Annotated in this window: 110 protein-coding genes, 3 tRNA genes and 1 pseudogene (2 of these 114 running past the window's edge); 57 read left to right on the top strand and 57 right to left on the bottom strand. The window is 60.7% G+C overall.

Features of this window, described 5'->3' with window-relative positions:
* The 3 genes from BUA42_RS03985 to BUA42_RS03995 form a co-directional block, all read right to left on the bottom strand.
* Positions 1-367, bottom strand: the beginning of a protein-coding gene (locus BUA42_RS03985; protein WP_072776370.1) for an acyl-CoA dehydrogenase C-terminal domain-containing protein. It extends 1,415 nt beyond the left edge of the window; only the first 367 of its 1,782 coding nucleotides appear in the window; its start codon is at positions 365-367; the stop codon falls past the left edge of the window.
* A 27-nt stretch (positions 368-394) separates the two neighbouring features.
* Positions 395-799: a MerR family transcriptional regulator gene (locus BUA42_RS03990; protein WP_072776730.1), complete on the bottom strand. Its 405-nt coding sequence runs from the start codon at positions 797-799 to the stop codon at positions 395-397.
* Positions 800-1,044: 245 nt separating this feature from the next.
* Positions 1,045-1,416, bottom strand: coding sequence for a MerR family transcriptional regulator (locus tag BUA42_RS03995; RefSeq protein WP_072776371.1), 372 nt, complete (start codon positions 1,414-1,416; stop codon positions 1,045-1,047).
* Between the two features lie 119 nt (positions 1,417-1,535).
* On the opposite strand from BUA42_RS03995, the gene BUA42_RS04000 reads away from it, so the two are divergent.
* The 7 genes from BUA42_RS04000 (at position 1,536) to BUA42_RS04030 (ending at position 7,443) form a co-directional block, all read left to right on the top strand.
* Positions 1,536-1,958: a PaaI family thioesterase gene (locus tag BUA42_RS04000; protein WP_072776372.1), complete on the top strand. Its 423-nt coding sequence runs from the start codon at positions 1,536-1,538 to the stop codon at positions 1,956-1,958.
* 1 nt (position 1,959) lies between these two features.
* Positions 1,960-2,475, top strand: coding sequence for a PaaI family thioesterase (locus BUA42_RS04005; protein ID WP_072776373.1), 516 nt, complete (start codon positions 1,960-1,962; stop codon positions 2,473-2,475).
* Positions 2,472-3,800, top strand: coding sequence for an MATE family efflux transporter (locus BUA42_RS04010; RefSeq protein WP_072776374.1), 1,329 nt, complete (start codon positions 2,472-2,474; stop codon positions 3,798-3,800). Before BUA42_RS04005 ends, BUA42_RS04010 begins: the two co-directional genes overlap by 4 nt.
* Before the next feature lie 244 nt (positions 3,801-4,044).
* Positions 4,045-5,277 (top strand): tryptophan synthase subunit beta, encoded by a 1,233-nt coding sequence (trpB, locus tag BUA42_RS04015; RefSeq protein ID WP_072776375.1) that lies wholly within the window; start codon positions 4,045-4,047, stop codon positions 5,275-5,277.
* A gap of 232 nt (positions 5,278-5,509) precedes the next feature.
* Positions 5,510-6,319 carry a hypothetical protein gene (locus BUA42_RS21095; protein ID WP_218588608.1) on the top strand — a complete coding sequence of 270 codons (810 nt, stop codon included), beginning with the start codon at positions 5,510-5,512 and terminating at the stop codon, positions 6,317-6,319.
* A 65-nt stretch (positions 6,320-6,384) separates the two neighbouring features.
* Positions 6,385-6,882 carry a hypothetical protein gene (locus BUA42_RS21100; protein WP_072776376.1) on the top strand — a complete coding sequence of 166 codons (498 nt, stop codon included), beginning with the start codon at positions 6,385-6,387 and terminating at the stop codon, positions 6,880-6,882.
* A gap of 51 nt (positions 6,883-6,933) precedes the next feature.
* Complete coding sequence (locus tag BUA42_RS04030) at positions 6,934-7,443, top strand: helix-turn-helix transcriptional regulator (protein WP_072776377.1); 510 nt, start codon at positions 6,934-6,936, stop codon at positions 7,441-7,443.
* Positions 7,444-7,449: 6 nt separating this feature from the next.
* On the opposite strand, the gene BUA42_RS04035 is transcribed toward BUA42_RS04030, so the two are convergent.
* The 7 genes from BUA42_RS04035 to BUA42_RS04065 all read right to left on the bottom strand — a co-directional run bounded on the left by BUA42_RS04035 (position 7,450) and on the right by BUA42_RS04065 (position 13,934).
* Complete coding sequence (locus BUA42_RS04035) at positions 7,450-7,833, bottom strand: DUF2237 family protein (RefSeq protein WP_072776378.1); 384 nt, start codon at positions 7,831-7,833, stop codon at positions 7,450-7,452.
* Positions 7,834-7,864: 31 nt separating this feature from the next.
* Positions 7,865-8,902 carry a DUF2332 domain-containing protein gene (locus BUA42_RS04040; RefSeq protein ID WP_072776379.1) on the bottom strand — a complete coding sequence of 346 codons (1,038 nt, stop codon included), beginning with the start codon at positions 8,900-8,902 and terminating at the stop codon, positions 7,865-7,867.
* Positions 8,899-9,585, bottom strand: a complete 687-nt coding sequence (gene pth / locus BUA42_RS04045; protein WP_072776380.1) for an aminoacyl-tRNA hydrolase — start codon at positions 9,583-9,585, stop codon at positions 8,899-8,901. Before pth ends, BUA42_RS04040 begins: the two co-directional genes overlap by 4 nt.
* A gap of 73 nt (positions 9,586-9,658) precedes the next feature.
* Positions 9,659-10,921 (bottom strand): chromate efflux transporter, encoded by a 1,263-nt coding sequence (gene chrA, locus BUA42_RS04050; RefSeq protein WP_281249772.1) that lies wholly within the window; start codon positions 10,919-10,921, stop codon positions 9,659-9,661.
* On the bottom strand, positions 10,918-11,736 hold the full coding sequence (locus tag BUA42_RS04055) for a chromate resistance protein ChrB domain-containing protein (RefSeq protein ID WP_072776382.1): 819 nt from the start codon (positions 11,734-11,736) through the stop codon (positions 10,918-10,920). The genes chrA and BUA42_RS04055 overlap by 4 nt, the downstream gene beginning before the upstream one ends.
* A 123-nt stretch (positions 11,737-11,859) precedes the next feature.
* A complete protein-coding gene (locus BUA42_RS04060; protein ID WP_072776383.1) occupies positions 11,860-13,059 on the bottom strand; it encodes a glycoside hydrolase domain-containing protein in 1,200 nt (399 codons plus the stop codon).
* A 224-nt stretch (positions 13,060-13,283) separates the two neighbouring features.
* Positions 13,284-13,934, bottom strand: coding sequence for a 50S ribosomal protein L25/general stress protein Ctc (locus BUA42_RS04065; RefSeq protein ID WP_072776384.1), 651 nt, complete (start codon positions 13,932-13,934; stop codon positions 13,284-13,286).
* A 145-nt stretch (positions 13,935-14,079) separates the two neighbouring features.
* On the opposite strand from BUA42_RS04065, the gene BUA42_RS04070 reads away from it, so the two are divergent.
* A complete protein-coding gene (locus tag BUA42_RS04070; protein WP_084066103.1) occupies positions 14,080-15,243 on the top strand; it encodes an MFS transporter in 1,164 nt (387 codons plus the stop codon).
* Here BUA42_RS04070 and BUA42_RS04075 read toward each other — a convergent pair.
* A complete protein-coding gene (locus BUA42_RS04075) occupies positions 15,240-16,640 on the bottom strand; it encodes an MATE family efflux transporter (protein WP_072776385.1) in 1,401 nt (466 codons plus the stop codon). The two genes, BUA42_RS04070 and BUA42_RS04075, sit on opposite strands and share 4 nt — an antisense overlap.
* A gap of 121 nt (positions 16,641-16,761) precedes the next feature.
* Here BUA42_RS04075 and BUA42_RS04080 point away from each other — a divergent pair, with 121 nt between their 5' ends.
* Entirely contained in the window at positions 16,762-18,225 is a 1,464-nt protein-coding gene (locus BUA42_RS04080; protein WP_072776386.1) for a DUF4214 domain-containing protein, read from the top strand.
* 473 nt (positions 18,226-18,698) lie between these two features.
* Here BUA42_RS04080 and BUA42_RS04085 read toward each other — a convergent pair whose 3' ends face one another.
* Positions 18,699-19,865 (bottom strand): alpha-hydroxy acid oxidase, encoded by a 1,167-nt coding sequence (locus BUA42_RS04085; protein ID WP_072776387.1) that lies wholly within the window; start codon positions 19,863-19,865, stop codon positions 18,699-18,701.
* A gap of 129 nt (positions 19,866-19,994) precedes the next feature.
* On the opposite strand from BUA42_RS04085, the gene BUA42_RS04090 reads away from it, so the two are divergent.
* Together BUA42_RS04090 and BUA42_RS04095 are read left to right on the top strand one after the other, a co-directional pair.
* On the top strand, positions 19,995-21,101 hold the full coding sequence (locus tag BUA42_RS04090) for an Acg family FMN-binding oxidoreductase (RefSeq protein ID WP_072776733.1): 1,107 nt from the start codon (positions 19,995-19,997) through the stop codon (positions 21,099-21,101).
* Complete coding sequence (locus BUA42_RS04095; RefSeq protein WP_072776388.1) at positions 21,094-21,555, top strand: MarR family winged helix-turn-helix transcriptional regulator; 462 nt, start codon at positions 21,094-21,096, stop codon at positions 21,553-21,555. The genes BUA42_RS04090 and BUA42_RS04095 overlap by 8 nt, the downstream gene beginning before the upstream one ends.
* Before the next feature lie 6 nt (positions 21,556-21,561).
* On the opposite strand, the gene BUA42_RS04100 is transcribed toward BUA42_RS04095, so the two are convergent.
* The 3 genes from BUA42_RS04100 to trpA all read right to left on the bottom strand — a co-directional run bounded on the left by BUA42_RS04100 (position 21,562) and on the right by trpA (position 23,674).
* Positions 21,562-21,990 carry a cytochrome c gene (locus BUA42_RS04100; protein WP_072776389.1) on the bottom strand — a complete coding sequence of 143 codons (429 nt, stop codon included), beginning with the start codon at positions 21,988-21,990 and terminating at the stop codon, positions 21,562-21,564.
* Positions 21,991-22,098: 108 nt separating this feature from the next.
* Complete coding sequence (locus BUA42_RS04105) at positions 22,099-22,890, bottom strand: 2-keto-4-pentenoate hydratase (protein ID WP_143152610.1); 792 nt, start codon at positions 22,888-22,890, stop codon at positions 22,099-22,101.
* Entirely contained in the window at positions 22,883-23,674 is a 792-nt protein-coding gene (trpA, locus tag BUA42_RS04110) for a tryptophan synthase subunit alpha (RefSeq protein ID WP_072776391.1), read from the bottom strand. The genes BUA42_RS04105 and trpA overlap by 8 nt, the downstream gene beginning before the upstream one ends.
* 149 nt (positions 23,675-23,823) lie before the next feature.
* Between trpA and ppk2 the strand changes: the two genes are divergently transcribed.
* The 4 genes from ppk2 to BUA42_RS04130 all read left to right on the top strand — a co-directional run bounded on the left by ppk2 (position 23,824) and on the right by BUA42_RS04130 (position 27,811).
* Positions 23,824-24,771, top strand: a complete 948-nt coding sequence (ppk2, locus tag BUA42_RS04115; protein ID WP_072776392.1) for a polyphosphate kinase 2 — start codon at positions 23,824-23,826, stop codon at positions 24,769-24,771.
* A 125-nt stretch (positions 24,772-24,896) separates the two neighbouring features.
* The gene (locus BUA42_RS04120) at positions 24,897-25,499 is read left to right on the top strand and encodes a DUF1007 family protein (protein WP_245818950.1); all 603 of its coding nucleotides are present in this window, start codon (positions 24,897-24,899) and stop codon (positions 25,497-25,499) included.
* Positions 25,478-26,389 carry a nickel/cobalt transporter gene (locus BUA42_RS04125; protein ID WP_072776394.1) on the top strand — a complete coding sequence of 304 codons (912 nt, stop codon included), beginning with the start codon at positions 25,478-25,480 and terminating at the stop codon, positions 26,387-26,389. The genes BUA42_RS04120 and BUA42_RS04125 overlap by 22 nt, the downstream gene beginning before the upstream one ends.
* Before the next feature lie 48 nt (positions 26,390-26,437).
* On the top strand, positions 26,438-27,811 hold the full coding sequence (locus BUA42_RS04130; RefSeq protein ID WP_072776395.1) for an MATE family efflux transporter: 1,374 nt from the start codon (positions 26,438-26,440) through the stop codon (positions 27,809-27,811).
* 4 nt (positions 27,812-27,815) lie between these two features.
* On the opposite strand, the gene BUA42_RS04135 is transcribed toward BUA42_RS04130, so the two are convergent.
* The 3 genes from BUA42_RS04135 to BUA42_RS04145 all read right to left on the bottom strand — a co-directional run bounded on the left by BUA42_RS04135 (position 27,816) and on the right by BUA42_RS04145 (position 30,603).
* Entirely contained in the window at positions 27,816-28,358 is a 543-nt protein-coding gene (locus tag BUA42_RS04135; protein ID WP_072776396.1) for a nuclear transport factor 2 family protein, read from the bottom strand.
* Between the two features lie 73 nt (positions 28,359-28,431).
* The gene (locus BUA42_RS04140; RefSeq protein ID WP_072776734.1) at positions 28,432-29,376 is read right to left on the bottom strand and encodes an alpha/beta hydrolase; all 945 of its coding nucleotides are present in this window, start codon (positions 29,374-29,376) and stop codon (positions 28,432-28,434) included.
* A gap of 339 nt (positions 29,377-29,715) precedes the next feature.
* Entirely contained in the window at positions 29,716-30,603 is an 888-nt protein-coding gene (locus BUA42_RS04145; RefSeq protein WP_072776397.1) for a helix-turn-helix transcriptional regulator, read from the bottom strand.
* 120 nt (positions 30,604-30,723) lie between these two features.
* Here BUA42_RS04145 and ychF point away from each other — a divergent pair, with 120 nt between their 5' ends.
* Positions 30,724-31,821 (top strand): redox-regulated ATPase YchF, encoded by a 1,098-nt coding sequence (gene ychF, locus BUA42_RS04150; protein WP_072776398.1) that lies wholly within the window; start codon positions 30,724-30,726, stop codon positions 31,819-31,821.
* Between the two features lie 244 nt (positions 31,822-32,065).
* Here the strand turns inward: ychF and BUA42_RS04155 are convergent, their stop codons facing one another.
* Positions 32,066-33,340 (bottom strand): NADH:flavin oxidoreductase/NADH oxidase family protein, encoded by a 1,275-nt coding sequence (locus tag BUA42_RS04155; RefSeq protein WP_072776399.1) that lies wholly within the window; start codon positions 33,338-33,340, stop codon positions 32,066-32,068.
* Positions 33,341-33,454: 114 nt separating this feature from the next.
* On the opposite strand from BUA42_RS04155, the gene BUA42_RS04160 reads away from it, so the two are divergent.
* From BUA42_RS04160 to BUA42_RS04170, 3 genes are all read left to right on the top strand, one after another.
* A tRNA-Ser gene (locus BUA42_RS04160) sits at positions 33,455-33,544 on the top strand.
* Positions 33,545-33,665: 121 nt separating this feature from the next.
* Positions 33,666-33,842 carry a hypothetical protein gene (locus BUA42_RS20925; protein ID WP_245818952.1) on the top strand — a complete coding sequence of 59 codons (177 nt, stop codon included), beginning with the start codon at positions 33,666-33,668 and terminating at the stop codon, positions 33,840-33,842.
* Positions 33,843-34,170: 328 nt separating this feature from the next.
* Positions 34,171-34,602, top strand: coding sequence for an acyl-CoA thioesterase (locus tag BUA42_RS04170; protein ID WP_072776401.1), 432 nt, complete (start codon positions 34,171-34,173; stop codon positions 34,600-34,602).
* Between the two features lie 73 nt (positions 34,603-34,675).
* Here the strand turns inward: BUA42_RS04170 and BUA42_RS04175 are convergent, their stop codons facing one another.
* The 8 genes from BUA42_RS04175 to BUA42_RS04210 are packed head-to-tail and all read right to left on the bottom strand — an operon-like array spanning position 34,676 to position 42,586.
* Complete coding sequence (locus BUA42_RS04175; protein WP_072776402.1) at positions 34,676-35,071, bottom strand: RidA family protein; 396 nt, start codon at positions 35,069-35,071, stop codon at positions 34,676-34,678.
* On the bottom strand, positions 35,068-36,693 hold the full coding sequence (locus tag BUA42_RS04180; RefSeq protein WP_072776403.1) for an AMP-binding protein: 1,626 nt from the start codon (positions 36,691-36,693) through the stop codon (positions 35,068-35,070). The genes BUA42_RS04175 and BUA42_RS04180 overlap by 4 nt, the downstream gene beginning before the upstream one ends.
* A gap of 11 nt (positions 36,694-36,704) precedes the next feature.
* Entirely contained in the window at positions 36,705-37,157 is a 453-nt protein-coding gene (locus BUA42_RS04185) for a cupin domain-containing protein (RefSeq protein WP_072776404.1), read from the bottom strand.
* Positions 37,158-37,172: 15 nt separating this feature from the next.
* A complete protein-coding gene (locus BUA42_RS04190; RefSeq protein ID WP_072776405.1) occupies positions 37,173-38,312 on the bottom strand; it encodes an acyl-CoA dehydrogenase family protein in 1,140 nt (379 codons plus the stop codon).
* Complete coding sequence (locus BUA42_RS04195; RefSeq protein ID WP_072776406.1) at positions 38,312-39,115, bottom strand: enoyl-CoA hydratase family protein; 804 nt, start codon at positions 39,113-39,115, stop codon at positions 38,312-38,314. The genes BUA42_RS04190 and BUA42_RS04195 overlap by 1 nt, the downstream gene beginning before the upstream one ends.
* Entirely contained in the window at positions 39,112-39,579 is a 468-nt protein-coding gene (locus BUA42_RS04200) for a MarR family winged helix-turn-helix transcriptional regulator (RefSeq protein WP_072776407.1), read from the bottom strand. Before BUA42_RS04200 ends, BUA42_RS04195 begins: the two co-directional genes overlap by 4 nt.
* Positions 39,576-40,295, bottom strand: coding sequence for an SDR family NAD(P)-dependent oxidoreductase (locus BUA42_RS04205; protein ID WP_072776408.1), 720 nt, complete (start codon positions 40,293-40,295; stop codon positions 39,576-39,578). The genes BUA42_RS04200 and BUA42_RS04205 overlap by 4 nt, the downstream gene beginning before the upstream one ends.
* On the bottom strand, positions 40,292-42,586 hold the full coding sequence (locus BUA42_RS04210; protein WP_072776409.1) for a bifunctional salicylyl-CoA 5-hydroxylase/oxidoreductase: 2,295 nt from the start codon (positions 42,584-42,586) through the stop codon (positions 40,292-40,294). Before BUA42_RS04210 ends, BUA42_RS04205 begins: the two co-directional genes overlap by 4 nt.
* A 237-nt stretch (positions 42,587-42,823) precedes the next feature.
* On the opposite strand from BUA42_RS04210, the gene BUA42_RS04215 reads away from it, so the two are divergent.
* The 10 genes and pseudogenes from BUA42_RS04215 to BUA42_RS20820 all read left to right on the top strand — a co-directional run bounded on the left by BUA42_RS04215 (position 42,824) and on the right by BUA42_RS20820 (position 53,872).
* Positions 42,824-44,767, top strand: coding sequence for a 3-hydroxyacyl-CoA dehydrogenase NAD-binding domain-containing protein (locus BUA42_RS04215; RefSeq protein ID WP_072776410.1), 1,944 nt, complete (start codon positions 42,824-42,826; stop codon positions 44,765-44,767).
* A 5-nt stretch (positions 44,768-44,772) separates the two neighbouring features.
* The gene (locus BUA42_RS04220; protein ID WP_072776411.1) at positions 44,773-45,591 is read left to right on the top strand and encodes an alpha/beta hydrolase; all 819 of its coding nucleotides are present in this window, start codon (positions 44,773-44,775) and stop codon (positions 45,589-45,591) included.
* Between the two features lie 114 nt (positions 45,592-45,705).
* Positions 45,706-46,164, top strand: a complete 459-nt coding sequence (locus tag BUA42_RS04225) for a cupin domain-containing protein (protein WP_072776412.1) — start codon at positions 45,706-45,708, stop codon at positions 46,162-46,164.
* A 3-nt stretch (positions 46,165-46,167) separates the two neighbouring features.
* Positions 46,168-47,406: a flavin-dependent oxidoreductase gene (locus tag BUA42_RS04230; RefSeq protein WP_072776413.1), complete on the top strand. Its 1,239-nt coding sequence runs from the start codon at positions 46,168-46,170 to the stop codon at positions 47,404-47,406.
* 84 nt (positions 47,407-47,490) lie between these two features.
* Positions 47,491-48,660 (top strand): ABC transporter substrate-binding protein, encoded by a 1,170-nt coding sequence (locus tag BUA42_RS04235; protein WP_072776414.1) that lies wholly within the window; start codon positions 47,491-47,493, stop codon positions 48,658-48,660.
* 48 nt (positions 48,661-48,708) lie between these two features.
* Complete coding sequence (locus BUA42_RS04240) at positions 48,709-49,635, top strand: branched-chain amino acid ABC transporter permease (RefSeq protein ID WP_072776415.1); 927 nt, start codon at positions 48,709-48,711, stop codon at positions 49,633-49,635.
* A complete protein-coding gene (locus BUA42_RS04245; RefSeq protein ID WP_072776416.1) occupies positions 49,635-50,576 on the top strand; it encodes a branched-chain amino acid ABC transporter permease in 942 nt (313 codons plus the stop codon). Before BUA42_RS04240 ends, BUA42_RS04245 begins: the two co-directional genes overlap by 1 nt.
* 3 nt (positions 50,577-50,579) lie before the next feature.
* Positions 50,580-51,317, top strand: a complete 738-nt coding sequence (locus BUA42_RS04250) for an ABC transporter ATP-binding protein (RefSeq protein WP_072776417.1) — start codon at positions 50,580-50,582, stop codon at positions 51,315-51,317.
* A complete protein-coding gene (locus BUA42_RS04255) occupies positions 51,314-52,015 on the top strand; it encodes an ABC transporter ATP-binding protein (protein WP_072776418.1) in 702 nt (233 codons plus the stop codon). Before BUA42_RS04250 ends, BUA42_RS04255 begins: the two co-directional genes overlap by 4 nt.
* Positions 52,016-52,490: 475 nt before the next feature.
* A pseudogene (locus BUA42_RS20820) lies at positions 52,491-53,872 on the top strand (transposase).
* Positions 53,873-54,238: 366 nt separating this feature from the next.
* On the opposite strand, the gene BUA42_RS04270 reads toward BUA42_RS20820, so the two are convergent.
* The 6 genes from BUA42_RS04270 to BUA42_RS04295 form a co-directional block, all read right to left on the bottom strand.
* On the bottom strand, positions 54,239-54,943 hold the full coding sequence (locus BUA42_RS04270) for an aspartate/glutamate racemase family protein (RefSeq protein WP_425435019.1): 705 nt from the start codon (positions 54,941-54,943) through the stop codon (positions 54,239-54,241).
* Entirely contained in the window at positions 54,940-55,962 is a 1,023-nt protein-coding gene (locus BUA42_RS04275) for an ABC transporter ATP-binding protein (protein WP_218588610.1), read from the bottom strand. Before BUA42_RS04275 ends, BUA42_RS04270 begins: the two co-directional genes overlap by 4 nt.
* A complete protein-coding gene (locus BUA42_RS04280) occupies positions 55,959-56,933 on the bottom strand; it encodes an ABC transporter ATP-binding protein (RefSeq protein ID WP_072776419.1) in 975 nt (324 codons plus the stop codon). The genes BUA42_RS04275 and BUA42_RS04280 overlap by 4 nt, the downstream gene beginning before the upstream one ends.
* Positions 56,930-57,817, bottom strand: a complete 888-nt coding sequence (locus BUA42_RS04285; RefSeq protein WP_072776420.1) for an ABC transporter permease — start codon at positions 57,815-57,817, stop codon at positions 56,930-56,932. Before BUA42_RS04285 ends, BUA42_RS04280 begins: the two co-directional genes overlap by 4 nt.
* Before the next feature lie 2 nt (positions 57,818-57,819).
* Positions 57,820-58,773 (bottom strand): ABC transporter permease, encoded by a 954-nt coding sequence (locus tag BUA42_RS04290; RefSeq protein ID WP_072776421.1) that lies wholly within the window; start codon positions 58,771-58,773, stop codon positions 57,820-57,822.
* A gap of 66 nt (positions 58,774-58,839) precedes the next feature.
* Positions 58,840-60,492 carry an ABC transporter substrate-binding protein gene (locus tag BUA42_RS04295; RefSeq protein WP_072776737.1) on the bottom strand — a complete coding sequence of 551 codons (1,653 nt, stop codon included), beginning with the start codon at positions 60,490-60,492 and terminating at the stop codon, positions 58,840-58,842.
* Positions 60,493-60,755: 263 nt separating this feature from the next.
* Between BUA42_RS04295 and BUA42_RS04300 the strand changes: the two genes are divergently transcribed.
* On the top strand, positions 60,756-61,508 hold the full coding sequence (locus BUA42_RS04300; protein WP_245818953.1) for a GntR family transcriptional regulator: 753 nt from the start codon (positions 60,756-60,758) through the stop codon (positions 61,506-61,508).
* Positions 61,509-61,954: 446 nt separating this feature from the next.
* Here BUA42_RS04300 and BUA42_RS04305 read toward each other — a convergent pair.
* Positions 61,955-62,030, bottom strand: a tRNA-Thr gene (locus BUA42_RS04305).
* 148 nt (positions 62,031-62,178) lie between these two features.
* Between BUA42_RS04305 and BUA42_RS04310 the strand changes: the two genes are divergently transcribed.
* Complete coding sequence (locus tag BUA42_RS04310) at positions 62,179-63,060, top strand: hypothetical protein (protein ID WP_072776738.1); 882 nt, start codon at positions 62,179-62,181, stop codon at positions 63,058-63,060.
* 84 nt (positions 63,061-63,144) lie between these two features.
* Here BUA42_RS04310 and BUA42_RS04315 read toward each other — a convergent pair whose 3' ends face one another.
* Entirely contained in the window at positions 63,145-63,405 is a 261-nt protein-coding gene (locus BUA42_RS04315) for a DUF2312 domain-containing protein (RefSeq protein ID WP_072776423.1), read from the bottom strand.
* Between the two features lie 121 nt (positions 63,406-63,526).
* Between BUA42_RS04315 and BUA42_RS04320 the strand changes: the two genes are divergently transcribed.
* Positions 63,527-63,742 (top strand): hypothetical protein, encoded by a 216-nt coding sequence (locus BUA42_RS04320; protein ID WP_072776424.1) that lies wholly within the window; start codon positions 63,527-63,529, stop codon positions 63,740-63,742.
* Between the two features lie 33 nt (positions 63,743-63,775).
* Here the strand turns inward: BUA42_RS04320 and BUA42_RS04325 are convergent, their stop codons facing one another.
* Together BUA42_RS04325 and BUA42_RS04330 are read right to left on the bottom strand one after the other, a co-directional pair.
* Positions 63,776-65,752: an enoyl-CoA hydratase-related protein gene (locus BUA42_RS04325; RefSeq protein WP_072776425.1), complete on the bottom strand. Its 1,977-nt coding sequence runs from the start codon at positions 65,750-65,752 to the stop codon at positions 63,776-63,778.
* 90 nt (positions 65,753-65,842) lie between these two features.
* Positions 65,843-66,829: a type I glyceraldehyde-3-phosphate dehydrogenase gene (locus BUA42_RS04330; RefSeq protein ID WP_072776426.1), complete on the bottom strand. Its 987-nt coding sequence runs from the start codon at positions 66,827-66,829 to the stop codon at positions 65,843-65,845.
* Positions 66,830-66,922: 93 nt separating this feature from the next.
* On the opposite strand from BUA42_RS04330, the gene bhcR reads away from it, so the two are divergent.
* Complete coding sequence (gene bhcR / locus BUA42_RS04335; RefSeq protein WP_143152611.1) at positions 66,923-67,750, top strand: HTH-type transcriptional regulator BhcR; 828 nt, start codon at positions 66,923-66,925, stop codon at positions 67,748-67,750.
* Here the strand turns inward: bhcR and metF are convergent.
* Positions 67,747-68,613 carry a methylenetetrahydrofolate reductase [NAD(P)H] gene (metF, locus tag BUA42_RS04340; RefSeq protein WP_072776427.1) on the bottom strand — a complete coding sequence of 289 codons (867 nt, stop codon included), beginning with the start codon at positions 68,611-68,613 and terminating at the stop codon, positions 67,747-67,749. The genes bhcR and metF overlap by 4 nt on opposite strands.
* A 92-nt stretch (positions 68,614-68,705) precedes the next feature.
* Between metF and BUA42_RS04345 the strand changes: the two genes are divergently transcribed.
* A complete protein-coding gene (locus BUA42_RS04345) occupies positions 68,706-69,611 on the top strand; it encodes a LysR family transcriptional regulator (RefSeq protein ID WP_072776428.1) in 906 nt (301 codons plus the stop codon).
* 1 nt (position 69,612) lies between these two features.
* On the opposite strand, the gene BUA42_RS04350 is transcribed toward BUA42_RS04345, so the two are convergent.
* Complete coding sequence (locus BUA42_RS04350) at positions 69,613-69,819, bottom strand: cold-shock protein (protein WP_072776429.1); 207 nt, start codon at positions 69,817-69,819, stop codon at positions 69,613-69,615.
* A 187-nt stretch (positions 69,820-70,006) separates the two neighbouring features.
* On the opposite strand from BUA42_RS04350, the gene BUA42_RS04355 reads away from it, so the two are divergent.
* Positions 70,007-70,321 carry an arsenate reductase family protein gene (locus tag BUA42_RS04355; protein WP_072776430.1) on the top strand — a complete coding sequence of 105 codons (315 nt, stop codon included), beginning with the start codon at positions 70,007-70,009 and terminating at the stop codon, positions 70,319-70,321.
* Here BUA42_RS04355 and BUA42_RS04360 read toward each other — a convergent pair.
* Positions 70,318-72,063 (bottom strand): ABC transporter ATP-binding protein, encoded by a 1,746-nt coding sequence (locus tag BUA42_RS04360; protein ID WP_072776431.1) that lies wholly within the window; start codon positions 72,061-72,063, stop codon positions 70,318-70,320. The genes BUA42_RS04355 and BUA42_RS04360 overlap by 4 nt on opposite strands.
* A complete protein-coding gene (locus BUA42_RS04365; protein WP_072776432.1) occupies positions 72,060-72,776 on the bottom strand; it encodes a phosphatase domain-containing protein in 717 nt (238 codons plus the stop codon). The genes BUA42_RS04360 and BUA42_RS04365 overlap by 4 nt, the downstream gene beginning before the upstream one ends.
* Before the next feature lie 145 nt (positions 72,777-72,921).
* On the opposite strand from BUA42_RS04365, the gene BUA42_RS04370 reads away from it, so the two are divergent.
* The gene (locus BUA42_RS04370) at positions 72,922-74,118 is read left to right on the top strand and encodes a pyridoxal-phosphate-dependent aminotransferase family protein (protein ID WP_072776740.1); all 1,197 of its coding nucleotides are present in this window, start codon (positions 72,922-72,924) and stop codon (positions 74,116-74,118) included.
* On the opposite strand, the gene BUA42_RS04375 is transcribed toward BUA42_RS04370, so the two are convergent.
* Positions 74,107-74,316 carry a histidinol phosphate aminotransferase gene (locus tag BUA42_RS04375; protein ID WP_072776741.1) on the bottom strand — a complete coding sequence of 70 codons (210 nt, stop codon included), beginning with the start codon at positions 74,314-74,316 and terminating at the stop codon, positions 74,107-74,109. The genes BUA42_RS04370 and BUA42_RS04375 overlap by 12 nt on opposite strands.
* A gap of 118 nt (positions 74,317-74,434) precedes the next feature.
* A complete protein-coding gene (locus BUA42_RS04380) occupies positions 74,435-75,541 on the bottom strand; it encodes a pyridoxal phosphate-dependent aminotransferase (protein WP_072776742.1) in 1,107 nt (368 codons plus the stop codon).
* Between the two features lie 252 nt (positions 75,542-75,793).
* Here BUA42_RS04380 and BUA42_RS04385 point away from each other — a divergent pair, with 252 nt between their 5' ends.
* From BUA42_RS04385 to BUA42_RS04400, 4 genes are all read left to right on the top strand, one after another.
* Entirely contained in the window at positions 75,794-77,080 is a 1,287-nt protein-coding gene (locus BUA42_RS04385) for a lipoprotein-releasing ABC transporter permease subunit (protein ID WP_072776433.1), read from the top strand.
* A complete protein-coding gene (locus BUA42_RS04390) occupies positions 77,073-77,756 on the top strand; it encodes an ABC transporter ATP-binding protein (RefSeq protein ID WP_072776434.1) in 684 nt (227 codons plus the stop codon). Before BUA42_RS04385 ends, BUA42_RS04390 begins: the two co-directional genes overlap by 8 nt.
* Before the next feature lie 45 nt (positions 77,757-77,801).
* Positions 77,802-78,782 (top strand): Ldh family oxidoreductase, encoded by a 981-nt coding sequence (locus BUA42_RS04395; RefSeq protein WP_072776435.1) that lies wholly within the window; start codon positions 77,802-77,804, stop codon positions 78,780-78,782.
* A gap of 80 nt (positions 78,783-78,862) precedes the next feature.
* A complete protein-coding gene (locus tag BUA42_RS04400; RefSeq protein WP_072776743.1) occupies positions 78,863-79,501 on the top strand; it encodes a DUF3047 domain-containing protein in 639 nt (212 codons plus the stop codon).
* 22 nt (positions 79,502-79,523) lie between these two features.
* Here BUA42_RS04400 and BUA42_RS04405 read toward each other — a convergent pair whose 3' ends face one another.
* Complete coding sequence (locus BUA42_RS04405; protein WP_072776436.1) at positions 79,524-79,958, bottom strand: DMT family transporter; 435 nt, start codon at positions 79,956-79,958, stop codon at positions 79,524-79,526.
* Positions 79,959-80,105: 147 nt separating this feature from the next.
* Here BUA42_RS04405 and BUA42_RS04410 point away from each other — a divergent pair, with 147 nt between their 5' ends.
* Positions 80,106-80,528, top strand: a complete 423-nt coding sequence (locus BUA42_RS04410) for a c-type cytochrome (protein ID WP_072776437.1) — start codon at positions 80,106-80,108, stop codon at positions 80,526-80,528.
* Positions 80,529-80,592: 64 nt separating this feature from the next.
* On the opposite strand, the gene BUA42_RS04415 is transcribed toward BUA42_RS04410, so the two are convergent.
* On the bottom strand, positions 80,593-81,453 hold the full coding sequence (locus BUA42_RS04415; RefSeq protein WP_072776438.1) for an AraC family transcriptional regulator: 861 nt from the start codon (positions 81,451-81,453) through the stop codon (positions 80,593-80,595).
* 141 nt (positions 81,454-81,594) lie between these two features.
* Here BUA42_RS04415 and BUA42_RS04420 point away from each other — a divergent pair, with 141 nt between their 5' ends.
* The 8 genes from BUA42_RS04420 (at position 81,595) to BUA42_RS04455 (ending at position 92,809) form a co-directional block, all read left to right on the top strand.
* Positions 81,595-82,419 carry a phytanoyl-CoA dioxygenase family protein gene (locus tag BUA42_RS04420; protein ID WP_072776744.1) on the top strand — a complete coding sequence of 275 codons (825 nt, stop codon included), beginning with the start codon at positions 81,595-81,597 and terminating at the stop codon, positions 82,417-82,419.
* Positions 82,419-83,099: an MBL fold metallo-hydrolase gene (locus BUA42_RS04425; protein WP_072776439.1), complete on the top strand. Its 681-nt coding sequence runs from the start codon at positions 82,419-82,421 to the stop codon at positions 83,097-83,099. Before BUA42_RS04420 ends, BUA42_RS04425 begins: the two co-directional genes overlap by 1 nt.
* Positions 83,100-83,165: 66 nt before the next feature.
* Positions 83,166-84,902, top strand: coding sequence for an ABC transporter substrate-binding protein (locus BUA42_RS04430; RefSeq protein WP_072776440.1), 1,737 nt, complete (start codon positions 83,166-83,168; stop codon positions 84,900-84,902).
* A gap of 94 nt (positions 84,903-84,996) precedes the next feature.
* A complete protein-coding gene (locus BUA42_RS04435; protein ID WP_072776441.1) occupies positions 84,997-86,007 on the top strand; it encodes an ABC transporter permease in 1,011 nt (336 codons plus the stop codon).
* A 1-nt stretch (position 86,008) separates the two neighbouring features.
* Positions 86,009-86,941: an ABC transporter permease gene (locus BUA42_RS04440; protein ID WP_072776442.1), complete on the top strand. Its 933-nt coding sequence runs from the start codon at positions 86,009-86,011 to the stop codon at positions 86,939-86,941.
* Between the two features lie 67 nt (positions 86,942-87,008).
* Positions 87,009-88,739 carry an ABC transporter ATP-binding protein gene (locus BUA42_RS04445; RefSeq protein ID WP_072776443.1) on the top strand — a complete coding sequence of 577 codons (1,731 nt, stop codon included), beginning with the start codon at positions 87,009-87,011 and terminating at the stop codon, positions 88,737-88,739.
* Positions 88,740-88,816: 77 nt separating this feature from the next.
* Positions 88,817-91,822, top strand: coding sequence for an alpha-mannosidase (locus BUA42_RS04450; protein WP_218588611.1), 3,006 nt, complete (start codon positions 88,817-88,819; stop codon positions 91,820-91,822).
* A gap of 96 nt (positions 91,823-91,918) precedes the next feature.
* Positions 91,919-92,809 carry a YihY/virulence factor BrkB family protein gene (locus BUA42_RS04455; RefSeq protein ID WP_072776444.1) on the top strand — a complete coding sequence of 297 codons (891 nt, stop codon included), beginning with the start codon at positions 91,919-91,921 and terminating at the stop codon, positions 92,807-92,809.
* An 84-nt stretch (positions 92,810-92,893) separates the two neighbouring features.
* Here the strand turns inward: BUA42_RS04455 and BUA42_RS04460 are convergent, their stop codons facing one another.
* From BUA42_RS04460 to BUA42_RS04505, 10 genes are all read right to left on the bottom strand, one after another.
* Positions 92,894-94,036, bottom strand: coding sequence for an iron-containing alcohol dehydrogenase (locus tag BUA42_RS04460; protein ID WP_072776445.1), 1,143 nt, complete (start codon positions 94,034-94,036; stop codon positions 92,894-92,896).
* A 93-nt stretch (positions 94,037-94,129) separates the two neighbouring features.
* Entirely contained in the window at positions 94,130-95,857 is a 1,728-nt protein-coding gene (locus tag BUA42_RS04465) for an ABC transporter substrate-binding protein (protein WP_072776446.1), read from the bottom strand.
* Between the two features lie 73 nt (positions 95,858-95,930).
* Positions 95,931-96,203 (bottom strand): DUF2160 domain-containing protein, encoded by a 273-nt coding sequence (locus BUA42_RS04470; RefSeq protein ID WP_072776447.1) that lies wholly within the window; start codon positions 96,201-96,203, stop codon positions 95,931-95,933.
* Positions 96,203-97,096: a carbohydrate ABC transporter permease gene (locus tag BUA42_RS04475; RefSeq protein WP_072776448.1), complete on the bottom strand. Its 894-nt coding sequence runs from the start codon at positions 97,094-97,096 to the stop codon at positions 96,203-96,205. Before BUA42_RS04475 ends, BUA42_RS04470 begins: the two co-directional genes overlap by 1 nt.
* Positions 97,096-97,968 (bottom strand): carbohydrate ABC transporter permease, encoded by an 873-nt coding sequence (locus BUA42_RS04480; RefSeq protein ID WP_072776449.1) that lies wholly within the window; start codon positions 97,966-97,968, stop codon positions 97,096-97,098. The genes BUA42_RS04475 and BUA42_RS04480 overlap by 1 nt, the downstream gene beginning before the upstream one ends.
* Positions 97,968-99,056: an ABC transporter ATP-binding protein gene (locus BUA42_RS04485; RefSeq protein ID WP_072776450.1), complete on the bottom strand. Its 1,089-nt coding sequence runs from the start codon at positions 99,054-99,056 to the stop codon at positions 97,968-97,970. The genes BUA42_RS04480 and BUA42_RS04485 overlap by 1 nt, the downstream gene beginning before the upstream one ends.
* 10 nt (positions 99,057-99,066) lie before the next feature.
* Positions 99,067-100,155 carry an ABC transporter ATP-binding protein gene (locus BUA42_RS04490; RefSeq protein ID WP_072776451.1) on the bottom strand — a complete coding sequence of 363 codons (1,089 nt, stop codon included), beginning with the start codon at positions 100,153-100,155 and terminating at the stop codon, positions 99,067-99,069.
* A gap of 20 nt (positions 100,156-100,175) precedes the next feature.
* Entirely contained in the window at positions 100,176-100,400 is a 225-nt protein-coding gene (locus BUA42_RS04495; protein ID WP_072776452.1) for a hypothetical protein, read from the bottom strand.
* Positions 100,401-100,862: 462 nt separating this feature from the next.
* Positions 100,863-100,936: transfer RNA gene (locus BUA42_RS04500), tRNA-Cys, on the bottom strand.
* 152 nt (positions 100,937-101,088) lie between these two features.
* Positions 101,089-101,979: a UTP--glucose-1-phosphate uridylyltransferase gene (locus BUA42_RS04505; protein WP_245818954.1), complete on the bottom strand. Its 891-nt coding sequence runs from the start codon at positions 101,977-101,979 to the stop codon at positions 101,089-101,091.
* A 319-nt stretch (positions 101,980-102,298) separates the two neighbouring features.
* Here BUA42_RS04505 and BUA42_RS04510 point away from each other — a divergent pair, with 319 nt between their 5' ends.
* From BUA42_RS04510 to BUA42_RS04535, 6 genes are all read left to right on the top strand, one after another.
* On the top strand, positions 102,299-103,441 hold the full coding sequence (locus BUA42_RS04510) for an NAD(P)H-dependent glycerol-3-phosphate dehydrogenase (RefSeq protein ID WP_072776454.1): 1,143 nt from the start codon (positions 102,299-102,301) through the stop codon (positions 103,439-103,441).
* Complete coding sequence (locus BUA42_RS04515; protein WP_072776455.1) at positions 103,438-104,214, top strand: HAD-IIB family hydrolase; 777 nt, start codon at positions 103,438-103,440, stop codon at positions 104,212-104,214. The genes BUA42_RS04510 and BUA42_RS04515 overlap by 4 nt, the downstream gene beginning before the upstream one ends.
* A 10-nt stretch (positions 104,215-104,224) precedes the next feature.
* Positions 104,225-105,712 (top strand): glucosylglycerol-phosphate synthase, encoded by a 1,488-nt coding sequence (gene ggpS, locus BUA42_RS04520; protein ID WP_072776456.1) that lies wholly within the window; start codon positions 104,225-104,227, stop codon positions 105,710-105,712.
* 361 nt (positions 105,713-106,073) lie between these two features.
* On the top strand, positions 106,074-106,727 hold the full coding sequence (locus BUA42_RS04525) for a protein-L-isoaspartate O-methyltransferase family protein (protein ID WP_072776457.1): 654 nt from the start codon (positions 106,074-106,076) through the stop codon (positions 106,725-106,727).
* Positions 106,728-106,779: 52 nt separating this feature from the next.
* A complete protein-coding gene (locus BUA42_RS04530) occupies positions 106,780-108,189 on the top strand; it encodes a TolC family outer membrane protein (RefSeq protein WP_072776458.1) in 1,410 nt (469 codons plus the stop codon).
* A 70-nt stretch (positions 108,190-108,259) separates the two neighbouring features.
* Positions 108,260-109,468: a hypothetical protein gene (locus BUA42_RS04535; RefSeq protein WP_072776459.1), complete on the top strand. Its 1,209-nt coding sequence runs from the start codon at positions 108,260-108,262 to the stop codon at positions 109,466-109,468.
* Between the two features lie 92 nt (positions 109,469-109,560).
* Here BUA42_RS04535 and BUA42_RS04540 read toward each other — a convergent pair whose 3' ends face one another.
* A complete protein-coding gene (locus BUA42_RS04540; protein WP_072776460.1) occupies positions 109,561-109,884 on the bottom strand; it encodes a DUF6280 family protein in 324 nt (107 codons plus the stop codon).
* Positions 109,885-110,099: 215 nt separating this feature from the next.
* Here BUA42_RS04540 and efp point away from each other — a divergent pair, with 215 nt between their 5' ends.
* Positions 110,100-110,663 (top strand): elongation factor P, encoded by a 564-nt coding sequence (gene efp / locus BUA42_RS04545; RefSeq protein ID WP_072776461.1) that lies wholly within the window; start codon positions 110,100-110,102, stop codon positions 110,661-110,663.
* Positions 110,664-110,750: 87 nt separating this feature from the next.
* Positions 110,751-111,209, top strand: coding sequence for a GNAT family N-acetyltransferase (locus BUA42_RS04550; protein WP_072776462.1), 459 nt, complete (start codon positions 110,751-110,753; stop codon positions 111,207-111,209).
* Between the two features lie 14 nt (positions 111,210-111,223).
* Here BUA42_RS04550 and ygfZ read toward each other — a convergent pair whose 3' ends face one another.
* Positions 111,224-111,866 carry the 3' portion of a CAF17-like 4Fe-4S cluster assembly/insertion protein YgfZ gene (gene ygfZ, locus BUA42_RS04555; RefSeq protein WP_072776463.1) on the bottom strand. Its footprint extends 116 nt past the window's final position, so only the last 643 of its 759 coding nucleotides appear in the window; the start codon falls outside the window, past its right edge; its stop codon occupies positions 111,224-111,226.

Consider the following 111,866-nt stretch of genomic DNA (forward strand, 5'->3'; position numbering starts at 1 on the left):
TGAAGGCCATGTTGGCCGACACAAACGGTTCCTGCGCCGCGGTGTGCATGAGATAGGGCAGGCCCTGTCCGCCGTATTCCGGGTCGCAGTCCAAGGCGGTCCAGCCGCCTTCTTTCATCATCTCGAACGCTTCCTTAAAGCCGTCCGGGGTGCGCACGACACCGTTTTCAAGAACGCAGCCCTGCTGATCGCCAACCGAGTTGAGCGGCATCAAGACTTCGGAGGCCAGCTTGCCTGCCTCTTCGATCACCGCGCCGGTGAAGTCGCGGTCCAGCTCGTCATAGCCGGGGATGTCCTGTCCCGCGACGTCCAGAACGTCGTGGAGGATAAACTGCATGTCTTTCACGGGTGCGGTATAACTTGGCATATCTGGTCTCCCTAGGGTCCGTTTGGCTTATTCAGCCGCCTTTTTCGTCTGATCCATCGAAGAGATCATTTTCTCTCCCCAACGCATCTGTTCTTCGAGTTCGTCAATCGCCTGTGTCAGCTCATCGCGCTGGGCGACCATGTCGGCCAGGCGCTGCTTGGCGATTTCATAGGTGCGCACCAGCTGGGTGCGCTGCTGGTCGCCCATGTGGTAGAGGTCGAGCAGCTGGCGAATTTCTTCGAGGCTGAACCCAAAGCGCTTGCCGCGCAGGATCAGCTTGAGGCGCGCGCGGTCGCGCTTGGTGAACAGTCGTTTCTGGCCTTCGCGGATCGGAAACAGCAGTTCCTTGGCTTCGTAGAACCGCAAGGTGCGCGGCGTCACGTCGAACGCGTCGCACATCTCTCTGATCGTCATGATGCGGTCATCAGTCATTTTCTTCATCCTTGTTCGGTGCCGTCATGGCATCGAAATGCGAAGGCTGGGCTTTTCATACAATGGGAATTTACGTTGACGTAACTCAGACGCCACGTCACTTCTAAGTTGACGTAACATCCTTCAACGTCACCCGCATTCTGGCGAAACTATCTTTCAAAGCGCTTTGGATGTCTGTTTTCCAAGAGGTCAGGTTTTCCTGACCCAAGGGAAAGATGTTGTGGAAATGCAGGTTTTCGCCCGACTCAGTCGCCGAGAGTCGCCTGCGTTTCATCGCGAAGCGCGCGCAATTCGTCGATTGCCTCGTCAAGCTGCTTGCGCTGCTCGTCGAGCTCTCCCAACTGCCGGTCAGCCAGTTCGATCCACGCGCGCATCTGCGCCTCGGTGCCTTCGTGTTCGTAGATCAAAAGCCACTGGCGGATATCTTCGAGCTGAAACCCGAATTTGCGCCCGCGCAGAATCAGGGTCATGCGGGCGACTTCCTTTGGCCCGTACCAGCGTGACCGCCCGTCGCGTTCCGGCTGCAAGAGTTCAATATATTCGTAATAGCGCAACGTGCGCGGCGTCACATCGAACTTGGCGCACATCTCTTTGAAACTGAGCTTTTGATCGGCCATGCTGCTCTCCCCTGGTCGGAATCATACGAGCGCACTGCCGCTAGGGCAACCAGCACATGCGGGTGCTGGCCACGCGCGGATAAGCGGCGTAAACCAAGAGCAACGACCAAGGAACACCCATGAGCGCCGACAAAGCCCAAATCGCCCGCCAGTTCATCGAATTCCTCCCACACGCCAAGGCTCTTGGGATGCAGATCGTGTCGATTGGCGATGGCATGGCCGAGATCACCATGCCCTATGACGAACGCTTTATCGGTGATCCGAAAACCGGCGTGATTCACGGCGGCGCGGTTTCCGCCCTGATGGATACCTGTGGCGGAGCAGCGGTGATGTGTCACCCCGATGCCCCGGCAGGAACGGCAACCATCGACCTGCGCATCGACTACATGCGCGGCGCCACGCCGGGTCAGGCGATCACGGCCAAGGCGCATGTGTATCACATCACCCGCTCGGTCGCCTTCGTTCGCGCCACGGCTTGCGACGAAGACACGGACCGCCCGGTTGCCACGGCCACCGGGGCCTTCACCGTGGAGGGCCGTTGAGATGGTGCGCAAAACTCCGGAACCTGTTCAGATCGTCAAGCAACGCCGCGACGCCGCGCTCAACGCGCTGGTCAGCGGCGTGCCCTACATCACCTTCATGGGCATCAGCTTTGACCGACGCGGCGACGAACTAACGGGTGTGCTGTCCTTCGAGGACAAACTGATCGGCAACCCCATGCTGCCCGCCATCCACGGGGGTGTGACGGCGGCGTTTCTTGAGGTGACGGCGGTCATCTCTCTCAGCTGGGCCTATATCTGGGAAGACTTCGAAAGCGGTACGCTGGACGTGGAGGCGCTGGCATCGGGCGACCTGCCTCGCCTGCCCAAGACCATCGATTTCACCGTCGACTATCTGCGTTCCGGTCTGCCGCGCGACGCCTATGCCCGTGCCACCATCACGCGGGCAGGGCGGCGTTATGCATCCGTGCAGGCCGAGGCATGGCAAGACAACAAGGATCGCCCTTTCGCGCAGGCCACCGCGCATTTCCTCATGCCGCGCACCGATAACACGGAATGACGGCGGACGCCGCCGCGCCAGAGGCTGTCACCAACACACGCGTCCTGAAGATCGCGGTCCCGATCGTTTTATCCAATGTCACCATCCCCATTCTCGGTGCCGTGGACACGGGCGTTGTCGGCCAGATGGGCGACGCCGCACCCATCGGGGCTGTCGGCCTCGGCGCCATCATCCTGTCCGCGATCTTCTGGATTTTCGGCTTCCTGCGCATGGGCACAACGGGCCTCACGGCACAGGCGCAAGGGCAGGGCGATCCGGCCGAGGTTGCGGCCATCCTCACACGCGTGCTTCTGATCGCGCTCACCGCCGGGTCGGTCATCATCCTGTTGCAGATGCCCATCATCTGGGCCGCATTCCAACTCGCGCCCGCCAGCGCAGAGGTCGAAACCCTCGCGCGCGGGTATATGGCAATCCGCATCTGGTCCGCCCCCGCCGCCATCGCGGTTTTGGGCATCACCGGCTGGCTCATCGCGCAAGAGCGAACGCGGGCGGTGTTTGTTCTTCAACTCTGGATGAATGGTGTGAACGTGGTGCTGAGCATCTGGTTCGTGCTCGGCCTCGGTTGGGGCGTGAACGGGGTGGCCTTTGCCACCTTCCTTGCCGAATGGGGCGGATTGGCGATGGGGCTGTATCTCTGCCGCGCGGCATTCCGTGTACCCGACTGGCGGAACTGGTCCCGCGTGTTCGACCGTCTGAGGCTCACACGGATGGCCCGCGTGAACTCCGATATCCTGATCCGGTCCCTCCTGCTTGAGACTATTCTCCTATCGTTCATGTTTCTCGCTGCCGATTTTGGCGACGTCACGCTGGCGGCCAATCAGGTGCTGCTGCAGTTTCTTTACATCACGGCCTACGCTCTCGACGGGTTTGCCTTCTCCGCAGAGGCGATTGTCGGTCAGGCCGTCGGCGCGCGGACGGTTCCGACACTGCGTCGGGCGGCGATCCTGTCGAGCCTCTGGGGTCTTGGCGCGTCCGGCCTGATGGGTCTGGGGTTCTGGGTCTTCGGCCCCGACATCATCACGCTGATGGCCAAGAGTGCCGACGTTCAGGGCGCGGCGATGGAGTTTCTTCCGTGGCTCATCGCCGCGCCGATGATCGCGCTTGCGTCTTTCATGTTCGACGGCATCTTCGTGGGCGCGACAAGAACCGCTGACATGCGCAACATGATGGTGGTGTCCGCGGTGATTTACGGCCTTGCCGCTTGGGTGTTGGTGCCGGTGTACGGAAACCACGGGCTCTGGGCCGCGCTACTGATCTCTTTCGTCGCACGCGGCGCAACGCTGGCATGGCGCTACCCGGCATTGGAACGGGCGGTGATGACCTGACCGGCACGGAATCAAGGGCCACAAGGCCCGCCGTGCCAGCGCCGGACCGGCCCGATGGGCCGGCGCTTTTGAACGCGCTGCGCATAGCAGAGCCGGTCGAGTGCCTGACACCCATAAAGCTCGGCAGATCAGCGGTCGGCGCGCCGACCCCCGGTCCGGCGCTGGCACGCCTAGGACAGCGCTTCCCCTTGCCCCTGCCGGGCGACCTCGTTACTCACATCCTGTTCGACAAAAGAGGCGCGCGATGAACGATCTTTTTAACTCTTTCATGACTGGACCCGATGAAAAGGGTCGCTTCGGTATCTTCGGTGGACGGTTCGTCTCGGAAACGCTGATGCCGCTTATTCTGGAGCTGGAAGAGCAATACGAACGCGCCAAAACCGACGACAGTTTCTGGGCGGAAATGGAGTTTCTCTGGAAGCACTATGTCGGCCGCCCCAGCCCGCTCTATTTCGCCGAACGCCTGACCGAGCATCTGGGCGGCGCCAAGGTTTACATGAAGCGCGACGAACTGAACCACACAGGTGCGCACAAGATCAACAACGTACTGGGCCAGATCATCCTCGCCCGCCGCATGGGCAAGACCCGGATTATCGCCGAAACCGGTGCTGGCCAGCACGGCGTCGCCACAGCGACCGTCTGCGCAAAGTTCGGCCTGAAATGCGTCGTCTACATGGGCGCGCATGACGTCGAACGCCAGCAGCCCAACGTTTTCCGCATGAAACTCCTCGGGGCCGAGGTCGTTCCGGTGACCAGCGGACGCGGCACGCTCAAAGACGCAATGAACGACGCGCTGCGCGACTGGGTGACAAACGTGCGCGACACGTTCTACTGCATCGGCACGGTCGCCGGCCCGCACCCGTATCCGGCCATGGTCCGCGACTTCCAGTCGATCATTGGCAAGGAAGCCAAGGAACAGATGCTCGAGGCCGAAGGCCGTCTGCCCGACACCATCATCGCTGCCATCGGTGGCGGGTCGAACGCGATGGGCCTTTTCTACCCGTTCCTCGACGACAAGGAGGTCGAGATCATCGGCGTCGAAGCGGGCGGCAAAGGCGTGAACGCCAAGATGGAGCATTGCGCCTCTCTCACCGGTGGACGCCCTGGCGTTCTGCACGGCAACCGCACCTACCTGTTGCAGGACGATGACGGGCAGATCCTCGAAGGCTACAGCATCTCCGCCGGTCTCGATTATCCCGGCATCGGCCCGGAACACTCTTGGCTCCACGACATCGGTCGTGCGCAATACGTGGCGATCACGGATAAGGAAGCGCTGGAAGCGTTCCAGCTGTGCTGCGCCACCGAGGGCATCATCCCGGCGCTCGAACCCTCTCACGCGTTGGCGCATGTCATGAAGATCGCGCCAGACCTGCCCAAGGACCACATCATCTGCATGAACATGTGCGGACGCGGCGACAAGGATATCTACTCCGTCGCGCGTCACCTTGGAATCGATATGGGTGAAGAAGGCCGCTAAACCTAAACCAAATACATAAACCTGATCAAAGCCGCCCCAGCACCTGCTGCGGGCGGCTTTTCAGTTCACGCGTGCCACCCAAGGGTCTCGATAAACTTCAGTTTATGCGCGTCAGGCAGAGGTTTATGGACCGGCGATTAAACCATCCGCAAATGTCAGGTTACGTGCATCGGGGGCAGTGTCCCGCATGTCTGCACGGAGCAGGCACATGGGACATGAAAGGACTTGTTCAGTGAAAAAGACATTGATGACAGCCGCCCTCGCGACCTTCGCCGCTACGTCGCTCGTCGCACAATCCGCTACCGATCAGATTATCAGCGATCTGACAGGGCAGGGCTTCCAGCGGATCGAGATCGACAATGGCATCGGCCAGATCAAGGTCGAGGCAATCCGTGGGACGCAAAAGCTCGAAGTTGTCTACGATCGCGCCACCGGGAACATTCTCAAGCAAGAAGTAGAACGCGTGCGTGCTGGCGAAGACACCCGCCCGGGCGTCGAGATCCGCAACCGTGACCGCAATTTCGTGGATGCGGGCCGCGCGTCCGACGACACCCGGACACCGACCGTGACCCGCGCGGCACTCGGAAGCACAAACACGGATCAGATCGTCAGCGATTTGCAGGCGCAGGGTTTCACCCGGATCGAGATCAAGAATGGCCTGACCCAGACCAAAGTCGAGGCGATCCGTGGCACCGAGAAGGTCGAAACCGTCTTTGATCGGGCGACCGGCGAAGTGATCAAGCAAGAGGTGGAGCGCGTCGACTCCGACGACGACACGCGGCCCGGCGTCGAGATCGCAACGCGCAACCGTGACTTCGTCGATGGACCACGGACTGAGGATGACGACGACGACCGCCGCGATGGTCGGGATGATGACGATGACGACGATGATCGCGGACGCGATCGCGACGAGGACCGTGATCATGATCGGGACCATAACGACGACGATAACGACGATGACGACGATGATGATGACGACGATGATGATGACGACGAAGATGATGACAGCGACGACGATGATGACGATGATGACGATGACTAAACCGGTCGCGACCTGACCTGTCAGAGGCTCCTGCCAACTGGCAGGGGCCTTTTTGGAGACGACGCATGAACCGAAGACAGATCCTTACCGGCGTGTTGGCCGCCACGCTTCTGCCAAGCACCGCCTTCGCGCAGACCGCGCAGGATCAGGTGATCGACCAGTTGCAGCGCCAGGGCTACAACCGTTTCACGCTCGGCCGGACCTTGCTGGGCCGAACACGGATCGTGGCCACCGGGCCGAGCGGGCGGCGCGAGATCATTCTCAACCCCTCGACCGGGGCCATTCTGCGCGACTATGTCGACCGGTCCGCACGCGGCGACGATGACGACTCCGACGACCGGGAGGACCGCGAGGATGATCGTGACGATGACGAGGAGAATAGCGGCCGTGGCAGCGGTGGTGACCGCGATGACGACGACGATGATGATCGCGACAACAGCGGCCGCGGTGGTGGTGGCGACCGCGACGACGATGACCGTGACAACAGCGGCAGCGGCGGAGGCGGCCGCGATGACGACGATGATGATGATGGCGGCGGTGACGATGATGACGATGACGATTGATCGGGCGGGCCACCGATCTTCGGCTGGCTTGTGAGGGTCTGGCTGGTTCTCATGCCCCTGGGCGCGCTGCAATTTGCAAGCGGCCTGTTCCTCTTGTGGGATATTCTCGGCAGCATCCTCGGTATCCGGTCCGCGCCCATCGCGTGGGTCTACTACGAACTTGCACAGATCGGTGCCGTGATCGGTCTCATCCTTGGCACAGCTGTCAGCGCGACATTGCTTTTGCGATCCATCCGGCGCCAGCACGCGGCAGAGGAAAGCCTGCGACTGGCCTCCGGCGCGTTCATGGATGTCCTGCACGAACGCTTCGACGATTGGGAACTGACCCCGGCGGAACGGGATGTGGCGCTGTTTTCGATCAAGGGCCTCAGCACCGCAGAGATCGCCGGGCTGCGCAACACCTCTGAAGGCACGGTCAAGGCGCAGACCAACGCGATCTATCGTAAGGCGGGCGTGAACGGGCGCCCCCAGCTTCTCAGCCTTTTCATAGATGAGTTGATGAGCGATCCGCTTGCGGGCGTCACCTCGGAGGAGGTTCAGCGGATCGACAAGGCGTCCTGATCTGCCTCAGATCTCGGATGCCTTGACGTCGTGCTGCTCGAGCACGCGCATCGGCACGATATCCAAGGCGCGCTTGTGGGTCGCGGCAAGGTTCACCATCGGCGCGCAGCCTTCGTCATGCGCCTGAAGGAAACGCGACGCGCAGAGGCACCAGTGATCGCCGGGTTTCAGGCCCGGAAACCGGAACTGTGGCATCGGCGTGCTCAGGTCGTTACCGACATATTTCGAATAGGCCAGGAATTCGGCGGTCATCACGGCGCAGACCGTGTGGCTGCCCTGATCCGCAGCGCAGGTATTGCAGTGGCCGTCGCGGAAAAAGCCGGTCATCGGGTCGGTCGAACACCCCTCCAACGGACCATCCAGCACATTGATCGACTCGTCGGGTTCCATGTCAGCCTCCCTGCGGTTCCTCTTTTCGAACCTAGGGGTTCTCCGGTTCCCAATCCACCCAACGCCCGTGGAAATCTGACCGTGCAAGCGAAATGGTTTGGTTGCCGGGCCACAACCGCGCGGACACGGCGGCCCCGCGCGGGCCTTCATCCGCCTCCATGCGCAGCCATGCCAGGGGCGTTTCAGGTGTCGCCCTGTCCCCGGCGGCTTCGATCAGCTTGGTCCCGCGTGCCTGAGCCTCAGACGGGAAATACTGCCACGCGATTGTGTGAAAGATCAGATGCATCTGGCCCTTCGGCGCGGACCCCAGACGCTGTCCAAGCCAGTCAACTGCGTCACCGCGATCGACCGTTGCCGCATTGGCCGCAATCGCCGCATCCGTGAGAGCGAGCCGATGGGGTTGATCCGCCCAGAGATACGCGCGCAACCGCAACGCGTCCGCCGGATCATGCGGATCGAGCGGGTTCAGGTCGACGCCGCGCCTGTCGTGCACGGAAAACGGGGATTTGACCGGTGCAGGCCCGGTCCAGTCAGGCGTCAAGACAAGCGCGGGATCACTCGGCCCAAGCCGTGCACCCGCCACGTCGAGCCCGTAGTGGTCGAACATCAGGTTCAATCCCGCACTTGCGCCCAGTTCGGACAGGTGCAGATCAGCGACCCCGGTGCGATGGACAAGATGATGCACGCCCGCGATCAGGCCCGCACTGCGCCGCACTTCGTTGGTTTGCGGCGGCGAGGTGATCCATGACAGCAGAAAGTCTTCGTGCGACGTCAGGGCGCGCTGCACTGCGGATGCGAGATCCGCGTCCGACACGGTGTGCGGCGGATAGGCCGCAGCGAGCTGTGCGTCCGTCCCCGTCAGGACCAACGCATGTAGTCCTGACGCAAGCCGCAACGGCAGAGAATGCCCCTTCGGCCCGATTTCGCCTTGAAAGGCCATAACCGCGTCGTCAAGCGCCGAACCGGCGGGCCAGACCTCGCCCAGAAGCGGCAGCATCCGCGCCATGAAGGGCGAGTCGAGCGCGGCGCAGTGTCCGGCCTGTTCGACCAACGCATCGTTCAGTGTCATCGGAATTTGTCCAACAGCTTCTGCATCGGACTGCGTGTGTCGGCTTCGGGTGCCGGGTCCGGTGCCGGATCGGATTTCGGAGCCTCAGCAGGGGCGGGTGTCTTCGAAGAACGCGGCGGGGCAACGCGCAGAGATACCGCGTTCATGAACTTGCCGGTATCGCCCTCTGCCAGATGCGGTGCACCGTCCGAGATGCCGCGCATCAGATCGTCGAGCCACCCTTCATCCGCCTTCGCGAAATCGTGCAGGACATAGCCCGGCACCTTGTCCTTATGGCCGGGATGGCCGATCCCAAGCCGCACGCGCCCGTAAGCCTCACCGATATGGCCATGGATCGACCGCAGCCCGTTATGACCGGCATGCCCGCCACCTTGTTTGACCCGGCATTTGCCGGGCGCGAGGTCCAGCTCGTCGTGAAACACCGTCACGTCCACAGGTTCCAGCTTGTAGAACTGCATCGCCGCTTGAACCGATTGGCCCGAGCGATTCATGAAGGTGCCCGGTTTCAACAGCAGCACTTTCTCTGCCCCGAGACGGCCTTCCGTCACGTCGCCCTGAAACTTGGACTTCCACGGACCAAACCCGTGATCCGCCGCGATCTGATCGACCGCCATGAAGCCGATATTGTGCCGATGGCGTGCGTATTTCGAACCGGGATTTCCGAGGCCGACAAAGAGTTTCATGAATGCCCGCTTTCGCCGAATGTCTTCCGTTGGCCATTCTCTATGCCAAACCGCGCCGGGGCGCAAAGGCGGGTCACATCGGGATGAAGGACAATCCCCACGCGGCAGCGGCCGAGATCACAAGCGCCCAACCGATGCCCAGATGCGCGCGCAAAAGCAGCACTGCGGCCAGCGCGATAAGAACCAAAGCCTCCCATCGCACCGTGGCGACTTCCGGTCGCCAAAGCGTCACCGGTCCTGATGATACCTGCATCACAGAGGCAAAGACCACATGCATCGCAAACCAGAGCGACAGGTTCAGGATCACCCCCACCACCGCCGCCGTGATCGCCCGCAGCGCGCCGCTCAGGCGTGGCTGGGCGGAGATCCAGTCAAGATACGGCGCGCCCGCGAAAATCCAGAGGAAGCAGGGCACGAAGGCGACCCAAAGCGTGACCAACCCCCCGGCCACCGCCAGCCCGTATCCGCCGTCCCGAAACGCCGCAAGGGTTCCGACAAACTGCGTCACAAGGATCAGCGGCCCCGGCGTGGTTTCGGCCAACCCCAACCCGTCCATCATCTCGGTCGCGCTCAGCCAGCCGTAGTCCGCAACCACCTCCTGCGCCATGTACGCCAGCACGGCGTAAGCCCCGCCAAAGGTGACCACCGCGAGTTTTGAAAAGAACAGCCCGATCTCGGTCAGGATCGTCCCACCGAACACCAGATCAAGCGCCAGCACCGGCAATCCCCAGATCAAGAGGCCCAGAAGAATTGTCAGCCCGGTGCGCCGCCAAGATACAACGGGAAGAGGCGCCGCGTCAGTCGCAACACCGCGCGCCGCCAACGCTCCGTACAGCCCGGCCGCTAGGATGATGATCGGAAACGGCACAGCGAAGAAGAAAAGTCCAACAAATGCCAGTGCTGCCAGGGCCCAATGCGACCGACCCTCCAGCGCACGCCGCGACACCCGAAGCAAGGCCTCGATCACGATGACAACCGCCACGGCCTGTACACCCAGAAACAACGTGCTGACCAGCGGCACGTCGCCGAACGTGATGTAGAACATCGCCAGCGCAAAGATCACTAGCGCGCCGGGGATCACGAACAACAGCCCGGCAATCAGCCCGCCGACAAGCCCGTGCAACCGCCATCCGGAAAAGGTGGCGAGCTGCATCGCTTCCGGTCCGGGCAACAGCATACAGAAGCTGAGCGCGTTGAGATATTGCTGCTCGCTCAGCCATTTCCGCTCATCCACAAGGACGCGGTGCATCAAGGCGATCTGTGCCGCTGGCCCTCCGAACGACAGCATCCCGATCTTCAGGAACACCTTGAAAAGCTCTGTCAAAGACGTGGTCACGACGGCGCTCCGGTCACGGGCCAGTCGTGCCCTTCGTCCGTGGCATCCCGCGCCCAGCGGTAGAACGCATCGTAAAGCCCCATGCCCGCCTCAAGCTGGGCGAGGTCATCGCGGTACATCCGGGACAGACCAAGCGAAGCGGCCAACAGCCCTGCTGCCTCGGGCGCAAGGTCATGCCGGTTGGTATCCGCGCCGCGCACGATCACGGCAAGCCGGTCGAGCGCCTCGGTCCGCAGCCCGAATTCGTCCAGCATCGTATCGAATGTGCAGGCGTCGCCGCGATGGCTCCAGAAAACCTCTTCGACATCGAACGGCGTCGCACCGAATTTCTCGGCCACGTTCAGCACCTGTCCCGGTTCCACGAACAGAAAGCGTGCGAGCGGGTCGACAAAGCGCCGGATCAGCCAGGGACAGGCGATCCGATCGATCTTGGGCCGGTGCCGCGTCACCCAGACGGTGCGTCCGGCGGCGTCCGGTCGGGGCAGGCTGCCCGTCTCCACCAAAGGCAGCCCCGCGTCGCGCCAGGCGAATTGCCCACCTTTCAGCGTCTCGGCGGATATCCCAGCCGCCCGCAAAAGCGCCGCGGCACCCTGACTGATCTTGAAGCCCTTCTGGCAGTAGACGACCACCGGTTTTTCGAAAAGCTCCGGAACGAGCCTCTCGATCTCGGTGAACGGATGGCGCCGTGCGCCGGGGATCAGCCGCGGATCGTCCGCGAAATCCGCGTCGATGCGCACATCGATCAGATCCGGCGCGTTCGGCGTTCCGATCAGGCGTCCCAGTTGGGCAGGTGTGATTTCCGTTGGTGAGGCCATGGCGGCATCCTTCCCGTGATACAGGTTGTCAGGATGCGGGTCTTGGGCTGTCGCCTCACGAGGCGTCCGCGGCCCCATGGCGTATCCGTGCCAGACCGGGACTTGCGCTGTCAAGTAAGGTGGTCACCCACAGGACTGGCTATTGCGGCGTGAAGTGTCGAAGATCCAGTCCGGTTTCCATCCAAAATGCCCGGTCAGATTGTTGTGTCGGGTCCAACCATCGAATGTACCATCGTCATCCACGTCGACCTCTGCCAGCGTGTCGGTCACATCACCGATCCGCGCCGCGTTGGCATAATCTATCTTTGGCGGCACCCGCAGCGACTTGCCACCTTTGCACTGCTTGGCCCGTAGCACATCCGACGCCGAAGACGATTTCTCTCGGCGAATGACCGCATCTCCGTCGCAGGCGAACCGGCGGGTCGCGAAGATGTCGAAAGTGCGTTCTTCCGGGACTACAAACGAAGTGTTGCCTTGCCAGAACCCCACATCTGTAGACTGAAACATGTTCTGGACGTTGGTATCGAGAGGCAGGCCATGGGTACATCCGCCACCCGAACGCGGTGTGCCAAACCATTCGCGATCCACTTGGTTCTGAAAAAGGTGCCAGTTGCCGGAGCGGTGGAATTCGCTGGTTCCGGTAAACGCACGAGATGCCGAGATCCAAGCGTAATCGATCAGCCCACCGTCGGTCTGCTGCAGGATCTCCAGCGCACGTCCGCTGCCGTAAGCCCCAAGTTTGTAGCCCGAGGCAACCATGCTTCGGCGGATCACCCGGAAATACCGCTGCATCAGATCAATAGTCTCGCGGTCGCTGTCTTGGAAGTTGAAGTCGACACCGAAGTAAATTGCCGTTCCTGGCGGCTGTCCGACCGATCGCGCCTGAGAAATCGCCGCATCCACGTCAAGCCGCGCCTCTTCCTCGACCGTGCGGGCAAATCCGGTCCATTGGCAATTTGCATCGGGCAGGGCTTCGCCGTCACGGTTTTGACCGTGAAACTTGTTCGGCGTGTTACTGTAATACTGGTAAATCGACAGGATCGCGAAGCCTTTTGCAAAGAGCTGTGCCACCTCGCTGCTAGGATCATTTGGCAGCCCTTGATTGATGAGCCGTTTTTGCGTCAGACCGTACTCCGGCTGATCACAGCGTGCGTAGTACCGGCCGATCACCGCAACCCCGCGCTCCTTGAGTTTGTCCAGATATGGCCGCGTGTCATACGCCGTGTCGATAATCGCGATGCGCGTTTCTGCAGCCAGCGCTGACGCAAAGAACGATAACGCTGCCAGACCGGCAAGAATTGAGTGAAAGACAAATCGGACCACGGGCAAACCCCGGCTATCGGCATCAATGTACCGAGCATAAGCCGAAATCGCTGTTTCCGCGACAGGTTTGAGCCGGTCTCAAACTGTCAGGTCAAATAACGGGTAGGTCGCTGCAGAGTAAGGATCGTCAGATATCGTCGCGCGAAGTGCTCTGAAGTTCATATCGAACACAAAAAAGGCCCTGCCGTTTTGGCAGGGCCGATTTCTTTTCGGAATATGACCGATTACTCTTCGGTCTGCTCGGTTGCCGGGACCTCGTCCGCTTCGGTCTCTGCCTCGGCTTCCGCGTCGTCGGCGGCGCGCAGGCCGGACGGTGCCGAGATATTTGCGATCACGAAGTCGCGGTCGATGGTCGGCTTCGACCCTTCCGGCAGCGTGATGTCCGAAATGGTCACCGTGTCGCCGATTTCGAGGCCGGTCAGATCAACGGTCAGCTTCTCGGGGATGTCGCCCGCGGTCACGATCAGTTCGACCTCGGGGCGCACGGCGTTCAGAACGCCACCCTTCTTCAGACCGGGCGACGCGCCTTCGTTCAGGAACTCGACCGGGATGAAGAGGTTGATCTTTGTCGTACGGCGCAGGCGCATGAAATCGACATGCGTCGGCAGGTCCTTCACGACATCGCGCTGCACGTCGCGGCAGATCACGCGAACGTCGTCGTGGCCTTCGACCTTCATGTTGAACAGCGTCGACTTGAAGCGGCCTTTCTTCAGGCGCTTGAGAAGGACGTTGAAGGGAATGTTGATCGGAAGCGGATCGGTGTCGCCGCCAAACACAATGCCCGGAACCATGCCGTCGCGGCGTGCCTGACGAGCGGCGCCCTTGCCTGTCCCCGTCCGTTCCAGAGCTTCGAGATCAGGAATCTCACCAGCCATGATATATCTCCAAATTGTAAGGGCAGGGTGCCTCCAAGGCTGTCACCCCGCATGAAGGCTGCGCGATAGACCGGATTCTTCCATGATGCAAGTCCGAAGCGCACGGGGCTGGACGCGCCGCGCCGCCCGTGACACAGCGTCGGACATGAGCATGTTGCAGGACCTTGCCGAAAGCCGCAAACCCGCCGCGAGTTTCGCGGCGATTGGCGTGCTTTGGGGGGCCTTCGCCGCGCTGGTGCCCGAGGTGAAGCAACAGGTCGCGCTGGATGACGCGACATTCGGCATTTGCCTCACGATTGGCGCGCTTGGCGCGGTCATGGCCATGTGGCTCGCCCCGGTGGCCGAGCGCGTGTTCGGCACGCGCATCCTGCCGGTCGTGACCGGGGCTGTTGCCGTGGCGGCCCTGCCCATCGGCCATGTGACCGGGGCAATCGGCCTGACGCTCGCGTTCATTGCGATGTCGATCACTTCGGGAACGCTCGACGTGGTCGCCAACGCCCGCATCAGCGCTATCGAGGCGCGCTTGAAGCGATCACTCATGAACCTCAACCACGGGGTCTTTTCCGTTGCCTATGCTGCGTCCGCTTTCGCGACGGGGCTGGCGCGGGAAGCGCATATCGGACCCGTTGGCATCTTCGCGGGTTGCTTCCTCGCGCTGGCAAGTCTCACGCTGTTGTCGTCCGGCACGCCCCGGGCGCGACGCGTGCCCGGGACGGCGCCACCGGTCCTGCCGGCCGCTCTGCCCTGGGCGCTGCTTGCACCCGTCGCGCTGATCCTGCTGGTCGCCTTCATGGCCGAACAGGCCACCGAAGGTTGGTCGGCATTGCATCTCGAACGCACGCTCGACGCAGGCGCGGCAGGAGGCGCGTTGGGGCCGACGCTGCTGGGCCTTACGATGGCGGTCGGGCGACTGTCGGGACAGGTCTTCGCCAACCGGGTGTCCGAACTTGTGGTGATCCGATGGGCCTGTCTGCTCTCGGGCGGCGGCGCGCTTTTGGCGGCGGTGGCGCCGAATATCGCGCTGGCCTACCTCGGCTTCGCGCTCTCCGGGCTTGGCATATCGGTCGTGGTGCCGATGGCCTTCGGGTGGATGGGGCGGTACGTGACCGACGATCAACGCTCGGTAGCAATCGCGCGGGTGTCGGTTCTGGCGTATGCAGCCTTCTTCATCGGCCCGATGCTCATGGGAGGGCTATCGCAAGCCTACAGTCTGCGCGTTGCCTTCGGAGCGATTGCGGCGTCGCTTCTCGTCGTGGCGGCGGTGTTGGTGCCGCTCTTGTCCGTCCGCGCCCGCGCGCGCGCACTTTAGCGCCGCCCGAAGAACAGCGCGATCTGCCGCGCCTGACGCTGGAACAGCCAGGGCGACTTCGGAACTTCGTCCTGCGCCTCGACCGCATCGATGGTGCGTCGCACCAAGATCACCGAAAGAACCCCGAACAGAACGCCTCCCGCGGCTTGCCCGATCAGCACCCCCGGTGCGCCGAAAAGCAGCGACCCGACCCAGACAAAGGGAATAACCCCCAGCGTGTGCCGTCCCCAATTGAGCCATGTGGAATAGAATGGGCGTCCCACATTATTGAAGCAGGCGTTCGAGACAAAGAGCATCCCGTTGAAGAAAAACGCCAGCGCCAAAGGACCGCAGAAGAGGTAAATCAACGTCAGGGACACTCCCTGCGCGTTGAAGAGCGCCGCGATATGGCTGCGAAGCACGAACAGCGCAAGCGTCGCCACCAGCACGACAATCCCGGTAAAGAGCAGCGCGTCAAACAACGCCCGGCGCACCCGGACAAAGTCTTTCGCGCCGTAGTTCTGGCCGATGATCGGTCCGACCGCGCCCGACAGGGCAAAGATCGTGCCGAAGGCGATGGGCGTCAGGCGGCCCACGATGGCCATGCCCGCCACCGCCTCCTCGCCATACTCGGCCATCGCGCGCGTCACCCAGGCCTGTCCGACCGGTGTTGCCAGCTGCGTCAGGATCGCGGGCAAAGAGATCGCGAGGATCGGCGTCAGATCTTTGAAAAACCCGGCGAAGCGCGGCCAGGACAATCCGCCGTGGTGCTGGAAGATCGGCACCAAGGCGAGCCCCGCGATGGTGAACCGGGCAATGACACTGCCCAAGGCCGCACCCATGAGTTCCAGCCCGAAGGTGAAGATCAACACCGGTGCAACTGCCGCGTTCACCGCCCCGCCCACCACCGTCGCCGTCATCGCACGCCGCGCATCGCCATGCGCGCGCAGGATCGCGCCCCCTGCCATACCGATCAGGAGAACGGGCAGCGAGGGCACGATGATCGACAGGTAAAGAACGGCCAGATCAGCCGTCTCGCCTGTCGCGCCCAGCAGACCGACAAGAAAACCGAGGTTCTGCCAGACCAGTGCCGCGAACACGATGGCAAGAAGGACACCCGCCACCAGAGCGCTCGACGCACGTTGACGCGCAAGTTCCGGGTCTCCGGCCCCTAGCGCGCGCGCCACCAAGGCCCCCGCCGCGATGGCGATGCCGATGTTGAACGAGGTCGTGAAAAAGAGGATCGCACCCGCATACCCGACCGCGGCGGCGAGCTCTTCTTTGCCCAGCATCGAGATGAAGATCATGTCGACGAAATCGACCGCGAAGACGGCCATGAGCCCGACCGAAGCCGTCAGGGACATCACAGAGATGTGGCGAAAGAGATTGCCTTTGAGAAAGACGGCCTGATCAGACATTCGGGAAGCCTGTCACGGATCATGGAGCACGAAAAGCCTGAATGCGCTTGGTGACGACGCGCTTGAGGGGGTTAACAAACCACTATACGGTTGAATGATCAGGTTCGTAGGAGTGCGAGTTATGGCGACTGTTTATCTGGATGGGAATTTCGACCTGCTGAACAGCTTTGACCATCAGGACGTCATCTACCCGTTCTACAGCATTGAATTCAGCCCCAATCTGATCACGGTCACGCATGGCGGGTTGGGGGCCTTTACCAACCAGTATTCCGGCAGTTTCACGCAGGCGGACAACGGGGTGATTTCCGGTACGGTGGTCGGGGTGATGGGGCACTACTTCAGCGATGCCATTTCGCCCGACTCCAAATGGCCCGAACTGATGTTCATGGCGCAGGGAATGGCAGTGGAATTCGCCGATTTCGAGGCGGTCTTGGCCGACGACGGCACCTTTCCATCGCCCGAGGCGTTGTTGCTGGCCGAGAACGATTTGATCTACGTCGTCAATCACCAGGGGGGATATGGCTACCCCGTCCTGCGCGGCTACGCTGGCGATGATCGCATCTTTGGCGGTTACTGGTCCAACGACAACATGCAGGGCGATGACGGCGATGACGAGCTCATCGGCTATGGCGGCAACGACACGCTGACCGGCGGGGCGGGCAACGACCGTCTGAGCGCATCTTCTGGCAACAACCAGTTCGAAGGCGGCGCCGGCGACGACTGGATCAGCGGCGAGCCCGGGTATTACTTTGTCGGCGATGATGCTCCACAGATGAAAGAGATCGACACAGCCGTGTTTACTGGCGATGCGACGTCCTACACCATCACGCTGAGTTTTGGCTATTACGGCGGTGTGACCACAGTGACCGACCGCGTGGAGGGTCGCGATGGCACTGATACGATTTTTGACATCGAGCGCCTCGAATTTGCCGATCGCACGATCGACTGGTCCTTCCTGACAGTCCCCTATTCGCTGGATCCGGATCAGATCGCCGATCTGGCCAGCCTCTACATCGCGTATTTTGACCGCGCGCCTGATGCGCTGGGGCTCTATTTCTGGATGGCCGCGATGGAAGAGGGCATGTCGTTGGAGGAAGTGTCGGCCTATTTCGCGACATCGACCGAGGCCGAAAACGATCTCGAATTGAACGGCAGTGTTGCCGAGATGGTGTCGTCCGTCTTTGCCAATGTGCTCAACCGTGCGGTGGATGATGACGGACTCGCCTTCTGGACCAGCGCGCTTGAGGCAGGCGAAATCACCCGCGACGCTTTTGTGCTTGAAGTCCTGCGCGGGGTCGAGGCGGACCCGGCACCCGGTGAAGCCGCCGAGACCAGCGCCCTGCGACTGGTCGACAATGCGTATCTTGATGCCAAAACTAATCTTGGTCTCTACTTTGCGGGGATCAAAGGGTTGAACGATGTCGAAGAGGCCGAGGCGCTGTTTGACGGGTTTGACGGGTCGCAGTCCAGCATCGTTGCCGGCAAGGCGATGGTGGACACGCTGTACGACGCGGCGGCTGACCCGGACTCGGGCGCTTTGCTGGTGCAGTTCACCGGTATTCTGGACGATCCGTTCTACCTCTAAGGCGTGAGCGCAGTTTGGGAACGTGCCAAGACCGTCTGATATGTCTTGGCCACGACCGCTTCATCCTGGCGACTGCCGATGTTGAGCAGGCGCGACCAGAAGGCGCGTAAACTCTCTCGCGCTCTGAAACATCGAGGCACAGTGTTCGGCATCGACCGAACGGAGTGTTTCGCAATCATTAACCATGCGTGGGCCACAACTCCCGCCACAAAGCGCTTTGAGCGGGAAGGGTCACTCCCATGCCGCGAATTGAAATCTGACATCCTCTCACACGCCGGAAGGCTGACCATGAGAGACCGGTTTCCGAACAGGCTTGGGTATCCCCCAAGTACAGGTCGCCCGTTGAATCGGGGACGTTGAGAGAACCGTCAGGCTCATAGAGCGGCGCCGCTTCTTTCCAAAGATCACAGGGTCAAGCGACCCGACGCCAGAGACCCGACCGGTCTGATCCCGGTGCGGGGCGCAGCGTTTGGCTATTCTGCCCAGTCACCTGAGAATCCCTTTGGGATCATCAGGATGTCTTTATCGACGTCATGAATGTCCGTGCGCCCGCAAAGGCCCATCGACATGTCGAGTTCCTTGTGGATGACATTCAGTGCATCGGTCACACCTTCCTGACCTTTCGCACCCAGCCCGTAGACATAGGCCCGCCCGATATAGGTGCCCTTCGCGCCCATCGCCATTGCCTTGAGAACGTCCTGCCCGGACCGGATACCGCTGTCGATATGCACCTCGATCTTGTCGCCAACGGCATCCACGATCGGCTCCAGCGCGCGGATCGACGAGAGCGCGCCATCAAGCTGCCGCCCGCCGTGGTTCGACACGACGATGGCGTCTGCCCCGACGTTCAAGGCCTCCTTCGCATCGCGCGGGTCCATGATGCCCTTGATGATAAGCGGCCCGTCCCACATCTTGCGGAATTCGCGGATGCGATCCCAGTTGAGCGATTGGTCGAACGCCTGCGCGGTCCAGGACGACAGCGATGAGGGGTCCTTCACCCCCTTCGCATGGCCGACGATATTGCCGAAAAACCGTCGCTTGGTCTGCAGCATGCCGAGGCCCCACTGCACCTTGGTCATCATGTTGGCAACCGATGCAGGGGTCAGCTTGGGCGGCGCGGAAAGGCCGTTCTTCAGGTCCTTGTGCCGTTGGCCCAAGAGCTGCAAATCGACCGTGATGATCGCCGCCGAGCACTTTGCGTCCTTCGCCCGGTCGAAGAGCCGCTGCATGAAATCATCGTCCTTGAGCGTGTAGACCTGCATCCAGAACGGCTTTGACGTGTTGGCAGCCACATCCTCGATCGAACAGATCGACATGGTGCTGAGCGAGTAGGGCACGCCGAATTTCTCGGCCGCCTTCGCCGCTTTGATCTCACCGTCGAAATGCTGCATCCCCGTGAGGCCTACGGGCGCAAGCGCTACCGGCATCGACACGTCCTGACCGATCATCTGCGTCTTGGTCGACCGGCCTTCCATATCGATGGCCACGCGTTGGCGCAGGTAGATCTTGTCGAAGTCCGAGGTGTTCTCGCGGAAGGTCTGTTCCGTCCAGCTGCCCGACTCCGTGTAGTCGAAGAACATCTTCGGCACGCGGCGTTTGTAGATGCGGCGCAGGTCCTCGATTTCGGTGATGACGGCCATGGCGTGTCCCTCGCTCGTATTGGTTAGGTTTCTTTACCAATATGGAAAATTTCACACAACGCGTCATTTTGAACTTGAATAGTACGACATCGGACTACATAGTACGACATCGAACTAATGGAGATTCCGATGACCCTTTCCCGACGCAAGACACTTGGACTTCTGGGGGGTGGCACACTTGTTGCCGCGACCTCTGGCTTTGCTGTGTTCGCAAACACGCGAACGCCCACACGGGCGCTGGCCCCGTGGGACATGGCGGGCGGCTACGGTGACATGCGCATGCGCGCACTGTCTTATGCGCTGCTCGCGCCGAATCCGCACAACCGCCAGCCGTGGGAGGCCGAACTGATCGGCGACGACACCGTCGCCATCTGGCGCGACCCCGCGCGCGATCTGCCTGTGACCGACCCCTTCGCCCGGCAATTGACCATCGGCATGGGCTGCTTCCTCGAACTCATGCGCATGGCCGCGGCGGAGGATGGGGTCGGGATCGAACAGACGTTGTTTCCGCAAGGTGAAGACGGCCCTGTTGCGTTCTGCCGGTTCGTCCCCGGAGCGGCTCAACCCGATCCGCTTTTCGCGCATGTCATGGAGCGGCGGTCGCACAAGGAGGCGTTTGATGGCCAGTCCGTTGGCCCGGACGCGCAAGCGGTTCTCGCGCCTTATGCGCAGGTGTTTGCGGGCGACGAAGCCACCGCACTGCGGACTCTGGCCGAGGAGGCCTGGCTGATCGAGGCCAGCACGCAGGACGCGTGGCAGGAAAGCGTCGATCTTCTGCGCATCGGCAAGGCCGAAATCAATGCCAACCCGGACGGGATCGACGTTGGCGGCACGCAGATGGAGTTGCTGGCGGCTGCCGGGCTGTTCACGCGCGAAGCGGCGTCCGACCTGAATAATCCGGGCACGCGCGGCGCGGTCGAGGACACGCGCAACGCCATCGCTACGGCCCCGGCCATGATCGTTCAGACCACGCCTTCGAACACACGCGAAGACCAGATCGCGGCGGGCGCCACATGGCTGCGGCTCAACCTCGCCGCCACGGGCGCAGGATTGGCGGTCCGTCCGGTCAGTCAGGCGTTGCAGGAATACCCTGAAATGGCCGAGGTCTATGCCGCGATCCACGACGCTTACGCACCAGGTGGCGGCACGGTTCAAATGCTGGGGCTTCTGGGCTACGCTCCGCGCACGGCCCGCACGCCGCGATGGCCGCTGGAAACCCGGATGAGGAATGCCTGAGACCACCGACACGCCCGAACTCACGGGCCTCTACTTCCGCCTGTTCAATGAGATCGGCATCATAAGTCAACTCAGCCGCGCCATGTTCGAGGCGCGGCTGCCCGACGGTCTGGTGCTGCCGCATTTCACGGTGATCAACCATCTGATCCGCGTGAAGGACGGGCAGACGCCGTTACAAGTCGCCCGTGCGTTTCAGGTCCCGAAGACGTCGATGACCCACACGCTGGCCGGGTTGGAGAAACGCGGTCTGGTGGAAATGCGGGCGAATCCCGAAGATGCGCGCAGCAAGCAGGTCTGGCTGACCGATGCAGGCCGCAGGTTTCGGGACGACGCCATCGCCGGAATGGCGCCGGACGTTGCAGGTATCGCAGACACGCTGCCGATGGACGTCGTCAGGGAGATCACGGATCACCTGGAAGCGCTCCGCATCCGGCTGGACGCGGCGCGCGTCTAGGTCAGCCTACATCTCCTGAACGGACTGCAGATAATACACGAGCGCGAGGATCCGCCCCTGAACGATATCCTCTGCGGTGACGCCTGGATGAAATGTTTGCGGCAGGGCGTCTTCAAGAAAGTAATTGCCCCAGATCGGCATCTCTGAATTCCCGTGCGCGGTGATATCCCGACGCCCATTGATCGACTGATACACCTCGCTGAACGGGAAGGTGTTGTTGTTCTCCTTTGCCAGATGCTGAAGGTTGCTGGGACGTTGCGAGAACAGCTCCGCGACCGGTCCATCGCCCGCGCCGGTAGGTCCGTGACAGACCGAGCAATTGCTTTGAAAAAGAGCCTGGCCGTAGCCCGTATCTTGCGCAAAGGCGGGCAATGCCGCGAGTGTCCCGAAGACGGCGGCGGCCAAGACTGTCGATGTTTTGCTGAATGCAAACATAAGAAACCCCTCATTTCTGATGTGACTGCAGTGCTCCGACTATTGCATACATATTCCAAATTCAGAACATGTTTTGCGCGTGCAGGTTTTGGAACTCTGCAGGAGGGGTCAGCGGAAGTGGACGGTCAGGCCTTGCAGCAGGGGCGTGTCAAACTCGGTGCGCCATGTTTGACCGGCGGCAATCGGACGGGCGTCGGTCAGGGTGCCCGTGGTGACGACTTCGCCAGCCTGGATCGATGTCGCGTTCGGCATGCGGCCGATCTGGCCCAGCAGATATCTCAGCGCGGATAGGGGCCCGTCGAGGACATCGGACCCGCTGCCGCGATGGGTCTCGTCGGGACCGGTCAATGTGATCGCGCTAGTCGCAAGGGCCGCGAGACGCTCCGGTGTCGGTGTCTGGCGCGTGCCAATCCAAAGCGCGCCGTGCATCGCCAAGGCGGCGACGCTGTCGGGCGCGGTGAACTTCCAGCCGGGGTAAAGCGAGACCACGATTTCGATCCCGTGCGCCACCCAGTCGATGCAATCCACCAGCGCGGCGTCGTCCATGTCGGGTGACGGTGACGCCTTGAAGCCGAACACGATCTCCGGCTCGATCCTTGGCTCTGGAAGCACGGGCAGCGTCACGACCCCATCCGAGGGAATGTCCTGCACAGCGTGGTCATACATCCAGCCCCAGACAGGTGCATCGACATTGTAGATCGGCCAGATGGTGCGATTGGTGAACCCGATCTTCCGCCCCACCGGGCGTTCGCCCCGGGCCACACGACGGGCATGGATATCGGACGCGATCCGGTAACCTTCATCGAGCGTCAGGTCAGGGCGCGTTTCCGTCAGCGGCGGCACCTGCATGTTGCCGTGAAACGCTGCGAACAGCTGATCCGCGGCCACGTTGTTAGGCACGATGTGCGCCGTCCGCGAGTGTTTTCACGAAGTTCAGAACCTCGGACACGGGTTTGCCGCTCGCCAGTTCGGACACGATGGCCGAACCCACAACGCAGCCATCGGCCACGCTGGCAATGGATTCGGACGCGTCCGGTGTCTTGATGCCGAAGCCGACGATCACCGGCAGGTCGGTCGCCGCCTTGATCCGCGCGACCTCGGGCCCGACATCGGTCGCCTGCGCCTCTGCCGCGCCGGTGATGCCGGTGATGGAGACGTAGTAGACAAAGCCGGACGTGTTCTGCAGCACCTTGGGCAGCCGCTTGTCATCCGTGGTCGGCGTGGCCAGACGGATGAAGTTCAGCCCGGCCGCCTGCGCCGGGATGCAGAGCTCTTCGTCTTCCTCTGGCGGCAGGTCCACGATGATCAGGCCGTCGATCCCGGCCTCCTTGGCCTGTTCCAGAAATCTGTCCACGCCGCGCGAGTAGATCGGGTTGTAGTAGCCCATCATCACAATCGGTGTGGTGTCGTCGCCTTCCCGGAAGCGGCGCACCATGTCCAGCGTGCGATCAAGCGTCATGCCGCCTTCAAGGGCGCGCTGCCCCGCCAGTTGGATGGTCGTTCCATCCGCCATCGGGTCGGTGAACGGCAGGCCGAGTTCAATAATGTCCACCCCGGCGTCGGGCAAACCCTTCACCAGTTGGAGCGACGTGTCCAAATCCGGGTCGCCGGCCATCACATACGCGACAAACGCTTTTGTGCCGGTTTCTCGCAGCGCGGCGAACTTGGCGTCAATCCGGGTCATTTCAGTCTCCTGGTTCGGGGTCAGCCCCGATTGCCGGATGTATCGGGGAAAATCAATGGGGCAGGGACGCCAGATTTGATGCGCATCAAAGTGATCTTTGTCAGTGCGCGATAAACTCTGGCAAATCCAATCTGAATTCGGGAGCCGCCATGACCACGAACACCGCCAAAACCGCGAAGCAACACGTTGCCCAGTCGAACGGTGCGTTGAAAGAGATCCCCGAAGCCCCGGCAAAGGCCGTTGGCGCCGATCAGGTGCGTCGCGCTTTCGAGACGGGCAAGTACCCCTACCGGACCAAGCTGTCGCGTCGCGCCTATGAGGCCGAGAAAGCGGCGCTGCAATCGGAGTTGCTCAAGGTGCAGCTCTGGGCGCAGGAGACCGGGCAGAAGTTCGTCATGCTGTTTGAAGGTCGGGATGCAGCCGGGAAGGGCGGCACGATCAAGCGCTTTACCGAACACCTGAACCCCCGCAGCGCGCGGGTAGTGGCGCTCAATAAACCGACGGATGTGGAACGCGGCCAATGGTACTACCAACGCTACATCCAGCATCTGCCGACCTCGGGCGAGATCGTGCTCTATGACCGGTCGTGGTACAACCGCGCCGGGGTCGAGCGGGTCATGGGCTTTTGCGAGCCGAACGAATACCTCGAATTCATGCGCCAGACGCCCGAATTGGAACGGATGCTGACGCGCTCGGGCATCCGGCTTTACAAATACTGGTTCTCGGTCACGCAGGACGAACAGAAACGCCGATTTGCCAGCCGCGAGACCGATCCGTTGAAACAATGGAAGCTGTCACCCATCGACAAGGCAAGCCTGTCCAAGTGGGACGACTACACGGAGGCTAAAGAGGCGATGTTCTTCTACACGGACACTGCCGATGCGCCCTGGACCATCGTCAAATCGAACGACAAGAAGCGCGCGCGCCTGAACTGCATGAAGCACTTCCTGTCGACGCTGGACTATCCGGGCAAGGATCACGACATCGCCACACCGCCCGATCCACTCATTGTCGGCGGCGCGCATCATGTGGTCCATCGCTCTGACCACATCCTTGGCACCGCGCTTCACCCGGTGAACCGCAGATCGGCGACCTGACCGCGCACCCATCGGCACCGGCGCAAAACCGCGCTTCTGCCGGTGGGGTGGCTTGTCTTATGCGACGCAGGGCCTTACCTCGGGTTTCGATGAGACGGTTTGCTGCTGCCCTTGCTCTTGGATTGATGGCTGCGCCCCTTGGTGCGCATCCGCATATCTTTGTCGACACCGCCTTGAGGTTCGAGGTCAACGACGCGAACGAGATCACCGGTGTCACGGTCACATGGACCTATGACGATTTCTTCACGCTTCTGATCCTCGAAGACTACGGATTGGATTCCGATGGCGACGGCAATCTGACCGAGGCGGAGTTAGACACGCTTTTCGGCTTCGACCTGATCGAATGGCCCGAAGGGTTCGAAGGCGACCTCTACGTCTACTCAAACAGCGAAAAGATCGAGATGCCGCGCCCGCGGCCCATCGGGATCGCAGTTGAGGATGGCCTGATCACCGCCACGCATTATCGTGACATCCCGGCCGTCCCCGTCGACGGGCTGGAAGTGCTGCAATACGACCCGACCTATTACGTCGCCTATGACGTCTCGCAAGGTGTCAGCTTTACCGATCCCGATTGCTCGGCCACGGTCACCGATCCCGACCAGCAGGTCGCGCAAGCGAAGATCGAGGAAGAGGTGAGTGGCAACATGGAAGACATCTTCAACGAGATGCGTGTTGGCATCTATTTCTCGGATCGGATCACGATGACATGCGCACAGCCCTCCAACTAGCGGCGGTTGCGGTCGTCGCTCTGGCGGCGTGGCTCTGGGTCTTCGATGGCGCGCAGATGCTGGAACGCTGGGCCGCCGAGGGACAGCGCGCTGCGCAGTCCGGCATGGCACGCGGCTTGCGGGCACTTCGGGCCGAGGAGCCCGGCGCGATCATGACCTTGATGGCGGTGTGTTTTGGCTATGGCTTCTTCCACGCGATTGGGCCGGGTCATGGCAAGCTTCTCATCAGTGGCTATGGCGTGGCCAAGCGTGTCGCACTCACGCGGCTGTCGGTCCTCGCTGTGCTGTCGAGCATTGCTCAGGCACTGACGGCGATCGTTTTGGTCTACGCGGGTGTCTGGTTGCTTGGGCTGGGCCGCGAGCAGATGGTCGGTGCCGCCGAAGACTGGTTCGCGCCGGTCAGCTATGCCGCGATCGGCGCGATCGGTGTCTGGCTGGCGATCAGGGGCGGGTTGAAGCTCTGGGCGGCATGGGCAGAGCGCGGACATGGGCACGAACACCATCACCACGACAAGGACGGCGTTTGCAGTTCCTGTGGACACGCCCATGCCCCGACGCCAGAGCAAGCCGGGAACGTGGCGTCGCTGCGCGATGCGCTGATGCTTATCGGTGCCATCGCCATCCGCCCCTGTACCGGGGCGCTGTTCCTGCTGATCCTCGCCATTCGGATGGATATCGATCTGGCAGGGATTCTCGGCACACTGGCGATGGGGCTGGGCACCGCGAGCGTGACCCTCTTCGCGGCCTTCGCCTCGGTCACTTTCCGCGAAGGCGCCATGGCGCGTTTCGCGGGCGGGCCGCAAGCGGTGCGGGTCATGGGGCTGATCGAGACCGGTGCGGGTCTGATTATTGCCACCCTCGCCGCCCAGTTCCTGCTCCGCGCGCTCTGACCGAGATTATGCTTGCCGGATGCGTTGTCCGGCGCTAACGCAGGCGTCATGCACCCGGTTCATATGTCATACCCGGCCCATATCAGGGCCGTTCTCGTGCTTGGTCTGCCGCTTGTTGGCGGGCATATGGCACAGATGGCCATTGGGCTGACGGACACGATTATGGTGGGTCGTTACGGGTCTGAAGCGCTGGCGACAGTTACGCTGGCGACGACCTTGTTCTTCACGCTTTTTGTCGTTGGAATGGGCTTTGCCTATGCCGTCATGCCGATGGTGGCAAAGTACGACGCGGAAGGGGACGACCAGAAAGTACGCCGCGCCACACGAATGGGACTGTGGCTGTCCGCGTTTTTCTGCCTCGCTGTGTTGCCATTGCTTTGGTGGTCGGAAGCGGTGCTTCTGATTCTGCGACAGGAGCCTGACATTGCTGCGGGGGCGCAAGTGTATCTGCGGATCTTGGCGATTGGGCTTTTGCCTGCGCTGGTTGTGATGACACTCAAAAGCTACCTGGCGGCACTGGGAAAAACGCAAGTCGTGTTCTGGGTGACTGTTGTCGCCGTGCCGTTCAATGCCTTTGCCAACTACGCATTGATTTTTGGCAATTTCGGATTTCCCGAACTTGGGTTGCGCGGGGCGGCGCTGGCCTCGCTCAGCACGCATACGTTTTCGGCACTGGTTGTGATCGGCTATATCCTTGTCTGGGTGCCGCAGCATGCGCTGTTCCAGAGGTTGTGGAAATCGGATCGCGAAATGTTGTCGGAGGTGTTCCGCCTTGGCTGGCCCATTGGTTTGACGCTGCTGTCGGAAAGCTTTCTGTTTGCCGCGTCGGCCATCATGATGGGCACATTGGGACAGGTGCCGCTTGCAGCGCATGGAATCGCCATCCAACTGGCCTCGATGACGTTCATGCTGCATCTGGGTTTGTCCAATGCGGCCACGGTGCGAGCGGGCAATGCCTTTGGCCGCGAGGACTGGTCGCATATGGCGCGCGGGGGGCGCGTGGCGCTGGCCTTGTCGGCGGGGATCGCGGTGCTGACGATCGCGATTTTCGTTACATTCCCCGAGCCGCTGATGTCGATATTTCTTGATGCGGATGATCCTGACCGCGCCGAGATTTTCAGGATTGGTGTCGTTCTCTTGTTCCTGGCGGCGCTTTTCCAACTCGTTGACGGCGCTCAGGTCGTGGCATTGGGCTTGCTGAGGGGCGTTCAAGACACGCAGATGCCGATGATCCTTGCGGCTGTGTCTTACTTCGGGATCGGGCTGCCCGCGGCATACGTGCTGGGCTTGACTTTTGGCTTGGGTGGCGTCGGCATCTGGACCGGGCTGGTGCTTGGACTGGCTGTGGCCTCTGTCCTGTTGAACCACCGGTTCTGGTTCAGAACGGTACCGGAACTGAGCGCATCCCCAGCCCCGGCGTGAACGTTCAGCTTCCCGGCGTGTTGCGGACGTAGTCGCTGCCGCGTTCGGCGGTGGCGGTGAAGGTCATTCCCTCGACCCGCCAACCGTCTTCGGTGCGTGTGAAGTCATGCACATAGGTGCCCCAGACCTCCCACAGGTCGTTGCCGCCATTCTCGTCCAGTGCGCCAGAGGGCATCCGATTCCAGGCGTAGCCGTGGCTGAGCATCGTAGCCTCGTCGGTGCTGTCGAAGGTGATGCGATGGTTGCCACGCAGGTGGAAGCTTTCCTTTTCGCCCGAGAGGTTCGCCGACCAGCCCGCGATGAGGACATCCGCCGGGATCGTCGCGGGGTCTCCACCGATGAGGGAGGTGAAATCCACGGTTATCTCATCGGTGAAGAGGCTTCGGGCGAGGGTCCAGTCCTTCGCGTCGACGGCGGCGTCGATGCTATCGGCGATACGGACCATTTCGGCCTGATCGACCAAGGTCTCTGCGGTGATCGGAGAGCCCGCCAGATCGGCAAGGGCAGGGGTTGCGGTGAGTGCGAGAGCGAAGAGTGCGAGTTTCATCTGTCTGTTCCTTTTTTGGAAGTGAGGAGGGTGCCGGAGCGGCGGGAGGAACCGCCCCGGCGATGTATCGGGCTCAGCTGTCCTGACCCGGTGTGGCGCGGAAGTGCTCGGCAATGGTGTCTGCCGCACGGGTCACGTCCTCGGGGTTGTGGTAGAAATCGAACTGCGTGACGTCTTCAAGCATCTGCAAGGTCGCGTCTCCGACAAACCCGCTCAGGAAGGTCTGCACGCCCTGAGGGATCGCGGCGCTTTCCGAGTGCACGATGGCCAGCGGCTTATCGAGGCGCGCGGGATTGTCCGCCGGGTGATAGGTGAGCCAGCCTTCCCAGCCCGCGTTGTTCCACTGGTTGTCATATTCCGGGATCGCGCCCAGTTCAGGGTCGGCATAGTAGCCGTCGAAGGGCATGAGCACGCCTTCGGTGCCTGCCGGTCCAGCGGCGGGGATGATGCCGCCAGCGCGGCCCAGGTCGATCAGACCCTGCACGCCTTCGGTGCCGCCATAGACCGCGTTCACGATCTCTTCGTTCTGCAGCCATGGCGCGACAAGACCGATCCGGTTCACCAGATCATTGCCTGCGACTGCGTCGACCATGTAGCCCGCCGAGGCACAGATGCCGAGGCCGTTGATCCGGGTCGGGTCAACCTCGGGCAGGGTCGCGACGAAGTCGAAGGCGGCGCGGATGTCTGATGTCTTGGCCTCGGGGCTTTCGACGAAACGGACGTTCTGCGGCAGGTCGCCGGATTTGCCCCAGCCGCGGAAGTCGAAGGTGAAGGCGGCGAACCCGCGCTCGACCATCTCTTCGGCGTAGGTGGCGGGCATCTGCTCTTCTACCGTGGTCCAAGCGCCGGTGACGACGACTGTGGGCAGGGCAGAGCCGTCATGGCCTTCGGGCAAGTAGAGCGTCCCGGACAGGGTTGCGCCTTCGTTTTCGAAGGTCAGCGTGCGGGTTTCGACCTGCGCGATGGCGGATGTGGAGGCGAGCAGGGCAGCGGCGGTGGTGAGTGTGAAGGTGTTCATTTTGGTGTCTCCGTTCATTCGTGTTTCCGATGAACAAAGAGATACCGCTGAGGCCGCGCGCTTACTTGAAGCGGGCTGCTTGGATTTTGCAGGATTCTGCTATTTGCAGGATCTCGGTTTGATCGTGCATGAGCCGCACCGTCTCCAGACCGCGGGGTGGTGATCTACTGCGGTGCGACGCGCTTTATGTCTGCCAAATCCGCGCACAGAATGAACGACGCTCCAACGCCAACCAAATCACCAGCCCGGGGGGCGGTCTGGTGATGGTGCGGCGGCTTCGCCTTGATCCCGCACCGGCGCGTCGATCAAAACAACACAATCCATTGTTGTTTTACCGTCTCAAGCCGCCAGCCCTGCCCGGTATGCCCGTGGCGTCTGTCCCGTCACTTGTTTGAAGCTGCGCGAGAAATGCGCCTGATCGGCGAACCCACAGGCCAGGGCGATCTCTCCCAGAGGCACCGCTGCATCGGTCATCATCCTGGCGGCCTGCTCGATCCGGTAAGCCAGCACGTATTGCATCGGCGTGGTGCCCATCGTCTCTTTGAACACGCGCGCAAAGTGCGAGGGCGACATGCCCGCCTCTTTCGCCAGCTCGTCCACCGTGATGGTCTGATCGAGCCGCGAGCGGATGACGCCAAGCACCCGGTGGTAATGCGCCGAGGTGAATTTCGCGCTGAGCGCTGCATCTTCGGAGCGCTGTTCACCGTAGCGCTGCAGGAGCTTGACCAGAAGCACCCGGCTCATCGCCTCGAACATCACCCCCGATGACATGTCGTCGGCCTCCAGCGCGTCGCGCAGCATGACGCCCGCGGTGCACAGATCGGGGTCGGAAAACTGCGGCGTGTCGCGTAGCTGCTGGGTGTCCAGAAGCATGCCCAGCTCCGTCTCGGCGAACCGTGCCACCTTGGCGGGGTCGAGCGTCACGATGATGACGTCGGACCGGGCATGCCAGCGCCAGCCCGATTTCATGCCGGCGGGTGTGATGATGACCTCGTGCTCGTGCAGCGTGAAATCGCGCAGCACGCCGTCGCGCCAGTTCTGCACGCGATGCGGTTCCGTCTGCAGGTTGAGCAGCACGTGATGCTCGGCAAAGACATCCTCGGGCATCGTGTCCGGTTCGGCCTGGAAGTAGCGCACTGACATCAGGGCGGCCGCCGAGACATGCTGGGTCTCGTCGCTGTTGAGCAGCGGCAGAGACGGGTAGATCTCGGCGTAACGGCGCGGCATCGATGGCTCCTTTGACGCAGCAAGATAACGTGTCGGCCCGGAATGGCGAGGTGCCTTGCAGCGCGCCCGGGTCCGGCATAGAAGCAGCGCGAATTTCGGGAAGCCGCAGGAGGCAGTCAGATGGGTTTCAAGGTGGGTATCGTCGGATTGCCGAACGTGGGCAAATCCACGCTCTTCAACGCGCTGACCAAGACCGCGGCGGCGCAGGCGGCGAACTTTCCGTTCTGCACGATCGAGCCCAATGTCGGCGATGTGGCAGTGCCGGACGACCGGCTGGACAAGCTGGCGGCGATTGCCAAGTCCGCCCAGATCATTCCGACGCGGATCACCTTTGTCGATATCGCGGGCCTCGTGAAAGGCGCGTCCAAAGGCGAGGGTCTTGGCAACCAGTTCCTTGCCAATATCCGCGAGGTGGATGCGATTGCCCATGTGCTGCGCTGCTTCGAAGACGGCGATGTCGTGCATGTGGATGGCCGGATCGATCCGGTGGCCGATGCCGAAACCATCGAGACCGAGCTGATGCTGGCCGATATCGAGAGCCTTGAGAAGCGCCTGCAAAACATCACCCGCAAGGTGCGTGGCGGCGACAAGGACGCGGTGCAGCAGGAGCGGTTGATGAAAGCCGCGATGGCGATGCTGGAGGACGGCAAGCCCGCACGATTGGTCGACGTGTCGGACGAAGACCGCAAGGCGTGGGACATGCTGCAATTGCTGACCACGAAGCCCGTGCTCTACGTCTGCAACGTGGCCGAGGAAGATGCGGCAAACGGAAATGCGCTATCGGACGCCGTGGGCCAGATGGCGGCGGCGCAGGGCAACAGTCATGTCGTGATCTCGGCCCGGATCGAGGAAGAGATCAGCCAGCTGGATGCCGATGAAGCGCAGGAATTCCTGGCCGAGATGGGGCTGGAGGAACCTGGTCTCGACCGCGTGATCCGCGCGGGCTACGAGCTCTTGCAGCTGCAGACCTATTTCACTGTCGGCCCGAAAGAGGCGCGGGCCTGGACCATCACGAGGGGCACGCTTGCCCCGCAGGCGGCGGGCGTCATTCACGGCGATTTCGAAAAGGGCTTCATCCGCGCCGAGACGATTGCCTATGACGATTATGTCAGTCTGGGTGGCGAAAACCCGGCCAAGGAAGCGGGCAAGATGCGCGCCGAGGGCAAGGGGTATACCGTCAAGGACGGTGACGTGCTGCACTTCCTGTTCAACACCTAAGCCTCGCTCAGAGATACAGCGTGTGGCGCAGGCGCTCTTTGCACTCTATTGGCAGCGCCTGCCTCTATGCACTTGTGGTGTGAATAGCGGCGAAGCCGCCACGCCATCGACGGGCCGTCCCGTGGCCTGTCGATTTGTATGGGCTGGCGTACCGCTCTGATCTGTCTCGCATCTGGCGCGATAAAGCGGACCGCACTCTCGGGGGATCGACAGACCCCGGCCCGTCGATGGCGCGGCGCACTCTTTAAGTGAACTTCCGCCGCACCCCCTTCAGCGTTGTCCCCGTCAAATACCAAAGGAATGTGCCCACGGCGCTGTTGCGATGGATGGTCTGCGGGGCCTCGCCGCGGGACATGCGGGTCATCTGCCAGGCGTAGTATTCAACACTCGAGACCGTGTTCACGAGATTGACCAACCAGCTTTTCGTGTTCGCCCCAAGCGCCCCTGTCCCCAGCATCAACCCGCCCTCGTCGATCCCGACGCGGCTTTTCGTCCCGTCCATCAGCTTTTGCGCGGCGTCCGGATCGGTGCAAAGCGGGCGGGCGAGACCGATCATGTCGATGCCGTCTTCGGTCAACGCTTCCTCCATCGCCTCCGCAGTCCGGAACCCGCCGGTGACCATGATCGGCGCGGTGACCGCCTTGCGCACTTCGCGCGCGTAGTCGAGGAAATAGGCCTCGCGCCGCTTCGTGCTGTCGCGCTGTTCGTCTTCGGTGCCGTTGACAAAGCTCATCTGTTCGTAGGTGCCGCCGGACAGCTCGATCAGGTCGATCCCGTCCGCATCGAGCCACGCCGCAACCTGCGCGCTGTCCTCAAGGCTGAACCCGCCTTTCTGGAAATCCGCCGAATTGAGTTTCACGGCCACCGGAAACGCGGGGCCCACCGCCGCGCGTACCGCCGCATAGACCCGCCGTAAAAACCGCGCGCGGTTCTCGACGGTTCCGCCCCACTGATCGCCACGCCGGTTGGTGATGGGCGACAGGAACTGACTGATGAGATACCCATGCGCCCCATGGATTTGCACGCCGTCAAACCCGGCCTCCTTCGCGACCTCGGCCGTGGTGGCATAGCGCCCGATCGCGTCTTCGATATCGGCCTCGGTCATCTGTCTGGGTTTGCCGAATAGCCCGAGGATCCGAAGCTTCTCCGCCGACGGAGACAGGGGTCGCGTGTTGACGACGATGGGGCACTGCCGCCCCGGATGGCTGATCTGCATCCAGATCTGCGCGCCCCCCGACTTGCCCGCCGCCGCCCAGCGTTTCAGAGCGTCGATATCACGCCGGTCCTCGACCACCACGTTGCCGGGCCGTTCGAGATAGCGGCGGTCTACCATCACGTTGCCGGTCACCTGCAGGGCCATTCCACCCCGAGACCAGCGCGCGTAAAGCGTCTCATGCACTTGGGTCGGTGCATCATCCGGCCCAGCCAAAGCTTCGGTCATCGCGCTCTTCCCGGTCCTGTTGCGCAAGCGCGCCCCGCAGGGCAGGTCAAGCGGGTCGGCTAGTCGAGACACGGGCATAATGGAGATCCAATTCACTGCAGTTGTGCGCCGTCGAAACAGACACACTATTTCGCCACCCACGTTGTCAATTTGGCCTTGTCCCCGCAAGCCCACACCCTTACACGGGTCGACGGAGACGTGGCCGAGTGGTCGAAGGCGCTCCCCTGCTAAGGGAGTAGGCGGGAAACCGTCTCGAGGGTTCGAATCCCTTCGTCTCCGCCATTTTCCTCGAATATGCCATTGTATAACCGACTGATAGTAGGACGAAGTTTGGCGTATACGCACTGGCGATGGTGTTTGGTCCGCTTGATCAGTTCCACATTTTGCTGGACAAACGCAGAACATGTCCGCCTTGGTCATCGCAAAAAGAGGCCGTAACTACCACCTCCGCCGCCGCGTCTCTCGTCGGTACCGGGGCGCAGAGCCGCCCGAAATCGACTGGATGAGCCTGCACACCGTTTCCGAAACGGCCGGTCGGAGTAGGGCGGATCGCACGTGGTCTCAGATGATCGAGGCGTAAGAGGTGCGGCTGGCCGGGAATGGGGCCAATGCGGACCCCTAGCCTGTGAGGGTTCTCCGCAAGGAGTGAACCACCGCTTTGCGAAGTTGCACTCCGGCACACATAATCTTGGTGAGCGTCCGCTGTGGATTGTTCGCGAGTCGCACAACATGGAAGAACTGGCTGCAGATTCTTTGCCGGATGTAAGGATGTGCGATGCCGACAGTGGGAGGCGATTTGCCAGACGCTGGCAGCCGATGCGCACGATCCTGGGCTGGTCGATCCAGTTCGCCATGGTCTTGATGCCCTGTTCGCATTAGCCTGTCTTCGAGATCGACGAGGCCAGTGCATGGACAGAGTTTTCGAAACCGAGCGTGAATTGCGCTTTGGCGACTGCGATATTTCCGGAACGGCCTATTTTCCGTCCTATCTCAACATCCTGAATGGTGTGAATGAAGAGTTTTGGGGGCATATCGGCTATCCTTGGCACGAGATCATTTGGAAGGACCGGTGGGGGACTCCGACCGTTCATCTGAGCTGTGATTTTTCCAAACCCTCCTTTTTCGGTGAAACGCTGGTCTTCAACCTGGCCGTCACGCGCATCGGCGGCTCATCGGTCACATTCCGGCACAGGATCAGATGCGGGGAAGAGCTGCGCTGGACCAGTAAGCAGGTTCTGGCGGCCAGTGATCTGGACAAGCACAGCTCTTTGAAATGGCCTGCGCATGTGCGCGAAACGCTTGAGAAGTGGTTGGTGCGCGACGAGGATCTCGACTTCTAGAGGTTTGCGCCGAGCGGCTCGAACTGGTGGATCGCAGTACGCTGGTAATCGCGGGTCCAGCCCTCTCAAAATATCACAGAATATGTGCTGTGGCCTCGATTTCGACCTTCGCCTCATCCTCTATGAGCGCCGCCACAACCACCATCGACATGGCCGGAAAGTGTTTGCCGAAGACGTCGCGGTAGGCTTTGCCAACTTCGGATTGCGCCGCAAGATACTCTGCCTTGTCGGTGACGAACCAGGTCAAACGGGTCACGTCCTCCACCGTGCCGCCCGCGGCTTCAACAATGTCACGGATGTTGGACAAGGCTTGTCGCATCTGTCCGATGAAAGTGTCGCTGGTGAAATTCTTGTTGGCGTCCCAGCCGATCTGCCCGCCGATATGCAGGGTCCCGTCCTTGGCGAGCATGCCGTTGGCGTAGCCCTTCGCGGGCAGCCAGCCCGTGGGATGGATGACTTTATGGGTCATGTCTGGCTCGCCTTAAGTTTGAACCGCTGGATCTTGCCGGTCTGGGTCTTGGGCAAGGCCTCCGCATACACGATGCGCCGCGGATATTTGTAGGGGGCGATCATGGACTTGACGTGGTCCTGCAAATCCTTGGTCAGATCTTCCGATGGCGTGACCCCGTCTGCCAGGACGACATGCGCCTCGACGATGTGACCTCGCGCCTCGTCTGGTGCGCCGATGACGCCGCATTCGCTGACAGCTTCGTGGGCAAGCAGCGCGGCCTCAACCTCGGGACCGGCGATATTGTAACCCGACGAGACAATCATGTCGTCGTTGCGGGCCGCGAAATGGTAGTATCCATCTGCATCCCGCGAAAATGAATCCCCCGTGATGTTCCATCCGTCCAGCACATAGTCCATTTGCCGATCATCGTTCAGATAGCGGCAACCCGTCGGGCCGCGCACCGCAAGTCGGCCGATTTCGCCATCCGGCACGTCGTTGCCTTGGTCATCAATGATTTTCGCCTCATATCCTGTGACCGGCTTGCCCGTGCAGGCGGGCCTGTGATCCTCGAAGCGGTTGGTGATGAAGATGTGCAGCATCTCCGTCGCGCCGATCCCGTCGAGCATGGGTTTGCCCGTCTTCTCGATCCACGCGTCATAGATTGGTTTCGGCAAGGTCTCACCTGCGGACACAGCGGCGCGCAGGCTGGACAGATCCGCCCCGTCGTCCATCGCGTTCAACATGACGCGATAGGCGGTCGGCGCGGTGAAGGACACGGTCGCCTTATACTTCTGGATGATCTCGATCATGTTGGGCGGCGTTGCTTGTTCCAAAAGCGTGGCCGTTGCGCCGAACCGCAATGGAAATATCGCAAGACCGCCAAGCCCGAAGGTGAAGGCCAGCGGGGGAGAGCCGACAAAGACGTCTTCCGGCATGACGCAAAGCACCTCTTTGGCGTAGCCGTCCGCGATAATCAAAAGATCACGGTGGAAGTGCATCGTGGCCTTGGGCTCTCCGGTGGAGCCGGACGTGAAGCCCAGAAGCGCCACATCATCGCGACCCGTTTTGACCCAGTCGAATTTCACCGGCTTTTCCAAAGCCAGCCTGTCGAGTTCGGCGTCGTGGTTCGAGGTGCCATCAAAGGCCACCAAGCGCAGGCCCTCGCATTTGGCCGCGCACGCCTCCATCTCTTCCATCAGGCGGCTGTCGCACAGGGCGAAACCGATCTCGGCCTTGGCGACGTATTTTTCCAACTCGGCCGCACGCAGCATGGGCATGGTGTTTACGACGACGGCACCAACCTTGGTCGCCGCCAACCAGCAGGCCACCATCGCCGGATTGTTGGCGGACCGGATCAAAACCCGGTTTCCCGGCTGCACGCCCAGGTCTTCGACCAGCACATGGGCCAGCCGGTTGGTCCAGTCGGCAAGCTCTTTGTAGGTCCGCCTGCGCCCGTTGCCGATCAGCGCCGTGTGGTCGCCAAAGCCCTTATCGACCATCGCATCTGTCAACTCGAAACCCGCATTCAGCACCTCGGGGTAATCAAACCCGTCGAGTTTGAACTCGGGCCACTGATCTTGCGGTGGCAGGTTGTCCCGCGCGAACGTATCAATGTGGGCCGAGGCGCTGAGTGTGGGCATGGGAACGTCTCCTACTCGTTCGCCTCGGGCGGCAGAAACTCAACGTCGTGTTCGGCGGAGACCTGAACAACCTTTTCGACATCCGTCATGTTGTGCAGCTCGTCGAACAGGTCCTTCAGTTTCCCGGCGGGCGACACCCAGAACAGCGCGCGACATGGCTTGTCGGACTTGTTGAAATACCCATGCGGCACGCCGCGCGGCATCCGGACCAGATCGCCCGCATAGGCCTTGGTCCATTTACCATCGAGCTTGAGGTCCAACTCACCTTCCTGCACCAGAATGAATTCGTCCTGCGTAGGATGGATGTGAACAGGCACATGCTGTCCCGGTTCGGAGTTTGTCTCGAACGCAAAGGTGCTGTCGCAATAGGCTTTCACCAGATACTTCTGGCCGAGGATGTTCAGTTCAGTCCCTGTTTCGCTTGCCCCGTTGGCGGTGATGCCGCCGCTCAGATCATGTGCCATGGTCACAACTCCCTTTCAGTTGGATTGCATCGCTTGGCGCGCGATGATGACTTTCTGCACGTCGCTGGCACCCTCGTAGATACGCAACGCCCGGATTTCACGGTAGAGCGTTTCGACCGTTGTACCGGACCGCACACCCTCGCCACCGAAAAGCTGCACAGCCTTGTCGATGACCCGTTGCGCCTGATCGGTGGCAAACAGCTTGGCCATGGCCGCTTCACGCGTGATCCGTGGCGCGCCGCTGTCGCGGGTCCATGCAGCGCGGTAGATCAGCAGGGCCGACGCGTCGATGTCGAGCGCCATGTCGGCGATGTGCCCTTGCACCATTTGCAGATCGAAAAGCGGTGCACCCTGAACGTGCCGGGTGGTCACACGTTTCAGTGCTTCGTCCAAGGCGCGGCGGGCAAAGCCCAAGGCCGCCGCCGCGACCGTTGCGCGGAACACATCCAAAACAGACATGGCGATCTTGAAGCCCTGTCCAGGCGTGCCGATCAACGCGCTTGCCCGGATGCGGCAATCGCTGAACCGCAAGGTTGCAAGGGGATGAGGCGCGATTGTCTCCAAGCGCTCGACGACCTCGAAACCCGGCAGGTCGGGGGTGACGATGAAGGCCGACATGCCCTTTGCGCCGGGTGCCTCGCCCGTGCGGGCAAAGAGCGTGTAGACATCGGCAATGCCGCCGTTGGAAATCCACGTCTTCTCGCCATTCAGGACAAACGCGTCTCCATCGCGTGTGGCGGTCATCGTGTTGGCGGCAACGTCCGATCCCGAGCCGGGTTCGGTCAGGGCAAAGGCGGAAATGGCCGTGCCCGCGCGGGTCTTTGGCAGCCATGTCGCCTTCTGGTCAGGCGTGCCGAAAAGCGTGATTGCTCCGGTGCCCAGACCCTGCATGGCAAAGGCGAAGTCGGCCAAACCGTCATGGCGGGCGAGGACCTCTCGCGCGAGGCAGAGCTTGCGCACGTCAAAGCTGCCATCATCGCTGGAAGTGGGAGCCAACACACCAGTCTCCCCGAGCTGCGTTACCAACTGACGACAGGCGGCATCCGTGTCGCTGTGATCGACGTTCAGCGCCTCCGCGACCTCTTCGACATGCGCCGCCCAGTCGCGATGCGCCGCGTCGAAAAATGGCCAGTGGAGGAAGGTCGTATCCGCCATCAGTCGCCCTCGAACACGGGTTTTTCCTTGGCGACGAAGGCGTCATAGGCGCGACGGAAGTCATTGCCCTGCATACAGATCGCCTGCGCCTGCGCCTCGGCCTCAATCGCCTGATCAAGGCTCATGTTCCATTCCTGCGCCAGCATGGTCTTGGTCATGGAATTCGCGAATGTCGGACCGTCGGAAATGCGCGCGGCCAGCGCAATGGCGTCCGCCTCCAGCGCCTCGGCTGTGCTGACGGAGTTAAAGAACCCCCAACGCTCGCCTTCTTCGGTGCGCAAGGTGCGCCCGGTATAAAGCAGCTCTGCCGCCCGGCCTTGGCCAATGATCCGGGGGAGCATCGCGCACGCCCCCATATCGCATCCGGCCAGCCCCACGCGGTTAAACAGGAACGCCACCTTTGCCTCGGGTCCCGCGATGCGAATATCAGAGGCCATCGCCATAATCGCGCCCGCGCCCGCGCAGACGCCATCGACCGCCGCGATGATCGGCTTGCCGCAATGGATCATCGCCTTGACCAGATCGCCGGTCATGCGGGTGAACGCCAAAAGCTCTTTCATCGACATCTTGGTCAGCGGACCAATGATATCGTGCACATCCCCGCCTGACGAAAAGTTCCCGCCATTGGGCAGGATCACCACGGCATGGACGTCGTCCGCATAGACGAGCGCCCGAAACCAGTCGCGCATTTCAGCGTAGCTGTCGAAGGTGAACGGGTTCTTGCGCTCTGGCCGGTCGTGAGAGATCCGCGCGATACCGTCGCGTATCTCGCAGCGAAAGTGCTTTGGGGCGGGGAGGGTCATGGCTGCTCCTGTGCGGCGAGGGCCTTTTCAACTAGTCGAGTCAGCGTCTTGGCCTCGTCGGCGGAAAGACCTGTCAGCAAGTCATCGACCCAGGCTTCGTGATGCCGGGCAAGCGCATCGAACGCCGCCTTGCCGTTGGGGGTCAGCCGCGCCACCTGCGCACGACGGTCGCCGGGACTAGCGACGCGCAGGGCCAAACCCTCTTCTGTCAGGCGGTCCACGATGCCCGTCACGTTTCCGTTCGAGACCTTCAGATATGTCGACAGGTCGCTCATCTTGAGCCCATCTGGATACCGCGACAGGGCGGACAGCACGTCGAAGCGCGGCAGTGTGGTGTCGTGATTGTCCCGAAGGCGTCGGCGGAGTGTGGCTTCGATCCCAGACGTCAGCTTGAGAAGCTTGAGCCAAAGGCGCAGGCGGCTCTTCGAGATCGGTTCGGTTGCCGGTTTCGTTTGCAGCGTCATACCTCGCCTCCCGAGACTGACAGAGCGTGACCGTTGATCGAGGCCGCACCCTCGGACGCGAGGAAAAGAGCTGTGGCAGCAACCTCGGATGGATCAATCAACCGGCCCTGTGGGTTGGCTGATGTGACCATCTTGGTGGCCTTGTCGCGATCGACATCGAACCGGCTCATCAAGCCGGTGATCGCGGTGTCCGCCAGATCGGTATCGGTGAATCCCGGACAGATGGCGTTGCAGGTGATGCCCGCCTTCGCCACATCCAGCGACACCGCCCGCACCAGTCCCAATACGCCGTGCTTGGCCGCAACGTATGCCGGAACTGACGGGTTGCCCTTGAGAGCAGCGGTTGACGCGATGGCGATCAATCGACCCCCTGCGGTCATTCCCTTCAACGCCTCACGGAAGACCAGGAAGGTGCCGGTCATGTTCACGGTCAGCGTTGCGGTCCAGTCCTCAAGCGACAGGTCGCGTATCTTGGCCTGAGCCCCGCCGCCTGCATTCGCGATGACTACGTCATAGGGCGCGTCGAACAGAGCTGCGACCTGCGCTTCGTCCGTCACATCGGCGACTTTCGGCGTGATTGCGCGGCCCTCGGCAGCCGCTTCCAACACGTCCTGCCTGCGCCCGGTGATTGTCACGGCATCACCGGCATCGGCGAACGCGTGGGCAATCGCCTTGCCGATCCCTGTCCCGCCACCTGTGACCAGAACCCGTCTCATGCGCGCAACATCTCTGCTTCCCGGTCCGCGAGACGCCATGCCTGATCGCGGCCCGCGAGGTATGGCAGGGGCCAGTCGGTCGCAGCACGGTCGCCGATCTTCGACCCTTCGCGCAGCGTCCAGTATGGATCGGCCAGGTGGGGGCGGCCAACCGCAACCAGATCGGCGCGGCCTGCCATCAGGATCGAATTGGCGTGGTCGGCCTCGTAGATGTTGCCGACTGCCATCGTCCTAATCCCCGCTTCGTTGCGGATGCGGTCACTGAACGGCGTCTGGAACATGCGGCCATAGACGGGTTGTGCGTCTGGCGTCGTTTGCCCGGCTGAGACGTCGATCAAATCGGCACCGGCGTTGGCAAACGCCTGAGCAATCAGCACGGCATCCTCTGGCGTTACGCCGTCTTCACCCACCCAATCGGTCGCGGAAATGCGCACCGACATCGGCTTGTGCGCCGGCCAAACGGCGCGCATCGCTTCGAACACCTCCAACGGCCACCGCATCCGGTTTTCGAGTGACCCGCCGTATTCATCGGTCCGCACGTTCGAGACAGGCGACAGGAAGGAGGACACCAGATAGCCGTGCGCGGCATGCAATTCGATCATGTCAAAACCTGCACGCTCGGCCATCTGGGTTGCGGCCACGAACTCATCGCGAACCTGATCCATCTCGGCACGGGTAATCTCGCGCGGGGTGGCGTTCTCTTTTGACCACGGAATTGGCGAGGCGCTGACAACGTCCCAATTGCCCTCTGGCAAAGGGGCGTCCATCGTGTCCCACCCCAGCTGGGTAGACCCCTTGCGCCCGGAATGTCCGATCTGACAGCAGATCTTTGCGTCTGTGTGCGTATGCACGAAATCGGTAAGACGCGACCACGCCGCTTCATGTTCGGGTGCATAGAGACCGGGACAGCCCGGCGTGATCCGGCCTTCGGCGCTCACACAGGTCATTTCCGTATAGACGAGGCCCGCGCCGCCTTTTGCCCGCTCTCCATAATGGATCAGATGCCAGTCGGTCGGGCAGCCATCTACAGCCTTGTACTGGGCCATGGGTGACACCACGATGCGGGATTTCAACTCCATATCGCGCAGTTTGAAGGGGGCAAACATCGGCGCTCGGACAGGCGCGTTGGGTGACACCCCCGCCTGATCCATGAACCATCGTTCCGCGCTTTCCAGCCACTTCGGGTCGCGCGCGCGCAGGTTCTCATGGCTGATCCGCTGCGACCGGGTCAGCATCGAATAGTTGAGCTGCACCGGGTCGAGCACGAAATACCGCTCCACCGTCTCGAACCACTCCATCGAGTTGCGCGCCGCGGATTGCAGGCGCAGCACTTCGAGCCTGCGGTCTTTTTCGTACCGGTCAAACGCCACCTGCATGTCGTCCTCGCCATGCAGCAAATCCGCCAGCGCGATCGCGGACTCCAAAGCCAGCTTCGTGCCTGAGCCGATGGAGAAATGCGCCGTCGCTGCCGCGTCACCCAAGAGCACGACATTCTCATGGCTCCATTTCTCGCACAGCACGCGCGGGAAGCGCAGCCAGGCCGACCCGCGGATGTGGTTGGCATTGGTCATCAGGGAATGACCGCCAAGGTGATCCTTGAAGATGTCCTCGCAGATCGCGATGCTCTCCTGCTGGCTGATGTTGCCGAATCCGTAGGCGTCAAACGTCTCTTGCGAACACTCCACGATGAAGGTCGCCGTGTCGTCGTCGAACTGATAGGCGTGCGCCCAGACCCAACCCTTGTCCGTTTCTTCGAAGATGAACGTGAAGGCATCATCGAACCGCTGATGCGTTCCAAGCCAGACAAACTGGCAGTGCCGCAGGTCAATCTCGGGTTTGAACGTGTCTTGATACAGCAGGCGCGTTTTCGAATTGAGACCGTCACAGGCGACCACGACGTCGTAGTCCTTGGCATATGTCTCGGCGCTTTCAACCTCGGTTTCAAAGCGCAGATCGACGCCTAACTCTCGGGCGCGATCCTGAAGCAGAATCAACAGCTTCTTGCGGCCGATGCCGCAGAACCCGTGCCCGGAAGAGGTAATGACTTCACCCTTGTAGTGCAGAGCGACGTCATCCCAATAAGCGAAATGCGCCCGTATGGCCTCCGCACTTTTCGGGTCGTTGGCGGCAAGGTTGTCCAGCGTTTCGTCTGACAGAACGACGCCCCAGCCGAACGTGTCATCCGGTTTGTTGCGCTCGAACACCGTGATGTCATGCGACGGATCGCGCAGTTTCATCGAGATCGCAAAGTAGAGACCTGCAGGCCCACCACCGAGACACGCAACGCGCATTTTCAGCAACCTTTCATTTCGGTCAGTTTAAGCATTCTTCAGGCATGGTCATATTTCAAGCATAAAATTTCGTGCTTGAAAGTTTTGAATATATAACTTTTGCTGAGCCTGACGAATCCGAGGGAGGTCCTGCATTTTGGACGCCACGCGCATCCCTGAACCAGCCCACACCAAGGGCACGACCCTGCTGCGTCCTCCGGCATATAGGCGAGCGCAACCAGGATTGCGGGCCTTTCCATGACAGTCGACATCGCGCGCCAAGGTGACCTTGCGATTGTCACCATCGACAATCCACCAGTAAATGCGACGTCGCAGGCTGTCAGGCAGGTGCTGAGTGATGCTGTTCGACAAACCTCGTCCGACCCGGATGTGCGTGCCGTCGTGTTGCGCTGTGCCGGAAGGACCTTCGTTGCTGGTGGGGACGTCACGGAATTTGACAAACCCCCGGTCCCGCCACACTTGCCCGACGTCATCGCCGCGATCGAGGATGCGGACAAGCCATGGATCGCGGCGCTGCATGGCTCGGTTCTTGGCGGCGGGTTGGAACTTGCCATGGGGTGTCACGCACGCATCGGCGCCCCGGCGACGAAACTGGGCCTGCCGGAAGTCTCGCTTGGTCTGATCCCGGGTGCAGGAGGCACCGTGCGCTTGCCGCGCCTTGTTGAGGCAGACCTGGCCTTGGACATGGTCGCAACCGGAAAGCCAATTTCGGCAGAACGCGCGCTAAAGGCGGGCTTGATCGACCGGATTGCCGAGGGCGACCTTCTGGACGCAGCGAAAGAGCTCGCCCGCCGCACGACGGCACCACGACGCACGCTTTCGCGTCCTGCCCGGCCGCCGAAAGATCCAAATGCGTTTGCGGCAGAAGCGGCCACACTGCGCGCCAGGGCGCGGGGTCAGAATTCTCCTGTCGCGGCCGTCGCGGCGATCGAACGCGCACTTGAGCTCCCGGCCGACGCAGCACTTGCAGCCGAACGGCAAGACTTTTTGGAGCTGAAGGCAGACCCGCAAAGCAAGGCCCTGCGGCGGATGTTCTTTGCTGAACGGCAGACGCTGAAGGACGACCCGCGCGCGGCAGGCACGGCGCGGCCCCTGGCGCACATCGGCGTCGTCGGTGGCGGTACCATGGGCGCAGGCATCGCTGCCGCGGCGCTATTATCGGGCCTGTCCGTCACGATGGTCGAACGCGACGCAGATGCCCTCGCGGCGGGGCAAGGCCGCGTTGGTGATATTCTCGACGGCAGCCTTAAACGCGGCAAGATCAGCCCCAAGCGCCATGCTGAAATACAGGCTGTCTTTGCCGGATCGGTAGACTATGCCGCGCTTTCTGACGCAGACCTTGTGATCGAAGCTGTGTTCGAGGACATCCAGGTCAAGACAACCGTTTTCAAGGCACTCGACAGCGCCACGCGCCCTGATGCGGTCCTCGCCACGAACACGTCCTATCTGGATGTCGGCCAGATCGCGTCTGCGGTGTCCGATCCATCCCGCGTGATCGGACTGCATTTCTTCTCTCCCGCGCACATCATGAAGTTGCTGGAGCTGGTCGTCCCTGACAGGGCGTCCCCTGACGCGGTGGCGACCGGTGCTGCCTTGGGCAAGCGTTTGGGCAAGATCACCGTTTTGTCGGGCGTCTGCGACGGCTTCATCGGCAACCGGATCATGTCGGCCTACCGACGAGAGGCGGATTACATGATCGAAGACGGGGCCTTGCCCGCGGACGTGGACAAGGCGATGCGCGACTTTGGATTTCCGATAGGCGTGTTCGAGATGCAGGATCTCGCCGGGCTCGACATCGCGTGGGCCATGCGCAAACGGCGGGCTGCGACCCGCGACCCGAATGAGCGATACATCGAGATTGCGGACCGGTTGTGCGAACAGGGTCGTCTCGGGCGAAAGACCGGCAAGGGTTGGTATCGGTATTCGGGCAAAACAGCCGAGGTTGATCCGGAGGTCACGGCCCTCATCGAAGCGGAATCGGCACGCAAGGGCATCGTGCGAAAGCCGCTTTCCGACGACGCCATCATGGCCCGCATTCTGACGGTTATGCAGACCGAGGGACGCGCGATCCTTTCGGAGGGGATTGCCGCGAAAAGCAGTGACATCGATGTGGTGATGGTCAATGGTTACGGGTTCCCGCGATGGCGGGGCGGGCCGATGTTCATGGCCGGGGAGATGTGAGCGATATGCCGAAGCGCGACTGGGACGATGCCTTCGCCAACATGGCGCATGTTGAGGGGTCGGAGAAACTGCCCACCTTCTGGGCCGATCGCGCCGCAGCCTATCGCGCAAGCGGTGTCCGGGTGGACGAAGATATCCGCTACGGGCCTGCCGAACGCGAGCTGATGGACATCGTGTGGCCGGATGGTGCGCCAAAGGGCCTCGCCGTGTTCGTTCACGGGGGCTTCTGGATCCGCATGGACAAGTCTCACTGGACCGATCTGGCAGAAGGTGCGCGTGCCAACGGGTGGGCGGTGGCCTTGCCACAATACACGCTCGCCCCGGAGGCCCGCATTTCACAGATGACACGCCAAGTGGCCAGCGCGATTGCCCTGGCGGCGGACAAGGTCGATGGTCCGATCCGACTGGCTGGGCATTCGGCGGGTGGGCACCTCGTGTCGCGCATGGTGTGCGTTGACAGTCCTTTGCTGACGCCAGTGCTGGACCGGGTTGAGCACGTTCTGTCTCTGTCCGGCCTGCACGATTTGCGCCCGCTGATGTGGACCGCGATGAACGATCTTCTGAAGCTCGACGAGGAAGAGGCCTGCGCCGAAAGCGCGGCCCTGCTGCGCCCGCATGAACGCGCCAACGTTACCGCTTGGGTCGGGGGTGGCGAACGGCCTGAATTCATCCGCCAGACAAAGCTGCTTGCGATGATTTGGGACGGGCTCGATGTGCCGATCCGCGAAGTGATTGAAGGCGATCATAATCACTTCACGGTGCTGGAGAGTTTGAAAGACGCCAACAGCCCGTTAACCCGCGCCTTCGTCGGGCTGAATGGTTAGACGGAGTGAATGCATGTCAGTCGTTCCGCAGCGAAGCGACACCTGTTTGAATAGCTTTACGCCTGAAATTTAAGAGATAAACTGAACAAAAACGACAACAGGGAAGGGGAAAGAATGACGGAGATGTCACCCGGGATCGTCCAGTCGCATACCGGCATGGATGCGATTGAATGGAACATCCTCGGGCAAACCTATGTCCCGAAGGCGAAGACAGATGACTGTTTTTCGTGGCACGCGACCCTGCCACCAGGAACTTTTGTACCGCCCCATATTCACCCGGATCAGGACGAATACCTCTATATTCTCGAAGGTCGGTTCGACTTTCTGCTCAATGGCGTCGAAGCATTTGGCGAGCCGGGCGATCTGATCAAGCTGCCCAAGGGCATCCCGCACGGGATCTTCAACAAGTCCGACCAGGCGATCAAAACGCTATTCTGGGTCACGCCGACCGGACCACTCTACGAATTGTTCTGGGCGCTTCACAACCTCGGGCCAGAGCCCGACCCTGCAGAGGTGGTGGCGATCTCCGCGGCCCATTCCGTTGATTTCCTGCCCCCCGGCAAGTCGAAATAAGCGATGAAGCGGGTTGTCATAGCAGGTGCAGGTATCGGTGGTCTGACCACCGCCTTGATGCTGCACCAGCGTGGCATTGAGGCCGTCGTTGTCGAACAGGCGGCGCAGGTGCGCGAGGTGGGTGTTGGGATCAACACGCTGCCCCATTCGATTGCGGAGCTGGCAAATCTCGATCTTCTGGACCGGCTGGATCAGGTTGGCTTGCGGACGCGCGAACTGCGCTATCTCAATCGCGCCGGAAAAGAGGTTTGGCGGGAATTGCGCGGCCTTCACGCAGGTCACGACCACCCTCAGTTTTCCATCCACCGCGGCAGGCTTCAGAAGCTGTTGTTCGACGCGGTTGTCGAACGGCTCGGCCCCGCGGCGGTGATCACCGGACACGCGCTGCGTGGGTTCGTGCAGGACGAAAAAGGCGTGACCGCCCACTTTGTCGATACGAAGGACGGGATCGGTTCGCTGCAACTGCGCTCCGAAGTGCTGGTCTGTGCGGACGGCATTCACAGCGCCGGGCGGCGCGCGTTTTATCCCGGTGAAGGCGCGCCAAGCTGGCCCGGCGTCGTCATGTGGCGCGGCGCAACCGAATGGCCCGTCTGGGAAGACGGAGAGACGATGGCGATTGCAGGCGGTTTGGCAGGCAAATTCGTCCTCTACCCGATTTCACCTGTGAACGACGGCAAACAGTTGATGAACTGGGTCGTCAACGTCCGGATCAAGGACCCGAAAGTGTCGCCGCCACCGCGCGAAAGCTGGTCCAAGCGGGCCTCCCTTGCGACCGTTTTGCCTTATGCAAAGCGCTTCACCATTCCGGGCATGGACATCGAAGCGCTGGTGCGAGCGACGGATGCAATCTTTGAATATCCGATGGCAGACCGCGACCCGCTGCCGCGCTGGACCTTCGGGCGCGTCACGCTTCTCGGCGATGCGGCACACCCCATGTATCCCGTCGGTTCGAATGGCGCGGCGCAGGCCATACTGGACGCGCGATCCTTTGCGGATAATTTCGCACGTGCATCCCATCCGAGAGAGGCGCTCTATCGCTACGAACGCGACCGCCGCCCCAAAACGGCAGACATCGTGCGCCAGAACCGCATCGGTGGCCCGGAACGCGTGATCGACGAGGTCGAAAGACTGGCCCCCGAAGGATTTGACGACGTGAATGACGTGCTAAGCCATGGCGACCGCGAGGCCATCGTTCGGGGCTATGCGAAACTGGCCGGCTTTGCGACGCAACGGCGACGATGACAGATCAAGACGCGCTGGAAGAACCGGGCGCAAACCACGGTAACAGGTTCAACCAAAAACAAAATTACGACTGGGAGATATGACATGAAACCAACACTGAAAATCGCGACCGGCGCCGCCGTGCTGTCCATGCTGATGGGCACGACTGCGCTCGCTGAAAACCTGAAGATCGGCATGGTCGTCACGCTGTCGGGCCCACCCGCGGCACTTGGTCAGCAGATCGTAGATGGCTTTCAACTGGCCCTGGATGAAAAGGGCGGCATGTTGGGCGGACAGGCGGTCGATCTGATCGTGGAAGACGACGAGTTGAAGCCCGATGTGGCGCTTCTGAAAGCCACCTCGCTCATCGAACGCGAAGAGGTCGACTTCGTCGTCGGCACAGTCTTCTCGAACATGCTGCAAGCGATCTTCAAGCCGATCGTGGAAAGCGAAACTTTCCTGATCAGCCCCAACGCCGGGCCGTCGACCTTTGCGGGCAATAACTGCAATCCGTACTTCTTCGTGACCTCCTATCAGAACAACCAGAACGCCGAAGTCAGCGGCATGGTCGCCAATGAGGAAGGGTTCGAGAACGTCTTCGTCATGGCGCCGAACTATCAGGCGGGGCGCGATAACGTGGAAGGGTTCAACAAGACCTTCGAAGGCACCGTCACCGACGAAGTGTTTACACCGCTAGGCCATCAGGACTTCTCCGCAGAGCTCGCGCGGATGTCGACATCGGGCGCGGATGCGGTCTTCACCTTCATGCCGGGCGGCATGGGCGTGCGCCTTGTCGGACAGTTTGACGGTGCGGGTCTGAAGGACAGCATGAAGTTCATGTCAGTCTTCACAACGGACGAGACCACTCTGCCGGGTCAAAAGGATGCCGCTGTCGGCTTCCTTGCTGCAGGCAACTGGGCGCCCGACATGGACAACGAGGCGAACAATGCCTTCGTGTCCGCGTTTGAGGAAAAATACGGCTATATTCCTGGTGGTTATGCCATGCAGGCCTATGACACCGCCAACCTGATCGACAGCGCTGTGGCGGCGACGGGTGGATCGCTGGAGGACAAGGACGCTGTGCGCGCTGCGTTGAAAGCGGCTGACTTCACGTCCGTCCGCGGCGACTTTTCGTTCAACAACAATCACTACCCGGTGCAGGATTTCCATGCCCTGACCGTGGTGAAGCGGGATGACGGTAAGTTCCACACCTCCTTCGTGCGCACGGTCGTTGAAGATTATGCCGATAGCTTTGCCAGCGAGTGCGGCATGTAACTCTGACAGAGTCCCGGCCATCCCGCCGGGGCTCATCAAGGCCTGACCATGTCTCTCACACTATTTCTGATCTTGTGCCTGAACGGGCTGCAATACGGTCTTTTGCTGTTTTTGATCGCAGCGGGGCTGACGCTCGTGTTCGGGGTGATGGGCTTCATCAACCTCGCGCATGGTGTGCAATACATGGTTGGTGCCTACCTGATCTTTGCCTTCACCGGGCTCACCGGCAGTTTCTGGCTCGCCCTTGTGCTGTCGTTGATCACGGCGCTTCTGATCGGGCTCTTGCTGGAATACGTCGTCTTTCGACATCTCTATTCCCGCTCGCACCTCGATCAGGTGCTGGCGACCTTCGGGATCATCATTTTCCTGAACGAATTGGCCAAGGTGCTGTTTGGTCCGGCGACGCTGTCCATTGATACGCCAGAGCTGTTGTCCGGGTCGATCCAATTGACCGAACAATTGCGCTATCCCGTCTATCGGCTTGTCACCATTGGCGTCGGACTGGTTGTGGCCGTCGGGCTGTTTCTGACGATCAGCTACACGCGGACCGGGATGCTGATCCGCGCCGGGTCCACCACGCCCGAGATGGTGTCGGCTCTGGGTGTGAACGTCAAACAACTGTTCCAGATCGTGTTTGGAGTGGGCGCGATGCTTGCGGGATTTGCGGGTGTCATCGCTGCGCCGATCTTTGCGATTGAACCCGGCATGGGTGACAACATCCTGATCATCGCCTTTGTGGTGATCATCATCGGCGGTGTCGGCTCTATCGGCGGGGCGTTCGTGGCGGCGATCCTCGTTGGGCTGATCGACACGCTAGGCCGGAGCCTCGTGACCGAAGCCCTTGGCCTTGTCTTCAATGCCTCGATGGCGAACCAGATCGGACCGGCACTGGCCTCGATGCTGATCTACATTCTGATGGCAGCGATCCTCGTGTTCCGGCCGAAAGGCCTGTTGCCCGCCAAGGGGGCCACATGATGGACCGCGGAGCACTCATCGGCGGCGTGATCTTTGCGCTGTTGCTGGCGATGCCGGTTCTGTTGCCCATTGTCGGGGCGGAGTACCTGACCGGGTTGCTGATCAAGGCAATGCTCTTGGCGATTGCCGCGATCTCGCTTGATCTCATCATCGGACATGGCGGAATGGTCAGCCTCGGGCATGCGGCCTTCATCGGGGTGGGCGCCTATGCCACGGCCATCGGATTGGAAAGCGGGATCGAGGAAATCTTGGTACTTCTCGCGATCACGCTCGCTGTGACGGGTGGTCTTGCGCTTGTCACGGGCACGCTCGCCCTCCGCACGAGCGGCGTATATTTCCTGATGATCACGCTCGCATTCGGACAGATGATCTATTTCACGCTGACCTCGCTCGCGGCGTATGGCGGCGACGATGGGCTGACACTCTGGTCACTCGCGACGTTTTTCGGCAGCGACATCGTGCAGGAAGGCGAAGGTCTCTACTTCTTCGTGTTCGCAGCCTTGTTCCTCACCTGGCTCGGCGTCTGGCGGATCAGCCAGTCGCGCTTTGGCCGGGTCTTGCGAGCTGCACGGGACAACCCGCAACGGGCTGAGGTCATGGGCTATCCAATCGCACGATACCAGTTGATCGCTTATGTCATCGCCGCCTGTATCGCTGGGGTCTCGGGCTTGCTCCTCGTCCAATATGCCGAGTTTGTCAGCCCTTCCATCGCCGCCTGGCAGCGCTCGGGCGATCTGATTGTGGCAGTTGTGCTGGGCGGGCTGGGGTCGCGCAACGGGGCCATTCTCGGGGCTTTCTTCATCGTCATCATGGAAGAATTCCTCAGTTCCATTTTCCATGAATGGCGTCTGATCTACGGCCCGCTTCTGGTGGTCCTGGTGCTCTACGCCAAGGGCGGTCTGAACGATCTACTTCACCCCAAATCGCGCGAGGCGTCATAGGCGATGCTGGCGATCGAGCATCTCTACAAGAGCTTTGGCGCGCTGCAGGTCAGCAAGGACATCTCGCTGTCCGTCGCGACGGGGCAATGCCATGCGGTGATCGGCCCGAACGGGGCGGGCAAGACGACGCTCATTCACCAGATCTCGGGCGTGTTGCGACAAGACTCGGGGCGTGTGCTGCTGGGCGGGCAGGACGTCTCGCACCTGTCGGTGTGGGAACGGGTGCAGGCCGGGCTGGGCCGCACGTTCCAGATCACTTCGGTCCTGCCGTCCTTTTCGGTACTGGAAAATGTCGCAACGGCCGTGCAGGCGAAAACAGGCTCCAGCCTGAAGTTCTTTGCCCGAGCGGCTGACGAGGCTGCCCTGAATGAAAAAGCACAGGCCACTCTGAGCCGTGTTGGTTTGGGAGACCGCATCGACCGACCTGCGGCGGACTTGTCCCATGGTGAGCTCCGTCTGCTGGAAATCGCCATTGCGCTCGCCGGATCACCGAAGTTCCTTCTGTTGGATGAGCCGATGGCGGGCCTTGGAAAGACCGAAAGCGCGGCGTTGATTGACCTTCTGAACGACCTCAGAAGCGACTTTCCGATGCTTCTGGTGGAGCATGACATGGACGCGGTGTTCCAGTTGGCCGACGAAGTGTCCGTCCTTGTGGAAGGTGAAATCGTCGCCCGTGGCACGCCATCCGAGGTCCGCGAAAACCCGCAGGCCCGCGCGGCGTATCTTGGGGACGGGGCATGAGTCACATCGCGCGGATCGAAAACCTGCATGCCGGATATGGCCGGGCAGAGGTCTTGTTTGGCATCGACATGCAGGTGAGACAAGGCGCGGTGACCACCTTGATGGGGCGCAACGGGATGGGCAAGTCCACCACCATCCGTTGCCTGATGGGTTTGCTCACGCCCCGAGAGGGGTCAATCCATATCTCCGGGAAAGACATGACTGGCGCACCGCCGTTCAAGGTCGCACAAGCCGGGCTTGGGCTTGTGCCCGAAGGGCGGCAAGTGTTCCCGTCGCTCAGCGTGGTTGAAAACCTGCGCGCCACGGCCCGCCCGCGCGCGGATGGCTGGACCGAAGAGCGTATCTTCGAGGCTTTCCCGCGGCTGGCTGAGCGCAAGGGCCACTACGGGTTTCAGCTTTCTGGCGGCGAACAACAAATGCTGGCCATCGGACGCGCGCTGATGACCAATCCTGACCTGCTGGTGCTGGATGAGGCGACCGAGGGACTTGCCCCGCTCATCCGCGAAGAAATCTGGTCCATGCTGGACCGGCTGAAACAGACGGGCCTGTCGATCCTGCTCGTGGACAAGAACCTCGACGAGCTGGCACGGATTTCCGATCAGTATTACGTCATCGAAAAAGGCAAGATCGTCTGGTCCGGCGACGCCGCCGCCTTTGGCGCGGAGCGCACTAAAGTGGAACAGTATCTGCACCTGTAGCGAGGTTGCGGACGAGGGTATCGCGGCCACTTTTCTTTAAGGACGAACGGTTTCAGAAAGCGGCACATGGATGAGACCCTTGGTTTAGCCCATGCGCCGATTCGGCGTCAGGACAAGACCACCGAGAGGCCGCGTGTCGCGGAACGCGGGAGTTGGCAAACGTCGGTAGCACGCTTGTACTCGATTTCGAGCGGAAGAAGCATGAACGCTGGATCGTTCCCTGGTATCGTCTTCCGACCTCACCGCCATTGTGGAGTCGCAACGAATGCCTCCTTCGAGCGCCGCGCCACGGCATCGATCCAGACCGTTCAATGGGAGGATCGGGCCGCTCGCACTTCTTTGCAGACCCAGCATTCTGCGCATTGCTGACTCACATCGAGAGCGCTGTATTTGGTAGAACGGGCTGATCTTGTTGAAAAACTTACGGTTGATCGAAGCATTAGTGGTGGATTCAATTCTTCCGAAGGTCCTGAGATTGAGTGATGATGGATCGGAGGCAGGAGCGCAGGCGGTGTTGTTTCACGAGTTCTCGCCAGAAGACCACGTCTCGCATGATCACTTGGGACGGTCGATTGATCGGTACGTCGAACTCAGCAAATTTCGCCCGCATCTGGTGGATTTCTACAGTTATACTGGCCGTTCCTTGGTCGATCCTGAACCTCTGATAAGAATGCTTTTTATGGATATCGCTTTGGCATCCGATCTGAGCGACGGCTTTGCGAAGAAGTGCATCTGAACCTCGCTTATCGCTGGTTTTGCCGCTTCGATCTCACGGACCGCATCTTGGACCATTCGACATTCTCAAACAACAGGCACGGTCGATTCCGCGAGAGTGACCGCTTGTGCCATGTGTTCGAGATGACCGTTGCCCGCTGCATGGAAGAGGGTTTGGTCGGTGGCCAGGGCTTCGCGGTCGACGCCAGTTTGATCAGTGCCGTTGTTCAGACGCAAAACTCGAGCAATCCCGAGGATTGATCCGCCCACGAGATCGATCCCGCTGACGCGCCGTGCGCGAGCATCTCAACGCTTTGGATGACGAAGCCTTCGGAGCGGCGACCACAGCCAGGCCCAAGTTCACCGCCCACGCCGATCCCGCAAGCCAATGGACGGCAGCCCGGAAAGGCCCTGCTTTTTTTTGCCTATCCCGAGAATTACCTCATCGATACGGACCAAGGTATCATCATGGATGTGGATGCCAGCCGGTCAAACAAGACCGCTGAGGCGTACGCCATGCGCAAGATGCTCGACCGGACCGAAGACTGCTTCGGCCTGAAGCCGGAGTGGATTGCAGCAGATACGGCCTACGGGTCTTCCGACACTCTGGTCTGGCTGGCACTGAAGCGCTAAATCCTCCCCCTCATCCCGGTCTTCGACAAGGGTGAACAGACCGACGGAACCTTCTCGCGCTCCGACTTCACATGGGATGATGAGAACGACCGGTATATCTTCCCGGGCGGCAAAGAGATGCGGCACACCTGGCGCACCTATTCCGATCCAAAGCGGAATGCCCCGAGTTGGCGTTCCCGCAAGTATCGCGCGCGGAAGTCAGATTGCACGGGATGTGCGCTGAAAGCCAAATGCTGTCCGAACACATAGGCTCGCGCTATCCACCTTGAGAAATATGAGGTCGTCCGAAACTTCGTCCGCCAATGCACGGCTTCCGAGTTCAATTCGAAGGCTCAGGCGCGCGGCAAGAAGGTCGAGATGCTCTTTGCCCACTTCAAACATATCCTTTGCCTCGGACGGCTCCGATTACGCGGCCCATGCAGCGTTCAAGACGAATTCATTCTCGCGGCAACCGCCCACAACCTCCGCAAACTGGCGAAGCTCAAGCCAATGGTCCCCGCCACGGGATGAAAGGCGGCTGAGACTTCCAAATCCAAGCGAATTCAAAGCCATAGCTTAAATAGAAGCGCCAAAATCAATGAGCTTTTCAACACAATCTGGGACAAGGTCGCCGTTCGCTACAACGCAGAACTTAGAGCGGCACGAAATCGCGACAGGTCCAGCATGCGTATCCGTCTATGAGTTTAATGCTGACTGGAACAGCGGATATCGGGTTATCTACGATGAAATAATGGGGCCAAACGTGATGGGCATAGTTAGTCCCGAGCCAAATGCTTGTTTCATCGCTCCGCCAAAGCCATCTCTTTTTCCATCTACCAATCGCGGACTTTCAGTACTTCGCGTTGGCTAATGCGGGCCAAGAGATCGTTTTGCATGTCAGAGTTTAACAGATTGCTTGGTCTGTTCGATAGAGCGTGAACTTGCGCTGACCACCCCCAGACACAGTTGCACGGCAGCGACGACCGGATCAATGATGTGGGCCGGACTGGACGGCGAAATCTCAGATGCGATGGCCGTCATGCCACCGCAGCCCAGCACAATGCTTTGATGCGGGTCGGCTTCGAGTAACTGGTCAATTGTGTTCGTTATCCGTGGCAAGCTATGCCCGGCAGAGCTCAATTCAAGCACTGCCACACCCGATGGATGTACCCCGTTGCATCTGTCCCAAAGGCCCATATTTCGGATGTTCTCCGCGATCACGGGCACCGACACGACCAAGGTTGTGACGACACTGAACCGGCTGGCTGCAAGGCTTCCAGCTATACAGCCCGCTTCGCCAAGCCCGATGACGGGGACTGTGCCGCGTGCCCGCAACTCGCGTAGGCCCGTATCATCGAAACATCCGACAATAATCCCATCCGCACCTTGTGAGCGGGCCGTTTCGAAAAGACCAAACAAACCCGAAAGACAATCCTCGGCATCTTTGGGCCCTTGAATGGCGGCAGGTCCAAGACTGTTTGTAAGCCCTTCCACCTTTGCCAACCCACCCACCGACAATTGTGCTGAAGCGACCATCTCATCGGTCATGCTTTGTGTCGCGTTTGGGTTCAGGATGCTGATCCTGATCGGTTCCCGGCTCAATTGCCTGCCCCCATCCTGTCTTTGCGCGCAGCCTCGCGTTTCGCATGGACGCATCGCGCCCAGCGGTTTTCACCATCAGACCAGAGCGGAACAGGGCTGACCAAGCAGAGGTCTTCCGCGACGGCGCAGCGCGGCGCAAAGGCGCAGCCTTCGGGCAAGGCATTCAGCGGGGGCGGCGCTCCCGGAACCGCATCAAGTCGCGTGCCGGGCACCGCGCCAACAAGGTTGGCGGCCAGTAGACCCTTTGAATAGGGGTGGCGCGCGTCACGGATCACATCCTTTACCGAGCCTGTCTCAACGAAACTACCGGCGTACATAACAGCAAGACGGTCCGAAACCTCTACCGCGACGCCGATGTCATGCGTTACAAAGATCACGCCCATACCCATCTCTTGCTGCAATTCACGCAACAAAAGCAGGATCTGGATCTGAACCGTTGCATCAAGCGCGGTGGTCGGTTCATCAGCCAGCAACAATTTCGGCCGACATGCGAGCGCAAGGGCGATCATCGCGCGTTGTCGCATACCACCTGACATCTCGTGCGGGTAATTTTCCAGCCGCTGCTTGGCAGAAGGGATGCGCACCAGCTCCAGCATTTCGAGGGCTCGTGCCATGGCATCCTGTTTGGATGCGCCTTCGTGGCGGATGACGGATTCAGCAATCTGCTGTCCGATGGTGTAGACAGGATCGAGGGCCAGCGATGGGTCTTGAAAGATCATTGAAACGATGCCGCCGCGATGATCCGCGAGTCCCCGACCGGTCAAGCTCAGAACGTCTTGTCCGTCGATCTCGACCGTGCCGGTGATGGTTGCCTTTCGCTCTGGCAAAAGGCGAAGCAGTGTCTTGAGCGTGACGCTCTTGCCCGATCCGCTTTCTCCAAGGATGCCCAGCACCTCGCCCGGTGCCAGATCGAAACTAACAGAGTTCACGGCGTGAACCGGCGGTGTGCCCGCGAACCGAACCGAAAGGTCGCGGACACGGATCAGCGACATATCCGACTGTGAGAAACCCGATGTCATGCCACATGCTCCTTGACGCTGTTGAGGTGGCACGCGGCGACATGGCTTCTGCCGACCGTGTAGGAGGGCGGGATCTGGGTCGAACAGGGTCCAAAGGCGCGCGCGCAGCGCGTATGAAACCGGCACCCCGAAGGCGGGTCGATTGGGTTGGGCGGATCACCTGCAAGAGGGGCTTCCATCGTGCGCTGATCCGGATCGAGCGACGGCATCGCTGCCAAAAGCGCCTCCGTATAGGGGTGACAAGGTGCGCCATAGAGGCTTTCTGCCGGACCGATCTCGGCCACTTCGCCCAGATACATGACCATGACCCGGTCCGAGATATGGCGTACGACGTTCAAGTCGTGACTGATAAACACATAGGTCAGACCGCGTTCGCGCCGGAGGTCCATTAAAAGATTCAGGACCTGCGCTTCGACTGACTTGTCTAGCGCCGAGACCGCCTCGTCCAAGACGATGACCTGCGGATCGAATGCAAGTGCGCGTGCGATGTTCACTCGCTGGCGTTGCCCGCCAGACAATTCATGGGCATAGCGCCCACCAAAGCGGGCCGGGTCCAAACCAACACGATCCAACAGGTCTTGTGCCTTGCGGATCGCGTCAGATTGAGAGACGCCATGCACGGTCGGCCCAAAGGCCACAGCGTCAATCATTGTCATGCGCGGGTTGAGAGAGGCGAAACTGTCCTGAAACACCATCTGGACCTTGCTGCGAAATGCCTTGAGTGGCAGTTCCGGCCCCACCACTTTGCCTTCGTAGCGGACACTTCCCGAGTCAGGCTTGAGCAACTGCACCAAAAGCCGGGCAGTGGTGGATTTTCCGCAACCGCTTTCACCGACAACACCCAGCGTTTCCCCGGGAGCCAGTTCGAAACTCACGTCATCGACCGCACGCACCACCTTGCGTGCCGCGCCAAAGCCACCGGCATTGAAATGCTTGACGAGGCTGTGGGCGGACAGGATCGGCGTGCTCATTGCTTTACGTCCATGGCGGATCTCAGCCCGTCGCTGAGCATGTTGAACGAGATCGAGGTGAGAAAGATCATCACGCCCGGCAGTGCTGCCAGCCAGGGCTGGACATAGATCGCATTGCGCAATGTGTTGAGCATCAAACCCCACTCCGCGTTCGGCGGGCTGACGCCTAGGCCTAAAAAAGACAGACCAGCGGCGAGGATCATCGACACGGAAATGAGGCTGGTGGCATAGACGAAGATCGGCCCCAGCACATTGCCCAGAACATGTTGGCGCACGATTTGAAAACTGGATGCGCCACTGGCTTGTGCCGCCTCGATATATTCCAGCTTGCGGACCGAGGTCGTGACGCTTTCTGCCACGCGTGCAATCGGCGGGATGAACACAACAGTCAGCGAGAGCAACCCGTTCAAGATGCCCGCGCCCAGAGCACCCGAAATCGCGATTGCCAACAGAACAGATGGAAATGCATAGAGCACATCCAGTGTGCGCATCGTGATCGTGTTGACCCAACCTCCGAGATAGCCTGCGGCAATCCCGATGGCAGAGCCGATGGCAAATGCGATGAGTACGGGTACGACGCCCATAAAAAGAGACAGGCGCGCTCCATAGATCAGACGGCTAAGCATGTCGCGACCCAATTCATCGGCGCCTAGCGGGTAACCTTCGGTGCCGATGGGCGAGAGGCGCTTGATCATACTCCCGTCCAGTGGATCGGCCGGCGCGATCCAGGGTGCAAATATCGCCATAAGAACCAATCCCGCGGCGACCAGCCCTGCGCAAACCGCCACCTTGTCGCGCAAGAAGCGGGTCCAGACTGATCGCCAGTAGCCATGAGACCTCTCGATCTTGGCTAATTCTGTAATGTTTGCAGCGGTATCAGGCATTCTCAGCCCCTCTGCAAACGTGGATCAAGCGAGGTCTGCGCCACGTCTACCAACAGGTTGAGGATCACGAAGAACATCGCCAGCACGAGGATCGTGCCTTGCAAGAGCGGCAGATCACGTTGAAAGATGGCTTGCCCCAGAAGGAAACCCGTACCCGGCCATGAAAACACCGTCTCGATCAGGATCGACCCACCCAGCAGATAGCCCAGTTGCAGCCCCATCACCGCAAGGGCGGTGGGGGCCGCGTTCTTGATCACATGTGCCAGCACGCCGCGATCGAGAAGCCCCTTTGCACGCAAGCCCGAAACGAATTCCTGTTGAAGGATGTCCGCCACCAGCGCACGAACCGTTCGGGCGACGATACCCATCGGGATGACAGACATCGTGACGGCCGGAAGGATGAGGTATTGCATGTGCTCCCAATCCCAGACCCATTGGCTTGATCCGCCAGGACCTGCTCCCGTCGCGGGCAGCCAGCGCAGCTCGACCGAGAAAATAATGACCATCACCATCCCCAGCCAATAGTGCGGCACAGAGACACCGATCACTGAGATCGCCGTGGCCAGCTTGTCGATCCAACTGTCACGGAAATAACCCGCGACAAAGCCGAAGAGCCCGCCCAAAACAAAGCCAATGATGGTTGCGGTGATCGCAAGGATCAGGGTGTTGCCAACAGCGTTGAACACTTCGGACGCCACAGGCCGTCCGGTGGCGATCGAATTGCCAAGATCGCCTTGTAGAGCCAGCCCGAGCCACCGCAAAAACTGTTCGGGGTACGAGCGGTCGAAGCCGTAGATGGCCATCATCTGTTCCTGCAATTCGACCGAGGCATCCGGTGGGAGGATTGAGACCAGAGGATCGCCGGGCGAAATGTGGACGAGGGCAAAGCATACCAGCGAAACGCCCAGCATGATGGGTAAGGTATAAAGCACTCTGCGCAAGACGAAGGAAAGCATGAGTCTGATGGCCTGTGAGAAAAAGGGACCGTCCTGACACCAGGGCGATCCCGTGGGTGTTACGCGTTACTCGTCGATGGTCATTGGAGCGATGTCGATAAACCAGTTCTTGGGCTGCGTGACGTTGCCGACTTTGGCCGACATTGCGCGCGGACCCACGTCGTGAGCGATCCAGACGAACGGCGCTTCTTCGACGATGCGGGTGTGCAAGCGCGCGAGCGCCGCGTCACGATCCGCATCTGCAAACGATGTGCGCGCTTCGGCGATCAAAGCGTCGAATTCGTCGTTCCCGAACAGGCCCCAATTGTTGGACACAGGCGGAAAAGTTTCCGTCGACACAAAGCGTACCATGGCAAAGAACGGGTCCATCGTCGCGAAAGACACGTTGATCGCATTGGCACCGCGCGCGCTTTCGTCCGCCGCGCCCTTGCGCCAGTTGGTGAAGACGGTATTCCACTCGAGCACGTCCAGTTCGACGTCAAAGAAGCAATCCGCAAGCGACTGCTGCACATATTCGTTCATCGTGACCGGCTGCATCTGACCTGATCCAGAGGCAGAGGTCTGGACTTTCACCTGTATCGGGTTGTCGGCCGAGAAGCCCGCTTCGGTCATCAGGGCACGCGCCGCATCAGGATCGTAGCGGATATCGAATGACGGGTTGCCCCACCACGGGTGCCCCGGCTCAACCGATCCCTTCGGAATACCCATGTAACCGCCGAGCAGCACTTGGAGCTCCTCGCGGTTCACACACAGGTTGGCTGCGTGACGCACGCGCTTGTCGAGCCAGGGCGAACCTTCGTGGAAAGACAGCTGCCACGGCCAGACGTGCGGCTGAGGGTTGGCATAGATGACGTTTCCTTCGGCCTGAATGCGCGGGATTGCGTCGGGTGCAGGCGCTTCGATCCAGTCGACCTGACCGGACAGAAGGGCGGCAGTGCGCGCGTTTGCGTCCGGCAGCGGGACAAGAACAACCCGGTCGATGGTCGGCGTGCGGGCCGGATCCCAATAGTCTTCGTTCTTGACCATTTCGAAGCGTTCACGCGGCACAAACAGATCGCCTTCGAACGGGCCGGTGCCCGACGGATCAAACGCAAACGCTGTCCACGCCGCAGCCGCGCGTTCCTTGGGGTCTGTGATCGAGGCATCAACAGCATCGTAGAGCGACTGCCAATGCGTCGGCGAGGCCATGAAAAGCATGGTCATGTTCAGCGGCAGAAAACTGTCAGGCTGCGTCGTGGTCAGTTCAACAGTCAGATCGTCAATGGCGCGGGCAGAGGCCAATGTCGGCATACGCGATTTGGTGGCGCCCACTTGATCCGGGGCGAAGTGCGGCGCGTTTTCATCCAGTACCTTCTGTACGTTCCACACAACCGCATCGGCATTGAAAGGCGAGCCGTCATGGAAAGTAACACCTTCGCGCAGGGTGAATGTCCATTTGGTGGTGTCGTCTGGGTTCACTTGCCAAGACGTGGCCAGTCCCGGAACAATCCCGCTGGCTTCGGTTTCTGATGAGAGATCCCAATGGGTCAGCGCGTCATACATCGGGATGCCGGTAAAACGGTTCCCTTCAAAGCCTTGGTCGGGTTGACCCGATGTGCGCGGGATATCCGCTGCGGTCATACCAATTGTTAACGTTTTTTCTGCCCAGACGGGACCAGCAGCGAGCATTGCGGTCAGCAATGTGATCGCCGTGGATCGGTAAAGCGTTTTCTTAGCCATCTTCATCACTCCAGTTGCTTGTCGCGGGTCAGGCCTTTCCAGGCAGCGCAACCCTCGTCGTGACACTATGGTTTCGAAGATCTTCGTCGATATGTGTGCTCAATTATGTATACAATTAAAACACTCTATGTCGACAATCGCCAAAATTTTGATCTTTACTGGCTCATGGAGCCCGATTTGTTTGCATGACGGGCATAAGTCTCGTAGTACGAATGTTCATTCGGGACATAGGACCCCCGTTGTTCACAAGTCTCTCATAGGAATTGTACTCAATCGTCGAGCCGTCAAACATGAGTATCACGCACAAGAAAACAGAGTTCCCGCAGAGCACTAGAGCGGATGTACTGCAAAACCCGGTATTCGTCGGCATCGAACAGGCAATTCTCGAACAGCGCATACCTCCAGGCATGCGGCTTGCGGAGAACGACCTTGGAGACGTCTACGGCGTCTCGCGCACAATCGTCCGGGCGGGTCTTCAGGCCTTGTCACAGGCACATCTCGTAACACTGCGCCCCAACAGAGGTGCAAGCGTTGCAAATCCCAGCCCAAGGGAAGCCCGTGAAGTTTTCGAAGCGCGTGAATTGCTGGAACCGCGTTCGGCACGCGAAGCCGCGTTGAATGCCAAGCCCAAGGACATTGCAGACCTGCGCCTACACGCCCTCGCCGAGCACGAGGCCATGCAAGAGAATGCGTCCGGTCGGGCGTTGCGCTTGTCGGGCCTCTTCCACGTAAAGATTGCAGAGATTGCAAATCAAAAAACAATTGCTGAGTTTATTGAAAGCCTCGTCTCAAGGTCGTCTCTGATCATCGCCCTGTATTGGACCAAATCGAGCACACGCTGTGACGAAGGCTGTCACAACGCACTGATTGATGCCATTGAACGCCATGATGCCGATGAGGCGGAAGACTTGATGCGCAGTCACCTTGTAGACATTCACTCCGCGTTGAGTTTCGGCGTTGCGGACAAAGAGCACAAGACCCTGAAAGATATGCTGGGAATTGATTTAAGTAATTGATTTATATTGAAATTACTAACCGAAAAATGCTTTAGGATTCCAGCGCGATGTTTATTCCTATTTGGATGGCTCGCTTTCGTATCAGCGAGTGAATAGCGCCAGATGCATCAGAAAGATGGTCGCGAGAGCGAGCGAAGTCAGGTTAGAGTTCTATATGGCCGCCTGCGTCGCATGGCTTCTTCCATTTTTCGGAACGGATTCGCGCTTTGCGGGGTTGTGAGGGACCGCGCCACCGGGTTCCTTTTCTGACGTCAAGACAAGAGCCGCAGATGCCTGCTTTTTTAGACGATGCTCCAGTAATGCAGCGGCGCCGCGCATGTCCGCTTTCAGTCGTTTTTGCGTTCGACTTCAACCTGACGGCGTTTACGGACGAGTGGACAGGAAGGCGGGCGGTCTGCCTGTCTTCGCGCGTAAGTCAGCGAGAAGATTTGGCTACAATGATTAAATGGTGCCCCCACACGGACTCGAACCGCGGACCTACTGATTACAAATCAGTTGCTCTACCAGCTGAGCTATAGGGGCTCCGAGGCGCTGATTACTGGCAGTTGGAGCACGGTGCAAGAGGCAAATGGCGGATTTTTTAGCAGGGGCGGGATTGCCGTGTGATGATGGTTTTCAACAAAAATCGCGGCTCTATACTCCGGCGCATCGACAAGAACAAAAGAGCCAGATGCAGGTAGTCCTTCACACCGGTGTTCACGAAACGGACGGCGACCGTCTTCTCAAGACGTTGCTGCGCAACCGCGACGGGCTGCGTCCCAAGGGTGTGTCGGTGCCCGGGCCTGGGAAGTACCGCAAGCTGATCTCGGAGATGCTCAACGCGCTGAACGGTGCTGCGCCCGCGCCCGGCGCGCGCGACGTTCTGGTGGACAGCATTCTCGACGAGGATGCCGACCACGTGGACCGGTTGATCCTGTCGCACGAAAACCTGTTTTCCGTCCCCAAAATCGCATTTCAGGGCGGCGTGATCTACCGTAAAGCTGAACAGCGGCTGCAGGCGGTACGGGACGTTTTCGAGGGCGATGAGCTCGAGCTCTACATGGCCGTGCGCAATCCGGCGACGCTATTGCCCGCGCTGCTTGCCGCGACCCCGCACGATACGATGGATGCACTCCTGTTTGGGCTGGATCCGCTGCAGTTCCGCTGGACGGACCTTCTGTCACGGATCATCGAGGCGCTGCCGGGCGTGCCGATCACCGTGTGGTGCGACGAGGACAGCCCGCTCATCTGGGGAGAGCTGATCCGTGATCTGGCGGGAGTAGAGCCGACGTTTCCGACCATCGGGGCCTATTCCCGGCTGGCCGAGATCATGGACAAAGAGGGCATGACGCGTTTCCGCACCTATCTCGAAGAGCGGTCGGACCTGACGGAAATCCAAATCCGCCGGGCGATGGTGGCGTTTCTCGACAAATACGTGGACGAATCCAAAGTGGAGCACGAACTCGACATCCCTGGGTGGGACGACGCCTTTGTTCAGGAGATGTCGGAACGATACGAGGAAGACGTCTTTACCCTTGGCCGCTTGCCGGGTGTAACGATGATGACGCCTTGAGGTGTGTCGCTGTGACGTAAGGGTCCGAGGGTTGATAGTTCATCCATCAGCATCCGGCGCACGCGCTGATGCGTGGCTTTTAAGTCAACGCATACCCAAGGCTTCTTTGTACATGTCGAGCACGGCTTCTTCTTCGGCGATGTCGTCGGGTTCGCGTTTGCGCAGCGCGATGACTTTGCGCATGACCTTGGTGTCGTAGCCGCGGGCCTTGGCTTCGGCCATCACCTCTTTCTGCTGGTCGGCGATGTCTTTCTTTTCCGCTTCCAACCGTTCGAAGCGTTCGATGAATTGGCGCAGTTCGTCTGCGGTGACGCGGTAGTTGGCTTCGATTGCGCTGTCGTCCATCGGGGGCTCCTCACTGTGGTGCGGGTGTCGTAGCGGGGGCGGCGTGGGCCTTCAAGGGCTTGTCGCTCGGACAGTGATCAATTACGCCCGCCGGGAGCGCGGTTTTCAGGAGCACATGCCAATGGATATTCTGATCTGGTCAGGCGCGACGCTGTCTTTCCTGGGATTGTGCGGTCTGGTCTATTGCATCGTGCGCGTCGCGAAGGCCCGGAAGTCGGGTATGAGCGACGATGATCTGCGGGATGAAGTAAAACAGGTGATGCCAATCAATCTTGGCGCGCTCTTTGTCTCGGTCTTTGGGCTGATGCTTGTAATCCTTGGTATCTTCTTCAGCTAGGCCCTCAGAATCGCGGCTTTCTTGCGGTCTGCGTCAGAGCTGATCGAAGCTTTTGCCGTTCTTGATCAAGTCCTCGAACAGAGGATCGGGCGTCCAGAACGCGGTGTCCCTGTCGGCGATGGCAGTCATCTCGCGTGAGATGTGCAAGAGGCCTTCGGCGCTTGCCGCATGCAGAACACCGCCTTTCCAACGCGGGATCAGGCCGGTGAGGATCGACACGAGATCGGCATCGCTTGCTTGGGAGATCGCGTTCTCGCGCAGGGCGCGGGCGGCTTCATTGGCCATCGCTCCGATGAGCAGGGGGGCGATCCGGGTGGGCTGACCGTCCGGCTCGGGCGGGCGGGCCTTGTTCAAGAGCGCGATGACGGCATCATCGGGTTGCCTGCGTCCGCTTTCGTCATAGCGATAGGCGCCGTGGCCCTGACCGGGACCGTGCCGACCTGCTTCGACAAGCACATGGGCCCAGTTGGTGCACCCCTCGGCCCGGTCGTTGCGTGACACGGCCAAAAGCCCCGAAGCGTCGGCGAGTTCGTATGGGGGGGTCGCCATGCCCCACGCGCGCATAGCGTCGTCAATCTGATAAGGCGACCAGCCGAGATCGACGAGCCGGTCCGACGCCCGCCAGAGCGCTTCGGTCAGACGGTCGAACAGGCTCGGGCCGTCGGAGTGTTGAACGACTGCCAGGAGGTTCATGTCCTTGGCGAGACCCAGAGCCTTCTTGAGGTCATCGTCGGCGCCGTCTGGCCCTAGGATGATTTCTGCGAGACGCGTCGCCGTTGCGGCCGGGCCAAGGCGGAACGAAAGACGCGGTTCCCGCCCGGGGATGGCCTGCGCCACCAAAAGCCCTTGCGGCACCGCAACACCGCGCTGACCACGGGCGGCCCGAAGGGCGATATCCACATCGACAAGCATCTCGTGGGGTGGACCGTGCCGGAGCGCCGCTTGGCATTGCTTGAGTTTGCCGAGGCCCATGCGGCCCCTTTGCACTTTCTCCATGAGCCGTGCGTTGAGTTGCACGGTGCTTTCCCGCCGTTGCGCGTCGTTCTTGATGGCCCAGTTGACCTTCAGCCCCTGTTCAAGCGCGAGTTGGGCAAACTGGATGGCAAGCGTTCCGCCGCCCAATATCGCCACCCTGCCCATTTTTGGAATGTCCGAGCGGCGGATCGTGTTGCGCGCGGTTTGCTCGATATGAAATGCATGCGCCATGGCGCGGGCTTGCGGGGTTTCCAGACAGTCTTCATAGGCAGCGCCCTCGAAAGCGAGACCCGCGTCCATGGGCAGAACAAGTGCGGCTTCCAGCGCGGACAAGATGTGTCTCGGCGCGGTTTCGTGCGAGGTCGACAGGCGGTCGCGCGTTTGAGTGAGCGCGCTTTGATAGGCTTGGGGATTCGCAAATCCGGTACGGATGTTGGAGGTTTTGCGAGGGGGGACCGTGTGGGGTTGGGCTGTTTCGATGAAAGCTGAGATCGCCTGGAAGGTGTCGCCCTCGAAGACCTGATCCACCAACTGCACGAGCGGTTGTGTCGCAAGAGGTAGAAGATGGCCCTCGATGAGAAGCTCCACGCTTGGCGCGGCTCCGACAAGCCGGGGAAGACGTTGCGTCGCGCCGGCGTTCGGGATCAGACCCAGCCGAACCTGCGGGAAACCCATGCGGGCGTCCTTGTGTGCGAGCCGGTAATGGCAGGCGAGGGCAAGCTCTGCGCCTCCGCCGACGATCACGCCGCGCAGGACAGCGATCACTGGTTTGCCGAACCCTTCGATGCGGGTGCAGAGTGTTGCCAGACGGTTGTCCGTGTCGTCGCCATCGGCGAGCGGGTCGGTGAGGCCGGACGGGAATGCCCCACCTTTGCCAGACAAGACCACTGTGTTGACCGCCTCCTCGTCTTCCACGCGGGTCAAGGCCGCGTCGATTTGTTCGAGAACCGTTTTCGAAAGGCGCGCGGATGGTCCGGCATTGATCGCGACATGCGCGATGCCGCTCTCGACGACAATGTCGGCTTGCGTGCTCATCTTCTGCTCCGATGGCCTCTTGGCAGGTTATCTGCCCAAGCTTTTGCGCGCATTAGAGGTGAAATCGGGCGATCTGGCAAGAATCGCGGATCAGTCTTCCCGCGCGTGCATCATTCGCGCGACATCCAGCATGCGGGCTGAAAACCCCCATTCGTTGTCATACCAGCCAAAGATGCGGAGTTGGTCGCCGGTTGCCAGCGTCTCGTGCGGCGCGATGACAAGCGATTCTGTCCGGGCGCGCAGATCGACGGACACGCAGGGGTCTTCCACAACGCCGATAACGGCATTGGTCTCGGCGATCTCTCTCAGTGCGCCGGCCGGGTCGTCTGGCGGGTGGGTCAGTCGGACGACAAGGTCTACGGCAGAGACGCTGATAGCAGGAACGCGAACGGCAGCACCGGTGACGCGACCCGCCAGGTCAGGCAAAACCCGGTCGATCAGCTTTGCCGCGCTTGTCGTTGTCGGCACCATGCTGACCGCACCGGCACGGTTCCTGGCAAGGTCGGGACCGCGCGGGGCATCCACCATGGGCTGGCTGCCGGTGTAGCAATGGATCGTTGTCATGTGCCCCTGGATCATACCAAAGCGCGTGTCGAGGTCGCGCAGAAGCGGGGCTAGAGCATTGGTGGTGCAGGACGCGTTGGACACGATCCGCGCCGCGCCCATCCGGTCATCGTTTGCGCCAAGGACGATGGTTTCGTCGGCGACATTGGAGGGACCCGAGATCAGGACGGACCGCGCGCCTGCCCGAAGTGCCGCCGTCGCGGTGCCGCGGGATTTCAGCGCGCCAGTGCAATCCATGACAAGATCGACACCTTTGAGCGGCAAGTCCGGCAAGGCCACGCCAGTCAAAAGCGGGATATGCCGTCCACCAGCGTGCAGCGCGCCATCCGTGAATGTCGCGCCGCCGGGTAGCGAGCCGAAGACACTGTCGTATTTGAAAAGATAGGCACAGGTCTCGGGGCTTGCGATGTCATTGATCACAACGACCTCGATATCGTGATGCGCCGGATCAGTGAGGATCTGGCGCAGGATCACCCGACCGATGCGGCCGAAACCGTGAATGACAATCCGCATGCCGGTCCCCCAGAAACGCCCTCGTGCGTCGCGGGTTGCATTTCAATCTCGAATTTTTCAAATTGTAAAAATGTTTTTTGTATCGAGACAATCATGAACGCTGAAGCTCCTCCTGAACGCAGATCGCGCGGGCGGCCCCGGGCGTGGGGCGACACCACGGAACAGAACAAAATCAAATCCCTCGATCGCGCGCTGATGATCCTGGAACGGTTGGGAGAGCGCGGCGGCGCGACGCTGACCGATTTGGCGGAAGACCTGAAGCAGTCTCCTGCAACAGTCTACCGCGTGCTGTTCACATTCGAGGCGCGCGGGATCGTGGATTTCGACCCGTCGGCGCAGACATGGCATATCGGAGCCGGGGCGTTTCAGATCGGGTCACGGTTCCTTCGCCGCACGTCACTGGTGGAACGCGCGCGTCCGTTCCTGCGTGAGCTGATGCAGCGGACCGAGGAAACCGCCAATCTGGGTATGATGCGGGACGGTCAGGTGCTGTTCCTGAGCCAGGTGGAGACGCATCACAATATCCGCGCGTTTTTCCCTCCGGGCGCGATGTCGGATATGCATGCGTCCGGCATCGGCAAGGCGTTGCTGGCGCAACTGCCGGACAAGGACGTGGCGTCGATCATACGGGCGCGAAAGCTCAGCCGGTTTACGGACGAAACACTGGTCACGCCCGAGGCGTTGGCGGCAGATCTCGAACAGACGCGGCGCCGGGGATATGCCTTTGACAAGGAAGAGAAGAACCCGGGTATGCGGTGCATCGCGGCGCCCGTCTTCGACATGCACAGCGAACCCATTGCGGGGGTGTCGATTTCCGGCCCCTCGGCCCGAATTCCTGATGAACGGGTCGAGGAGCTTGCCCGCGCGGTGCAACACGCGGCCACGCAATTGACCGAAGCGTTGGGCGGCACGCCGCCCTAGGCGACGTTGCGCAGTTCGATTTTCGGTGTGACGCCCAAAGCGTGACACACGTCACGGGTCAGATCCGGGCGGTTCAGTGTGTAGAAATGCAAGCTGTCGACACCACCGTCGAGCAGGTCAGAGCACAGTTCGGCGCAAATGGCGGTGGCAAGCAGGTCTTCGCGGCCATCACGCTCGGCCTTTTCGAACGCATCGACGACCCAGGCAGGGATATGCGTGCCACAGCGTTTGGCAAACCGCACCGCGCCTTTCCAGTTCTCGATCGGCAGGATGCCGGGGGTGATCGGTTTGTCGATTCCGGCTTTCTCGCAGGCGTCGCGGAAGCGGAAAAACGTCTCGGCCTCAAAGAAGAACTGCGTCAGTGCCTCCGACGCGCCGGCGTCAAATTTGCGCTTAAGGTAGGCCACATCGGCGTCAGCGCTTTTGGCTTCGGGATGGATGTCGGGATAGGCGCCGACGCGGATGGTAAAGTGACCCGTGTCCGACAGCGCTTCGATCAGGTCAATGCTTGATGCAAATCCATCCGGATGGGGTGTGAAACCCTCGGTACCTTTGGGCGGATCACCGCGCAGCGCGACAATGTCCGTCACACCCGCCGTAGCGAAGTCTTGTGCGATCTTCAGTGTTTCCTCACGCGTTGCGTTCACACAGGTGAGATGCGCAGCGACGGGCAGGCCGCTCGACTTGTGCAGCGTCGCAACTGCCTCGCGCGTCAGGTCGCGAGTGGTGCCGCCCGCACCGTAGGTGACGGACACGAAACGTGGGCTGAGCGGGGCCAGCGCCTGTACGGTGTCCCATAGGCGGAACGAGCCTTCGAGCGACTGGGGCGGGAAGAATTCGAAGGAAACAGAAGGTGTGGTCATCGTGAATATCCCTTGGATTTGGCACCTTGTCGCATGGACCGCATTGTGAGACAAACTCATAAAACTCATCACCAACATGAGGTGAACAGATAATGCATATCGAGTTTCGGCACCTGCGCACCGTCAAGGCCATCCATGAATGCGGTGGTGTCGCGCGGGCCGCAGACCAGTTGAACATCACGCAATCTGCGCTGAGCCATCAGATCAAGGCGCTTGAAGATCAGGCGGGGGTCGAGCTTTTTGTGCGACGGTCAAAGCCGATGAAACTGTCGGCAGCGGGGATGCGGCTCTTGCGGCTCGCAGACCAGGTGCTGCCGCAGGTCGAAGCGCTGGTGGCAGAGTTCGATGGGTTACGTGACGGGTCGTCTGGCCGCATGCATATCGCCATCGAATGTCATGCCTGTTTTGAATGGCTGTTCCCGGTGTTGGAAGCGTTCCGCAAGACGTGGCCGGATGTGGATGTCGATATCCGCCCGGGTCTGGCGTTCGATGCTTTGCCCGCGCTGCAGAAGGAAGAGGTCGATCTTGTGGTGTCCTCCGATCCGGAAGACCTGCCTGGTGTGACCTTCACCGAGCTTTTTGATTACAACGCTGTCTTCGTTGCCGCGGCGGCGCACCCCTTGGCGCAGAAAGACTATGTCGAGGCAGAGGACTTTCGCGGGCAAACGCTCATCACCTACCCGGTGGAGCGGTCCCGTCTGGACGTGTTCAGCCAGCTATTGATGCCGGCAAAAGTCGAACCGGCGGCGGTGCGGCAGGTGGAATTGACGGCCGTCATCCTGCTGCTTGTGGCCTCCAACCGCGGCGTGTCTGTCTTGCCGGATTGGGTGGTGCGCGAGGTCAAGTACAGCTCGGATTACGTCACCCGCCCGCTCACACAGGATGGAATCACGCGGCGACTTTATGCGGCGACCCGGTCAACGGACACCGACAAACCCTTTGTCTCGGATTTGATCCGGCTCGCACGTCAGGAGGCGAACCGGCTGCAAAACGTGTGACTTACATGGGCTGAAGGTTGCTGGCCATCATCCGGCCATCGCGTCCTTCCGACATTTCGAAGCTCACCTTTTGGTTGTCTTGAAGACCCTCCATCCCGGATTGCTGGACGGCGGAAATATGCACAAACACATCCTTGCCGCCATCTTCGGGGGAAATGAAGCCGTAGCCTTTTGTGGAATTGAACCACTTCACGGTGCCGCTGGGCATGGGTCCGTGTCTCCTCTTCTCGTCACTTATGATCCCCTGAGGGATCGCTCTTCGCGTGGCGGAGATCGTTTCCGCGACGTTCCACCACATCTAAAAACATTGGCTTTCTCGGACGGAAGGCAAGGGCGCGGGTCGCTTTTTAGTTGTATGCAATGATATACCGTTTTGGACAGAAAAGGGGGTGGGTATGATCCTGTATGGATTGAAGAATTGCGATACGTGCCGCAAGGCTTTGAAGGCATTGCCCAAAGCAGAGTTGGTTGACGTCTCCGTCACTCCGGTGCCGGAGGACGTTTTGGATCAGGCATTAGGCCAGTTCGGCGAGAAATTGTTGAACACGCGGTCCACGACATGGCGGGGATTGAACGACAGCGAGCGCGCGCGAGCGCCGAAGGATCTGCTGATCGCGCATCCCAAGTTGATGAAAAGGCCGCTGATTCGGGATGCCGATACGCTCTATCTTGGCTGGGACAAACGCACTCAAGAGGCGATTGGCGTCTAGGCGCGCGTTTGCATCTGGTGCAGGGCGGCGTAGGTGCCCGGTTTGGCGAGGAGCGCATCATGCGTGCCGTGCTCGATCACTGTGCCTCCGTCCATGACAACAATCTGATGCGCGTCGCGGATCGTAGAGAGGCGATGCGCGATCACCAGCGTTGTGCGCCCTTTCGACAGTTCATCCAGCGCTTCCTGGACTTTGGCCTCTGATCCGGTGTCGAGCGCGGAGGTGGCCTCGTCCAGAAGCAAGATCGGACGGTTTCGCAGCAACGCGCGGGCAATGGCGACGCGTTGGCGCTGACCACCGGAGAGGGTCGATCCGCGCGGGCCTACTGGTGTGTCGAGGCCGTCCGACAGTTGTGGGAGGAAGTCCGCGACATGCGCGGCGTCGAGAGCGTTCTGCAGGTCTTTCTCAGATACGTCGCTTTGGCCCAGTAAAATGTTTTCCCTCACGGTGTCATCGAATAGTAGCGCTTCCTGAGAGACAACGGAAAACAAACCGCGCAAATCCCTGAGATCCATATCTGAAACGGCCGTTCCGCCAATAGTCACCGTGCCACTTGTTGGATCAACAAGTCGCGTCAGGACATTGAAAACCGTGGACTTACCCGCACCCGAGGGGCCAACCAATGCCGTTGTTTGCGCGGCCTCTGCCGTGAAGCTGCAATCGCGCAAAACAGCCGTATCACCATATCTGAGTGACACGTTCTGAAGCACAATCCCGGGTATGCCGTCCGGTGCCGGTTTCGGTTGAGCGGGGCTTCGCAGCGTCGGTTCGGTATCGAGGATCTGACGGATGCGTTCGATCCCGGCCGCTGCGACCTGCCAGACGCCCGCGACGTTGCCGAGACGTCGGAGAGGTTCGAAGGCCAGACCAATCGCGGTGAAGAACGCCATGAAGTCGCCGACCGTCTTCTCGCCCGACAGGATTTCCGACCCGCCGTAGTACAGCACGCCCATGAACCCGAGACCGGCCATGATGTCGATCATGCCGGGAATGGTGGCCTGTCCCAAGGCACTGCGCGTTTCGACCTTCACGCGTTCTTCTGTCAGGGTGCGATACCGCTCGGATTGGTACTTTTCGAGCGCGTTGAGTTTGACCGGCACGATGCCGTGGAAGGCCTCGTTCAGACGGACGGACAAGCCTGCTGCGACGTCCCGGGCACGGCGGGCTTTCTTGCGGACGTAGCGTTGCAGGATCATCGACGGCGCGACAAGGATCGGCGCGCCCACAAGCGCGACCAGTGTCCAGCGCCAGTCGACGGAGATGGCGACGGCAAAAAGTGAAATCAGCGCGATCACGTCACGCCCCGCGCCGGTGATGATGGTACGCCAGACCTTGCTGATCGCGTCCACATCGCCCTCGACACGCTGCATGAGGTACCCAGGCGAATGGGTTTGGTGGTAAGCCGGATCAAGCACCATGAGGTGCGCCAGCAAGTCTTGCCGGATATCAGCGACCGACAGTTGCGAAATGTGCGTCAACAGAACCTTTTGCACGATGCTGGCCATTGCGCGCACCAGAAAGATGCCAAAGAAGACAAGCCCGACCCAGACAATCGCGTCGGCCTCACCGCCGACGAAGATGCGGTCGAACATCGGCTTCATCATGTAGCTGAGCGCACCGAACATCGCCCCTTCGAGCGACATGAAGACCATCGCCACGGCCAGCAGCTTCCAGTGTTTCGACAGGTATCCACGCCACACCCAGAGCAGCAGGCCGCGCGGGTTGATGGCGGCATCGGTCATGATACCAGCGCCCCGGGAAGGCGCAGTTGATCGGCGGGGATCTTACCGTCCCACCCGGCCTGAATGCTCGTGGCGTCGTATTCGCTGCGGATCCAATCCTCGAAACCGATGGGCTGCTTGGCGTTGCGCGCCGCATAAACGTCAAGGATGTAGTCCTGCACGCCTGTGGCCGTGAAATCGAGGTGGATGTATTTGAGCGAGAGCTGCTTGCGCGCCACCTCGACCGGTTGGTTTTCAAAGATCATCAGGTACATCGCCGCCACGAACCCCGCACGGTCCGCGCCGGACTTGCAGTGAAAGACAAACGGCTTCTCTGCGTCGCGCAGCGTGTCGATGACGTGCACGATCCGATGGCGGCTGGCCGCGTTGCGCGCCCAGAGCTTGGCATTCATCAGCTTCAGACCAAGCGCATCGCAGGTCTCTTTTTCAAAGAGATAGTGGGCGTATTTGTCTTCACCGCGCAGGTTCACAACGGTCTTGATGCCCATGCGCGCGTATTTCTCGAACCGCGCATGCGTTGGCTGGTTCGACCGGTACACGCCCGGTGCGATCTGGAAGAAATTCGTCCAGAAGGTGCGCAGGAAGGCGTGATCGAAGATGTGGTAATGGAATGCGGACCAGCGGCGGGCGCGGGGGGTCGAGATGTCCTTGCCGAACGACCGGCGCAGCTTGCGCTCGGCGTGTTCGATCTTGCTCCAGAACTCTGCGAACATCACGTCCCCTTTACATCAGGCGCGGATGTAGAGGCTGGCGCGCGTCGTGGCAAGAAGCGCGCACCATTGACGGCGCGACGTAACGGCGTAGGTTTCGGCCAAGTTGCGAGTTTTGCAGCGCTTTTCCGACCCTGGAGGTTCTTTCGTGTCCCTTGCTTCTGGCCGCACCTACCTTGCTATTCCCGGCCCTTCCGTCGTGCCTGATGCCGTATTGCGCGCAATGCACCGCGCGTCCCCGAATATCTACGAGGGCGAGTTGATCGACATGATGCCCGCTTTGACCGCAGATCTGAAAAAGGTCGCGCGCACTGATGGGCATGTGGCGATTTACATTTCCAACGGGCATGGCACGTGGGAAGCGGCGCTCGCCAATACCGTGGCGCCGGGTGAGAAAGTGCTTCTTCTGTCGACCGGGTTCTTTGCAAAGGCGTGGGGCTGGGTGGTCGAGGCGCGCGGGATCGAGGTCGATGTGCTCGATTTTGGCAATGGCGGCACATTCGATCTGGCTTTGGTGGAAGATGCGCTACGGGCGGACGCGACGCATGAGTATAAAGCCGTTCTTGCCGTGCATGTGGACACTTCGAGTTCCAACCGAAACGCGTTCGCGCCGCTGCGGCAAATCCTTGATGACCTCGATCATCCGGCGCTCCTCATGGCCGATTGTATCGCCTCCATGGGCTGTGACCGGTTCGAGATGGACGCGTGGGGCGTCGACGTGGCGATCACCGGATCACAAAAGGGTCTGATGTGCCCGCCCGGCTGCGGGTTCGTCTTCTTCAACGACAAAGCCGCAGAGGCCCGATCGCGGCTGGACCGTGTCAGCGTCTACTGGGACTGGACGCAGCGCGCCAATCCAGAGGCGTTCTACCAGTATTTCAGCGGTACTGCTCCGACGCATCACCTCTATGGGCTGCGCGTTGCGTTGGATATGATCCACGAGGAAGGTTTGGAAGCGATCTGGGCGCGGCACGACACGCTGGCGCGCGCGATCTGGACGGCGTGCGAGCATTGGGGGCAGGACGGCCCGCTGAAGCTCAACATTCAGGACCCGAACTTGCGCAGCCGCGCGGTGACATCGCTTTCGATTGGTAAACCGGACGGAAGGCGCCTGCGCCAGTGGTGTGCGGATCAGGGCGGTGTGACGCTTGGGATCGGGTTGGGAATGTCGACGGAAGAGGACCCGATGAGCGAAGGGTTCTTCCGGTTCGGCCACATGGGGCACGTGAATGCGCATATGATCCTTGGGCTGCTGGGTGTCGTGGAAGCGGGGCTTGCAGCCATCGGTGTGCCGCACAGACCGGGTGGCGTGGCCGAGGCGGCAAAAGTGGTGTCAGGCGTCTGACGGCCACTGGATTTCTCTGCTGGCGCGATACTGCTCCACCCGCGTGATACCGTGGTTCAGCAGCCATCCGGTCAGGATCACGGCAAACAGGCCGAAATTCGCCCAGATCACACCGAAAATCCACAAAAGGTTCACAAAGATGAGGATCAGGTTCGCCGTGGTGTAATCCTCGACCCGTTTTGCGTGCTTCTGTTGCATCGCTGTCTCCGCGTAGAAATGGCTCTCTGTGCTGCGACAGAATAGCGCAGTCTGCGGCTCTGTCAGGCCCGAATGCATCAGAAATCCCAAAACTTTTCGTGAAGATGCGGTGCAGTGACTATTTCCGCGCCGCTGCGAGTGCCTTTGGCAGCGCTTTCTCAAAGATATCGAGGTCAACGGGTCGGCCCGCACTCACACGGATGGCGCGGTTTCCGGGGGCAACAAAAGGCATCCGTACGAAAACACCTTCGGCGATCAGACCATCAAGAACGCGCTTGGCAAACGCCCCGTCCTCCCCGCAATCAATGGCCACGAAGTTGGTCGCTGAGGGCAGGGGGGTTAGCCCGTTCGCGCGTGCGATCGCGCCGATCCGATTGCGGGCCTCGGCGACAAGCTCGACCACCTCTTCGAGCCACGCGTCATCTTCGAGCGCCGCCAGCGCGCCGGCTTGCGCGATGCGGGACATCCCGAAATGGTTGCGGACCTTGTCGAAGCTTTTGATCAGTTCCGGCGCGCCAATGCCGTAGCCGACGCGCGCACCGGCCATTCCGTGCGCCTTCGAGAAAGTGCGCAGGCGGATGACGCGGGGATCATCGGGGTCAATTTCGGGCGCGGTCCCGTGCGGGGCGAATTCGATATAGGCTTCGTCCAGGATCAGAAGCGTTCCATCGGGCAGGGCATCCAGCGCCTTTTCGATGACAGACCCGCTGTGCCAACTGCCCATGGGATTGTCCGGGTTGGCAAGATAGACCAGCTTCGCCTCGACTGACCGCGCCATTTCCATCAGGGCATCGACGTTTTCATGATCGTCCTTGTAGGGGACCTTGTGCAGCACACCACCAAAGCCCGCCACGTGGTAGTTGAATGTGGGATATGCGCCGTCGGACGTGACGACGGGATCGCCCGGCGCGACCAGCATGCGCACGAGATACCCGAGCAATCCGTCGATGCCTTCGCCGACGATGATGTGTGCATGGGTCGTGGAAAGCCGTGCGGAAAGGGCTGAAATCAGGTCATGGTTGGTGGGATCGGCGTATTGCCAGCACTCGGTCGTGGCATCCTGCATCGCCGCCACGGCGAAGGGCGACGGCCCAAAGACGCTTTCATTGGCCCCGAGCCGTGCGTCAAACGGCGCGCCGCGCTGGCGCTCCTGCACTTCGGGGCCGACGAACGGCACGGTCGAGGGCAGGGTTTCGACAAGTTTGGTGAAGCGCGGTCCGGTCATGCCCTGTCTATGCCGTCTGCGCGCGCGTCCGACAAGCGCCCAAGAATTTTCGTACGAAAATTCTTGGGCCCCGCCCATGCAACCTGCTGCTGACCGGTTAAGGCAATGTGCACATGGTGGGGTGCATCTCGTCGCAGGGGCCACGCATCCGTCTCTGCAAGCGATGTTGCCTCTAGTGTTCAAGCGTCAGCCAGTGCTTGACCCTCCCGAGACAAGCCGCCACTTATCCGAAAGAGCAGAAAAGAGACCGGTATGGCCCAAACCCCAGCCCCGTTTGCCCCGTTCGAGTGGATGATCGCGTGGCGCTACCTGCGCGCGCGGCGGGCCGAAGGCGGGGTCAGTGTCATGACGTGGATCAGCCTCATCGGGATCACACTCGCCGTCTTCGCCCTTATCGCCACATTGGCTGTGCGGTCCGGGTTTCGGGCGGAGTTCGTCGATACGATCCTGGGCGCGAATGCTCATGTGACCGTCTACTACAGTGCCGAGCAGGATGAATTTGGGCGTCTCACGCGTACCATCGCAGAGTATGACGCCATCTCAGAGGCAGTGGCCGCCGTACCGGGCGTCACACGTGCGGCGCCGCTTGTGAAGGGGCAGGTGATGGCCACGGCCAACGGGCGCAACGCGGGCGTCGAGGTGTTTGGCATCTCTCAGGACGATCTCGCCACGGTACCGCGCGTGGCCAATCCCGAAACTGCCCAAGGAGATCTGTCGCGGTTCAGCGAGGGCATCGCGCTTGGGTCTGGGGTCGCGCGCGAACTCGGGGTGGCTCTGGGCGACAAGGTGCGATTGATCTCGCCCGATGGCGTGCGCACGGCCTTCGGCACAAGCCCGCGCGTCAAGGCCTATGAGATTGTCTACGTGTTTACTGCCGGGCGGTATGACATCGACCGCACGCGGGTCTACATGCCGTTCGACGAGGCACAGCTCTACTTCAACCGGGAGGGCGTCGCGGACGAAATCGAGGTCATGGTGACCGAGCCTGAGCGTGTCGGAGAGATCACCCTGCCCATCGTCACAGCCGCCGGATCGCGCGCGCTGGTCTGGACGTGGCAGGATGCCAGCGGCGGGTTTCTTCGGGCGCTCGAGATCGAGGACAATGTGATGTTCATCATCCTTTCGATCCTCGTTTTGATCGCTGCGATGAATATCGTGTCGGGCCTCATCATGCTGGTGAAGAACAAGGGGCGCGACATCGGCATTTTGCGAACCGTGGGGCTGACCGAAGGCGCGGTGCTGAGGGTGTTCTTCATCTGCGGGGCGTTCACCGGGCTGATCGGTACAGCGGCAGGCGTCGTGTTCGGCTGTCTTTTCGCGCTCTATATCGATCCGATCTTTTCGTTTGTGAATTACGTCGCAGGCGGCGGGGTCTGGGACCCGGCCGTGCGCGGCATCTACGAGCTTCCGGCTCAGCTGCGACTGGGCGACGTGCTGAGCGCCGTGGCGCTGTCGTTGGGTCTGAGCTTCATCGTCACCTATTTCCCCGCTCGGCGGGCGGCACGGATGAACCCTGTTGAGGCGTTGCGCTATGAGTGATGTGGCGCTGAGGCTGAGCGGGATCACCAAGGCCTACAACCTCGGTACCCCCGGCGTGGTTGAAGTCCTGCGCGGCGTGGACCTCAACCTTGCTCCGGGAGAGATCGTGGCGCTTGTGGCACCCTCGGGCGCCGGGAAATCGACTCTGCTACACATCGCGGGTCTTCTGGACACGCCCGACGCAGGATCGGTGGAGATCTCGGGTGAGGCTGTCAGTGCGCAATCGGACCGTGTTCGGACCGCGGTCCGCCGTGACAGTGTGGGGTTCGTCTACCAGTTCCATCATTTGCTGCCCGAGTTCAGCGCTTTGGAAAACGTGGTGCTGCCGCAGCTGGCGGCTGGGAAAGCGCGCAGGGAGGCGGATGCGCAGGCACTTGCGCTTCTGGATGCCGTCGGGGTCGCGCACCGTGCGGGTCACCGTCCTGCAGAGCTCTCGGGAGGTGAACAGCAGCGCGTTGCACTCTGCCGTGCGCTGGCCAACGGGCCAGCCGTTCTACTGGCGGACGAACCGACGGGTAACCTCGATCCAGAAACGGCGGAGACCGTGTTCGCGTCGCTTCTACGTCTGGTCCGGGAGACCGGTCTTGCGGCCTTGATCGCGACGCACAATCTTGAGCTCGCGGGCCGTATGGACCGTCAGCTCCGTTTGGATCAGGGTGTCCTGACCGTCGCGTGACGGCAGCAAAGCCAACACGCCACGCATTTGAAGGGGAGGACGACAATGGCCGAGATCCGCATTTCCGAGATTGAAGATGTGACGCGCGCGGCTTTGCTGGCGCATGGCGCATCGCACATCGTTGCCGATACGATGGCTGACGCGGTGCGCTGGGCCGAAGCGCGCAGCAATCGGATTTGCGGTCTGTATTACCTGGAAAGCTATTGCCAGCAGTTGGGTTCAGGCCGGGTGAACGGGACAGTCACGCCCGAGGTCAACAAGGTCAGACCGGCCGTGATTGAGGTCGACGCAGGCTACGGCTTTGCACAGCCTGCGTTCCGCGATGCGCTTGGTAATGCGGTGCAAGGCGCGCAGTCTTGCGGTCTGGCCAGCCTTCTGGTCCGCCACGCACATACCTGCACTGCGCTGGGCTGGTTCACTGAAGCCATCGCGCGCAAAGGTTTGATTGGTCTTGGCGTCACCAACGCCTCCCCGATCGTTGCGCCGCCGGGGGGCAAGACACGGGTGCTTGGCACGAACCCGATGTCTTTCGCGGTCCCGGATGGGGCGGGCGGCGTTGCGATGATTTTTGACCAGTCGACGACCACCGTGGCACTTGGGCGGATCACCATGGCGAAGGCGGCGGGCGAACCGATCCCCGAGGGCTGGGCGGTAGATGCCGAAGGGCGTCCGACTACTGACCCCGACGCGGCTTTGACAGGGTCACTTTGCAGCGTGGGTGGCTACAAGGGCTGGGGGCTTGGTCTGATGGTGGAGGTCCTTGCGGCAGGGCTCGCCGGTGGGACGGCAAGCCGGGACGTCAAACCGCTCAAGGCGCCGGAGGGTGATCCGCACGACCTGGGGCACAGCTTTTTCCTGATCGATCCCGGTATCCGCCCCGACTTCCACGACATGGTATCTGGCTTGGCCGAGGCTGTCTCACAGGACGACGGCGCGCGCCTGCCGGGGCAGGGCAAGGAACTCTTGGACACTGTCGAGGTCCCGGATGCGTTGTGGCAGGCAACGCTCGCGCTGGCTGGACGGTGACACATGGTTCACGCGAACGTTTGATGCGTGCGAGGCGCGCGATTTGCTAGAACACCCTGCAATACATGCGAGGTATGTTCATGCGTTCCCTGTTGGCAGCTTTTCTGACCTGCGCTTTTTCCCTGCCGGTGTTGGCCGCGCCGGTCTCGTTCGACGGGTCGTGGAAAACGCAGAAGTTTTCGCTCTTTTCGTCGAACACATACGGGTTCAACGGCAATTCGGTTTCGGTGGCCTCTGACGGGTCTGTGTCGCTGGCGTATCGCCAGTTGGACACGTCGTTCTGGGATGCCACGTCGGCGCGGTGGTCGTGGCGGGTGGATGAAGGGGTTCCTGCAACTGACCTCCGCAACAAGGGCGGCGACGACCGCAACCTCGCGCTGTATTTCGTTTTCCTGCCCCAGTCAGAGGCCGAAAGCCTTCGCGGGGCCAGTGTGCGGCGCCTGTTGACGAACAACTCCGCCCGAGTGCTCGTCTATGTCTGGGGCGGCGCGCACAACCGGGGTGCTGTGCTGAGCAGCCCGTATCTGGGCAATCGCGGGAGGACGATTGTCCTGCGCGGGTCCGGCACCGGCAGTGAGAGCGAAAACGTGGATCTGGCACGGGATTACGCCAATGCATTCGGCGGCAGCGCTGCATTGGTTGGGATCGCACTGTCCGGCGACAGCGACGACACCAACAGCCGAATTCGTGCGTCGATCTCTGGCTTGCAGGTGAACTGAGCGCGCGGTGTCGACATCACGGTCAAGCGCGCTGGGTGATCCAGACGCCCAAGGCCATGACGGCAATGCCTGTGGCGCGGGTCAGGCTCAGCGGACTGATCCGTGCACCGAAAAGGCCGAAATGATCGATCAACGCGGCTGAGATCAACTGACCGAGAAGCACAAAGAACACCGCATTGCCGACGCCGAAATGCGGTGCGACATATGTGATGGAGAGCACGTAGAACGCCACCAGCAGTCCCGCCAGCATCAGGTGTTTTGGCGCCAGCGGCACGCCTGCCAAGGCGCGTGGTCCGGTAATCAGGGTCACGAGGGTCGTGGCTGATAAAGCGACGCAGAATAGGATCATGGCAGCCGCCGCCGGTGACCCAAGCCGGACGCCCAAAGCGGCGTTCAGCGCGGCCAGCAGGGGAATGCCGATGCCTGCGGCAAGCATGGTGATCGCGTAAACTGGCATGGTCGATGTCCCTGTATTCTACCTCCCGGCAACAATGCGCGCATGGGACGGGCTTGTCATCCGTGAACCGTACCGCGGTGGCATCCGCTGCGGTTGCGCGTTGCGGAAAAGACAGGCACTCTGCGCGCATCGAGCAAGGAGGCCAAAATGCCCGCATTCCGTTTCAGCCTTGGTCTGGCCGCCGTCGCCGTTTCATTTGTCGGGGCCTGCGCCTCTGAGGACATGCCGGAGGCCAGCGACGGGCAAGCGCTTTACATGACCTACTGCGCAGTCTGTCACGCGGCCGATGGCACGGGCAATGGTCCGATGGCAGCCGAAATGGACCCCGAACCAGCCGATCTGACGCTCATCGCGGCGCGCAACGGCGGCGACTTTCCGGTCGCGCAGATCCTGTCGAAAATTGATGGATACGCGCAGGGTGGCACAACCGGACCCAGCATGCCGATGTTCGGCGATCTGTTCCGGGGGGATCTTGTCCCGCTTGATACCGGGGACGGCGTGATGACGCCGACGCCGCGCAAACTGGTGGCGCTCCTGGAGTATATCGAGAGCATTCAGGTCGCGGAGTAGATGTTGAGGGGCTCCGCCCCCGCGCCGTTGGCGCTCCCCCGGGATATTTGAGAACCGGAGAAGATCAGGGCGCGTCCGATGCGTCGAACGGGTCGCGCTGGTGCTCGGTGCGGTAGCGCCTTGGCGTGGTTTGGTAGGCGCGTTCGAACAGACGGTAGAAATAGCTGGTGTTCTGAAATCCGCAGGTGGCGGCAATGGCCTCGATGGAACTGTCCTCGGTGCGCAAAAGCTGGGCTGCATGGTCGATGCGGATTCGGTTGATGTAGTCGGTGGGTGTCACCCCCAGCACGTCTTTGCAGGTACGGCAGACATGTTCGTGACTGCGCCCCGCCGCGGCGATGAACCCGGCCGCGCCGTCGCGGAAGACCTCGGGATGTTGCGCGGCATTGCAGGCTGCCGAAAACCAGCGCGGCGCGGTGCGCACCGCACGGGTTTCGGGCACGGCAACGCGGTTTGTCAGGGTGAGCAGGAACTCCTCGATCCTGGCAAGACTGCGGTCTGCGGTCTGCAATTGGCTCGCGACATTGAGGGCGCGCTTAAAGCGGGTGGGGCCGAGCGTGTGCAATTCCGGGATGTCGGATTTTGACGCGAAGAATCGGCCGGCGAGCGTATCGCTATAGCGCTTGATCAGGTGATCGGCGCTTTCGGTGCGGAACATGATGTTGATGATCTCGCACCCCTGCAGGCGGTCAGCGCGGAAGGCGTGCGTGTCGGCGGGGCGCATGAAGACAAGCTGGCCCGGCTCTAGCATTTGCGTCACACCGTTGATCCAGTGCGCGGTGCGGCCGTCGACGATCAGGAAGACCTCGTAGAAATCATGGTCATGCGCCTTTTGCGGAAAGCGCCGGGCGAGGTTCTTGCGCGCGTAGTGAAACGCCTCGCTGGCCGCGATGTAGCTGTCGAGGTGGAAGGTTTCGGACTGCATCGCGCGGGGCTTGGCCAATTCTCGCAAAGGATTGCGGCGCAGCTGAGCGCAAATATCAAAATTGTACAAGAAAATATCAATGCCAAGCGCTGCATACGCGTGCAGCGGCGCCTAGCGTTTGAAACAGGGAGGACGACCATCATGCTTGATTCGGATGTGGACCTGCGGTTCCAGCCGGTCGACACCGCGCAGCCCAAACGGCTGAGCGCAGAGCAGATCGCGCAGTATAATGCGCTGGGGTTCGTGCAACCCTTTGACGCGTTTTCCGAAACCGAGATGGTCGACATTCGATCCTATATCGACGGGTTGATGGCCGATATGGGGCCGGACGGCGCGTACGGGATCAACTGCTATCAGGCCCGGCTGTCGGGATTATACGACATCGCCACCGATGCGCGCATTCTGGACCATGTCGAAGATCTGGTCGGGCCGAACATCCTGTGCTGGGCATCGGCCATCCTGTCGAAAGCGCCGCATGATCCGAAAGCTGTGCCCTGGCATCAGGATGCCGGGTTCTGGTCGCTGTCGCCGGCGCGCACGGTGACGGTGTGGCTGGCGATTGACGATGCCGATGGGGCCAATTCTGCGATGCGGTTCATTCCCGGGACGCATGACAAGGGTGCGCTGGCAATGCAGGCAACGGGGGACGGAAACGTCTTTCACAAGGAAACTGCCAGAGCCGAGGAGATGGGAGAGCCGTTCACCAACGTCCTGAAAGCCGGGCAGTTTTCGATGCATGCGGACATGCTGGTGCACGGGTCGTTGCCGAATAGAAGCGATCGCCGCAGATGTGGCCTGACCCTGCGCTACTGCCCGCCAGAGGTCGAGATCACCGATCCGGTCTGGGCCCGCGGCGTCGAAGCGATCCTGTGCCGGGGATCTGCGGGCGCGTGGACGACGCATCCGCGACCCGACAATGACGACATCACCAAGACCCGCAGCCCGCATGTGGTGGGGAACAACTGATGCGGATCACGTGGTACGGGCACGCGGCGTTTGGTCTGGATCCGGAAAGCGGGCCTCGCATCATCACTGATCCCTACACTCCCGAAGGTGTCGGTTATGCGCCGATCACCGATCCGGCGGATATGGTGATCATCTCATCTGACGACGACTCGGCACATTGCCGGGCAGACCTGATTTCGGGCAATCCTACGGTTGTGAATGCGCTCACGGTGGCCCAGAGTGGCGGGTCGCAGACAGCGCATGGTGTCGAGATCACCGCTATCGAGGCGGCGGAATGGGATCACCATCCGGAACACGAAGTGCCGGGTCAGAACGGGATGTACCGGTTCACGCTCGACGGCATCAAATTTGCGCATATGGGGGATGTGGGTAACCCATTGACCGAGGCGCAGCAGGCCTTCTTCGAAGACGTGGATGTGCTGTTCGCGCTGGCGGGCGGGTATCTGACAATCGAACTGCCTGATCTCATGGAGATGGTCCATCGCGTGAAGCCTAAGCTGGTGATCCCGATGCATTTCCGGACACTGACCTACCGACCCCGCAATACGATGTGGATCGAGAGTTTCCTGAGCCATTTCAAAGACGAAGACATCGATTTTTCATTTGGTCCCACTGCGGAGATCACACAAGATACCCTTCCCGGGCGCACCCGCGTTCTGGTGATGGATTACGTCCGGTAGCGGGCGAGCCAGCGGCGTCTGACCGCGTCATTACGGGGCAACGACCCCACAACACGGAGGAAGATCATGAGAACACCCATTTTGCGCGCTGCCGCGTCGGTTATCGCCTTTGCCGCCGCCAGTGGCATGGCCTTGGCGCAGGACGTGGCGCGCGAGGACACGGTCATTTTTGACCTCGACCGCACCATTCAAGACCCTGAGAATTTCAACTGGTTCACCGACAATTCCGGCGTGAAGCGCATCTCTGGCGCGCACCAGACCATGTGGGAGCCGCTCTTTATCCTGAACTACGGCACGGGTGAGCTTGAGCCTTGGCTCGCGACCGGCGCCGAAAGCAACGATGAGTTCACCGAATGGACACTCACGCTGCGCGAGGGTGTGACCTGGTCGGATGGCGAGGCATTCAATGCCGATGACGTGGTTTACACGGTAGGCGTTGCGCTTGAAAATGACGAGCTTTCGGCACGCGAAGCGGCGGCGTTGCGCGGGCAGGTGGCCAGCGTGGAGAAGGTGGACGATCTGACGGTCCGGTTCACCCTGAACGCACCCAACCCCCGCTTCGTCGTCGAGAATTTCGGTGTACGGATTGCCAACAGCTTCCTCATCATGCCGGAACATGTCTGGGCGGGCGAAGACCCGGCGACGTTTACCTTCTTCCCACCGATTGGTACGGGGCCCTACGAATACAGTTCGGGCGCGACGAACCGGATGATCTGGGACAAGCGCGACAGCTGGTGGGGGGCCGACACCGGCTTCATGGACATGCCGGAGCCCGCTCGGGTGATCTTCCTGGAATCCGGAGGTGAGGAAAGCCGGGCGCAGCTCATGGTGTCGAACCAGCTCGATGCGGCGCAGAACGTGACCATCGGCACGTTTGAGGCCATTCAAGCGCAAAACCCGAATGTGATCGCGTGGTACGACGATTATCCGTTTGCGGCGGCTGATCCCTGCGCGCGCCAGTTGGAGATCAACACAACTATCGCACCTTGGGACAACGCGAACATGCGCAAGGCCGTGGCCCACATCATCGACCGGTCGCAGATCGTGAACATCGCGTATGAAGGCACAACCGAGGCCAGCCAGACGATGTTTGCGCAGTATGGCTCGATGGATCCGTTCATCAACGCAGTGGTGGATGCAGGCTATGGCCTGCCTGCTCGTTCAGATGTCGAGGCCGGGCAGGCGCTTATCGAGGCCGAAGGCTGGACGCGGGATGGGGATTATTACACCAAGGATGGTGAGACCCTGTCGGTAAACATCCATGTCAACTCGGCGTCGACAGAATACACGCGCACCATCGATGTCATCGTAGAGCAGCTTCAGCGTGCCGGGATCGACGCCCGCGCGGTGCCGGTGGAGAACGGTGTGTTCTGGGGCGAGGTGCTGCCTTTTGGCGCCTACGAGATGTCCTATAGCTGGCTGAGCTGTGGATCGGTGAACGAGCCCTGGGCTTCGATGGGCCGTTACACGGTGAAGGATGTGGTGCCGGTCGGCGAACGCAGCCCGGGCTTCAACAACACCGCGCGCTGGGACGGCGCAGCGGCAGAGGCGTACTCCGCCATCGTGGACGAGATCTCGGGCCGCGCGCTTGGCGATGAGGCGGTACCGGGTCTGGTGGCAGAGGCGTACCAGCACCTTGATGCCGAGATGCCCTTCATCCCTCTGGTGCAGGCGGCCAAGCTCTTGCCGATGAACACGACATACTGGACCGGTTGGCCAACGGCGGACAACTACTACAACTCACCGTTCTTCTGGTGGGGGCACACGCATCAGATCATTCACAACCTTGAAAAGGCTCAGTGAATTCGGTGATCGCTGCGCGCATGCGTGCGCAGGTTAATACGTGTCGGACGCGCGGGTGTCGTGCGTCCGACCTATACGCCCGGAGGTCTTGCCCATGGGACGCATCCCTCGCGACTATCTGATCAATCGCGTCGTCACGTTGGTTCTGACGATCCTGATCGCCGCAACGATCATCTGGATCATCCCGCGCCTGTCGCCAATCGATCCGGCCGAGATCGCGCTGGGCCGGATGGCCGCCGGTGCTGGGGCCGTTGCCAATTCCGAGGAAATCCTCGCGCAGCTTCGAACGCAGATGGGCATCGATCAGCCTTTGATCGTGCAGTACGTCAAGTACCTGGCTGGAGCTCTGGTCTTTGATTTCGGTCTTTCGACGGCGGCGTTCCCAACGCCCGTTTCCACGCTGATCCTGAATGCCTTGCCCTGGACACTTGGCCTGATGATCCTGTCTTTGATCATCACGTTTTTCATCGGCAATCTGCTGGGCGCGCTGATGGTGTGGGAACGATCCCCGAAACTGGTGAAGGTCGCCATTCCCGCAGCAATGGTGTTCACCTCGATTCCGCCGATCCTGTCGGGGCTGTTGCTGATGTGGATCTTCGCGGCCAAGCTTCAGTGGTTTCCGCTGACCGGGGCCTATTCGATCTTTGTGGAGCCGGGGTGGAACTGGGCGTTCATCCAATCGGTGATCCACCATGGGTTTCTACCCGCGCTGTCCATCGTCATCGTGACTTTCGGCTTCTGGGCGCTGGGCATGCGTGGGCTGATGATCACGGTGCAGGGCGAGGATTACGTGAAACTGGCCGAGGCCAAGGGGCTGCGCCCGCGCTACATCCTATACCGCTACATGATCCGTAACGCGATCCTGCCGCAGATCACGGCGTTTGCATTGAAAGTCGGATTGCTGATCGCGGGGCAGGTGCTGGTGGAACGCATCTTTGCCTATAACGGGATGGGTAAGCTGCTTTACGACGCGATCCTCAACCAGGATTTCCCGGTCATTCAGGGCGTCAGCTACGTGATCATTCTGATGACCGCGCTGAGCGTGTTCCTTGTGGATCTGCTCTACCCGTTCATCGACCCCCGCATCCGGCACGAGGCGCATTGAGATGACCAGTCAAGACCATGTGCCGATGACCCGCGCCGAAAAGCGGCAGGCGAAGCGGATCAGACGGTTCGACAATCCGTGGATGAATCCGAAGCTTCTTTGGGGCGTCGGACTGCTTTTGGGAATCATCGCGCTGGGCCTGATCGGGCGGGTTCTGTGGGATCCGGAGCTGGTCTTCACCGGCTCGGCACCGCTGAAACTGCCACCCGTTGGCTTTGAGAACCTGCGACGGCAGGAGGGGATATGGGACTATCCGCTCGGCACCGACGGAGGAGGGCGCGACTTGCTGGCGCTCATCATCATCGGCGCACCGAATACGCTTTTCGTTGGGTTGCTGGCCTCGCTGATCGGGATGTCGATCGGGATCTTCCTGGGGTTCTCGGCGGGGTTCCTCGGTGGACGGACGGACGATACGATCCGGGTGCTGGCGGATGTCATGATCACGATCCCACCGCTTCTGATACTCGTGGTGTTCCAGTCTGCCTTCGGGGACGTGACCCTGACCATGATGGCGCTCTTGATCGCCGGGTTTGTCTGGCAGTCGCCGACGCGGCTCATCCGTGCGCAGGTTCTGTCGATGAAGCAGTCCGGCTATGTGCAGATGGCGCAGCTCTCGGGGGCTTCGACCGGCCACATCATGTTCCGCGAGATGCTGCCGAACCTCGTGCCGTATCTTTTCGGGTCGTTCATCGCGTCGGTGACGACCTCCATCGTCACTGCAGTTGGATTGGAGGTTCTGGGCCTTGGTCCGCAGCGTATTCCGACGTTGGGACGCACGATTTACGAAGCGATCAACGCGGGCGCGCTGATCCAGAACTTGTGGTGGTGGTGGGGAATCCCGACGCTGTTGCTGGCGGTGATGTTCATCGGATTGCTCTTGATTAACCTTGGTTTGGACGAGGTTTCCAATCCGCGGCTGAGGAAGTTGTCATGACTTGCGCGTTGCACCCGGTGGTCCGCAGAGCTGGGATGCGCCTTCGCGACAGGACTGGAGGTCGGACATGACGGACAAACCCGTTCTCACGCTCAGGGACCTGTCGATCGAATTCCCGACGCCGAAAGGTCTCGTGAAGGCCGTCAAACATCTGGATCTGACCATCCAGAAAGGTCGCCGCGTCGGGTTCATCGGGGAAAGCGGGTCCGGCAAAACCACCACGGCGCTAGCAATCATGCAGATGCTGGCGGAGCCGGGTCGCGTGTCCTCCGGAACGATTGATCTGGCGGGGATCGACGTGCTGGCACTGTCGGAAGAGGAGATGCGTCAGACCCGGCTTAGCCGCATCGCCTACATCCCGCAGGGTGCGATGAACTCGCTCAACCCGGTGATGCGGATCGAACCACAGTTGTGGGATGGCATCATTGCCCATGAGGGTCATGTCGTAGAGGCTGAATTGAAGCGCCGGTCCGACGAGGCACTGGCCTCGGTTGGCTTGCCGCACCACACGGCGCAGCTGTATCCGCACGAACTGTCCGGAGGCATGAAGCAGCGTGTCTGCATCGCGATGGGGATCATTCTGAACCCGGACCTGATCATCGCCGACGAACCGACCAGCGCGCTCGACGTGGTCACTCAGCGGCAGGTGATGCAGACCCTCAAGGATATTCAGGCGAAGATCGGATCGGGTTTGATCCTGATCGGTCACGACATGGGGCTGATGGCGCAATCGGTCGATGAGCTTGCCGTGCTCAAGGACGGGGAACTGGTCGAACACGGCACGGTTCAGCAAATCCTCGAAGCTCCGGAACATCCCTACACACAGGACCTCATTTCGTCGGTTCCTCTGGTTGGTGGAGAGAGTTTCCTCAACCCCGAACGCCAGGCAGACGCCCCGAAACGTGACAGCACCGAGCCGCTCTTGCGCTTCGACACCGTGCGCAAGGACTACGGCGATGTGACAGCGTTGCATCCGCTGTCCTTCACCCTACAGGGCGACACGCCGCAGATCATCTCCATCGTCGGGCAATCGGGGTCAGGCAAATCGACGATGGGGTCGATCATGCTGGGCTTCAACGAGCCCTCACAAGGGAAAGTCCTTTACGAAGGGCAGGACGTCTACAACATGTCGGCGGCCCAAAGCCTTGCATTCCGCAAGAATGTGCAGGCGGTGTTTCAGGACCCCTATGCCTGCTTCAACCCGTTCTACCGGGTCAATCATGCGCTGAAATTTCCTTTCAAGCGGTTCGGCCTCGCAAAGTCCGAAGCGCATACACAGCAAGCCATGGAAGAGGCCTGTGCCGCTGTGGGTCTTGATCCCGATCTGGTGCTGTCCCGCTACCCGCACCAGCTGTCGGGTGGGCAGCGGCAACGTCTGATCGTGGCGCGGGCCTTGATGTTGTCGCCCAAGCTGCTGATCGCGGATGAGCCTGTGTCGATGGTGGACGCCAGTCTGCGCGCGTCGATCCTGTCGAACATCTACGATCTGAAGGACAAGTACGGGATCTCGATCCTCTACATCACCCACGATCTGGCAACGGCGTATCACGTGAGCGATTTCGTCATGGTCCTTTACAAGGGCCACGTGGTCGAAGCAGGACCGCCGAAAGAGGTCATCGGTGATCCGCAGCACCCCTATACACAGCTTTTGATCGACTCCATCCCGTGGCCGGATTTGCACCGGTCCTGGGGCCATACCGGGGGCGAATGGGACCCGGAGGCGAAGGAGGCCGCTGCACGTCGCGCCGACATGGTGTTTCGCGGTGCGGTCCCGGGGTTCGATCTGGTCGCCGGGTGACGCCTTTGATTGCGACCCACCATCAATGGCGGCTGACCAAGGATAAAATCGGCGCGCGGCTCAAACTGATTGAACCGATGGTCCATCGGCGCAAGCTGCCTTTGCCGCCGTTTCAGGTTGTCCCATTGCCCGGCCCACGCGTCGATGCGCTCCGCGTGCATGATCCAGACGGCGCGTACGAGGTTCCGCATGACAGCTATTGGGGCCATGCGGATATGAACTTTGTCATGCACAGCCACTTCACCGTGCCGGCGGATTGGGATGCCTCCCAGATCGCGTTGCACCTTCCTTTGGGTGTGCTGGGCGACATCTTTAATCACCCGGAATCTCTTGTGCACATCGACCACGCGCCGATTGCGTCGGCCGACCGGTACCACCACACCATTCCGCTGTACCCCAAGGTCGCGGACGGCAAAGAACACCTGATCTCGTTGCATGGCTGGACCGGTCTTGCGGGTTGGCCGCCCGATCCGGATGCCAAAGCCAAGCTTTACATGGGCCGGCCCGCCTTGGTGGAGCGCTGTCCGCACACGGTGGCATTTCTGCGACTGGCGCGGGCAGCGTTCGACACGCTGGGTCATCTGGGCCTGCACACCGCCGAGGCGCCGGGTCTTCTCGACGCGCTCGATACGGCGTTTCAGGCTTTGGATACGCGCGATCCGATGGGAGAGGCCTTCTACGCCTCGATGCCGGAAGCCTTACGCCTTTTGCGCGAAGGGATCGAGGATGCGGGCGCGCCTATGGATGTCACTCTGCACGGCATCGGTCATGCGCATATGGATATCGCGTATCTTTGGACGGTCGATCAAATCCGCCTGAAGAACGCGCGGACCTACTCCAACGTGCTGCGCCTGATGGACCGGGATCCGGAATTCCTGTTCAGCCATTCGCAGCCTGCGCTGTATGAGATGACGGCGCGTGACTACCCCGCTCTATTCGAGCGGATCAAGACGCGGGTTGCCGAGGGTCGCTGGGAAGTGATGGGCGGGATGTGGGTGGAGCCGGACCTCAACATCTCAGGCGGCGAAGCGCTGGTACGCCAGTTGCAGTTGGGCCGCACCTACTTTCAGAAGACCTTCGGCGATGTTGAAACGCCGGTGCTCTGGCTGCCGGATACGTTCGGGTTTCCCGGACAAATCCCCCAATTGATGCGGCAGGCGGGACTGGACTGGTTTGTCACCAACAAGCTGAACTGGAACCAGATCAATCGCGTTCCCTGGTCGAGCCATGTCTGGGAAGGGATCGACGGAAGCCGGGTCATGGCGCACATCCTGACCACCCCGCGCGAAGTGCAATACCTGCCGTTCCCGACCAACTACAAAAGCGATCTGAGCGCTGCCGAGGTGATGGGTACTGTCACCCACGCAACTGGCGATCACCGCGATGACCTGCCGATCTGTTACGGTTACGGCGATGGCGGCGGCGGGCCGACGGAGGACCTGCTGGCGAAAGCACACGCCTATGCCGCCATGCCGGGAATGCCGCGCTTGAAGATGAGCACCGTTCGCGCGTCGATGGAGGCGATAGCAGCCAAGAAGGACAATCTCCCTGTCTGGACAGGTGAGCATTACATGGAAGGCCACCGCGGCGTCTTTACCTCTCAGGCCTGGATCAAGCGAGCCAACCGCAAGGCCGAGGCTGCCTTGCACGAGGCCGAAGCTTTGGCGGTGATGGCTGGAACAGCCCCGAATCTGACCCATGCCTGGAAACTGCTCTGTCTCAACCAATTCCATGACATCGTCACCGGCACCTCGATCGGCGCGGTGTACGAGGACTCCAAACGGGATTTCCACGCCATTTTCAGCGCCGCAGAAGACGCGGCACAGGTGGCGGCCAAAGCTTTGTCCGGGCCGGAACCCGTTGTCCTGAACACCAGCCCCACCACCGGTTTACGGGTCGTGGAAAGCGATGACGTGTCCGACGCACCCGGGCAGGTGACGGAAACGGGCATGCTGCACTGGATGCCGGACTTGCCTGCCTATTCCGCGACGCCGCTGTCTGCCGCGACACTGCCCGACCACCCAGCCCGCGCGCATCAACGCGATGGGTATGTCGTGCTGGAGAACGAGGCCCTTCGGCTCGAAATCCTGCCCAACGGGCAGATCGCCAGCATCATCGATCGCGCCACAGGACGCGAGGTGCTCGCGCAGGGCAAGCTCGGCAATCAGCTTCAGGTGTTCGAGGATCGTCCCATCTGCTGGGACGCCTGGGATATCGATCCGCATATCGAGGACCGGCAGGATCTGATCGACAGCTCAACCGAAATCGACATTGTCGAACCGGGTCCGATCCGCGTGGCCGTGCGCGTGACGCACCGCTGGCGCCAGAGCACGGTGAGCCAGACCATCCGCCTCACAGCCGGGTCGCGGCGGATCGACTTTGACACGGTGGCGGACTGGCACGAAACACACACATTGCTGAAAGCGGCTTTCCCTGTTGCGATTGCCGCGCCGAAAGCGCTGTTCGATATCCAGTGGGGCGTAATCGAACGCGCGACCTCGCGCGACACGGCCTTCGATGCGGCTCGCTTCGAGGTGCCAGCCCAGAAATGGGCCCAGGTGAGCGATGGTTCACGCGCGGTGGCCCTGCTGAATGACTGCAAATACGGCTACGACATCCACCGCAACATGGTCCGGCTGACGCTCATCAAATGCGCGACTTCGCCGGATCCCAAGGCGGATCAGGGCGAACACCGCTTCACATACGCCCTGCTGCCGTATGACGCTCATGCACGATCTGTTCTTGATCACGCAGCCTATGATTTGAATCTGCCACTGCGTGTCACGCAGCCACGCAGAGAGGCTGACTTGCCGGAAACAACGCCCTTTGTCGCCTGCGTGACGGCGGGTGTGATCATCGAGACCCTCGTGCCTCTGGAGGATAGAACCGGATACGACATTCGGCTGTTCGAGGCGCGCGGGGCCAGCCAGTCGGCGCGGCTGGAGTTCGCCCATGCACCTGCTGCGATCGGGGCCACGGACCTTTTGGGTCGACCCGCGAATAAGCCCATTGCTCAGGACGGCAATTCAGTGGTCTTCGACGTGGCACCCTTCGAAATCGTGACCTTACGCGTGCGCACGTAACGGCCGTGGCGCGTGCCGTGCCCGGAACCATGCCCCAAAAACTTGACTCTGTCCCCGCTGGTCCGCTTTGTCGGTATCCGAAAGGACAGGTCTGCAATGTTCCGAAACCGCGCACGCGCTGGCGTGTCCCCGTTGGCCGCGGCTGGTACGATATGGCGTCTGTGGCAGAAGCAATCGGCCATGAACCTCGGCCTGATCGCAGCTGGAATTGCGTTTTATGGCCTTCTGTCCCTGTTTCCGGGCATCACAGCGGCGGTGGCGTTGGCTGGTGTATTCATCCAGCCCGAAATGCTGGTCGAAAACAGCGCGCAGATAACTGGCATGCTGCCAGACGCCGCGGAAAGCATCGTCATGGGGCAGTTGCAGGCGGTCGCTGGCACCGACAACTCCACCCTCAGCTTTGCCGCCATCTTTGCCGTGGCGCTGGCCCTCTATTCCGCGTCCCGCGCGGTTGCGAACTTCATCACCGGATTGAACGTCATCCATGCCCAGACCGAGACCCGTGGCTTCTTCGCGGTCAAAGCGCTGACGCTGTTGCTCACCCTTCTTGTCATCGTTGGCCTCATCCTTGCCATCGTATTGGTCGCTGCGATCCCCGTGATCGCGGCGATTTTCCGGTCTTCGGGCTATCTCGACGACCTGGTCCTCTTTCTACGCTGGCCCGTTCTGTTCTTCATGGGCGTTTTCGGCATCGCGCTTCTCTACCGCCTCGGCCCGGCAGGCCGCTACCGCAAGAGCCGCTGGCTGACGCCGGGCGCCTTGATCGCCTGCGCTCTCTGGGTCGCGGGCAGCTACGGCTTCAGCAGCTATGTGCAATCCTTCGGATCCTACAACGAAACCTTCGGTGCACTGGGCGGTGTCATCATCCTGCTGACATGGCTCTGGCTGTCCTCCTTCATCGTGCTCATCGGAGCGCTTTTCGATGTTGAGATAGAAGCGGTGCAAGACGCGAAGGTAGCGAAAATTCAGGCTCCAAATGCAGAATAGCCCCGAACTCTTTTTGAGGCCTAGGTGGCAGTCGCCTTTCGACGATCAGCGAGTCCAGTTGTAGCGGCGCATAAAATTGTCACCTCAAAGTGCCGCACGGAGAATGGCTTCGAAGTCGACCATGTCTGGCGGGACCGGGTTGTTTTTGGACGATGAGGTGGTTTTGGCGGCGGCGGCAATGTCGCTGACATTGCTTGGCGTCACGCCCATCTTAGCGAGGTTGCGGATGCCAAGGGCCGCGATTTGCGCGTTCAGGGCGTGAGGTGCCTCTTCGGGGGCGACTTTCAGGACCTCCGATATGTGGCGGAAGATCATCTCGTGTTTGCCCGCGGAGACGCTGCCCGTCGGCGCGTTCGAGGCATTGTAGGCCAGAACGTGCGGCAGGAGCGTCGCGCAGATCTCGCCGTGAGCTGCGCCGGTTTGGCCGCCGATGACACCGGCCAAGCCGTGGACTGCGCCCAAACCTGCATTGGCGAGTGCGATCCCACTGACGAGGCTGGTGAATGCCATGTCGTCTCTTGCCGCAGCATCCTCGCCCAAAGACAGACGCATAAGCGCTCTGAGGCCACGCGGAATCGCGTCGCGGCAAAGAGCGTCGGTGAGGGGCGATGCATTCACGCTCACGTAGCTCTCGATGACCTGCGTGATCGCGTCGAACCCGCTGGCGAATGTGACAGATGCAGGCGCGCCGTCGGTCAGTGCGGGATCGACAATGGCAATGTTCGGAATCATGCGAATGTCGCGCAGACTGACCTTGCGGCGATGCGATGGCACTCCGATGACGGCGTTTTTGGTCACCTCGGCGCCGGTTCCGGCGGTCGTGGGCAGGGCGATGAGGGGAAGTGGCTCCGCGTCCAGCGGCAACGCCTCCCCGACCACTTCGAGGAAAGCCGTTGTGGCGCGGCGCGCTGGTGTCAGAGCCGCAACAGCTTTGGCAAGATCAATGACCGACCCGCCACCAAGCCCGATGACGACACCCGGCTGCAGGTCACGGGCGAAGGTCACTGCCTTTTCGACGGTTTCGAGATCCGGCTCGCCGGCACAGGGAAATCCCGTAGCCGTGACATTCAGTTGGTGCAGGTCTTCTAGCAACCAGTTCGCCCGGAGCGGGTTGCGACCGTGTACGACAAGCGCGCGACCCGAGATCCTTGCGGCGGCCTCGGCGGTGTCTTTGGCCGATCCCCGGCCAAATCGGATGTCTGCTGCTGTGGCGAATACGAAGTTCATCGGCGTTGCGTTTCCACCGGGATAAACGAGAAGGGGCGGCTGTGCGCCGCCCCCCGATGTCGAACCCGTCGCAAGGAGCGACGGATCGGCAGCTTACTGCTGCCAGCTCTGGATCAGTTCGTCATAGGAGACGGTGATCGGCTGTTCGTCCTCGTTCTCGAGTTTCGGGAACGGAGCACCCGGCTGCGCAAACCAGTATTCTGCGTCGCGCTCTTCGTTCATGACCGGACCGATGTCGCCCTGAACGCCCGCGCGCTCAAGCCGTTCGAGCACCGCTTCCTGCGCTTCACAGAGGGCATCAAGCGCTTCCTGAGCGGTCTTCTGACCGGACATCGCATCACCGATGTTCTGCCACCAGAGCTGCGCCAGACGCGGGTAGTCCGGGACATTGGTGCCTGTCGGCGACCAGGCCACACGGGCTGGCGAGCGGTAGAATTCGATCAGACCACCCAGGCGCGGCGCGCGTTCGGTGAAGTGATCGGAGTTGATGGTGGACTCGCGGATGAAGGTCAGGCCGACGTCCGACTTCTTCAGATCGACGGTCTTCGACGTGACGAACTGCGCGTAAAGCCATGCGGCTTTGGCACGATCCTCGGGTGTCGACTGCATCAGTGTCCACGAACCTGCGTCCTGGTAGCCGACCTTCTGGCCTTCTTTCCAGTACGACCCGTGCGGAGACGGCGCCATACGCCACTTCGGCGTGCCGTCTTCATTCAGAACGGCGGCGGCACCGTCACCGACCATGTCGGCGGTAAAGGCGGTGTACCAGAACATCTGTTGCGCGATCTGACCTTGCGCCGGGACCGGACCGGCCTCGGAGAAGGTCATGCCTGCAGCTGTCGGCGGCGAGTACTTCTGCAGCCACTCGATCGCCTTGTTCACCGCGTAAACGGCGGCTGGTGAGTTGGTCGCGCCACCGCGTGCCACACAGGAGCCAACCGGCTGCGAGTTTTCATTGACGCGGATGCCCCATTCATCGACCGGCAGGCCGTTCGGTTCACCCACGTCTCCCATACCAGCCATCGACATCCATGCGTCGGTGTAGCGCCAGCCAAGTGACGGGTCTTTCTTGCCGTAGTCCATGTTGCCGTAGATATCGCCTTCGATCCCCATATGGCTCAGGTCGCGGCCCGTGAAGAACTCGGCAATATCTTCATACGCCGACCAGTTCACCGGAACGCCAAGCTCGTAGCCAAACTCTGCCTGGAAATCCTGCATGTTCTTTTCATCGGTGAACATGTCGTAGCGGAACCAGTAAAGGTTCGCGAATTGCTGGTCGGGCAGCTGGTAGAGTTTGCCATCCGGACCAGTGGTGAACTGAAGACCGATGAAGTCATCGAGATCCAGCGTCGGAAGGGTCACGTCCGCGCCTTCGCCTGCCATCCAGTCGGTCAGGTTGCGTACCTGCTGATACCGCCAATGTGTGCCGATCAGGTCGGAGTCGTTGACATAGGCGTCATAGATGTTCTCACCCGTTTGCATCTGGGTCTGCAAACGTTCGACCACGTCGCCTTCGCCGATCAGGTCGTGCGTGACCTGGATACCGGTGATCGCGCTGAAGGCCGGGGCAAGAACCTGGCTTTCGTATTCATGCGTGGTGATCGTTTCCGACACGACCGAGATTTCCATGCCCTGGAACGGTGCAGCGGCGTCGACGAACCACTGCATCTCGGCTTCCTGTTCCTCGCGCGTGAGCGTCGACAGGCCCGCGATTTCGTTGTCGAGGAATTCCATCGCGGCATCCATGTCCGCGAAGGCGGGCGAGGTCAGCAGCCCCGCCACCACGGCCAGCGCCGAGGTTGATTTGAGTGATAAGTGCATAAAGTCCTCCCGTTTTAGACTTCTGTTATGGGCCTTGGCCTTTGATGACCTCTTGCCCCGAGTTGCCTGGCCCTCAGACGTATCTGAAGACCAAAACAGCGTAGACGGCGCAGACCGCCAGCGCCCACCACTGGGCGAGGTCGGTCAGGCCGAGCCATGCGATATTGATGAAGGCTGATCCCAACAGCGTGATGAACAGCCGATCCCCCCGCGTCGTCTCGATCCGCAACACACCGACGCGCGGCGTCTCGGGATACTTGATCGCAAGGATCGTGAAGGTGATGAGCAGCGACGCGATCACGAGAAAAAAGATCGCCGTCGGCCATGTCCATGCCATCCAGTCCATTACACCCTCCCGAGGGCAAAGCCCTTCGCGATGTAGTTGCGCACGAAGTAGATCACCAAGGCGCCCGGAATGATTGTCAGCACGCCCGCCGCCGCCAGCACGCCCCAGTCGATGCCCGATGCGCCTTGGGTCCGGCTCATCGTGGCGGCGATGGGTTTTGCATCATCGGCCGTCAAGGTGCGGGACAGGAGAAGCTCCACCCACGAAAACATGAAGCAGAAGAACGCAGCAACGCCGATGCCCGACGCGATGAGCGGCATGAAGATCTTCACGAAGAACCGCCCGAAGGAATAGCCGTCGATATAGGCGGTCTCGTCGATCTCTTTCGGTACGCCGCGCATGAAGCCTTCGAGGATCCACACGGCCAGCGGCACGTTGAACAGGCAGTGCGCCAGAGCGACCGCAATGTGCGTGTCGAAGAGACCAACCGACGAATAAAGCTGGAAGAAAGGCAAGGCGAAGACCGCGGGTGGCGCCATCCGGTTGGTCAGCAGCCAGAAGAACAAGTGCTTGTCGCCCATGAAATGATAGCGCGAAAACGCGTAGGCCGCCGGCAGCGCCACTGCAAGAGAGATCACCGTGTTGATCATCACGTAGATGAGCGAGTTGATGTAGCCCATGTACCACGCCGGATCGGTGAAGATCGTGACGTAATTCTGGATCGTCGGATCGGCCGGGATCAACGTGAAGGACGACACGATCTCGGCATTCGTCTTGAAGCTCATGTTGATGAGCCAATAGATCGGCAGAAACAGGAACAGCAGGTAGAGCACCATCACCACGGTCGACCCGCTCGGCCGGAACCGTTTGCCGGTGGTTGCCCGTGCCTGTGTTGCTGTCACTTTTCCAGGGATCGAGGCCGCTCCGGGCGCGGCTGGGCTGGCATCCGACATCAGCGGCCCTCCCGTTTGTCTAGGTTCGTCATGACAGTGTAGAACACCCAGCTGATGAGCAGGATCACAAGGAAATACATGATCGAGAACGCCGCAGCCGGACCAAGGTCGAACTGACCCAAGGCCATCTTCACAAGGTCAATGGACAGGAACGTGGTCGAACTGCCGGGGCCACCGCCGGTCACGACGAAGGGCTCGGTGTAGATCATGAAGCTATCCATGAAACGCAGCAGCACGGCGATCAGCAACACGCCTGCCATCTTTGGGAGTTCGATGTATCGGAACACCGCCCAACGGCTGGCCTGATCGATCTTGGCTGCCTGATAATAGGCCTGCGGAATGGATTGAAGTCCGGCATACGCCAGTAGCGCCACGAGCGATGTCCAGTGCCACACGTCCATGACGATCACAGTGATCCACGCGTCAAACGGGTCTTGAGTGTAGTTGTAGTCAATCCCCAACGCCGCCAGCGTCCCGCCCAACAGGCCGATATCGACGCGCCCGAAGACCTGCCAAATGGTGCCGACCACGTTCCACGGGATCAGCAACGGCAGGGCCATGAGCACGAGGCAAACCGACACCCAGACGCCCTTTTTGGGCATCGACAGGGCCACCAGAATGCCCAGCGGGATTTCGATAGCCAGGATGATGCCCGAGAAGATCAGCTGCCGCTGAAGAGCGCCCCACATCCGGTCATCTTCGAGAAGCTCCTCGAACCAGGTGAGGCCCGCCCAAAAGAACTGGTTGTTGCCGAAGCTGTCCTGCACCGAATAGTTGACGACGGTCATCAGCGGGATCACCGCCGAAAACGCCACCAGCACGAGAACCGGCAAGACAAGAAACCAGGCTTTCTGATTGACGGTCTTTTCCATCACGCGGCCTCCTGACCTGTCGGCGCAACGCGCCAGTCATTCTGGTAGACATTCACATGCGCCGGATCGAACAAGACGCGGGTCATGTCGGCGCCGATCTCATGTCCTTCGGGCACGATCACGTTGATCGGGCTTCCGAAGTAATCCGCACGCACGATCTTGTGCCGCCCGACATCTTCAACGCGCCGCACATTCACGGGCAGTCCATCGGGCGCATCGGTCAATCTTACGAATTCGGGGCGCACGCCGATTTCGACCTTGCCGTCGAGTGCCGGGTACGCGCCCGCAAGACCGATCTCTCCGTTGTCCAAAGCCGCACGACGCCCTTCAACGCGGGCGCGCAGCACGTTCATGCCCGGCGAGCCGATGAAGTAGCCAACGAAGGTGTGCTCGGGCGTCTCGAATAGCTCTTCCGGAGTGCCCATTTGCACAACGCGCCCATCGTACATGACAACCACCTTATCGGCAAAAGTCAGAGCCTCCGTCTGGTCATGTGTCACATAAATCATCGTGTGGCCGAACTGCTGGTGCAGCTCCTTCAGCTGCGTCCGCAGGGCCCACTTCATGTGAGGATCGATAACCGTCAAAGGCTCATCGAACAGGATCGCATTGACGTCTTCCCGAACCATACCGCGACCGAGCGAGATTTTTTGCTTTGCGTCGGCAGTAAGACCGCGCGCGCGGTGGTCAAGTTCGACTTCCATCCCGATCATCTGTCCGATCGTCTGGACACGTTGACGAATGTAATCCGCCGGCGCGCCGCGATTTTTGAGCGGGAACGCAAGGTTCTCGCGCACGGTCATCGTGTCGTACACCACCGGAAACTGGAACACCTGCGCGATGTTGCGTTCCGTCGTGGTCATGTGGGTGACGTCAGTATCCCCGAACAGGATCTGCCCTTCGGACGGTTCAAGCAATCCGGAGATGATGTTGAGCAGGGTGGACTTTCCGCACCCGGACGCGCCGAGCAGCGCGTAGGCCTCCCCGTCGTTCCAGACGTGGTTCATTTCTTTCAGCGCCCAGTCTTCCTCCGATGTCGGCTTCGGGAAGTAGGAATGCGCAAGGTTCGAAAGCGTGATCTTGGCCATGGTCTACTCCTCAGGCCGCGAGCGCGTAAGAGGCGGCCGCTGCAAGCGAGCCATCCTCGGTGAAGGTGTAGACATGCGATGGGTCGAGATAGACCGTGATCTCGGAGCCAAGTCGCAGATCGCGCACGCCGTGGACGAGGCCCACCCACCGGTCTCCGTGGTGGTCGAGGTGAATGAAGGTCTCCGATCCGGTGATTTCGGTCACGGCAACCGTGCAGGTGAATTTCAGCGCGGCATCGGTATGCTGGTCAATCTCGAGGTGGTTTGGCCGGAACCCGGCGACGTAACGCCCGTCCTCAAGCGCCGCGAGGCGACCCGAGACTTCGGCGCTTTGCCCGTCGCCAAACATAAGCTTCGTGCCGGCCTTCGCGATTTCCAGAAAGTTCATCGGCGGATCGGAAAAAACCCGTGCCGTCGTCGCGTCCTTTGGCTGCCGGTAGACCTCTGGCGTGGGCCCGAATTGGGTCACCCGGCCTTCCCACAGTGTCGCGGTATTGCCGCCGAGAAGCAGCGCTTCTTCCGGTTCTGTCGTGGCGTAGACGAAGATCGATCCCGACTCCTCGAAAATCTTCGGGATCTCGACCCGCAATTCCTCGCGCAGTTTGTAGTCGAGGTTCGCGAGCGGTTCATCCAACAGGACCAGTCCGGCGTTTTTCACCAGCGCGCGCGCCAACGCGCAGCGTTGCTGTTGACCGCCGGACAACTCGAGTGGCTTGCGGTCCAGCAAGGGCGACAATTTCATGAGGTCCGCCGTCTTTTTGACCGCGGCATCGATCTCGGACGCGGACATGCCCAGCAGCCGCATCGGCGAGGCGATATTGTCGTAGACACTCATCGACGGGTAGTTGATGAATTGCTGGTAGACCATGGCGACACCGCGGTCCTGAACCCGCATTCCGGTGACGTCCTCACCGTTCCAGATCACGTTGCCAGTGGCAGGCACGTCCAGACCCGCCATCAAACGCATCAAAGAGGTCTTGCCGGACAGGGTTGGTCCCAGCAGCACGTTCATTGTGCCGCTTTCGAGCGTCAGGTCGGTCGGATAAATATGCGTCGCACCATCGACAGTCTTCGACACGCCCCTGAGTTCCAATCCCATACGCTTCTCTCCCTAGCGGGTCATCGCCATCTGCGCAGCGTCAGCCCGTCTTCGTCTTTTTTCTTGTTGTACGCGACCTTGCCGTCTTCAGTCTCGCAGTCGGCGCCTGCTGTGTGCATCAACCGGCAGATCTTCGCCCACCAATGAAGCGCCGCAAAGCAGTTCGCCACGCGGCAGTAATGGATTTCCTGTAAACTGGCATTCGGGCATAAACCCAATCCTCCCTCGCCAGCAACCTTGCGCACATCTTTTCGTTTGTCAAAGGGATGCCTTCAATTTCTTTCGCTTTTGATGGAGAGCTATGGGATTACGCGGTGATACGCGAAAATTTTGGGCTGGATCCAGGATTCCGAAAGAAAACGAAAATCCGAGCTGCGATTCGAAGTTACCGGCACAACCCGATCCCTGGATTTTGCTGGAGGCCTGGCGACTGGCCCTTCAAGTTCGGCAGCTAACCTCTCGATTTCTGACCCCATCGACGTAGGCGCACACTCCCCCGATATCTGGGAGCCTGCTCAACCCCGTCGCGTCCCGCGTCGTCCGTCATTCGGATTGGAAGATTTGTTTAGCCAGTTCGAGAGTCACAAGCGCTCAACTGAGACGCCCATTTACGCTCAATAGTAGACGGCTCACTCGCGTAATCGGAAAGTGTCTTGGACGGGGCTACTGCAAGTCAGGAACTCGCTTCGCATGTGGTTTTACGTAATTGGAGGCGAGTACCGGAATCGAACCGGTGTACACGGATTTGCAATCCGCTGCGTCACCACTCCGCCAACTCGCCGCCCCGGTGTGGTAAAAGTGACTTAGATGATCCTCCGAGGCCACGCAAGGCCTGCTGTGGGTCACTGGCTGTGCCATCCACCGCTCGGCCTACCGACCTTTATCCTGCAGGGGCGAGGTGTCGAGAGACGACAGGTCTCGCCCCAAAGTTTTCTATGCGGCCAACACGGCGCTATGCGGTGTGGTGAACTCTGCCAGGACTTCTGCGTAGTCGGGGTCTGCCGACGCCAATTCGAGCGTGGCGCGGAGCATGCCGGCTTTGGAGCCGCAGTCGAAGCGGGTGCCGGAGAAACGGAAACCGGCAAGACCGACGTTGGCACTGCCGCGGGCGATGGCGTCGGTGAGCTGAATCTCTCCACCCGCGCCGGGTTCTTGCGTTGCGAGGCTGTCGAAGATTGAACCGTCAAGCACGTAGCGGCCGACGACCGCATCTTGCGACGGCGTATTGGAAGGGTCGGGCTTTTCGACCATGCCGTCGGCATAGACGAGTTGGCCATCGTGCGACGTGACCGAGAGGATGCCGTATTTGCTGGTTTCCTCCGGCGCCACGGTCATGGTCGCCACCATATGCCCGGCCCGCGCGCTGTGATAGGCATCGATCATTTCGGCCAGACATGGTTTTCCGAGGATGAGGTCATCCGGCAGGATGACGGCCACGGGGCCGGGAAGCACGTGATCGCGCGCACAGAGAACGGCGTGGCCGAGACCAAGGGGTTCGTCCTGCATGGTGAAAACGGCATCGTCTTCTTCCGGGCAGAGCGCGGTTTCCTTGAGGTTGCGCGCCAGTTTTGCTTTGCCGCGGGCCTTGAGCTCTGCGCGAAGGCGGGCGTCATCCATGACATAGCGTTCGATCGCTGACTTGGAGGGATGGCTGACGAACACCATGCGTTCAATCCCGGCGGCCTGTGCCTCGTCGATGGCGTATTGAATGAGCGGCGTATCAATCACCGGCAGCAGCTCTTTCGGGGTGGCTTTGGTCGCCGGAAGAAACCGGGTCCCCATTCCGGCAACCGGGAAAATGGCAGTCCGCACGGGCGCGATCATTGAAGGCCTCCTTTTCATTTGCTTCCTCAAAGGGTCTATGTTTGCGACTGCGGAAGTCAAAAAACGACAGGTGCATGTCGCTTACCGAACATATTGGCGCCTAATTTTTGGGCGAACGCGCATGTTTCTGCACATGCGAAAGGCAGAATGGCCAGGCGGAGGCTGATTTGATGGCCTTGCTTGCGGACCTGACGCCCCCCGAGTTGACCTGCGCAGTGCGCGATGCATGTTTCGCGACATGTTTGGTCTGTAAGCGACACTTTTCGTACCGCAGCCGGGAACTCTTTGGCGTCCCAAACTTTACCTTGTGAGAATGACTATGAAGCACCAAGCCTTTTCGGGTGATCCCCTTCCATGTCACGCCAAGCCATTCGGCCGCGTCACCGTCTTGGGTGCGGGTTCGTGGGGAACAGCGCTTGCGGCGACCCTTGCGCGCGCCGGCGTGCGAACGACGCTCTGGGGGCGCGATCAAGACGTCGTATCCACCATAAACACGACCTTTGAGAACACGCGCCACTTGGCGGACGTCCCGCTGCCCAAGGCGTTACGGGCCGAGAGGACGATGTCGGCGGCGCTGCACGGAGCCGAAGCAGCGCTCATCGTTGTTCCGTCACGCAGCGTCCGCAGTGTGGCACGGCAGGTGGCCGAGTACGCGGCTCCGGACATGCCTATTGCGGTTTGCGCGAAGGGCATTGAGGTCGAAACCGGACTGCTCATGACGCAGGTTGCGGAAGAAGAGCTGGGTCACCGACCCGTCGGCTGCGTGTCAGGCCCGACCTTTGCCAGAGAGACGGCGCTGGGTCATCCCACGGCGGCGACAGTGGCATTCCCTTTCGCCTACGCAGATCGTCTGCGCCCAAATGAAAGCCCGGCGGCGCGGCTCGCCGTCTCTTTGACCACCGAAAGCTTCCGTGCATATGTCTCGGATGATCTTGTCGGCGTGGAGATCGGAGGGGCGGTCAAGAACGTTGTCGCCATCGCCTGCGGAATGATGACCGGCGCCGGATTTGCCGAGAATACCCGGGCCGCGCTGATCACCCGTGGGCTTGACGAGATGAAAGCCTTGGCCGAGGCGCTCGGTGGTCGCCGCGAAACCGTGACAGGACTGTCCGGGATCGGGGACTTGTCGCTGACCTGCTCAAGCCCGACCTCCCGCAACATGTCCTTGGGGCATCAGTTGGGACAGGGAATTGCCCGAGCGGACTGTTTCGATGGCAAACCGGTCGTCGTGGAAGGCGAGGTCAATGCCAAGTCAGTCACTGACCTTGCGCGTCGCCTGGGGGTGTCCATGCCCATCTGCGAAACCGTCCGCGCCATACTGCATGATCATGCCGACCTCGGCACTGCATTCGCCAGCCTCTGGGCGCGGCCCATCGAGGCGGAACCTCGCGCGATGGATGTCGCGTTCACGCACCCCGCAACCGACACAGAAATTGCTCAACTTGCTGAAAGGATCTCATGACCCGTCACGAAAGCTTTTCCGACTTCACAATTGCAGAAAAGGACCTCGTCCTTGCTACCGATCTTGATGGAACATTTCTCGGAGGCTATGATGCGGACCGCAAACAGTTCTATGCCTGGATCGAAGCCAATCGGGACCGCGTTGGTCTGATTTTTGTCACGGGTCGCGATCCGAGCTTCATTCGCGAGCTTACCTATAAAGGCCATGTGCCGCGCCCAGATTACGTCGTTGCCGATGTCGGCACGACCATCGCAGAGATGGATCACACGCATATCCTGTCGCCGATTGACGTGCTTGAAGCCGAGATTGCCGATGCATGGAAGAACTCCAATGACCGGGTCCAGCGCGCATTGCACGGCATGGCGGGACTGAAGCTCCAGTCCACCATGTTTCGGTATCGCGTAAGCTATGACATGGACCCGTACCGACTTGACCCGAAAGCGGTCGCAACGGTCGAAGACCTTGGACTCGATGTGCTTATCTCGGACGATCGCTTTTTCGACGTCTTGCCGAAGGGCGTGAGCAAAGGTCCGTCGCTTCTGCGTCTGCTTACGCATCTGGGCATCGACAATCGCAAGACACTGGTGGCGGGCGATACACTCAATGACTACTCAATGCTTGCCATGGGCGTTCCCGCCGTTGCGGTGGGCAATTCCGAACCGGCGTTGGTCGAAAAGGTGAAGGACCTCGATCATGTGCGGATCGCTGAAGACCACGGTGTCGCAGGCATCGCGGAAGCCATCGTCAAAGATCAACTCTTCCCAAAAGCGTAAGGACGTTCGCATGTCATCTGATCTGGTCATTGTCTACCACCGCCAGCCCTACGAAGAAGTCAAGGAGAACGGACGCATTGTTTTCCGGGAAAACAAGAGCCCGAACGGAATCGTGCCGACACTGAAAAGCTTCTTCGGGTCGGTCGACCATGGTGGCTGGGTCGCCTGGAAATTGGCAGATGATCCGGAAAACCCGGATTTTGAAAAGCGGATCGAGGTCAACGATGCCTACGGTCAATACTCCGTCTCGCGGTTACCGCTTTCGGCCGAGCAGGTGCGCGAATTCTATCACGTGACCTCGAAAGAAGCCTTCTGGCCGATCCTGCATTCCTTCAAGGAGCGGTATAATTACGATCCCGTCGATTGGGCCAATTTCCAGACCGTCAACAGGCGTTTTGCCGAAGCCGTCGCAGAAGAAGCGGCGCGCAACGCGTTGGTCTGGGTGCATGATTACAATCTTTGGCTTGTCCCCGGCTACCTTAGGGAGATGCGCCCCGATCTGCGCATAGCATTTTTCCATCACACGCCATTTCCGTCTGCAGACACATTCAACGTGCTGCCTTGGCGGAAAGAAATCGTCGAAAGTCTCTTGAGTTGCGACGACATAGGATTTCACATCCCGCGCTACGCCGCCAATTTCGTCTCTGTCGCACGCAGCCTGTTCGATGTGGACGTCGTAGAGCGGGTGCGTGTGCCGGATGCCTGGATTTCCGAAGGCACTGCGTTGACGGAACGCGTGATGCCAACCCAGATCGCAGTTGACGACCGCAAGGTCTGTGTCAGCGTCACTCCGGTCGGGGTGGATGGAGATTTCATCAACGAACGTGCTCGTGCGTTGGAGACGTCGAAGAAGACCGCGGAAATCCGGCAAGAGTTGAACGACGAGCGTCTCATTCTATCCGTCGGACGTACAGACTACACCAAGGGTGGGATCGAGCAGCTGTGCAGCTACGAGCGACTGTTGGAAAATAATCCGGACTTGCGCGGCAATGTGCGCCTCATGCATGTCTCTGTGTCTGCCAACCGAAACATGACGGCGTATGCCGAGATCCAGAGCGACATCGAACAAATCGTCGGACGCATCAACGGACGGTTCGGCAGGCTTGACTGGCAACCGGTCACATTAATCTCTCGCGCCGTGCCGTTTGCGGATCTGGTAGCCTACTACCGCGCGGCAGACGTGGCTTGGATCACGCCTCTGGCGGATGGTATGAACCTTGTCTGCAAGGAATTCGTGGCCTCGCGGGTCGATGGCGACGGCGTCTTGGTCCTCTCGGAATTCGCGGGCGCTGCGGTAGAACTGAGCGAGGCAGTGTTCACGAACCCGTTCTCTCACAAGTCTATGGACCGCGCGATCTTGCAAGCACTGAACATGCCCGAACATGAACGCCGACAGCGGATGGGTTCCCTGCGCGAGGCGGTTGAAGGCAATGATGTCAGGCAATGGACCCCGGGTCGCCTCACCGTGTCGAGCGCACCCAAGGCCTCCGCCGCGTGAGGGCATCTTTTACCTGACCAGATATCGAAACGGCGATCCGCATTCGGGTCGCCTTTCTTTTTGCATGTGGCGCCGCCGGCCCGCGATTTTCTCCGCAATTGAAGCCGGCGGTTACTTTGTAGTGCCGATCCGAAACATCGCGCACAATTGAAACGGCGTCGTGCGGAAGTGCTGCCAGCTTGAAGGTTCATATTCCTGTGCAACCGCAGTGCCGTGTCAAACGCATACAAGTCTTGTCCGCTACCAGATCACATCGGCGACATCTTACTTCATGTGGCAGTATTTCGCGTGTTCCGTGCATTGCTGTGTTGGGCGAGCTATGGCAGAAGTCGGGAGACAACTGAACGAATGAGTTTAGGACATGACAGACTTCGCTGCCCGCCGGAACATGATGGTCGACACCCAGGTGCGTCCTTCCGATGTAACCAAGTTTCCGATCATCGATGCCATGCTGATGGTCAGGCGAGAACTTTTTGTGCCATCTGAACAGGTAGAGGCGGCTTACATCAGTGAAAACGTCGAAATCGCGAAGGGGCGTGTTCTGCTCGAACCGCGAACCTTTGCCAAGATGCTTGACGCGTTGAACATCGAAGGCGACGAGCTGGTCCTCGATATCGCCGCGGGGTATGGCTATTCCTCAGCGGTTGTGGCGCGGATGGCAGAGGCTGTGATCGCTGTCGAAGAGGACGAGATTCTCGCGGACGAGGCTCAGACGATTCTGTCAGACGAAGGCGCTGACAATGTGGTTCTGCACATTGGCCCGCTGACCGAAGGCGCGGCGAAGCATGGCCCATACGACGTCATCCTAATCCAGGGCGGTGTCGCCGAGGTTCCGCCCGCCATCCTCCAGCAATTGAAGGACGGTGGGCGCATAGGATGCGTTTTCATGGAGGGCGCGTTGGGCGTCGCACGGGTCGGCTACAAGATCGACGGTGAGATGTCCTGGCGATTTGCATTCAACGCTTCTGCACCAGTCCTGCCGGGATTTGAAAAACAGGCGGCATTTGCGTTGTGAATTTGGCGCGCTGAAACACATCGAAACCCTTGGGGTTCTGGGGAGAGCAGAAATGGCGAAATCGAAAACACTCAAGGCGGTGGCGTTGGCATGTGGGCTTGCGTGGACGGCTGTTTCTGCTCAAGCCGAAACGCTCGCGGATGCAATGATTGGTGCTTACAATACAAGCGGTCTATTGGAACAAAACCGAGCCGTACTGCGCGCTGCGGATGAAGACGTTGCACAGGCAGTTGCGGCTTTGCGACCGATCGTCAATTGGTCCGCTGATGCGACCCGGCAATTCGGAACGACGCGTAGCCCTCAGTCAAACAACGAAATCCTGCCGACGGTTTCCAATACTGTTTCCGCCAATATTTCGGCGCAACTGACAGTTTTCGACCATGGGGCGAACCAGTTGGCCATCGACACGGCGAAAGAGGCGGTGCTGGGTACTCGGCAAACGCTTGTCGGGGTAGAACAGCAGGTTCTGCTTAGCGCTGTCGAGGCCTTCATGGAGGTACAACGGGCTCTGGAGAACGTCGCATTGCGCGAGAACAATGTGCGACTGATCACTCAGGAATTGCGTGCGGCCCGCGAACGCTTCGAAGTGGGCGAGGTGACGCGCACTGACACCTCATTGGCTGAAGCGCGACTGGCCCAGGCGCGCAGTCAGTTGGCGGCAGCCGAAGGTCAATTGGCTATTGCCCGCGAAGCCTATCTGGCGGTCGTCGGTCGTTTGCCCGGCGCTTTGCAGACCCCGCGATCTTTGCCGAACTTGCCCGGTTCCGTTGACGCGGCAAAGGCTGTGGCCGTCCGCGAACATCCTCAGGTCCGTTCATTGCAGCATCAGGTCGCTGCGTCAGAATTGAATATCCTGCGCGCTGAAGCGGCGATGAAACCCACCGTCCGATTGACGGGCCGTCTTTCTGTGACCGAGGATTTCGATACCGACCGTTTTACGCGTGGCGGCACAGTCGGCATCGAAGCTGGCGGTCCTATCTACCAGGGTGGGCGCCTGACATCGTTAGTGCGACAGGCCATGGCGAACCGTGATGCGTCGCGCGGGCAATTGCATCAGGTGGTCGATCAGGTCTCTCAGAATGTGGGCAATGCCTATGCGCAGTTGCGCATCGCGCAGGCAAGCTTGGAAGCAAGTGACCGGCAAGTCCGCGCCGCCACCGTAGCCTTCCGCGGGGTGCGGGAAGAAGCGGCTCTTGGCGCTCGGACCACGTTAGATGTTCTGAATGCAGAACAAGAGCTTCTCGATGCCCGGTCACTTCGTATTTCGGCTCAGGTTGACCAGTACATTGCGGCATATCGTGTGCTGTCATCCATGGGTCGTTTGACCGCGAGCGGACTTGGACTGCCTGTCCAGCAATACGACCCGGTGAGCTACTATAATCTCGTCAAAGATTCCCCGATTGAAAAGAGCAAGCAAGGTCAACAGCTTGACCGTGTTCTTAAGTCCCTAGGGAAAAACTAAGTTTCTTTACATCTGTTGTGCGAACGGACGCCACAGGCTACCTTGCTGCGTGAGGTAGCAGTGGTGAAGCATGTCTGATCCCGTCAGAAACGTGGAAATTGAAGATGTTCTGTCATCTATCCGCAAACTTGTGGCGGAGGATACACGCGTCGCGCCGCCTGCGGCCCCCAAGAAACCGGAACCGGATCGACTTGTTCTGACACCGGCGCAGCGTATACCGACCGTTCCTGCCGCCGAAACGGACGAAGAGCCGGAACCAGAAACGGCTCCTGTGCTTCTGACAGACCCCGTGCAGCCCGAAGCGGACCCTGAAAAGCGGTTTGACGAACTGCCGCTTGAAGATATCCCACGCGACGCGCGGCTTGCGGAGTTTGGCGAAGTCGAAAGCGCGTTCCCGGACCTTGATGAGTTTGAGAATAGCGCGCAGAGCAATTCGTCAGACGTCACAAATGACCTGGCCGATGACACGACAGACGCGAATGCGGACGACGTGCGGGCGCGGCTCGAACTTGGTCGCCTCATCGAAGAAGAGGTCGCAGCGGCTTTGAACGATTTGCAGGAGCCGCCTGATGATGTGCGTGACCCGATTTCGGAACAGGCGGCTCTGTTAGAAGAAGACGCGTTGCCGTGGGATGATTTCGATGACGAAGGCGACCATTCGGACCCCGTCGATTCAGTTCAGGACGAAACGGAGGAGCTTTCCGCCGAGGTGACATCCGAGGAGGTCAGTCCCGATAGCGTGGAGAATGCCGAAGGTGCGACCCGGGCCTCTGCACCGCTTCAGACCCTGGAAGAGAAAGTTGCGGCGCTTGGACGGTTGGTGGCACGAGGCGCGAACGATTTCGAAGAAGACCGCGACGTTCCAAAGGAGGACATTACTGCCTCCGATGAAACGAGCCCCTGGCCTGAAGCACCGTTCGAAGAGGTGGATGAAGTGCCGCCTGAGACGTCAAACGTGTTGCGGTCCGAAACGGCATGGCCGACGCCCGAACTCAAACCTGAGCCCGCAATCAGCCAAGAAAGCGCCACGCAAGCGGCAACGCGGGCCGAACCCGTTTTCACTCATGCCGGGCACAAGCCGGTGGAGCTGCCCGAGACCGCGGCGGAGCAGCAGCCTGCGCCAACGCAAATCATCGACGACACCGTGCTGCGGCAGATGGTTCTGGACATCGTTCGCGAAGAGTTGCAGGGCGCGTTGGGTGAGCGGATTACCCGAAATGTGCGCAAACTCGTGCGCCGCGAAATCCACCGCATGCTCATTTCTCAAGAGCTCGAGTGACGCTCTGACGGACGTCACAACGGCATTCACCGACATTCAAAAAAGAAAAGCGCGCCCCGAATGGGACGCGCCTTCCCTAATTCATTAGTTTATTAAGCGGCTTCCGCCTGCTGCGCGGCCGCGTTGCGACGCTCGCTTTCTTCACGTGAAAGCGCGACAGAGGTGCGGACGCCTTTGCCCACGAACTCCATCAAACCGGCCACAACCCGTTCGTTCGGGTCAATACCGGCGCAGCTAAGCACTTCGCGACCGTCACGCGACCGTGCCCAGCGAGCGATCTGCTCGGGCCCGTTTCCGTATTTCTTGTCGTCTGCAATCGCATCGTCAAGTGCGGCAAGAACCACGGCTGCAAAAAGCTTGCGCGCGCGATTTCCTTGCTCCGCGTTGAAGGCGGTACCGTCAACGAAATCTTTCATGATCCGTCCTGTGATTATTGGTCTTGTATTTTTCGGCGTGAGGCTCGTTATGGCGTAATTCAGTCGATTCGGATACCCTGTATTTGCATACCTTTTATGCAATTTTCGCATGGCTGGTAGGGCACGCGGCACGATATCTGGTCGTCTGGACACCTTAACATCACCCAGATATAGGGGGCGCCAAACCACGATCAACCTTTGGACACAGTTTTGCCATGCCCAAAATCAACGGTAATGAAATTCGCCCCGGCAATGTCTTGGAACACAACGACGGCCTCTGGGCCGCGGTCAAGGTCGACCATGTGAAGCCCGGCAAAGGCGGTGCTTTCGCTCAGGTCGAGCTCAAGAACCTGCGCAACGGATCGAAACTCAACGAACGCTTCCGGTCCGCTGACAAGGTAGAGCGCGTTCGCCTTGAGCAGAAAGACATGCAGTTTCTGTATGAAACCGACGGAATGCTCGTGTTCATGGACACCGAGACCTACGACCAGGTTGAACTCCCCGCCGACATCCTTGGCGACCGTCGGCCCTTCCTGCAGGATGGTATGACCATCGTGGTAGAGTTCTACGAAAGCGAAGCGCTGAACGCGACGTTGCCGCAGAAGGTCACCTGCCAGGTGACCGAGACGGAGCCGGTCGTCAAAGGCCAGACCGCCGCGAACAGCTTTAAGCCGGCGATCCTCGACAATGGCGTCAAGGTCATGGTCCCGCCCTTTATTGCGCAGGACGAGATGATCGTCGTGAATACCGAAACCATGGAATATTCCGAACGCGCCTGACCTCGGGACCCGCGCGCATACCCCGAAACCAGCCGGGAGCGCAATTCGAAGACGAAGGCCTCCGGCACATGCCAGGAGGCCTTTTTGATGGAACTGATAGAACCCGAACTGCCCCGCGTCCTGCCGCTCTTTCGCGCGTTGCACGCACATCATGCCGACCTGGCGCCGGATGTGTATCATTGTGACGGTTCCGACAGCGAGTACCTCGCGCATCTTGAAGAGAAGCGCGTCGCCGGGGCGCGGTTCTTTGCCCACGACACGGGCGAAGCGTTGGCGTCCTACCTCATCGCTCTACCAGTCGTCGTCCCGGGCGATGCGCTGCGCCACGCGTCTCGTACGGTTCGGGTGGATCACCTGTACGTATCGCCAGATTTGCGTGGCATGGGATTGGCGAAAGCCCTGATCGGGCGCGTTGAGGCATGGGTTGGCGAGCTGGGGTTCGACGGATGGTGGTTCAGCTACCATGCCGTGAATGACGGCGTGGCGAAAGCGTACCATGCGATGGGGGCGTCACCATGGACCGCGGTGAGTGCCAAGCGGATGTAAGCACAGATCTCAGATCAAGTCCGCTGATCGATCTGAGCGCGCTCAACCAACCTGACCGCTGCCCTGTCGGCGATCATGTCGCCTGTGGCGCGGTCGAACCTGAGATACGCCAGCCCGGCGCCATCTGCCTGCGTGTACAGTGTTCCCGCCGGTTTTCCGTCAGCCTCGATCTCGGTCCCGAGCGGCGCTGACCCATCGACTGTGACCTTGGCCAGACCTTTGCGCAGTTCGGTCTTGTGCTTCATGCGGGCAGTCACTTCCTGACCCACGTAACAGCCCTTTTTGAAATCGACGCCGTTCAACCGCTCGAACCCCATTTCAAGGATAAAGCTGTCAGCATTCAGTTCGACGCCACTCTCAGGAACGCAGGCCGCAACACGCAGAGCGTCCCAATCGACATCCGCGTCACCCGGTTGCCCATGATACCCGCGCCAGCCCAGCGACGGATCGCGCGGGTCGGCAAAGGCACCGTCGGGCGGGCTGCCCAGTCCGCGCGTCACAGTGAGGTCGCTGTCCGCAACCTCGACCGCAGAGCGGAGTTTGTACATCATCAGAGCCTGTTTGATCCCGGGCGCAAGATCGGACGCAATGTCGAGTCCGATCTCGTCGCCCAGCGGCACGAGAAAGAAATCGGCGCGATACTTGCCTTGGGGCGTC

Source organism: Marivita hallyeonensis (assembly GCF_900129875.1).
Lineage (GTDB): Bacteria > Pseudomonadota > Alphaproteobacteria > Rhodobacterales > Rhodobacteraceae > Marivita > Marivita hallyeonensis.

What these genes read in the sequence shown, in the direction of transcription:
- BUA42_RS03990 (WP_072776730.1), bottom strand. Translation starts at nt 799, where the DNA reads ATGACTGATGACCGCATCATGACGATCAGAGAGATGTGCGACGCGTTC.
- BUA42_RS03995 (WP_072776371.1), bottom strand. Translation starts at nt 1,416, where the DNA reads ATGGCCGATCAAAAGCTCAGTTTCAAAGAGATGTGCGCCAAGTTCGAT.
- BUA42_RS04000 (WP_072776372.1), top strand. Translation starts at nt 1,536, where the DNA reads ATGAGCGCCGACAAAGCCCAAATCGCCCGCCAGTTCATCGAATTCCTC.
- BUA42_RS04005 (WP_072776373.1), top strand. Translation starts at nt 1,960, where the DNA reads ATGGTGCGCAAAACTCCGGAACCTGTTCAGATCGTCAAGCAACGCCGC.
- BUA42_RS04010 (WP_072776374.1), top strand. Translation starts at nt 2,472, where the DNA reads ATGACGGCGGACGCCGCCGCGCCAGAGGCTGTCACCAACACACGCGTC.
- trpB (WP_072776375.1), top strand. Translation starts at nt 4,045, where the DNA reads ATGAACGATCTTTTTAACTCTTTCATGACTGGACCCGATGAAAAGGGT.
- BUA42_RS21100 (WP_072776376.1), top strand. Translation starts at nt 6,385, where the DNA reads ATGAACCGAAGACAGATCCTTACCGGCGTGTTGGCCGCCACGCTTCTG.
- BUA42_RS04030 (WP_072776377.1), top strand. Translation starts at nt 6,934, where the DNA reads ATGCCCCTGGGCGCGCTGCAATTTGCAAGCGGCCTGTTCCTCTTGTGG.
- BUA42_RS04035 (WP_072776378.1), bottom strand. Translation starts at nt 7,833, where the DNA reads ATGGAACCCGACGAGTCGATCAATGTGCTGGATGGTCCGTTGGAGGGG.
- BUA42_RS04040 (WP_072776379.1), bottom strand. Translation starts at nt 8,902, where the DNA reads ATGACACTGAACGATGCGTTGGTCGAACAGGCCGGACACTGCGCCGCG.
- pth (WP_072776380.1), bottom strand. Translation starts at nt 9,585, where the DNA reads ATGAAACTCTTTGTCGGCCTCGGAAATCCCGGTTCGAAATACGCACGC.
- BUA42_RS04055 (WP_072776382.1), bottom strand. Translation starts at nt 11,736, where the DNA reads ATGGCCTCACCAACGGAAATCACACCTGCCCAACTGGGACGCCTGATC.
- BUA42_RS04065 (WP_072776384.1), bottom strand. Translation starts at nt 13,934, where the DNA reads ATGGCTGGTGAGATTCCTGATCTCGAAGCTCTGGAACGGACGGGGACA.
- BUA42_RS04070 (WP_084066103.1), top strand. Translation starts at nt 14,080, where the DNA reads ATGAGCATGTTGCAGGACCTTGCCGAAAGCCGCAAACCCGCCGCGAGT.
- BUA42_RS04075 (WP_072776385.1), bottom strand. Translation starts at nt 16,640, where the DNA reads ATGTCTGATCAGGCCGTCTTTCTCAAAGGCAATCTCTTTCGCCACATC.
- BUA42_RS04080 (WP_072776386.1), top strand. Translation starts at nt 16,762, where the DNA reads ATGGCGACTGTTTATCTGGATGGGAATTTCGACCTGCTGAACAGCTTT.
- BUA42_RS04085 (WP_072776387.1), bottom strand. Translation starts at nt 19,865, where the DNA reads ATGGCCGTCATCACCGAAATCGAGGACCTGCGCCGCATCTACAAACGC.
- BUA42_RS04090 (WP_072776733.1), top strand. Translation starts at nt 19,995, where the DNA reads ATGACCCTTTCCCGACGCAAGACACTTGGACTTCTGGGGGGTGGCACA.
- BUA42_RS04095 (WP_072776388.1), top strand. Translation starts at nt 21,094, where the DNA reads ATGCCTGAGACCACCGACACGCCCGAACTCACGGGCCTCTACTTCCGC.
- BUA42_RS04100 (WP_072776389.1), bottom strand. Translation starts at nt 21,990, where the DNA reads ATGTTTGCATTCAGCAAAACATCGACAGTCTTGGCCGCCGCCGTCTTC.
- trpA (WP_072776391.1), bottom strand. Translation starts at nt 23,674, where the DNA reads ATGACCCGGATTGACGCCAAGTTCGCCGCGCTGCGAGAAACCGGCACA.
- ppk2 (WP_072776392.1), top strand. Translation starts at nt 23,824, where the DNA reads ATGACCACGAACACCGCCAAAACCGCGAAGCAACACGTTGCCCAGTCG.
- BUA42_RS04120 (WP_245818950.1), top strand. Translation starts at nt 24,897, where the DNA reads ATGGCTGCGCCCCTTGGTGCGCATCCGCATATCTTTGTCGACACCGCC.
- BUA42_RS04125 (WP_072776394.1), top strand. Translation starts at nt 25,478, where the DNA reads ATGCGCACAGCCCTCCAACTAGCGGCGGTTGCGGTCGTCGCTCTGGCG.
- BUA42_RS04130 (WP_072776395.1), top strand. Translation starts at nt 26,438, where the DNA reads ATGCACCCGGTTCATATGTCATACCCGGCCCATATCAGGGCCGTTCTC.
- BUA42_RS04135 (WP_072776396.1), bottom strand. Translation starts at nt 28,358, where the DNA reads ATGAAACTCGCACTCTTCGCTCTCGCACTCACCGCAACCCCTGCCCTT.
- BUA42_RS04140 (WP_072776734.1), bottom strand. Translation starts at nt 29,376, where the DNA reads ATGAACACCTTCACACTCACCACCGCCGCTGCCCTGCTCGCCTCCACA.
- BUA42_RS04145 (WP_072776397.1), bottom strand. Translation starts at nt 30,603, where the DNA reads ATGCCGCGCCGTTACGCCGAGATCTACCCGTCTCTGCCGCTGCTCAAC.
- ychF (WP_072776398.1), top strand. Translation starts at nt 30,724, where the DNA reads ATGGGTTTCAAGGTGGGTATCGTCGGATTGCCGAACGTGGGCAAATCC.
- BUA42_RS04155 (WP_072776399.1), bottom strand. Translation starts at nt 33,340, where the DNA reads ATGCCCGTGTCTCGACTAGCCGACCCGCTTGACCTGCCCTGCGGGGCG.
- BUA42_RS20925 (WP_245818952.1), top strand. Translation starts at nt 33,666, where the DNA reads ATGTCCGCCTTGGTCATCGCAAAAAGAGGCCGTAACTACCACCTCCGC.
- BUA42_RS04170 (WP_072776401.1), top strand. Translation starts at nt 34,171, where the DNA reads ATGGACAGAGTTTTCGAAACCGAGCGTGAATTGCGCTTTGGCGACTGC.
- BUA42_RS04175 (WP_072776402.1), bottom strand. Translation starts at nt 35,071, where the DNA reads ATGACCCATAAAGTCATCCATCCCACGGGCTGGCTGCCCGCGAAGGGC.
- BUA42_RS04180 (WP_072776403.1), bottom strand. Translation starts at nt 36,693, where the DNA reads ATGCCCACACTCAGCGCCTCGGCCCACATTGATACGTTCGCGCGGGAC.
- BUA42_RS04185 (WP_072776404.1), bottom strand. Translation starts at nt 37,157, where the DNA reads ATGGCACATGATCTGAGCGGCGGCATCACCGCCAACGGGGCAAGCGAA.
- BUA42_RS04190 (WP_072776405.1), bottom strand. Translation starts at nt 38,312, where the DNA reads ATGGCGGATACGACCTTCCTCCACTGGCCATTTTTCGACGCGGCGCAT.
- BUA42_RS04195 (WP_072776406.1), bottom strand. Translation starts at nt 39,115, where the DNA reads ATGACCCTCCCCGCCCCAAAGCACTTTCGCTGCGAGATACGCGACGGT.
- BUA42_RS04200 (WP_072776407.1), bottom strand. Translation starts at nt 39,579, where the DNA reads ATGACGCTGCAAACGAAACCGGCAACCGAACCGATCTCGAAGAGCCGC.
- BUA42_RS04205 (WP_072776408.1), bottom strand. Translation starts at nt 40,295, where the DNA reads ATGAGACGGGTTCTGGTCACAGGTGGCGGGACAGGGATCGGCAAGGCG.
- BUA42_RS04210 (WP_072776409.1), bottom strand. Translation starts at nt 42,586, where the DNA reads ATGCGCGTTGCGTGTCTCGGTGGTGGGCCTGCAGGTCTCTACTTTGCG.
- BUA42_RS04215 (WP_072776410.1), top strand. Translation starts at nt 42,824, where the DNA reads ATGACAGTCGACATCGCGCGCCAAGGTGACCTTGCGATTGTCACCATC.
- BUA42_RS04220 (WP_072776411.1), top strand. Translation starts at nt 44,773, where the DNA reads ATGCCGAAGCGCGACTGGGACGATGCCTTCGCCAACATGGCGCATGTT.
- BUA42_RS04225 (WP_072776412.1), top strand. Translation starts at nt 45,706, where the DNA reads ATGACGGAGATGTCACCCGGGATCGTCCAGTCGCATACCGGCATGGAT.
- BUA42_RS04230 (WP_072776413.1), top strand. Translation starts at nt 46,168, where the DNA reads ATGAAGCGGGTTGTCATAGCAGGTGCAGGTATCGGTGGTCTGACCACC.
- BUA42_RS04235 (WP_072776414.1), top strand. Translation starts at nt 47,491, where the DNA reads ATGAAACCAACACTGAAAATCGCGACCGGCGCCGCCGTGCTGTCCATG.
- BUA42_RS04240 (WP_072776415.1), top strand. Translation starts at nt 48,709, where the DNA reads ATGTCTCTCACACTATTTCTGATCTTGTGCCTGAACGGGCTGCAATAC.
- BUA42_RS04245 (WP_072776416.1), top strand. Translation starts at nt 49,635, where the DNA reads ATGGACCGCGGAGCACTCATCGGCGGCGTGATCTTTGCGCTGTTGCTG.
- BUA42_RS04250 (WP_072776417.1), top strand. Translation starts at nt 50,580, where the DNA reads ATGCTGGCGATCGAGCATCTCTACAAGAGCTTTGGCGCGCTGCAGGTC.
- BUA42_RS04255 (WP_072776418.1), top strand. Translation starts at nt 51,314, where the DNA reads ATGAGTCACATCGCGCGGATCGAAAACCTGCATGCCGGATATGGCCGG.
- BUA42_RS04275 (WP_218588610.1), bottom strand. Translation starts at nt 55,962, where the DNA reads ATGACATCGGGTTTCTCACAGTCGGATATGTCGCTGATCCGTGTCCGC.
- BUA42_RS04280 (WP_072776419.1), bottom strand. Translation starts at nt 56,933, where the DNA reads ATGAGCACGCCGATCCTGTCCGCCCACAGCCTCGTCAAGCATTTCAAT.
- BUA42_RS04285 (WP_072776420.1), bottom strand. Translation starts at nt 57,817, where the DNA reads ATGCCTGATACCGCTGCAAACATTACAGAATTAGCCAAGATCGAGAGG.
- BUA42_RS04290 (WP_072776421.1), bottom strand. Translation starts at nt 58,773, where the DNA reads ATGCTTTCCTTCGTCTTGCGCAGAGTGCTTTATACCTTACCCATCATG.
- BUA42_RS04295 (WP_072776737.1), bottom strand. Translation starts at nt 60,492, where the DNA reads ATGGCTAAGAAAACGCTTTACCGATCCACGGCGATCACATTGCTGACC.
- BUA42_RS04310 (WP_072776738.1), top strand. Translation starts at nt 62,179, where the DNA reads ATGCAGGTAGTCCTTCACACCGGTGTTCACGAAACGGACGGCGACCGT.
- BUA42_RS04315 (WP_072776423.1), bottom strand. Translation starts at nt 63,405, where the DNA reads ATGGACGACAGCGCAATCGAAGCCAACTACCGCGTCACCGCAGACGAA.
- BUA42_RS04320 (WP_072776424.1), top strand. Translation starts at nt 63,527, where the DNA reads ATGGATATTCTGATCTGGTCAGGCGCGACGCTGTCTTTCCTGGGATTG.
- BUA42_RS04325 (WP_072776425.1), bottom strand. Translation starts at nt 65,752, where the DNA reads ATGAGCACGCAAGCCGACATTGTCGTCGAGAGCGGCATCGCGCATGTC.
- BUA42_RS04330 (WP_072776426.1), bottom strand. Translation starts at nt 66,829, where the DNA reads ATGCGGATTGTCATTCACGGTTTCGGCCGCATCGGTCGGGTGATCCTG.
- bhcR (WP_143152611.1), top strand. Translation starts at nt 66,923, where the DNA reads ATGAACGCTGAAGCTCCTCCTGAACGCAGATCGCGCGGGCGGCCCCGG.
- metF (WP_072776427.1), bottom strand. Translation starts at nt 68,613, where the DNA reads ATGACCACACCTTCTGTTTCCTTCGAATTCTTCCCGCCCCAGTCGCTC.
- BUA42_RS04345 (WP_072776428.1), top strand. Translation starts at nt 68,706, where the DNA reads ATGCATATCGAGTTTCGGCACCTGCGCACCGTCAAGGCCATCCATGAA.
- BUA42_RS04350 (WP_072776429.1), bottom strand. Translation starts at nt 69,819, where the DNA reads ATGCCCAGCGGCACCGTGAAGTGGTTCAATTCCACAAAAGGCTACGGC.
- BUA42_RS04355 (WP_072776430.1), top strand. Translation starts at nt 70,007, where the DNA reads ATGATCCTGTATGGATTGAAGAATTGCGATACGTGCCGCAAGGCTTTG.
- BUA42_RS04360 (WP_072776431.1), bottom strand. Translation starts at nt 72,063, where the DNA reads ATGACCGATGCCGCCATCAACCCGCGCGGCCTGCTGCTCTGGGTGTGG.
- BUA42_RS04365 (WP_072776432.1), bottom strand. Translation starts at nt 72,776, where the DNA reads ATGTTCGCAGAGTTCTGGAGCAAGATCGAACACGCCGAGCGCAAGCTG.
- BUA42_RS04375 (WP_072776741.1), bottom strand. Translation starts at nt 74,316, where the DNA reads ATGCAACAGAAGCACGCAAAACGGGTCGAGGATTACACCACGGCGAAC.
- BUA42_RS04380 (WP_072776742.1), bottom strand. Translation starts at nt 75,541, where the DNA reads ATGACCGGACCGCGCTTCACCAAACTTGTCGAAACCCTGCCCTCGACC.
- BUA42_RS04385 (WP_072776433.1), top strand. Translation starts at nt 75,794, where the DNA reads ATGGCCCAAACCCCAGCCCCGTTTGCCCCGTTCGAGTGGATGATCGCG.
- BUA42_RS04390 (WP_072776434.1), top strand. Translation starts at nt 77,073, where the DNA reads ATGAGTGATGTGGCGCTGAGGCTGAGCGGGATCACCAAGGCCTACAAC.
- BUA42_RS04395 (WP_072776435.1), top strand. Translation starts at nt 77,802, where the DNA reads ATGGCCGAGATCCGCATTTCCGAGATTGAAGATGTGACGCGCGCGGCT.
- BUA42_RS04400 (WP_072776743.1), top strand. Translation starts at nt 78,863, where the DNA reads ATGCGTTCCCTGTTGGCAGCTTTTCTGACCTGCGCTTTTTCCCTGCCG.
- BUA42_RS04405 (WP_072776436.1), bottom strand. Translation starts at nt 79,958, where the DNA reads ATGCCAGTTTACGCGATCACCATGCTTGCCGCAGGCATCGGCATTCCC.
- BUA42_RS04410 (WP_072776437.1), top strand. Translation starts at nt 80,106, where the DNA reads ATGCCCGCATTCCGTTTCAGCCTTGGTCTGGCCGCCGTCGCCGTTTCA.
- BUA42_RS04415 (WP_072776438.1), bottom strand. Translation starts at nt 81,453, where the DNA reads ATGCAGTCCGAAACCTTCCACCTCGACAGCTACATCGCGGCCAGCGAG.
- BUA42_RS04420 (WP_072776744.1), top strand. Translation starts at nt 81,595, where the DNA reads ATGCTTGATTCGGATGTGGACCTGCGGTTCCAGCCGGTCGACACCGCG.
- BUA42_RS04425 (WP_072776439.1), top strand. Translation starts at nt 82,419, where the DNA reads ATGCGGATCACGTGGTACGGGCACGCGGCGTTTGGTCTGGATCCGGAA.
- BUA42_RS04430 (WP_072776440.1), top strand. Translation starts at nt 83,166, where the DNA reads ATGAGAACACCCATTTTGCGCGCTGCCGCGTCGGTTATCGCCTTTGCC.
- BUA42_RS04435 (WP_072776441.1), top strand. Translation starts at nt 84,997, where the DNA reads ATGGGACGCATCCCTCGCGACTATCTGATCAATCGCGTCGTCACGTTG.
- BUA42_RS04440 (WP_072776442.1), top strand. Translation starts at nt 86,009, where the DNA reads ATGACCAGTCAAGACCATGTGCCGATGACCCGCGCCGAAAAGCGGCAG.
- BUA42_RS04445 (WP_072776443.1), top strand. Translation starts at nt 87,009, where the DNA reads ATGACGGACAAACCCGTTCTCACGCTCAGGGACCTGTCGATCGAATTC.
- BUA42_RS04450 (WP_218588611.1), top strand. Translation starts at nt 88,817, where the DNA reads ATGGTCCATCGGCGCAAGCTGCCTTTGCCGCCGTTTCAGGTTGTCCCA.
- BUA42_RS04455 (WP_072776444.1), top strand. Translation starts at nt 91,919, where the DNA reads ATGTTCCGAAACCGCGCACGCGCTGGCGTGTCCCCGTTGGCCGCGGCT.
- BUA42_RS04460 (WP_072776445.1), bottom strand. Translation starts at nt 94,036, where the DNA reads ATGAACTTCGTATTCGCCACAGCAGCAGACATCCGATTTGGCCGGGGA.
- BUA42_RS04465 (WP_072776446.1), bottom strand. Translation starts at nt 95,857, where the DNA reads ATGCACTTATCACTCAAATCAACCTCGGCGCTGGCCGTGGTGGCGGGG.
- BUA42_RS04470 (WP_072776447.1), bottom strand. Translation starts at nt 96,203, where the DNA reads ATGGACTGGATGGCATGGACATGGCCGACGGCGATCTTTTTTCTCGTG.
- BUA42_RS04475 (WP_072776448.1), bottom strand. Translation starts at nt 97,096, where the DNA reads ATGTCGGATGCCAGCCCAGCCGCGCCCGGAGCGGCCTCGATCCCTGGA.
- BUA42_RS04480 (WP_072776449.1), bottom strand. Translation starts at nt 97,968, where the DNA reads ATGGAAAAGACCGTCAATCAGAAAGCCTGGTTTCTTGTCTTGCCGGTT.
- BUA42_RS04485 (WP_072776450.1), bottom strand. Translation starts at nt 99,056, where the DNA reads ATGGCCAAGATCACGCTTTCGAACCTTGCGCATTCCTACTTCCCGAAG.
- BUA42_RS04490 (WP_072776451.1), bottom strand. Translation starts at nt 100,155, where the DNA reads ATGGGATTGGAACTCAGGGGCGTGTCGAAGACTGTCGATGGTGCGACG.
- BUA42_RS04505 (WP_245818954.1), bottom strand. Translation starts at nt 101,979, where the DNA reads ATGATCGCGCCCGTGCGGACTGCCATTTTCCCGGTTGCCGGAATGGGG.
- BUA42_RS04510 (WP_072776454.1), top strand. Translation starts at nt 102,299, where the DNA reads ATGAAGCACCAAGCCTTTTCGGGTGATCCCCTTCCATGTCACGCCAAG.
- BUA42_RS04515 (WP_072776455.1), top strand. Translation starts at nt 103,438, where the DNA reads ATGACCCGTCACGAAAGCTTTTCCGACTTCACAATTGCAGAAAAGGAC.
- ggpS (WP_072776456.1), top strand. Translation starts at nt 104,225, where the DNA reads ATGTCATCTGATCTGGTCATTGTCTACCACCGCCAGCCCTACGAAGAA.
- BUA42_RS04525 (WP_072776457.1), top strand. Translation starts at nt 106,074, where the DNA reads ATGACAGACTTCGCTGCCCGCCGGAACATGATGGTCGACACCCAGGTG.
- BUA42_RS04530 (WP_072776458.1), top strand. Translation starts at nt 106,780, where the DNA reads ATGGCGAAATCGAAAACACTCAAGGCGGTGGCGTTGGCATGTGGGCTT.
- BUA42_RS04535 (WP_072776459.1), top strand. Translation starts at nt 108,260, where the DNA reads ATGTCTGATCCCGTCAGAAACGTGGAAATTGAAGATGTTCTGTCATCT.
- BUA42_RS04540 (WP_072776460.1), bottom strand. Translation starts at nt 109,884, where the DNA reads ATGAAAGATTTCGTTGACGGTACCGCCTTCAACGCGGAGCAAGGAAAT.
- efp (WP_072776461.1), top strand. Translation starts at nt 110,100, where the DNA reads ATGCCCAAAATCAACGGTAATGAAATTCGCCCCGGCAATGTCTTGGAA.
- BUA42_RS04550 (WP_072776462.1), top strand. Translation starts at nt 110,751, where the DNA reads ATGGAACTGATAGAACCCGAACTGCCCCGCGTCCTGCCGCTCTTTCGC.